Source organism: Arthrobacter sp. EPSL27, from assembly GCF_001512305.1.
GTDB lineage: Bacteria > Actinomycetota > Actinomycetes > Actinomycetales > Micrococcaceae > Arthrobacter.
Genome location: NZ_LNUT01000004.1, coordinates 295,169 through 408,953, shown reverse-complemented (window position 1 = coordinate 408,953; position 113,785 = coordinate 295,169). Strand labels below are relative to the sequence as shown.

Annotated in this window: 100 protein-coding genes, 1 tRNA gene, 1 pseudogene and 4 riboswitches (2 of these 106 cut by a window edge); of the genes and pseudogenes, 35 read left to right on the top strand and 67 right to left on the bottom strand. The window is 68.2% G+C overall.

The features are described from left to right. The 6 genes from AR539_RS06655 to speB all read right to left on the bottom strand — a co-directional run. Positions 1-1,559: the 5' portion of an ABC transporter ATP-binding protein gene (locus AR539_RS06655; protein ID WP_066433930.1), read on the bottom strand. Its footprint begins 484 nt before the window's first position; only the first 1,559 of its 2,043 coding nucleotides appear in the window; its start codon is at positions 1,557-1,559; its stop codon lies beyond the left edge, outside the window. Beyond that, entirely contained in the window at positions 1,556-3,289 is a 1,734-nt protein-coding gene (locus tag AR539_RS06650) for an ABC transporter ATP-binding protein (protein ID WP_066433927.1), read from the bottom strand. The genes AR539_RS06655 and AR539_RS06650 overlap by 4 nt, the downstream gene beginning before the upstream one ends. Positions 3,290-3,495: 206 nt before the next feature. Continuing rightward, positions 3,496-5,208, bottom strand: coding sequence for an MFS transporter (locus tag AR539_RS06645; protein WP_231728512.1), 1,713 nt, complete (start codon positions 5,206-5,208; stop codon positions 3,496-3,498). Positions 5,209-5,218: 10 nt separating this feature from the next. Continuing rightward, a complete protein-coding gene (locus AR539_RS06640) occupies positions 5,219-5,695 on the bottom strand; it encodes a MarR family winged helix-turn-helix transcriptional regulator (protein ID WP_066433918.1) in 477 nt (158 codons plus the stop codon). 185 nt (positions 5,696-5,880) lie between these two features. After that, a complete protein-coding gene (locus AR539_RS06635) occupies positions 5,881-7,560 on the bottom strand; it encodes a thiamine pyrophosphate-binding protein (protein WP_066433915.1) in 1,680 nt (559 codons plus the stop codon). Then, complete coding sequence (gene speB, locus AR539_RS06630; protein ID WP_066433913.1) at positions 7,557-8,663, bottom strand: agmatinase; 1,107 nt, start codon at positions 8,661-8,663, stop codon at positions 7,557-7,559. The genes AR539_RS06635 and speB overlap by 4 nt, the downstream gene beginning before the upstream one ends. A 345-nt stretch (positions 8,664-9,008) precedes the next feature. Here speB and AR539_RS06625 point away from each other — a divergent pair, with 345 nt between their 5' ends. After that, positions 9,009-9,830 carry a type IV toxin-antitoxin system AbiEi family antitoxin domain-containing protein gene (locus tag AR539_RS06625; RefSeq protein ID WP_066433911.1) on the top strand — a complete coding sequence of 274 codons (822 nt, stop codon included), beginning with the start codon at positions 9,009-9,011 and terminating at the stop codon, positions 9,828-9,830. A 14-nt stretch (positions 9,831-9,844) separates the two neighbouring features. Here AR539_RS06625 and AR539_RS06620 read toward each other — a convergent pair whose 3' ends face one another. Continuing rightward, a complete protein-coding gene (locus AR539_RS06620) occupies positions 9,845-10,420 on the bottom strand; it encodes a helix-turn-helix domain-containing protein (protein ID WP_066433908.1) in 576 nt (191 codons plus the stop codon). A gap of 304 nt (positions 10,421-10,724) precedes the next feature. Here AR539_RS06620 and AR539_RS06615 point away from each other — a divergent pair, with 304 nt between their 5' ends. Then, positions 10,725-12,248, top strand: a complete 1,524-nt coding sequence (locus AR539_RS06615) for a sodium:solute symporter (protein ID WP_066433905.1) — start codon at positions 10,725-10,727, stop codon at positions 12,246-12,248. A 165-nt stretch (positions 12,249-12,413) separates the two neighbouring features. Here AR539_RS06615 and AR539_RS06610 read toward each other — a convergent pair whose 3' ends face one another. Beyond that, complete coding sequence (locus tag AR539_RS06610; protein ID WP_066433902.1) at positions 12,414-12,650, bottom strand: hypothetical protein; 237 nt, start codon at positions 12,648-12,650, stop codon at positions 12,414-12,416. A gap of 263 nt (positions 12,651-12,913) precedes the next feature. Here AR539_RS06610 and AR539_RS06605 point away from each other — a divergent pair, with 263 nt between their 5' ends. Both AR539_RS06605 and AR539_RS06600 read left to right on the top strand, forming a co-directional pair. Further along, positions 12,914-14,113: a VIT1/CCC1 transporter family protein gene (locus AR539_RS06605; RefSeq protein ID WP_066433899.1), complete on the top strand. Its 1,200-nt coding sequence runs from the start codon at positions 12,914-12,916 to the stop codon at positions 14,111-14,113. Continuing rightward, positions 14,113-15,021 carry a matrixin family metalloprotease gene (locus AR539_RS06600; RefSeq protein ID WP_066433897.1) on the top strand — a complete coding sequence of 303 codons (909 nt, stop codon included), beginning with the start codon at positions 14,113-14,115 and terminating at the stop codon, positions 15,019-15,021. Before AR539_RS06605 ends, AR539_RS06600 begins: the two co-directional genes overlap by 1 nt. Before the next feature lie 4 nt (positions 15,022-15,025). Here AR539_RS06600 and AR539_RS06595 read toward each other — a convergent pair whose 3' ends face one another. Then, positions 15,026-16,159 (bottom strand): LOG family protein, encoded by a 1,134-nt coding sequence (locus tag AR539_RS06595; protein ID WP_066433895.1) that lies wholly within the window; start codon positions 16,157-16,159, stop codon positions 15,026-15,028. Positions 16,160-16,168: 9 nt separating this feature from the next. Beyond that, on the bottom strand, positions 16,169-16,663 hold the full coding sequence (locus AR539_RS06590; protein ID WP_066433892.1) for an SRPBCC family protein: 495 nt from the start codon (positions 16,661-16,663) through the stop codon (positions 16,169-16,171). Positions 16,664-16,703: 40 nt separating this feature from the next. Between AR539_RS06590 and AR539_RS06585 the strand changes: the two genes are divergently transcribed. The 3 genes from AR539_RS06585 (at position 16,704) to iolB (ending at position 19,429) form a co-directional block, all read left to right on the top strand. Beyond that, the gene (locus AR539_RS06585) at positions 16,704-17,534 is read left to right on the top strand and encodes a gamma-glutamyl-gamma-aminobutyrate hydrolase family protein (RefSeq protein ID WP_066433891.1); all 831 of its coding nucleotides are present in this window, start codon (positions 16,704-16,706) and stop codon (positions 17,532-17,534) included. Between the two features lie 150 nt (positions 17,535-17,684). After that, a complete protein-coding gene (locus AR539_RS06580; RefSeq protein WP_066436184.1) occupies positions 17,685-18,425 on the top strand; it encodes a GntR family transcriptional regulator in 741 nt (246 codons plus the stop codon). Positions 18,426-18,532: 107 nt separating this feature from the next. Next, complete coding sequence (gene iolB, locus AR539_RS06575) at positions 18,533-19,429, top strand: 5-deoxy-glucuronate isomerase (RefSeq protein ID WP_066433889.1); 897 nt, start codon at positions 18,533-18,535, stop codon at positions 19,427-19,429. Between the two features lie 120 nt (positions 19,430-19,549). Here iolB and AR539_RS06570 read toward each other — a convergent pair whose 3' ends face one another. The 6 genes from AR539_RS06570 to AR539_RS06545 are packed head-to-tail and all read right to left on the bottom strand — an operon-like array spanning position 19,550 to position 25,578. Then, on the bottom strand, positions 19,550-20,584 hold the full coding sequence (locus tag AR539_RS06570; protein ID WP_066433887.1) for a Gfo/Idh/MocA family oxidoreductase: 1,035 nt from the start codon (positions 20,582-20,584) through the stop codon (positions 19,550-19,552). Beyond that, positions 20,581-21,375, bottom strand: coding sequence for a TIM barrel protein (locus tag AR539_RS06565; protein WP_066433885.1), 795 nt, complete (start codon positions 21,373-21,375; stop codon positions 20,581-20,583). Before AR539_RS06565 ends, AR539_RS06570 begins: the two co-directional genes overlap by 4 nt. Continuing rightward, positions 21,375-22,505 carry a Gfo/Idh/MocA family oxidoreductase gene (locus AR539_RS06560; protein ID WP_082699222.1) on the bottom strand — a complete coding sequence of 377 codons (1,131 nt, stop codon included), beginning with the start codon at positions 22,503-22,505 and terminating at the stop codon, positions 21,375-21,377. The genes AR539_RS06565 and AR539_RS06560 overlap by 1 nt, the downstream gene beginning before the upstream one ends. Positions 22,506-22,536: 31 nt before the next feature. Continuing rightward, the gene (locus AR539_RS06555; protein WP_066433884.1) at positions 22,537-23,454 is read right to left on the bottom strand and encodes an ATP-binding cassette domain-containing protein; all 918 of its coding nucleotides are present in this window, start codon (positions 23,452-23,454) and stop codon (positions 22,537-22,539) included. A 15-nt stretch (positions 23,455-23,469) separates the two neighbouring features. Next, the gene (locus AR539_RS06550; RefSeq protein WP_066433882.1) at positions 23,470-24,525 is read right to left on the bottom strand and encodes an ABC transporter permease; all 1,056 of its coding nucleotides are present in this window, start codon (positions 24,523-24,525) and stop codon (positions 23,470-23,472) included. A gap of 57 nt (positions 24,526-24,582) precedes the next feature. Then, positions 24,583-25,578 (bottom strand): substrate-binding domain-containing protein, encoded by a 996-nt coding sequence (locus tag AR539_RS06545; protein ID WP_066436180.1) that lies wholly within the window; start codon positions 25,576-25,578, stop codon positions 24,583-24,585. 372 nt (positions 25,579-25,950) lie between these two features. On the opposite strand from AR539_RS06545, the pseudogene AR539_RS18940 reads away from it, so the two are divergent. Continuing rightward, positions 25,951-27,630 (top strand): annotated as a pseudogene (locus AR539_RS18940) (DUF222 domain-containing protein); the annotation flags it as partial. A gap of 459 nt (positions 27,631-28,089) precedes the next feature. On the opposite strand, the gene AR539_RS06530 reads toward AR539_RS18940, so the two are convergent. Further along, positions 28,090-29,397 (bottom strand): MFS transporter, encoded by a 1,308-nt coding sequence (locus tag AR539_RS06530; RefSeq protein WP_066433870.1) that lies wholly within the window; start codon positions 29,395-29,397, stop codon positions 28,090-28,092. 170 nt (positions 29,398-29,567) lie between these two features. On the opposite strand from AR539_RS06530, the gene AR539_RS06525 reads away from it, so the two are divergent. Then, positions 29,568-30,017 (top strand): MarR family winged helix-turn-helix transcriptional regulator, encoded by a 450-nt coding sequence (locus AR539_RS06525; RefSeq protein ID WP_066433868.1) that lies wholly within the window; start codon positions 29,568-29,570, stop codon positions 30,015-30,017. A gap of 62 nt (positions 30,018-30,079) precedes the next feature. On the opposite strand, the gene AR539_RS06520 is transcribed toward AR539_RS06525, so the two are convergent. The 9 genes from AR539_RS06520 to AR539_RS06480 form a co-directional block, all read right to left on the bottom strand. After that, positions 30,080-31,498 carry a sugar porter family MFS transporter gene (locus AR539_RS06520; protein ID WP_066433861.1) on the bottom strand — a complete coding sequence of 473 codons (1,419 nt, stop codon included), beginning with the start codon at positions 31,496-31,498 and terminating at the stop codon, positions 30,080-30,082. After that, on the bottom strand, positions 31,495-32,370 hold the full coding sequence (locus AR539_RS06515) for a sugar phosphate isomerase/epimerase family protein (RefSeq protein ID WP_066433859.1): 876 nt from the start codon (positions 32,368-32,370) through the stop codon (positions 31,495-31,497). Before AR539_RS06515 ends, AR539_RS06520 begins: the two co-directional genes overlap by 4 nt. Positions 32,371-32,454: 84 nt before the next feature. Further along, positions 32,455-33,468 carry a Gfo/Idh/MocA family protein gene (locus AR539_RS06510; RefSeq protein ID WP_066433856.1) on the bottom strand — a complete coding sequence of 338 codons (1,014 nt, stop codon included), beginning with the start codon at positions 33,466-33,468 and terminating at the stop codon, positions 32,455-32,457. Positions 33,469-33,496: 28 nt separating this feature from the next. After that, entirely contained in the window at positions 33,497-34,408 is a 912-nt protein-coding gene (locus AR539_RS06505) for a sugar phosphate isomerase/epimerase family protein (RefSeq protein WP_066433854.1), read from the bottom strand. A 94-nt stretch (positions 34,409-34,502) separates the two neighbouring features. Next, on the bottom strand, positions 34,503-36,017 hold the full coding sequence (locus AR539_RS06500; RefSeq protein ID WP_066433852.1) for a CoA-acylating methylmalonate-semialdehyde dehydrogenase: 1,515 nt from the start codon (positions 36,015-36,017) through the stop codon (positions 34,503-34,505). Between the two features lie 86 nt (positions 36,018-36,103). After that, positions 36,104-38,059 (bottom strand): 3D-(3,5/4)-trihydroxycyclohexane-1,2-dione acylhydrolase (decyclizing), encoded by a 1,956-nt coding sequence (gene iolD, locus AR539_RS06495; RefSeq protein ID WP_231728511.1) that lies wholly within the window; start codon positions 38,057-38,059, stop codon positions 36,104-36,106. A 12-nt stretch (positions 38,060-38,071) separates the two neighbouring features. After that, the gene (locus AR539_RS06490; protein WP_066433848.1) at positions 38,072-39,049 is read right to left on the bottom strand and encodes a Cgl0159 family (beta/alpha)8-fold protein; all 978 of its coding nucleotides are present in this window, start codon (positions 39,047-39,049) and stop codon (positions 38,072-38,074) included. Beyond that, complete coding sequence (gene iolC / locus AR539_RS06485; RefSeq protein ID WP_066433844.1) at positions 39,046-40,047, bottom strand: 5-dehydro-2-deoxygluconokinase; 1,002 nt, start codon at positions 40,045-40,047, stop codon at positions 39,046-39,048. The genes AR539_RS06490 and iolC overlap by 4 nt, the downstream gene beginning before the upstream one ends. Positions 40,048-40,276: 229 nt before the next feature. Then, positions 40,277-40,681 (bottom strand): tautomerase family protein, encoded by a 405-nt coding sequence (locus tag AR539_RS06480; protein WP_066433841.1) that lies wholly within the window; start codon positions 40,679-40,681, stop codon positions 40,277-40,279. Positions 40,682-40,831: 150 nt separating this feature from the next. Between AR539_RS06480 and AR539_RS06475 the strand changes: the two genes are divergently transcribed. Both AR539_RS06475 and AR539_RS06470 read left to right on the top strand, forming a co-directional pair. Next, on the top strand, positions 40,832-41,194 hold the full coding sequence (locus tag AR539_RS06475; protein ID WP_066433835.1) for an ArsR/SmtB family transcription factor: 363 nt from the start codon (positions 40,832-40,834) through the stop codon (positions 41,192-41,194). Next, complete coding sequence (locus tag AR539_RS06470) at positions 41,191-41,673, top strand: SRPBCC family protein (RefSeq protein ID WP_066433832.1); 483 nt, start codon at positions 41,191-41,193, stop codon at positions 41,671-41,673. Before AR539_RS06475 ends, AR539_RS06470 begins: the two co-directional genes overlap by 4 nt. A 98-nt stretch (positions 41,674-41,771) precedes the next feature. Here the strand turns inward: AR539_RS06470 and sucD are convergent, their stop codons facing one another. The 6 genes from sucD to AR539_RS06440 all read right to left on the bottom strand — a co-directional run bounded on the left by sucD (position 41,772) and on the right by AR539_RS06440 (position 49,780). After that, positions 41,772-42,674 carry a succinate--CoA ligase subunit alpha gene (sucD, locus tag AR539_RS06465; RefSeq protein WP_066433828.1) on the bottom strand — a complete coding sequence of 301 codons (903 nt, stop codon included), beginning with the start codon at positions 42,672-42,674 and terminating at the stop codon, positions 41,772-41,774. A 26-nt stretch (positions 42,675-42,700) separates the two neighbouring features. After that, the gene (gene sucC / locus AR539_RS06460) at positions 42,701-43,867 is read right to left on the bottom strand and encodes an ADP-forming succinate--CoA ligase subunit beta (protein ID WP_066433825.1); all 1,167 of its coding nucleotides are present in this window, start codon (positions 43,865-43,867) and stop codon (positions 42,701-42,703) included. Positions 43,868-44,092: 225 nt separating this feature from the next. Then, positions 44,093-44,800, bottom strand: a complete 708-nt coding sequence (locus tag AR539_RS06455) for a hypothetical protein (RefSeq protein WP_066433822.1) — start codon at positions 44,798-44,800, stop codon at positions 44,093-44,095. Between the two features lie 44 nt (positions 44,801-44,844). Beyond that, entirely contained in the window at positions 44,845-46,146 is a 1,302-nt protein-coding gene (locus AR539_RS06450; RefSeq protein ID WP_066433819.1) for a glycosyltransferase, read from the bottom strand. 28 nt (positions 46,147-46,174) lie between these two features. Next, positions 46,175-48,730 carry a DNA helicase PcrA gene (gene pcrA / locus AR539_RS06445; RefSeq protein WP_066433816.1) on the bottom strand — a complete coding sequence of 852 codons (2,556 nt, stop codon included), beginning with the start codon at positions 48,728-48,730 and terminating at the stop codon, positions 46,175-46,177. Between the two features lie 192 nt (positions 48,731-48,922). After that, on the bottom strand, positions 48,923-49,780 hold the full coding sequence (locus AR539_RS06440) for an inositol monophosphatase family protein (RefSeq protein ID WP_066433813.1): 858 nt from the start codon (positions 49,778-49,780) through the stop codon (positions 48,923-48,925). An 82-nt stretch (positions 49,781-49,862) separates the two neighbouring features. Here AR539_RS06440 and AR539_RS06435 point away from each other — a divergent pair, with 82 nt between their 5' ends. Next, a complete protein-coding gene (locus AR539_RS06435; protein WP_066433809.1) occupies positions 49,863-50,510 on the top strand; it encodes a hypothetical protein in 648 nt (215 codons plus the stop codon). A 109-nt stretch (positions 50,511-50,619) separates the two neighbouring features. On the opposite strand, the gene AR539_RS06430 is transcribed toward AR539_RS06435, so the two are convergent. Then, positions 50,620-51,642: a hypothetical protein gene (locus tag AR539_RS06430; protein WP_157360940.1), complete on the bottom strand. Its 1,023-nt coding sequence runs from the start codon at positions 51,640-51,642 to the stop codon at positions 50,620-50,622. Between the two features lie 210 nt (positions 51,643-51,852). Between AR539_RS06430 and AR539_RS19310 the strand changes: the two genes are divergently transcribed. Beyond that, a complete protein-coding gene (locus AR539_RS19310; RefSeq protein ID WP_157360939.1) occupies positions 51,853-52,005 on the top strand; it encodes a hypothetical protein in 153 nt (50 codons plus the stop codon). Positions 52,006-52,120: 115 nt separating this feature from the next. Here AR539_RS19310 and AR539_RS06425 read toward each other — a convergent pair whose 3' ends face one another. Genes AR539_RS06425 through AR539_RS06415 form a run of 3 tightly spaced genes read right to left on the bottom strand, consistent with a single transcriptional unit; the run spans position 52,121 to position 56,443 of the window. Continuing rightward, positions 52,121-53,659, bottom strand: a complete 1,539-nt coding sequence (locus AR539_RS06425) for a putative bifunctional diguanylate cyclase/phosphodiesterase (protein ID WP_066433805.1) — start codon at positions 53,657-53,659, stop codon at positions 52,121-52,123. Continuing rightward, the gene (locus AR539_RS06420; protein WP_066433802.1) at positions 53,649-54,101 is read right to left on the bottom strand and encodes a DUF7793 family protein; all 453 of its coding nucleotides are present in this window, start codon (positions 54,099-54,101) and stop codon (positions 53,649-53,651) included. The genes AR539_RS06425 and AR539_RS06420 overlap by 11 nt, the downstream gene beginning before the upstream one ends. After that, entirely contained in the window at positions 54,098-56,443 is a 2,346-nt protein-coding gene (locus tag AR539_RS06415) for a glycosyltransferase family 2 protein (RefSeq protein ID WP_082699220.1), read from the bottom strand. Before AR539_RS06415 ends, AR539_RS06420 begins: the two co-directional genes overlap by 4 nt. 288 nt (positions 56,444-56,731) lie before the next feature. Between AR539_RS06415 and AR539_RS06410 the strand changes: the two genes are divergently transcribed. From AR539_RS06410 to AR539_RS06395, 4 genes are all read left to right on the top strand, one after another. Further along, positions 56,732-58,243, top strand: coding sequence for a chitinase (locus AR539_RS06410; protein ID WP_231728510.1), 1,512 nt, complete (start codon positions 56,732-56,734; stop codon positions 58,241-58,243). A gap of 136 nt (positions 58,244-58,379) precedes the next feature. Next, complete coding sequence (locus tag AR539_RS06405) at positions 58,380-59,219, top strand: hypothetical protein (RefSeq protein ID WP_066433798.1); 840 nt, start codon at positions 58,380-58,382, stop codon at positions 59,217-59,219. After that, entirely contained in the window at positions 59,216-60,682 is a 1,467-nt protein-coding gene (locus tag AR539_RS06400) for an alpha/beta hydrolase (RefSeq protein ID WP_066433795.1), read from the top strand. The genes AR539_RS06405 and AR539_RS06400 overlap by 4 nt, the downstream gene beginning before the upstream one ends. Before the next feature lie 9 nt (positions 60,683-60,691). Further along, positions 60,692-61,105 carry a hypothetical protein gene (locus AR539_RS06395; RefSeq protein WP_066433792.1) on the top strand — a complete coding sequence of 138 codons (414 nt, stop codon included), beginning with the start codon at positions 60,692-60,694 and terminating at the stop codon, positions 61,103-61,105. Between the two features lie 25 nt (positions 61,106-61,130). Here the strand turns inward: AR539_RS06395 and AR539_RS06390 are convergent, their stop codons facing one another. Further along, complete coding sequence (locus AR539_RS06390) at positions 61,131-61,904, bottom strand: DUF998 domain-containing protein (protein ID WP_066433786.1); 774 nt, start codon at positions 61,902-61,904, stop codon at positions 61,131-61,133. Positions 61,905-61,990: 86 nt separating this feature from the next. Between AR539_RS06390 and AR539_RS06385 the strand changes: the two genes are divergently transcribed. The 3 genes from AR539_RS06385 (at position 61,991) to AR539_RS06375 (ending at position 62,999) form a co-directional block, all read left to right on the top strand. Next, a tRNA-Arg gene (locus tag AR539_RS06385) sits at positions 61,991-62,063 on the top strand. Position 62,064: 1 nt separating this feature from the next. Continuing rightward, positions 62,065-62,574: a DUF6314 family protein gene (locus AR539_RS06380; RefSeq protein ID WP_066433784.1), complete on the top strand. Its 510-nt coding sequence runs from the start codon at positions 62,065-62,067 to the stop codon at positions 62,572-62,574. After that, on the top strand, positions 62,571-62,999 hold the full coding sequence (locus AR539_RS06375) for an NUDIX hydrolase (RefSeq protein WP_066433781.1): 429 nt from the start codon (positions 62,571-62,573) through the stop codon (positions 62,997-62,999). Before AR539_RS06380 ends, AR539_RS06375 begins: the two co-directional genes overlap by 4 nt. Here the strand turns inward: AR539_RS06375 and AR539_RS06370 are convergent. Together AR539_RS06370 and AR539_RS06365 are read right to left on the bottom strand one after the other, a co-directional pair. After that, entirely contained in the window at positions 62,996-64,909 is a 1,914-nt protein-coding gene (locus tag AR539_RS06370) for an ABC transporter ATP-binding protein (RefSeq protein WP_066433776.1), read from the bottom strand. The two genes, AR539_RS06375 and AR539_RS06370, sit on opposite strands and share 4 nt — an antisense overlap. Continuing rightward, positions 64,906-66,576, bottom strand: coding sequence for an ABC-F family ATP-binding cassette domain-containing protein (locus AR539_RS06365; RefSeq protein WP_066433773.1), 1,671 nt, complete (start codon positions 66,574-66,576; stop codon positions 64,906-64,908). The genes AR539_RS06370 and AR539_RS06365 overlap by 4 nt, the downstream gene beginning before the upstream one ends. Before the next feature lie 227 nt (positions 66,577-66,803). Here AR539_RS06365 and AR539_RS06360 point away from each other — a divergent pair, with 227 nt between their 5' ends. From AR539_RS06360 to AR539_RS06345, 4 genes are all read left to right on the top strand, one after another. Continuing rightward, positions 66,804-67,547, top strand: coding sequence for a hypothetical protein (locus AR539_RS06360; protein WP_066433768.1), 744 nt, complete (start codon positions 66,804-66,806; stop codon positions 67,545-67,547). An 8-nt stretch (positions 67,548-67,555) separates the two neighbouring features. Beyond that, positions 67,556-68,269, top strand: coding sequence for a hypothetical protein (locus AR539_RS06355; RefSeq protein WP_231728509.1), 714 nt, complete (start codon positions 67,556-67,558; stop codon positions 68,267-68,269). Next, positions 68,266-68,988, top strand: coding sequence for a hypothetical protein (locus AR539_RS06350; protein WP_066433763.1), 723 nt, complete (start codon positions 68,266-68,268; stop codon positions 68,986-68,988). The genes AR539_RS06355 and AR539_RS06350 overlap by 4 nt, the downstream gene beginning before the upstream one ends. A 97-nt stretch (positions 68,989-69,085) precedes the next feature. Next, positions 69,086-69,820: a hypothetical protein gene (locus tag AR539_RS06345; RefSeq protein WP_066433761.1), complete on the top strand. Its 735-nt coding sequence runs from the start codon at positions 69,086-69,088 to the stop codon at positions 69,818-69,820. Between the two features lie 181 nt (positions 69,821-70,001). Here AR539_RS06345 and AR539_RS06340 read toward each other — a convergent pair whose 3' ends face one another. From AR539_RS06340 to AR539_RS06300, 9 genes are all read right to left on the bottom strand, one after another. Then, entirely contained in the window at positions 70,002-73,025 is a 3,024-nt protein-coding gene (locus AR539_RS06340) for an alpha-mannosidase (protein ID WP_066433759.1), read from the bottom strand. Between the two features lie 102 nt (positions 73,026-73,127). Then, on the bottom strand, positions 73,128-74,000 hold the full coding sequence (gene fdhD / locus AR539_RS06335; protein WP_066433756.1) for a formate dehydrogenase accessory sulfurtransferase FdhD: 873 nt from the start codon (positions 73,998-74,000) through the stop codon (positions 73,128-73,130). An 89-nt stretch (positions 74,001-74,089) separates the two neighbouring features. After that, entirely contained in the window at positions 74,090-75,538 is a 1,449-nt protein-coding gene (locus AR539_RS06330) for a molybdopterin molybdotransferase MoeA (RefSeq protein WP_082699218.1), read from the bottom strand. Further along, positions 75,535-75,822 (bottom strand): DUF6457 domain-containing protein, encoded by a 288-nt coding sequence (locus tag AR539_RS19660; RefSeq protein ID WP_066433753.1) that lies wholly within the window; start codon positions 75,820-75,822, stop codon positions 75,535-75,537. Before AR539_RS19660 ends, AR539_RS06330 begins: the two co-directional genes overlap by 4 nt. Further along, positions 75,806-76,510, bottom strand: a complete 705-nt coding sequence (mobA, locus tag AR539_RS18935) for a molybdenum cofactor guanylyltransferase (protein WP_231728508.1) — start codon at positions 76,508-76,510, stop codon at positions 75,806-75,808. Before mobA ends, AR539_RS19660 begins: the two co-directional genes overlap by 17 nt. Before the next feature lie 62 nt (positions 76,511-76,572). Beyond that, positions 76,573-77,073: an HNH endonuclease gene (locus AR539_RS06315; protein WP_066436177.1), complete on the bottom strand. Its 501-nt coding sequence runs from the start codon at positions 77,071-77,073 to the stop codon at positions 76,573-76,575. Positions 77,074-77,292: 219 nt separating this feature from the next. Then, a complete protein-coding gene (locus AR539_RS06310) occupies positions 77,293-78,057 on the bottom strand; it encodes an NlpC/P60 family protein (protein ID WP_066433751.1) in 765 nt (254 codons plus the stop codon). A 310-nt stretch (positions 78,058-78,367) separates the two neighbouring features. After that, a riboswitch (cyclic di-AMP (ydaO/yuaA leader) is annotated at positions 78,368-78,537 on the bottom strand. Between the two features lie 136 nt (positions 78,538-78,673). Beyond that, positions 78,674-79,492 (bottom strand): M23 family metallopeptidase, encoded by an 819-nt coding sequence (locus AR539_RS06305; protein ID WP_066433749.1) that lies wholly within the window; start codon positions 79,490-79,492, stop codon positions 78,674-78,676. Positions 79,493-79,496: 4 nt separating this feature from the next. After that, a riboswitch (cyclic di-AMP (ydaO/yuaA leader) is annotated at positions 79,497-79,710 on the bottom strand. 156 nt (positions 79,711-79,866) lie between these two features. Then, positions 79,867-80,562, bottom strand: a complete 696-nt coding sequence (locus AR539_RS06300) for a metal-dependent transcriptional regulator (RefSeq protein ID WP_066433746.1) — start codon at positions 80,560-80,562, stop codon at positions 79,867-79,869. 263 nt (positions 80,563-80,825) lie between these two features. On the opposite strand from AR539_RS06300, the gene serC reads away from it, so the two are divergent. Continuing rightward, complete coding sequence (gene serC / locus AR539_RS06295) at positions 80,826-81,953, top strand: phosphoserine transaminase (protein ID WP_066433744.1); 1,128 nt, start codon at positions 80,826-80,828, stop codon at positions 81,951-81,953. Between the two features lie 52 nt (positions 81,954-82,005). Here the strand turns inward: serC and AR539_RS06290 are convergent, their stop codons facing one another. The 3 genes from AR539_RS06290 to AR539_RS06280 are packed head-to-tail and all read right to left on the bottom strand — an operon-like array spanning position 82,006 to position 84,383. Then, entirely contained in the window at positions 82,006-83,349 is a 1,344-nt protein-coding gene (locus AR539_RS06290) for an MFS transporter (RefSeq protein ID WP_231728570.1), read from the bottom strand. Between the two features lie 44 nt (positions 83,350-83,393). After that, positions 83,394-83,990: a DUF3027 domain-containing protein gene (locus tag AR539_RS06285; protein ID WP_066433741.1), complete on the bottom strand. Its 597-nt coding sequence runs from the start codon at positions 83,988-83,990 to the stop codon at positions 83,394-83,396. A 9-nt stretch (positions 83,991-83,999) separates the two neighbouring features. Continuing rightward, complete coding sequence (locus AR539_RS06280; protein ID WP_066436175.1) at positions 84,000-84,383, bottom strand: cold-shock protein; 384 nt, start codon at positions 84,381-84,383, stop codon at positions 84,000-84,002. A 178-nt stretch (positions 84,384-84,561) separates the two neighbouring features. Here AR539_RS06280 and AR539_RS06275 point away from each other — a divergent pair, with 178 nt between their 5' ends. From AR539_RS06275 to AR539_RS06265, 3 genes are read left to right on the top strand one after another with little or no spacing between them, the layout of a single operon-like run. Beyond that, complete coding sequence (locus AR539_RS06275; protein ID WP_066433734.1) at positions 84,562-84,795, top strand: hypothetical protein; 234 nt, start codon at positions 84,562-84,564, stop codon at positions 84,793-84,795. A 10-nt stretch (positions 84,796-84,805) separates the two neighbouring features. Next, complete coding sequence (locus AR539_RS06270; protein WP_066433733.1) at positions 84,806-87,292, top strand: helicase-associated domain-containing protein; 2,487 nt, start codon at positions 84,806-84,808, stop codon at positions 87,290-87,292. Further along, positions 87,289-88,944, top strand: a complete 1,656-nt coding sequence (locus AR539_RS06265) for a DNA repair helicase XPB (protein WP_066433731.1) — start codon at positions 87,289-87,291, stop codon at positions 88,942-88,944. Before AR539_RS06270 ends, AR539_RS06265 begins: the two co-directional genes overlap by 4 nt. A gap of 18 nt (positions 88,945-88,962) precedes the next feature. Here AR539_RS06265 and AR539_RS06260 read toward each other — a convergent pair whose 3' ends face one another. Both AR539_RS06260 and AR539_RS06255 read right to left on the bottom strand, forming a co-directional pair. Beyond that, positions 88,963-89,838, bottom strand: a complete 876-nt coding sequence (locus AR539_RS06260; RefSeq protein WP_066433728.1) for an FHA domain-containing protein — start codon at positions 89,836-89,838, stop codon at positions 88,963-88,965. A 2-nt stretch (positions 89,839-89,840) separates the two neighbouring features. Continuing rightward, positions 89,841-90,101 carry a hypothetical protein gene (locus tag AR539_RS06255; RefSeq protein WP_231728507.1) on the bottom strand — a complete coding sequence of 87 codons (261 nt, stop codon included), beginning with the start codon at positions 90,099-90,101 and terminating at the stop codon, positions 89,841-89,843. 185 nt (positions 90,102-90,286) lie between these two features. Here AR539_RS06255 and AR539_RS06250 point away from each other — a divergent pair, with 185 nt between their 5' ends. The 3 genes from AR539_RS06250 (at position 90,287) to AR539_RS06240 (ending at position 92,970) form a co-directional block, all read left to right on the top strand. Beyond that, entirely contained in the window at positions 90,287-90,997 is a 711-nt protein-coding gene (locus tag AR539_RS06250) for a response regulator transcription factor (RefSeq protein ID WP_066436167.1), read from the top strand. 5 nt (positions 90,998-91,002) lie between these two features. After that, positions 91,003-92,562, top strand: a complete 1,560-nt coding sequence (locus AR539_RS06245; protein ID WP_197410602.1) for a sensor histidine kinase — start codon at positions 91,003-91,005, stop codon at positions 92,560-92,562. A 120-nt stretch (positions 92,563-92,682) separates the two neighbouring features. Then, positions 92,683-92,970, top strand: a complete 288-nt coding sequence (locus tag AR539_RS06240) for a WXG100 family type VII secretion target (protein WP_066433726.1) — start codon at positions 92,683-92,685, stop codon at positions 92,968-92,970. A gap of 27 nt (positions 92,971-92,997) precedes the next feature. Here AR539_RS06240 and AR539_RS06235 read toward each other — a convergent pair whose 3' ends face one another. From AR539_RS06235 to AR539_RS06210, 6 genes are all read right to left on the bottom strand, one after another. Beyond that, positions 92,998-93,969: a ribonuclease HI family protein gene (locus AR539_RS06235; protein ID WP_066433721.1), complete on the bottom strand. Its 972-nt coding sequence runs from the start codon at positions 93,967-93,969 to the stop codon at positions 92,998-93,000. A 139-nt stretch (positions 93,970-94,108) separates the two neighbouring features. Continuing rightward, a complete protein-coding gene (gene groL / locus AR539_RS06230) occupies positions 94,109-95,746 on the bottom strand; it encodes a chaperonin GroEL (protein WP_066433719.1) in 1,638 nt (545 codons plus the stop codon). A 319-nt stretch (positions 95,747-96,065) separates the two neighbouring features. Further along, positions 96,066-97,280, bottom strand: a complete 1,215-nt coding sequence (locus AR539_RS06225; protein WP_082699309.1) for an ABC transporter substrate-binding protein — start codon at positions 97,278-97,280, stop codon at positions 96,066-96,068. A gap of 128 nt (positions 97,281-97,408) precedes the next feature. Then, on the bottom strand, positions 97,409-97,612 hold the full coding sequence (locus AR539_RS06220) for a cold-shock protein (RefSeq protein ID WP_066436162.1): 204 nt from the start codon (positions 97,610-97,612) through the stop codon (positions 97,409-97,411). A 173-nt stretch (positions 97,613-97,785) separates the two neighbouring features. Then, positions 97,786-98,418, bottom strand: a complete 633-nt coding sequence (locus AR539_RS06215) for a LytR C-terminal domain-containing protein (protein WP_066436157.1) — start codon at positions 98,416-98,418, stop codon at positions 97,786-97,788. Positions 98,419-98,499: 81 nt separating this feature from the next. Then, complete coding sequence (locus AR539_RS06210; RefSeq protein ID WP_066433717.1) at positions 98,500-98,817, bottom strand: DUF3263 domain-containing protein; 318 nt, start codon at positions 98,815-98,817, stop codon at positions 98,500-98,502. Positions 98,818-98,953: 136 nt separating this feature from the next. Here AR539_RS06210 and AR539_RS06205 point away from each other — a divergent pair, with 136 nt between their 5' ends. Beyond that, a complete protein-coding gene (locus AR539_RS06205; protein ID WP_231728506.1) occupies positions 98,954-99,739 on the top strand; it encodes a uracil-DNA glycosylase in 786 nt (261 codons plus the stop codon). 82 nt (positions 99,740-99,821) lie between these two features. After that, positions 99,822-100,661, top strand: coding sequence for a siderophore-interacting protein (locus AR539_RS06200; protein ID WP_066433714.1), 840 nt, complete (start codon positions 99,822-99,824; stop codon positions 100,659-100,661). A 42-nt stretch (positions 100,662-100,703) separates the two neighbouring features. Here AR539_RS06200 and AR539_RS06195 read toward each other — a convergent pair whose 3' ends face one another. Continuing rightward, positions 100,704-102,200: a threonine/serine ThrE exporter family protein gene (locus tag AR539_RS06195; RefSeq protein ID WP_066433711.1), complete on the bottom strand. Its 1,497-nt coding sequence runs from the start codon at positions 102,198-102,200 to the stop codon at positions 100,704-100,706. Positions 102,201-102,230: 30 nt separating this feature from the next. Beyond that, a complete protein-coding gene (locus tag AR539_RS06190; protein WP_066433707.1) occupies positions 102,231-103,304 on the bottom strand; it encodes a lipid II:glycine glycyltransferase FemX in 1,074 nt (357 codons plus the stop codon). Positions 103,305-103,443: 139 nt separating this feature from the next. On the opposite strand from AR539_RS06190, the gene AR539_RS06185 reads away from it, so the two are divergent. Further along, a complete protein-coding gene (locus AR539_RS06185; RefSeq protein ID WP_066433697.1) occupies positions 103,444-103,998 on the top strand; it encodes a TspO/MBR family protein in 555 nt (184 codons plus the stop codon). 16 nt (positions 103,999-104,014) lie between these two features. Here AR539_RS06185 and AR539_RS06180 read toward each other — a convergent pair whose 3' ends face one another. The 6 genes from AR539_RS06180 to AR539_RS06155 all read right to left on the bottom strand — a co-directional run bounded on the left by AR539_RS06180 (position 104,015) and on the right by AR539_RS06155 (position 112,349). Continuing rightward, positions 104,015-105,412 carry an L-serine ammonia-lyase gene (locus AR539_RS06180; protein WP_066433694.1) on the bottom strand — a complete coding sequence of 466 codons (1,398 nt, stop codon included), beginning with the start codon at positions 105,410-105,412 and terminating at the stop codon, positions 104,015-104,017. A 181-nt stretch (positions 105,413-105,593) separates the two neighbouring features. Then, positions 105,594-106,916: a serine hydroxymethyltransferase gene (glyA, locus tag AR539_RS06175; protein ID WP_066433692.1), complete on the bottom strand. Its 1,323-nt coding sequence runs from the start codon at positions 106,914-106,916 to the stop codon at positions 105,594-105,596. Continuing rightward, positions 106,913-107,299: a glycine cleavage system protein GcvH gene (gene gcvH / locus AR539_RS06170; protein ID WP_066433689.1), complete on the bottom strand. Its 387-nt coding sequence runs from the start codon at positions 107,297-107,299 to the stop codon at positions 106,913-106,915. The genes glyA and gcvH overlap by 4 nt, the downstream gene beginning before the upstream one ends. Positions 107,300-107,392: 93 nt before the next feature. After that, positions 107,393-108,541, bottom strand: a complete 1,149-nt coding sequence (gcvT, locus tag AR539_RS06165; protein WP_066433686.1) for a glycine cleavage system aminomethyltransferase GcvT — start codon at positions 108,539-108,541, stop codon at positions 107,393-107,395. 9 nt (positions 108,542-108,550) lie between these two features. After that, positions 108,551-111,412, bottom strand: a complete 2,862-nt coding sequence (gene gcvP / locus AR539_RS06160; RefSeq protein WP_442854392.1) for an aminomethyl-transferring glycine dehydrogenase — start codon at positions 111,410-111,412, stop codon at positions 108,551-108,553. 39 nt (positions 111,413-111,451) lie between these two features. Then, positions 111,452-111,568: riboswitch (glycine riboswitch) on the bottom strand. A gap of 1 nt (position 111,569) precedes the next feature. Continuing rightward, positions 111,570-111,668, bottom strand: a riboswitch (glycine riboswitch). 141 nt (positions 111,669-111,809) lie between these two features. Further along, complete coding sequence (locus tag AR539_RS06155; protein ID WP_066433683.1) at positions 111,810-112,349, bottom strand: TetR/AcrR family transcriptional regulator; 540 nt, start codon at positions 112,347-112,349, stop codon at positions 111,810-111,812. 198 nt (positions 112,350-112,547) lie between these two features. Here AR539_RS06155 and AR539_RS06150 point away from each other — a divergent pair, with 198 nt between their 5' ends. Next, positions 112,548-113,785, top strand: partial view of an MFS transporter gene (locus AR539_RS06150; RefSeq protein ID WP_442854402.1) — the 5' portion only. Its footprint extends 301 nt past the window's final position; only the first 1,238 of its 1,539 coding nucleotides appear in the window; the start codon lies at positions 112,548-112,550; the stop codon falls past the right edge of the window.

The following is a 113,785-nucleotide window of genomic DNA, read 5'->3' as shown; positions in this document are numbered from 1 at the left end:
TTGCCGTAGCGGATGTTGTCGTAGATGGACCCGCCGAAGAGCCAGGCATCCTGGAGCACCATGCCCACCTTGGCGCGCAGCTCGGACCGGCTCAGCTGGGTGATGTCGACCCCGTCCAGCGTGATGCTGCCGCCCTGGAGCTCGTAGAAGCGCATCACGAGGTTCACCAGGGTGGTCTTGCCGGCACCGGTGGGGCCGACAATCGCCACTGTGTGGCCGGGCTCCGCGGTGAAGGAGAGGTCCTCGATCAGCGGCTTGTCCGGGGTGTAGCTGAACGTGACGTTGCGGAACTCGACGTGGCCGTCGGTCTTGGCCGGCAGGTGCTCCGTGGCGGTTTCGGCGTCCTGTTCCTCGGCGTCGAGGAACTCGAAGACCCGCTCCGCGGACGCGACGCCGGACTGCAGCATATTCGCCATGCCCGCCATCTGGCCCAGCGGCTGGGTGAACTCGCGCGAGTACTGGATGAACGCAGTGGCGTCGCCCAGGCTCATTCCGCCGGAGGCAACGCGCAGGCCGCCGACGACGGCGATGCCGACGTAGCTCAGGTAGGAGATGAACTGCATGACCGGCATGATCATGCCGGATACGAACTGCGCCCCGAAGCTGGCCTTGTAGAGGGCCTCGTTCCGCTCGTCGAAGCGGTCCAGCATGTCGGCGTCGCGGCCGAAGACCCGGACCAGGTCGTGGCCGGAGAACGATTCCTCGATCTGGCCGTTGAGCTCGCCGGTGTTCTTCCACTGGGCGGCGAAGAGCTTCTGGCTGCGGGCGCCGATGATGCCGGCGGCCACGGCCGAGAGCGGCAGGGCGACCAGGGCGATCAGGGCCAGCTGCCAGGACACGATGAACATCATGATGACGATGCCGATCACCGTCAGGGCCGAGTTCACCAGCTGCGCGAAGGCCTGCTGCAGGGCCTGCTGGATGTTGTCCACATCGTTGGTGACCCGGGAGAGGATGTCGCCGCGCTGGCGGGTGTCGAAGTAGTTCAGCGGCAGCCTGTTGAGCTTCTTTTCGGTGTCGTCGCGCAGCTTGCGGACCACCCGCATCACCAGGATGTTCAGGACGTAGCCCTGCAGCCACAGGAAGATGTTGGCGACGAAGTACATCAGCAGGACAACGCTGATGAGGAACGCGAGTTTCTGGAAGTCGATGCCGGCGCCGGGGACCACGTCCATGGTGGACAGCATGTCCGCGAAGTTGTCCTGGCCTTGGGCGCGCAGGCCGTCGACGAACTGCTCCTTGGTTCCGCCCGCGGGCAGCTGTTTGCCGACGACTCCGCCGAAGATCACGTCCATGGCCTGGCCGAGGATCCGCGGGGCCACCACGTTCAGGACGACGGCGACCGTCACCATGGCCAGGACGGCGATGATGCCGGCGCGTTCGGGTTTCAGCAGCCCCATCAGGCGCTTCGCGGAGGGCCAGAAGTGCTGGGCTTTTTTGGCCGGAAGGTCGCCGAACATGCCGCCGTCGGCTTCGCCCGGACGGTATTCCTCTTCGAAGAAGTCCTCGTCCGGCTCCGGCGCAGCGGACTGCGGTGAGACGTTCTGGTCGGTGCTCATGCCACGGCCTCCGCGGTCAGCTGGGATTCGACAATTTCCTGGTAGGTCGCGGAACTCTGCAGCAGCTGTTCGTGCGTGCCGCGGTCCACGATCCGTCCGTTGTCGAGCACCAGGATCTGGTCCGCATCGGCAATGGTGGAGACGCGCTGGCCCACGATGATCACAGTGGCGTCGGCGGTCTTCGCTTTGAGGGCCTTGCGGAGCCGGGCGTCGGTGGCGACGTCGAGGGCGGAGAAGGAATCGTCAAAGAGGAAGACCTTGGGCTCGGTGACCAGCGCCCGGGCGATGCAGAGCCGCTGCCGCTGGCCGCCCGAGACGTTGGTGCCGCCCTGGGCGATCCGGGAGTCGAGGCCGTTCTTTTTCTCGCGCACGAAGTCCGCGGCCTGGGCCACGGTGAGGGCGTCCCACAGCTGCTGGTCGGTGGCGTCGGGCTTGCCGAAGCGCAGGTTGTGCTCGATGGTTCCGGAGAACAGGTACGGCCGCTGCGGCACCATGCCGACGCGCTGGGTGATCTCCGCCCGGTCCAGGTTGGTGACCGGGACGCCGTCGAGCAGGACTTCCCCGGAGGCGGCGTCGTGCAGGCGGGGCAGCAGTGCCAGGAGGGTGGACTTGCCGGCGCCGGTGGAGCCGATGATGGCTACCGTCTGCCCGGGTTCGGCCGTGAAGCTGATGTTGCTGAGCACCGGCGCTTCGGCGCCGGGGTAGGCGAAGGACACGTTCCGGAACTCGACCCGGCCGGCTTTTTCGGCCGGCGTCACGGGGGTGAGGGTCTCGTGGATGGAGGGTTCGACGTCGAGCACCTCGCCGATGCGGTCCGCGCAGACCGAGGCGCGCGGAATCATCATGGCCATAAAGGTGCCCATCATGACGGCCATGAGGATCTGCAGCAGGTACTGCAGGAACGCCGTCAGTGCGCCGACCTGCATTTCGCCGGCGTCCACCCGCTGGCCGCCGAACCACAGCACGGCGGCGGTGGAGACGTGGAGGATCATGCCGATGGCAGGGAACATGAGGACAAAGAGGGCGCCGATTTTCAGCGACACGTCGGTGAGGTCCTTGTTGGCCGCGCCGAAACGCTGGGCCTCGTGCGGTTCGCGGACGAAGGCGCGGACCACGCGGATGCCGATGATCTGCTCGCGGAGGATGCCGTTGAGCCGGTCAATCTTCGCCTGCATGGACCGGAAGAGCGGCATGAGGCGGACCACGAGGTACCCGACCACCACCACCAGGACCGGAACGGAGACCCAGACCAGCCAGGACAGGTTGAGGTCCTCGCGGACGGCCATCACGATGCCGCCGATGCACATGATGGGTGTGGCCACCATGAAGTTCAGGCCCATCAGCATCAGCATCTGTACCTGCTGCACATCGTTGGTGCCGCGCGTGATCAGGGTGGGGGCGCCGAAGACGTTGACGTCCTTCGCGGAGAAGCTGGTGACCTTGCGGAACACCCCGCGGCGCAGGTCGCGGCCAAACGCCATGGCGGCCTTGGAGCCGAAGTAGACCCCGGCGATCGCGGTGGCGACCTGGACCAGGGCGACACCCAGCATCACCCCGCCTGTGCGCCAGATGTAGTCCGTGTCGCCGCGGGACACCCCCTCGTCGATGATCTGGGCGTTGAGGCTGGGGAGGTACAGCGCCGCGATGGTGGAGGCGAGCTGGAAAAGTACCACTGCCCAGATGTACGGCAGATACGGCTTCGAGTAGCGCCGTATAAGAGTGACAAGCATGCCCACGAGTCCTTTGAGGAAATACCGAATAGTTGAGGCTGGTGAAGTATCTGGCAAGGGAACCTCAACCGGATGCTCCCATTACTAGCAAAGGGGGCCGACAGCCATAGCCATCCAACTCTACGAAACCACCGGCCGGCTGGGAACATCGGGCACGGAAAATCATCCAAACGGCGTACTTTTCCGGGTGCCGGGCACCCCGGGCGTCAGTTCGCCCGGTGCTGGCTCTCGCGTTCCCGGCTGAGGACGTCCACGAATTCCCGGTCGAGGTCCACGATCCCCGTTCCGGCGACGGAGCTGGCTGATGCAGCCGAGGCGGGGGCCGCGGACTCCACCGCCGTCGCAGCGGACGGGGCCGGGCCGCCGTCGGACTTGGCAGGGCTGACAATGTCCACGGTGCGCCGCAGCGGCTCTTCCTTGATGAAGAGGATCGCCACCAGGGCAACGAGGCCGACGATCGCCGAGATCATAAAAATCTGGGCCGTGGCATCGCCGTAGGCGGCCCGCATGATCTCGCGGACAGGCTCGGGCATGTCCTTGAGGTCCATGGTGGCGCCCGCTCCGCCGCTGACGGGAATGCCGGCGGCTGCGAGGCCCTCAGTGGCGAGTTCCTTGACCCGGTTGCCCATGACGGCGCCCAGGACGGAGACGCCGATGGCGCCGCCGACGGACCGGAAGAACGCGACCGAGGCGCTGGCGGTTCCGATGTCGCTGGCACGCACGGTGTTCTGCACGGCCAGGACGAGGTTCTGCATCAGCAGGCCCAGGCCGATGCCCAGGATCGCGGTGTAGATGCCGGTCAGCCAGAGTTCGGTGGTGTGGTCGATGGTTCCGGTCAGCCCGAGGCCGCCGACCAGCAGAATAGAGCCCGCGATCAGGTACCGCTTCCACTTCCCGGTGCGGCTGATCAGCTGGCCGGAGACCACTGATCCGATCAGGTTTCCGGCGATCATGGGCAGGGTGAGAAGCCCGGCCTCGGTGGGGGACGCGCCACGCGCCACCTGGAAATACTGGCCAAGGAACGCGGAGGAGCCGAACATTCCGACGCCGACGGCGACCGAGGCGAGGATGGCCAGGGCGGTGGTGCGCTGGGAGATGATCTTCAGCGGGATGATGGGCTGCGGCACCTTGGACTCTACGAAGACCAGGAGTGCCAGCAGTGCGATGCCGCCGCCCACCATGGCCACGGTCTGCCAGGACCACCAGTCGTAATAGTCCGGGTTGCCGGCGAAGGACACCCAGATCAGCAGGAGGCTCACGCCGGAGGTCAGCAGGACGGATCCGAGCCAGTCGATCTTGGCGGGGCGCTTGACGTGCGGCAGCTTCAGGGTGATCTGCAGAAGGATGAGGGCGATGACGGCGAGCGGGACACAGACGAAGAAGGTCCAGCGCCACCCCAGCGGGCTGTCAACGATGAAGCCGCCCAGCAGCGGGCCGCCGGCGGTGCCCACGGCCATCACCGCGCCCATGTAGCCGGAGTACTTGCCGCGGTCGCGGGGCGGGATGATGGAGCCGATGATGGCCATGGCCAGCGCGGTCAGTCCGCCCATGGCCACACCCTGGATCACGCGGGCGGTCAGCAGCAGCGGGATGGTTTCCGACAGGCCCGCCATGACGGACCCGGCCACGAAGACCACGATGCTGAGCTGGACCAGGAGCTTCTTGTTGAACAGGTCCGCCAGCTTGCCCCAGATCGGCGTGGTGGCGGCGTTCGCGAGGAGGGCCGCGGTGATGACCCAGGCGAAGTCCGTCTGGGTGCCGTGGAGCTCGGACATGATGGTGGGCAGCGCGTTCGCCACGATGGTGCTGCTGATGATCGCGGTGAAGAACGCGGCCAGGAGGCCCGTCAGGGCCTCCATGATCTGGCGGTGGGTCATGGCCGCCTGCGGTGCGGGTGGTTTCTCAACGGTTGCTGTCATGGGGCGCTCCTCAAACAAGGTCGGTGGTGGTGGATCCGGCCGTCGTTGCCCGGGCTGCTGTCCTCAGGGACTCAGCAAGTTTTTGCAGGGTGGTGGTGGTTTGCTCGACGTCCTGTTCGCTCCAGTCCTGCAGGAACTCAAGGAGGGTGGCGGCGCGCTGTTCCTCGATGGACCGGAGCTTTTCGACTCCGGACGCGGAGAGGGCCACCAGTTGCGCGCGCCCGTCCAGGGGGTCGGGCCTGCGGACCACGAAGCCCTGCTCCTCCAGTTCGGCGATATGCCGGCTCAGGACGGGGGCGCTGACGCCGAGCCGCTCCGCCAGGGCGGTGGCCCGGGACTCCCCCTCCCCCACAAAGCGCAGCACGCCCTGGAGGGCGACGCCGGTATCCTCACCGCGCAGCTTCACGGCAGCCACGCAGCGGACTGCGCGCTGGAGGTCGAAGATCTGGTGGACGAGTTCGGCGGCGGTATCCGGCGCGACGGCCATGCTGGCTTCCTCCTGCTGGCTTTGCTTGCCTAAGGCAACAAATATAGCAGGAGATTAGTTACTTTGGGAAACTAACCCTGGCAGGGGCGGTTGCGGGCTTAAACGCCCAACGCGGACCGGCAGCAGTGCTGCCGGTCCGCGTTGGGCCGTTTTTAGCGGGGCTGGGCTTGGTGCGCCGCCCCGGGTCAGGCCTCCAGATGGGTGGGGGCGAACATCTTGAGCAGGGTTTCTACGACGACGACGTTCGGTCCGTCCGCGGCGAACCCGGCGCGGAGCGCGTCCCCTACATCCTCGGGGGCGACCCGGACGGCCGGAACCCCGAAGGCCTCGGCCAGCTTGACGAAGTCCGGGCGCGCGAGCTCGGTGGCGGTGGCCTTGCCGAAGGCGCCCACCATGTATTCGCGCAGGATGCCGTAGCCGCCGTCGTCCACAATCAGCCAGGTCACCGGAACATTGTGCTGTTTCGCGGTGGCCAGTTCAGAGATGGAGTACATCGCCGAGCCGTCGCCGGAGACTGCGAGCACCCGGGACGATCCCCCGGACTTGCCGGCTGCATCGTGGCCGGTTGTTTCCAGGCCGACGGCGCCACCGATCGCCGCGGGGAAGCCGAAGCCGAGTCCGCCGGCGCCCTGGGCGGAGTGGAACTGTCCCTCGCGGGCGTCCCAGCAGCTCCAGCCCCAGTAGGCGGAAATGGTCATGTCCCAGAACGTCTGCATGGTGGCGGGCACGGCTTCCCGGATGTCCGCCATGAACTTCAGCTCCTTGCCAAGGTCCTGGGATTCCAGCCGGGCCTTGACCTTGGCCAGGGTTTCCTTGACCAAGGCCTCGGGTGGGGTGCCGTGCCAGTCGGCACGCTCGGCGTGCGGCTCTGTCAGGGCCGCGTCGAGCGCGGCGAGGGCCTGCCCGGCGTCGGCCCTGATCCCCAGGCCGGGGCGGTTGGACTCCAGCACCCGGGGTTCGGCGTCGATCTGGATGATCCTGCCGCGCGGCTCGAAGGTGAAGTAGTTGGAGGTGACTTCACCGAGGGAGGAGCCGATCACGATCAGCACGTCGGCGTCCTCGAGCACCTCCGTCATGTACTGGTCCTCGATCCAGGACTGCAGCGAGAGTTCGTGGTTCCACGGGAACGCGCCGTTGCCGCCGGGGGTGCAGATGACCGGGGCCCGCAGCTTCTCCGCGATGGAGAGCAGCGACTTCTCGGCCCGGCCGCGGCGCGTGCCGCCACCGGCGATGATGGCGGGGCGTTCCGCCGTCGCCAGCCATCTCACGGCCTCGCGGACCAGTTCGACGCGCGGCGGGTTGTCGGCAGCCTCGGCGAGGGCGTCCTCCACCGGGGGCACCATGATGGGGTCCAGCAGGACGTTCTGCGGGATTTCCAGCCAGACGGGGCCCTGCGGCGAGGAGATGGCCTCGGTCCAGGCGTCCTGGATGGCCGAGGGGATGCCGGAGGCGTGCTGGATCAGCCGCTGGCTCTTGGTGACGTTCGCGGCCGAGGCCTTCTGGTCATCGAGCTGGTGCAGCATGCCCTTGCGGCGCGCACCGAGTCCTTCGAGCGGGATCTGGCTGGCCACCACCACCATCGGAACGCCGGTGGCGTAGGCCTCCTGCAGCCCGGCCAGCGACGTCAGCGCGCCGGGGCCGGTGGAGAGGAAGAGGACACCCACTTCTCCGGTGGCGCGGGAGTAGCCGTCCGCGGCGAAGGCGGAGTTGTTCTCCACCCGGGAGGACACGAAGTGCAGGTTTCCGCGGCCCATGGCGTCAAAGAGGCCCAGGGCGTGCTGGCCCGGGATGCCGAAGACGGTCTTGGCACCGAGGGCTTCGAGGGTCTCGACGACGAGGTCGCCGCCGTTGCGTACGCCGGTCATCGGGAGACCCCGGTTTCCACGCGCTGGGCATTGCTTTCCACGCGGGCCGTGGGAGCCTCGAAGCCGGCAGGGCGCCGGGTTTCCTGGCCGAGGGCCTGTGCGGCGTATCCGTTGGCGGCGCCGAAGCGGTCGCCGTCGACGGCGCTGTCCGCCATGAGGGTCACCAGTTCATAGGCCACGTGGCTGGCGGCGACGCCGGTGATGTCCGCGTGGTCGTAGGCCGGGGCGACCTCGACGACGTCGGCCCCCACCAGGTTCATGCCGCGGAAGCCGCGGATGATTTCCAGCAGTTCGCGGCTGGTGATGCCGCCGGCTTCCGGGGTACCGGTGCCGGGCGCGTGCGCGGGATCCAGCACGTCGATGTCCACCGAGATGTAGAGCGGACGGTTGCCGATCCGGTCGCGGACCTTGGCGACGGTTTCAAGCACGCCCTGGTAGTAGACGTCGGCGGAGGTGACAATGCCGAAGCCGAAGCGGTGGTCGTCGTCGAGGTCCTTTTTGCCGTAGAGCGGGCCGCGGGTCCCGATGTGGCTGATGGCCTCGGTGTCGAGGATGCCTTCCTCGACTGCGCGGCGGAACGGGGTGCCGTGGGTGTACTCCGCACCGAAGTAGGTGTCCCAGGTGTCCAGGTGCGCGTCGAAGTGCAGCATGGCGACGGGCTCACCGGCGCGTTCCGCGGCGGCGCGGAGAAGCGGCAGGGCGATGGTGTGGTCGCCGCCGAGGGTCAGCAGCTTGCTGCCGGAGGCGGTCAGGTCCAGCGCGTTCTGCTGGATGGTCTCGATCGCTTCGTTGATGTGGAAGGGATTGACGGCCATGTCGCCGGCGTCGGCCACCTGGATATTTTCGAAGGGGCTGACGTCCCAAGCCGGGTTGTACGGGCGGAGCAGGCGGCTGGCCTCACGGATGTGGTTGGAGCCGAAGCGGGCTCCGGGGCGGTAGGAGACGCCGGAGTCGAAGGGGACGCCCACCACTGTGACGTCGGCCTTGGCGACCTGGTCCAGCCGTGGCAGGCGGGCATAGGTGGCGGCTCCGGCGTAGCGCGGGATGCGGGATGAATCGATGGGGCCAAGGTTGCCATTGGCCTCGATGCGCAGCTCTTCCAAAAGAAGCCTCTCCTTCAAGGACTGACCGACGGGTGTGACAGCCATCATACACTCGAAGTTGCCTGATGCGCATCAAATGTTTACTTCTCGCTGACCTGCGCGGACGCCGGGAGGCGGCGATCCCCGCAGTCGTACGCTCCTGCCCAGTTACTGGCCCGCGCACCGCGGCCGGGCCGGGACAAATCGCGGGAATCCAAGGTTGCGCGGCCGGCGGACGTGGCGCCGCGGCCGGTAACTGGGCAGGAGCGCCGCCCGCCGTCGATGCCAGTTATCCAGATAGCCCGTTTATCCAGATAGCACTGATGGCCGGTTTCGCGGGTGTCCGGGGCGACCTGTACTGGTGTCATGGACATCGCGGACTACCTCAGGCACGTGGGCGGCGTCGCCCGGACCGGGCAATTGTTGGCCGCGGGCTACTCCCGGACGGACCTCAGCCACCTGGTGGCCTCCGGGGTCCGCCAGCCCCGGCGCGGCGTGTTCGCCGTTCCGGGGTGCCGCCCCGAGTTCGAAGCGGCAATTCTCTGCAACGCCCGGGTCAGCTGTGCCAGCGCGGCAGAGACTTACGGCCTGTGGCTCCGCAGACCTCCGGCGCAGCACCATCTGGCCTGCAACCACGGCCACGGCAGCGGCTTCATCCGCCACCGGACGGTCCGGTTCGCGCCCCATCCGGCGCTGCCCGTGGCCGCAGTCGAGGACGTGGTGCTGCACGCCATGACCTGCCTCGCTCCCCCGGCGTCGACGGCCATCGCGACGTCGGCCCTGCGCCTGCACGGCGTCCCGCTGGCATTGTTGAAGGACCAGCTGACCGCCGACCGGTCCGGCCGGGTCCGCAAGGCACTGCACGAACTGGACCTCCGGGCCGAATCCATCGTGGAGGTCGATGCCCAGCACCTCTTCCGCGCCAACGGGATCGGCTACGACGCCCAGGTTTACCTGCCGGGGATCGGCCGGGTGGACTTCCTGCTCGAAGGGTTCCTGATCGTGGAGGTGGACGGCTTCGCATTCCACTCCCGCCGGGCGGACATGCGCCGGGACCTGAACCGGAACAACGCCTCAACATTGGGCGGTTTTGCCTCGCTCCATTACATGCCGGAGCACATCTGGTTTGAGCCCGAGCGCGTCGTGGCCGAGATCCGCGCCGCGCTGGGCCGCCGCGCCGCCGCCTGACACAGGCGGGGAAGCTACCGGCTCGCGGCGGGCACCAGGACCCAGAGGACCTCAACGGCGTCATCCGTCGGGTTGACCCAGGTGTGCGGCTCGCGGCCGGGGAAGGTTACGGTGTCGCCCGTGTGCAGCTCGAACTCCTCATTGGTGAGGATGAGCCGGATGCTGCCCCGGACCACGTGCAGCACATCGACGTCGCAGTCCACCGCGTACAGCTCCGATTCGCCGCGGCCGCGGGGCTCGATCACGGCCTGGATGATCTGCACCCGGCGTTCCGACCGTGCGGTCAGCAGCCGCTCCACAATCCCCTCGCCGCCGAGCGAGATCCGCGGCCCTTCGTTTTTCTTGGTCAGATGGGTTTCCGGGGCGGCAAAGAGATCGCCGATCGAGATGGAGAGCACCTGGCACAGCGTCACCAGGGACGCCACCGAGGGCGAGGTGAGGTCGCGCTCCACGCGGCTGAGGAACCCCTTGGTCAGCCCGGTGGCGTCGGCAACCTGCTCGATGGTGAGCCGCTGGGACTGCCGCGCGGCGCGGATCCGGGAACCGATCGCAACAGGAACGTTGCTCGGTTCAACTGGTAGAGCCTTCATGTAGGAACCTTTCCCGGCCGGCGCTTGGCCCCATTGTTGGAGCAATACTAGACGCGGCCGCATCCCCGGCACGCCTGATCCGCCCGCGACGCGTAATGCGTCTTGACTGTTACTCGGATCACAACATACTGTGTGGCAACAACTGTTGCCTAATGGGCAATCACCGCCAAAACACGGAGCCGTCCCGACCCCGGGTCTATCCGCCGGCAATCCGTCACCGTACCCGTCAAGAAGCACCTGGCCCCGGTTGCCATCTGGTCACCGGCTGGTCAGCCGTGCTCCGAACCGCTCTGAGGAGCCCTAAATGGACGCAAGTTTCGTCAACATCGCCATAGTGGTGGTGTATCTGATCGCCATGTTGGCCTTCGGCTGGTGGGGCAAATCCCGCACCAAGAACAACAGCGACTTCCTGGTGGCCGGCCGCCGCCTCGGCCCGTTCCTCTACACCGGCACCATGGCCGCCGTCGTGCTCGGTGGCGCCTCCACCGTCGGCGGCGTCGGACTGGGCTACAAGTTCGGCATCTCCGGCATGTGGCTGGTGGTCGCCATCGGCGCCGGCGTGCTGCTGCTCAGCCTGCTCTTCGCCGGCACCATCCAAAAGCTCAAGATCTACACGGTGTCCCAGATGCTGAGCCTGCGCTACGGCAGCCGCGCCACCCAGACCTCCGGCATCGTCATGCTGGCCTACACGCTGATGCTCTGCGCCACCTCAACGGGCGCCTACGCCACCATCTTCGTGGTCCTCTTCGGCTGGGACCGCGCGGTCGCCATCGCCGTCGGCGGCGCGATCGTCCTGGTCTACTCGACCATCGGCGGCATGTGGTCCATCACCCTCGCCGACCAGGTCCAGTTCGTGATCAAGACCGTCGGCATCTTCCTGCTGATGCTGCCGTTCACGCTCAACGCCGCCGGCGGCTTCGAAGGCATCCGCGAACGGGTGGACGCCAGCTTCTTCCAGATCGACGGCATCGGCGTCCAGACGATCATCACCTACTTCGTCGTCTACACCCTGGGCCTGCTGATCGGCCAGGACATCTGGCAGCGCGTCTTCACCGCCAAGACCCCCGCGGTTGCCCGCTGGGGCGGCGCCACCGCCGGCATCTACTGCATCCTCTACGGTGCCGCCGGCGCACTGATCGGCCTCGGCGCCCGCGTCGCGCTGCCGGACATCGACGTCAAGGCCCTCGGCAAGGACGTTGTCTACGCGGAGGTTGCCACCAACCTGCTGCCCATCGGCATCGGCGGCCTGGTGCTCGCCGCCGCCGTCGCCGCCATGATGTCCACGGCGTCCGGCGCCCTGATCGCCGCAGCCACCGTGGCCCGCGCCGACGTCCTGCCGTTCGTCGCCAGCTGGTTCGGCAAAAACATCAACACCGATGACACGGACAACCCGGAGCACGACGTCCGCGCCAACCGCATGTGGGTCCTGGGGCTCGGCATCGTCGCGATCGTCATCGCCATCGTCACGCAAGACGTGGTGGCGGCCCTCACCATCGCCTACGACATCCTGGTGGGCGGGCTCCTCGTCGCCATCCTCGGCGGGCTGGTCTGGAAGCGCGGCACCGGTGCCGCCGCAGCCGCCTCCATGGCGGTGGGTTCGGTCATCACCCTCGGCACCATGATCATTCTGGAGATCAACGCCGAGGTCCCGCTGGACGGCATCTACGCCAACGAGCCGATCTACTACGGCCTGCTGGCGTCCGCGGCGGTCTACATTGCCGTGTCCCTGCTGACCAAGCCGACAGACCCCGCGGTCATGGCCAACTGGCGCCGCAGGGTGGCCGGCGGCGCCGCCGAAGAGGAACAGGCCCCTGTCCTAACCCATTAGAGGTCCTGACCCATTAGAGGTCCTGACCCACTAGGGGTCCTGACTCTCTAAGGCCAACGCCACTGCACAACGCCCGACGGCGGCGCTCCCTTCGCGGGGGCGCCGCCGTCGGGCGTTTATCGGCAGAACGTTATGGTCATGACATTCAGGACAGCGGGAGGGTGGTCACTCTTCCTCTTCCGCTGCCAGGAACTCCTCCCCCTCCAGGGGCACCACGGGTTTCTCATCGCCCAGGAAGTCCTCCGCGTCCAAGGGCACCAGCCGGTCGGCCTCCTCCAGGAGCTCCTCCTCCTCGGTCTCGCCGGTGTCACTGACGGGAGCGTCCTCGGCGTAGTCGTACGCGGGATCTGACTCAAGGGAATCCCGGGCCGGCTGGATCGGACGTGAGCCGATGTTGTCCATGTTGCAACCTCCGTAGAACGGCTGTGGCGGCTGTGGTTCCGGAGAACCCGCCCTGGGGTTTCATTCGAACACCGCGGACCCGGACGGTCAAGGCCTCCCGCGCACGGCCGCTCCGGCCGGCCCGGACCGCCCCGCGGCACCGGGCTTTTTACGGTTTGCCTAAACTCCCTACTGAGGATCACCGGCCGAAAATCCGCGGAAAGACGGGGTACGCTGGTTACGCAACGGGGCCGAACCATGCCCTTTCCAGCCCAGGAGCTTCCGTGTCCCAGCACGCCACATCTGACCCGTTCCAGCACGACCCGAGCCGCCCGGAGTCCCCGCAGGACGCACCCGGCCCCGGCACCCCCGCCGCAAACCCGGAGCCGCCGGCACCCGCCGCAGCGCCCAGCTCCGCGGACATCCGGCGGTGGCGCCAGTACCTCGCCGACGAACGGGCCGAGGCCGCGGTCTACCGGGACCTCGCCCAGAACCGCACCGGCGAAGAACGCGACATCCTCCTTGCCCTCGCCGACGCCGAAGGCCGCCACGAGGCGCACTGGCTCCAGCTGCTGGGTGAACACGCCGGCCGCCCCCGCCCCGCATCGCTGCGCAGCCAGCTCCTGGGCTTCCTGGCCCGCCACTTCGGCTCTGTCTTTGTCCTGGCCCTCGCGCAGCGCGCCGAAAGCCGGTCCCCGTACGCCAACGACCCTTCCGCCACCCCGGCCATGGTGGCCGACGAACAAATCCACGAGGAAGTGGTCCGAGGCCTGGCCACCCGCGGCCGGAACCGGCTGGCCGGCACCTTCCGGGCCGCCGTCTTCGGAGCAAACGACGGTTTGGTCAGCAACCTTTCCCTGGTCATGGGCATGGCGGCCTCCGGTGTGGGAAGTTCCGTGGTGTTGCTCAGCGGCGTCGCCGGCCTGCTGGCCGGGGCACTGTCCATGGGAGCGGGCGAGTTCATCTCGGTGCGCTCTCAGCGCGAACTCCTGGCCGCCACCCGGCCCACCCAGATCACCCTCGCCGCCGCCCCGTCCCTGGACATCGAGCACAACGAACTGCTGCTGGTGTACCTGGCCCGCGGCATGTCCCGGGAGGCCGCCGAGCACCGCGTCGCGGAGCGGATGGGCCTGCTCGACTGCGACTGCGACCCCAGCCTGTCCCTGCAGCCTGACGTCCCGGAGTCCCACGACGAGCACGAGGCCGTCGGCACTGCCTGGAGCGCGGCGGCGTCGAGCTTCTGCTTCTTCGCCTCCGGCGCCATTGTGCCGATCCTGCCGTTCGTCCTCGGGATGACCGGCATCGCGGCGCTGGTGGTGTCCGCCGTGCTGGTGGGCATCGCCCTGCTGTTCACCGGCGGCGTGGTGGGCCTGCTCTCCGGCACCTCCCCCACCACCCGGGGCCTGCGCCAGCTGGCGATCGGCATGGGCGCCGCTGCCGTGACGTACCTGCTGGGACTGGCCTTCGGCGCTGTGGTGGCCTAGTGGACGGTCCGGAGTTCCGGGACCGCACCCCGCGGCACAGCCGCTCCCGCACCACCTGGCGCATTGTCCGCGGCCTCGCCGCCGCTGCCCTGATTGCCGGCGCGGCGTTTGTGGCCGCCGGCTTCATCTACGGGGATCCGCGCTTCTCCGGGCTCTTCGAAGTCAGCCGCGGCACCGGGCACGGCACCGCGATGGCAGGCCAGCCCGGCCAGCCGGCTGCCCCCGAGGAACTCCGGACGGACACTCCGCCGCCCGGTGTCGAGGAGGAGGACAAGCCGCTGGGGCATCCGCAGAAGCCGGCCGTCGCCAGCAGCTCCTACAGGTTCCTGGCCGTCAACGACGACGGCACTCCGGTGGGCTATTCGCCGTGCCGGCCGCTGCACTACGTGGTGAACGCGGCACTGGCCCCGGAGGGCGCCGAGAACCTGGTGGAGAACGCGATCAGGACGATCTCCACGGCCACCGGCATCCGGTTCGTCGCCGACGGCGCCACCACCGAGGAGCCCTCACCGACCCGGGTCCCCTACCAGCCGGAGGCCTACGGGGAACGCTGGGCACCGCTGCTGATCACTTGGACCACCCCGGACCAAGCCCCGCAGCTGAAGGGCCCGGTGATCGGCACCGGGGGCAGCACCCACTTCAGTTTTGGCGACGGCCCCAAGAGCTTCGTCACCGGCAGCCTGGAACTCGACGCCCCGCAGATCGCCGAGGAGCTGGGCCGGCAGGACGGCGCGGCGTATGCCACCGCGGTGATCCTGCATGAGCTGGGCCATGTGATGGGGCTGGAGCACGTGGACGATCCTGTCCAGCTGATGTACCCGGAGATCGGCGCGCCGGACGGCCTGGCCGCCGGGGACCTGAACGGCCTGTACGAACTGGGCAAAGCGCAGTGCCGCAAGGACCTCTAGGCACCTACCGGTCCAGGACCGCGAGCGCTTCCTCCACCGTGTCCACAAGGAAGATCCGGCGCTCCATCTGCCGGCCCGCCGCGAGGCTCTGCAGGAGGGGCCACGCCGGGTAGCGCCGCAGCCAGTGCTCCTCGCCCACCAGCACCATCGGCGTGATGGTTTCCGGGGTGCCGTAGTAGTTCTCGCAGGCGTCCTGGAAAATCTCCTGCACGGTGCCCCCGGAGCCCGGCAGGAAGACGATGCCGCCGTTGCACAGCTCCAGCAGGATGGCCTCGCGGATGGCGTTCGCGAAGTACTTGGCGATGTGCGTGGCGAAAAAGTTCGGCGGCTCGTGCCCGTAGAACCAGGTGGGAATCCCCAGCGACGGGGCTCCTTCCGGGTGGCGTTCGACGACGGCGGCGGCGGACCGTGCCCACGCCGAGACGGACGGGCGGAACCCGGGCACTGCGGCAAGGTCAGCCAGCGCCCGCCTGAAGTCCTGTTCCGGGGCCTCGCTGAGATAGGCGCCGAGGTTGGCTGCCTCCATGGTGCCGGGGCCGCCGCCGGTGGCAACCACACGGCCGTCCCGGGCCAGCAGGCGCCCCAGCAGGGCGGCCTCCTCGAAAACAGCTGATCCGCGGTGCGCCGCGTGCCCGCCCATGACGCCCACCATGGTCCGGCCGACGCAGAGATCCGAGCGGGTCAGGTCATCGAGGGCATCGCCGATCGAGTGGTCGTGCAGCGCCGCGGCCAGGGTCGCGTCCAGGCGGTGCCGCTGGCCGGGGCGGATGCTCCACTGGTACACCCTGGCATCCGGGGTGTCCTCGTAGCGTGTCTCGGTAATGCCCTCGTAGAGCTCCTGCGGCGTGTACAGCCGCCCGCGGTAAGGGTTGAACGGCACCGCCTCAAGCCGCGGAAAGATGAGGGCGCCGCGGCTGCGCAGCAGATCCTCCACGCCGTCGTCGAACGTGCAGCCCAGGAAGATCCCGCCCTGCGCCTGCATCGCGGCGAGCTGCGCCGATCGTCCGCGCAGGTCCAGCGACTGGGCATGCCAGCCCTGCATGGACCTCGCCCCGGCCGCGACCAGCCGGTCGAAGCTGTCCAGGCTTTCGACCTCCAGCGTCCGGGGGCTCGGGTGCAGGCTGCGGGCGGCACTCATCCGGGGCCCCTAGCGGAGCTGGTCCGGGGCGGACCCGGTGCTGGATGCGGTTTCGGAGCTCATGTAGGCGTCCAGCTTGGCGAGCGTCTGCTCGATGTTGGCCGGGTGCCGGCGGACGTAACCGAGCAGGCGCAGGAGGATCCGTGCGGGCACGTGCCGGGCGTCCCACTGCTCGGTGACCGTGGTGCCGGGCCTGCCGGCGGCGTCAACGGCGGGCTCCAGCAGGTAACGCCAGATGTGGCCGCCGAAGTGCCGCCACGCGATCCGGCGGCCCTCCTCGAACTCGCACACGGTATTGAGGATCTTGTAGTCGAGCAGGATGTTCATCTCCATGCCGAACTTCGCCCCCAGGGACAGCCGCTCCGGGCCGCGCGGCTGGGCGCCTTTGACGGTATCCGAGCCGTCAATCACGCTGTGCAGCGCGGGGGTGGCGAGCACGTCGAAGATGGCTTCCGGGGCGGCCGCGATGAAGCGGCTGCGGGACACGAGATATCGGTTCGTCATCCGGCAATCCTAGACCCGGCGCATGTGTGCAGAATGAATCATGCAGACTCCGCCCCTCCCCCGCAGCAGCCGGCCGCGCATCGGCATTCCCGTCCGCCTCAGCAGCTCGTCGGACCCTGATCCGCGGGTGGCGGAGGCCAACGAACTCTTCGACTACATCGTGGAACTGGTGCGCGACGGCGGCGGCGAACCGGTGCTCCTTTCCTCGCCGGAGGAGCCGCTGGAGGCGCTCGACGGCGTCGTCCTCCCGGGCGGCGGCGACCTGGACCCCCGGCTCTACGGCGAGGAACCGGGGGACGCCTGCTACGACGTCAGCCAGGCGCAGGACGGCCTGGACCTTGCCATCGCGCGGCGGTCGATCGACGCCGGCCTGCCCGTGCTGGGCATCTGCCGGGGCCACCAGCTGCTCAACGTCCTCTACGGCGGGACGCTGCTCCAGGACATGGACCCCGGCACCGTGCCGCACCGGGAACCGGTCCCCGTGCCCGTGCCCGGCGCGGGGCCGTGGGCCTGGCACGAGGTGGAGGTCCGGGGCGGCACCAAGGTGGCCGGCCTGTACGGCAGAACCGCGGGATCCGGCGGCCAAGAGAACGGCGGCCAGGAGCACGGGGAGGGCCACGGCGCCGGCGGCGTCACGGTCAAGATCGCCTCCGGCCACCACCAGGCCGTGGCCCGGGTGGCGGACGGACTGGTGGTCACAGCGGTGGCCGAGGACGGCACCGTCGAGGCGTTGGAGGACCCGGACCGCTGGGTGGCGTCCGTACAGTGGCACCCGGAGGCCCTGGAGCTGCCGGCCGAGCAGCGGCTGGCACCGTTCCGGGCCTTTGCCGACGTGTGCCGGTCCGGCAATTCGGGGCGCATTCAATCCTGACAGCGTGCCTGACGCCCTGCTACTATCGACTTAGGCAGTATGTCCTATCAAGCGAACATACGCGGACAATACTGCCGACAAAGTACTGGCAGCCGCACCGGTTTCCGGTCCGGGGCACAAGGGAGCGCAACAGTCGTGGTGGCACAGAAACTGACGAATCAGCTTAACCTCAACATCGACCGGTCCTCCCCCGTGCCGCTGTATCACCAGGTGGTGCAAGGCATCGAAGCCGCGATCCACGGCGGCCTGCTGCCGCCGGGCAGCCGCCTCGACAACGAGATTGACCTCGCCGCCCAGCTGAACCTGTCCCGGCCCACCATGCGCAAGGCCATGGACGAACTGGTCCGCTCGGGCCTGCTGGTGCGCAAGCGCGGGGTGGGCACGCAGGTGGTCTCCAGCCAGGTCCGGCGCCCCCTCGAACTCTCCAGCCTCTTCGACGACCTCAGCAACAACGGCAGCACGCCCACCACCGAGGTGCTGAGCTTCTCCCACGACGAGGCCGACGCCGCGACCCGCACGGCCCTGCAGCTTCCCGCCGGCGCAAAGGTTTACCATTTCACCCGGCTCCGGAAAGTCGGTGGGAAACCCCTGGCCCTGATGGAGAACTGGGTCCGCGACGACATCACCGCCATCGATGAAGCGCTGCTTGCCGAGCAGGGCCTCTACGGCATCCTCCGCAACGGCGGCGTGAACTTCCGGCTCGCGTCGCAGCGGATCGGTGCCGTGATCGCCAACGACTACCAGGCCTCCATGCTGGAAACCACCCCGGGCTCCGCCCTGGTCACCATGGAGCGCACCGCCGTGGATGACACCGGACGCCAGGTGGAGACCGGTCACCACGTGTACCGGGCGGATTCCTACAGCTTCGAAATGACGCTCGTCCAAAGGTAGGCCTCCGGCAGGCGGGGCGGCCGGACACGGCGCACCGCCCTGCCGTGGACTCCACCACCCGTCAATCCCCGCGCAGCCCTCCGGCGCGACAAGAAAGGGCAGAACTTATGGCCAACTGGGTCTATCCGCTCGGCACCGCCGCCCACGGCCCCTGGGACGTATCCCTGGGGACCACCGACTCCGCACTGGACGTACCGGGCTGGGCGCACACCGGCCTGAAGGTCGCCACGCTGGCCCCTGGAGCCGCCGTCGAGCTTCCCGCCGCGGGCGAGGAACGCATTGTGGTGCCGCTGGGCGGCTCCTTCACGGCCGCGGTCGACGGCGAGAAGTACCGGCTGGCCGGCCGCGAAAGCGTCTTCAGCGGCCCCAGCGACGTGCTCTACACCGGAACCGGCAAGGCGTTGACCATCAGCTCGGCCGACGGCGGGCGCGTCGCCATCGCCACTGCCCCGGCCCATGCCTCCTACCCGACCCGCCTGATCACCGCTGCCGAGACGCCGGTGGAACTGCGCGGCGCCGGCAACTGCTCCCGCCAGGTCCACAATTTCGGCACCCCCGCGGCGCTGGAGGCGGACCGCTTTATCGTCTGCGAGGTCCTCACTCCGGCCGGCAACTGGTCCTCCTATCCTCCGCACAAGCACGACGAGGAGAAGGACGGCGAGACCAGCTTGGAGGAGATCTACTACTTCGAGACCCGGGTCTCCCCCGGCGCTCCCGCCCGGCCGGGCGGGGACGACGCGATCGGCTACCAGCGGGTTTACGCCTCGGACGAGCGCCCCATCGACGTCTCCGCGGAGGTGCGCACCGGCGACGTCGTCCTGGTGCCCTACGGCTGGCACGGGCCGGCCATGGCCGCGCCGGGCTACGACCTGTACTACCTGAACGTGATGGCGGGCCCCGGCCCGGTGCGCGACTGGCTTATCAGCGACGACCCGCACCACGGCTGGATCCGCCAGACCTGGGAGGGCCAGGACGTAGACCCGCGGCTGCCGTTCGGCGCCTGAAGCCCGCAGCTGCATCCCTGAACAGAAGAACGCCGGAGTACAGAAGAACCCCGGAGCCCGATGGGCTCCGGGGTTCTTTGATCTGGGTGTCTGATTAGCGGGGTCGGACCTGCGGCGCTGTCAGCGGGACACGGCCTGGACCACCCGGACCGGCACCCCGGCCGCGAGGGATTCCTGGGCGGCGTCCGCCACCCGGGAGGCGGCCACAGCGTCATCCGGAGTGCAGGGATTCTCCCGGCGGCCGAGGATGAGTTCAACGAAGGCTGCCATCTCGGAACGGTAGGCCGCCTCGAAGCGCTCGGCGAAAGTGCGGTGCGGGTCCCCGGACGGGAAGGTGACCCCTGGTTCGGCTGAGGCCAGGGCCGCCTGGTCGTCCAGGCCCACCATGATCGAACTGCGTGAACCCTGGATTTCCAGCCGCACGTCGTGTCCCGCGCCGTTGTACCGGGTGGCGGAGACCGTGCCGACGGTGCCGTCGTCGAACGTCACCAGCGCAAGGGCCGTGTCCACATCACCGGCAGCCCCGATGGCGGGGTCCCCGTTGTTGGAGCCCTTGGCATAGACCTCGACGATTTCGCGGCCGGTCAGCCAGCGCAGAATGTCGAAATCATGGACCGAGCAGTCCCGGAACAGCCCGCCGGAGCTGGCCAGGAACTCGACCGGCGGCGGCGCCATGTCGCAGGTGACGGCGCGCAGCGAGTGGATCCAGCCCAGTTCCCCGGCCTGGTAAGCGCGCCGGGCCTCCAGGTATCCGGCGTCGAAACGGCGCTGGTGGCCGATCTGCACCACGCCGTTCCGTTCCCGGATGTAGCCCAGCAACGGCAGGGCATCCGCCACGTTCAGGGCAACGGGCTTTTCGCAGAAAACCGGGACGCCGGAGTCCACCCCGGCCTTGATCAGGTCCGGGTGGGTTCCGGTTCCGGTGGCGATGACCAGGCCGTCCAGTCCGGAGGCCAGGAGCGCCTCCACTGAGGGCAGGAACTCGGCCCCGAGCCCGGCGGCCACAGCCCGGGCATGGTCTGCGGCGACGTCGGTGAGCCGGAGCCGGACATTGATGCCTTGCGGGTTCAAGGTGCCGTTGAGCGCGGCGATGTTTTTGGCGTGCATGACGCCGATGCGCCCCACGCCGACCAGTCCGAGAACGACGTCTTTCATACTTCCGCCTTCACTCGGTCTGCGGAGACGGTGAACGCTGCCCGGAAGGCATCCAGGGCAGCCTGGCTGTCGCCGCTGGCCCAGGCTTCCATGCCCACGGTCCCGTCGTAGCCGGCGTCCGCGAGGGCCCTGGCGACGGCGGCGTAGTTGATCTCGCCGGTCCCGGGTTCGCACCGGCCCGGCACATCCGCCACTTGGATTTCTCCGAGGTACGGAAGGGCGCTCCGGACCAGCTCGATCAGGTTCCCCTCCCCCATCTGGGCGTGGTACAGGTCCAGCATGAGCCGGGCGTTGGGGTGCCCGGCAGCCTGCACCAGCGCCAGGGTGTCCATGGCGCGGGCCAGCGGGATGCCGGGGTGGTCCAGGATGGTGTTGAGGTTCTCGAGGCAGAAGGTCACCCCGTGCTTCTCGCCCAGCCGGCCCAGCCGTTCCAGGGTGCGGGCGCCGGTGATCCACATCTGGCCGGTGGACCGGTAGGCCGGGCGTGCCGCCTGGCCGTCGACGAGTTCCGCCGGGTGCACCACCATCCGGCTTACGCCGAGCTCCAGGGCCGTGGGGATCAGTGTTTCGGCGGTCCGCACCACCTCGTCGGCGGTCTCGGGGTCCACCAGGCTGCCGGCGGTGTATCCCGTCATGGAGGAAAAAGTTGCCCCGGTGGCCTTCAGGGCGGCGATGTCTGTGGTCCGCGGGTCCCAAAGCTCGACGTCGAAACCGGCGTCGTGGATCCGGCGCACCCGCTCGGTGAACGGGAGGTCGGTGAAGACCATCTCCGCGCAGACGGCGAGCCGCATCAGAGGGCTGCCGTCTCGGTAACGGCCGCTGTTGGGACGCCTGCTGTTTTGACCCCTACGGGAGCCCCGCTCTTGACCGACTCGATGCAGGCGAGCGCTACGGCAAGCGCGCGGCGGGCGTCCGCCGCGCCGGGCGTCAGTGTGTACGAGGCGGCGGACGGCGCGGCATCGTCGCTGCGGCCGTCCCGCTGTGACCGGACGGCGGCGGCGAAGTCGGCGAGCTCATCCGTGTAGGCATCGCGGAACAGTTCGACGTTCAGCCGGGGCGTGTCGGCAGACATTCCGTCGGCTGTGTAGCGCCGGGCGGCGGTTTCCGTGGCGCGCCCTGCCTGCACCATCCCCTTGGAGCCGAAGACTTCGCCGCGGATGTCGTAGCCGTAGAGGGCACTGAAGTTTGCCTCGGCCACGGCGATAGCAGCGTTGCTGTAGCGGATGGTGACGACGGCGGTGTCCAGGAAGCCCTGCTCGCGCAGCCCGGGTTCCACCAGCGCGTCGGCAACCGCGTAGACCTCCACCGGCTCGGCGCCTTCGTTGAACCAGTTCAGCGTGTCGAAGTCGTGGATGAGGGTTTCCAGGAAGACGGTCCAGGCCGGGACCTTGGCCGCGTGCGGAATGCTTCCCGTCCCCGGGTCCCGGGTCAGCGAGCGCAGGAGCTGGGGTGTGCCGGCGGTGCCGGCCGCGAGGTCCTTCTTTGCGGCCTGGAAGTCCGACGCGTACCGGCGGTTGAAGCCGATCTGGAAGTGCACTCCGGCTGCCTCCACGGCGGCCAGGGCGGCGTCGAGTTCATCGAGGCCCTGGCCGGCCGGCTTCTCGCAGAACACGTGCTTTCCGGCGGCGGCGGCCTGGCCGATCAGCTGCGCGTGGAAGCGTGCCGGGCTGGCGATAATCACGGCATCGATCTCCGGGTCGGCCAGGATGTCGGCCGCGTCGGCTGTCACCTTGGCCGTTCCCAGGGCGGATGCCAGCGCCGCGGCCGACTCCACATTGGGGTCCGCGATGGCGGCCAGCTCGGCGCCGGGGACCCGGCGGGCGATACTCTCGGCATGGAAGGCGCCCATCCAGCCGGAGCCGATGAGTCCGATCCTGACCGGTGCGGAGGTCTGGGCCGGGGTGTGGTTCAGGTAAGCCAAAGGCTTGTCCTTTCAGGAAGTGGGACGACAGCTACTGGTAGGTCTTGCCGGTGGTCTGGGACACGTCGGCGACTTCGCCCTTGACCTCTTTGACCACGTCGCCGTGGCCGCCGAGCTGTTCGAGCTCGTGGGCGAGTTCTGCCAGTTCGGCGCCGCCGGCCATCTGGGCGGTGAGCTCGTCGAGGGTGATGTCCTTCTTGTCGTAGTAGCCGATCGACTTGCCGCGCTTGAGCAGCAGGAACCGGTCGCCGACGGGGTAGGCGTGGTGGGGGTTGTGGGTGATGAAGATGACCCCCAGGCCGCGGTCGCGGGCCTGCAGGATGTAGCGGAGCACCACACCGGACTGCTTGACGCCGAGGGCGGCGGTGGGCTCGTCGAGGATCAGGACCTTCGCGCCGAAGTACACGGCGCGGGCGATCGCGACGCACTGGCGCTCACCGCCGGAGAGCTGGCCGATGGGCTGCTCCACGTCGCGGAGGTCGATGCCCATTTGGGCGAGTTCCTTGAGCGTGATCTCCTTCATCTTCTCGACGTCCATGCGCTTGAACGGACCGAAGCCGGAGGTCAGTTCCGAGCCGAGGAAGAAGTTCCGCCAGATCGGCATGAGCGGCACGACGGCGAGGTCCTGGTAGACGGTGGCGATGCCGACGTCGAGGGCGTCCCGGGGCGAGGTGAATTTCCGTTCCTCGCCCATGACGTTCAGGGTTCCGGCGTCGTGCTGGTGCAGGCCGGCGATGATCTTGATCAGGGTGGATTTCCCGGCGCCGTTGTCGCCCAGGACGCACGTGACGCGGCCGTTGTCGACGGCCATGGTGACGTCGGACAGGGCGATGATGTTGCCGTAGTGCTTCCCGACCCCTTCAAGGGAGAGCAGGTGGACCGGGGTGTGGGTAAGGGGGTCCGCTTCATTCTGAAGCAGCGTTTGCTGGTTGATCTCGTTGGCGTTCATAACTCTTCCGGCCCCTTACTTGAGTTCCGCGCGGCGCTTGACGATGAGGTTGACGATGGTGGCCAGCAGCAGCATCAGGCCGAGGAAGAACTTGAACCAGTCCGGGTTCCACTGCGCGTAGACGATGCCCTTGTTGGCCATGCCGAAGATGAACGCACCGATCGCGCCGCCGATCGCGGAGCCGTAGCCGCCGGTCAGGAGGCAGCCGCCGATCACTGCGGCGATGATGTAGAGGAACTCGTTGCCCACGCCTTCACCGGACTGCACGGTGTCGAAGGCGAAAAGGTTGTGCATGCCCAGGATCCAGCCGCAGAAGCCAACACCCATGAACAGGCCGATCTTGGTGGCCTTGACCGGAACACCCACGGCGCGGGCCGCGTTCGCGTCGCCGCCGACGGCGAAGATCCAGTTGCCGACGCGGGTCCGCATGAGCACCCAGGTGGCCACAGCCACCAGTGCGATCCAGATGAACACAGTGATTTTGACGTCGACGCCGGCGATGTTCACCGAGGAGGCGAACACGGCCCGCGCGGAGCCGAAGCCGTCCATGTTCGAGATCGAGGGGGAGGCCACGCCGCCGCCGATCAGCCGGGTCAGGCCAAGGTTCAGGCCGGTCAGCATCAGGAAGGTGGCCAATGTGACGATGAAGCTGGGCAGCTTGGTCTTCATCAGGATCCAGCCGTTGATGTAGCCGATGCCCAGGGAGACCAGCAGTGCCAGGCCCACACCGACCCAGACGTTGGTGCTGAAGTACCAGCTGAACATCGACGCCGTCAGCGCGGAGCTGATCACGGCGACTCCGGTCGAGAGGTCGAACTCCCCGCCGATCATCAGCAGGGACACCCCTACCGCCATGATCCCGATCGTGGAGGACCCGTAGAGCACGGTGGCGAAGGCATTCGGCTGGGTGAAGGTCGGGGACACCAGCGCAAAGAAGACGAACAGGACGATCGCGCCCACCAGGGCACCGATCTCGGGCCGGCCGAGCAGTTTCTGAAACGGGCTGCGTTTGGCGACGCGCTCGTCGGCCGCCGCCGACTTTGTTGTTGTCTGTGTCTGGGTGATGGTCATGATGATTCTCCTTGCTGCCGGGCCGGCTTGCGCCGGCCCGGCCCGGCCAGCGGACTGTTAGCGGATGCCCTGCTGGGCGAAGGTCAGGACATCAGCCGCGTTGTCCTTGTCGATGAGCGCGGGTCCGGTGAGCACGGACTGGCCGCCGCCGATGCTGAAGCCGCCGCGCTTGTGCTGCCAGATGGCGTCGACGGCGCCGTAGCCCTGGAGCCACGGCTGCTGGTCCACGGTGAAGAGCACTGCCCCGTCAACGATCTTCTGGGCCAGGTCCGCGTTCAGGTCAAAGCTGGCCACCTTGGCAGAGCTGCCGGCGTCGGTGACCGACTTCAGGAGAGTCAGGGTGATGGGGGCGCCGAGGCCGATGATGACGTCGGCGTCCTTGGTGGCCTGGAGCTTGGCCGTTGCGGTGGACTGCACGGAGGTCATGTCCTTGCCATCAACGTAGAGGATCTCGGTTCCGGGCACCTTGGCCTTGACGCCGGCGCAGCGCGCTTCCAGGCCTACGTGGCCCTGCTCCTGGATCACGCAGACGGGGTGCTTGTAGTTCTCCGCGGCAAGCCGCGTGCCCACGGCCTCACCGGCGAGCTTTTCGTTGGAACCGAAGTGGGTGAAGGCCCCCAGCTGGGCTGAGACCCCCTCGCCGGCATTGAGGCTCACCACTGCGATGCCGGCGTCGGTGGCCGACTTCAGCACGTCCTTCAGGGCGTCGGGCTTGGCGAGCGTGACGGCAATGCCGTCCACTTTCTGGTCGATAGCCTGCTGGACGAGCTGGGCCTGGCGGCCGGCCTCAGGATCGGAGGTGTAGAGGAGCTCGACGTTGTCCTTAGCCGCGGCTTCCTCGGCGCCCTTGCGGACGATGTCCCAGAAGGTGTCCCCCGCCGCGGCGTGGGTGATCAGTGCTACTTTGATCCGCTCCGTGGAGGCGACCTGGCCGCCGCCTGCCGCGTTGCCTGAATCTGCGGGCTTGCCGCCGGTGCTGGAACACGCGCTCAGGGCCAGCATGGGTACCACGGCCGCTACGAGGGCCGTCTTCCGCCACGAGAACTTGGTCACGATCAATCTCCTTTGATTCCGGGCCACGCCGACCGCTTCGTTGCGTCAGTCCGTGAGCCATCTACAACTGATCATGGTGACTTAGCTCACGCATGTCAATAGTTTGTCCTGACATTAGGATGTAGTTACGTAACGAATGGGTTTCGTTCGGCGAAAGAGCTGGCGCCTGAGGGCGCGTTCCGGAGGCTTGCAGTTCCGGAATCGACGACGTCGGCAGGGCTGCGATGCCGGGGTGCGCTCGATCCAGCGGCGGCGAAGGCGGCGTCCGGGGCGGCCAGCCCGACGGCGGCTGGGGCCGCGGTGCCCGGGGGCGGCCAGCCCGACGGCGGCTGGGCTCGGCTTTTTGTCGGTGCCCCTTGAGACGATGTGGGTATGGAAAACAGGGTTGTTTTCAGCAGAGTGGTTTTTAGTAGCGAGTCTCGGGAAGCGGCGCGGGCTTTGGCCGCGTCCGCGGTGGCGCTGGCTGCCTCGATGGGCGCGGATCCTTCCGGTCTTCCCGACGGCGGGTCTGAGGGTAGTTCCGAGGGTGGTTCTGAGGGTGGTTCTCCCGAGGGCGGTTCTGGTCCGTTGGAGGGTGGGGATCCGTTGCGGGATCTGGCCGATGCGAGCCTGGATGGGTTGTCGGGGCTCGCCCGGGTGGAAGCGCAGACCGCGGCGTTGAAGGTCCTGGTCACCGGGGAGTATTTGGAAACAACCCAGGCTTTAGCGGCACCCGAGGCCTCCGGCACGGCGCAGGAAATGGCGGAGATCGCCGAGGTCGCGGGTGTGCTGGGGATCTCGGAACGGTCGGCCGGGGCGTTTCTGGGTGAGTGTGTGGCGTTGACCTCGCGCCTGCCGCTGACGCTGGCGGCGCTGGGTGCCGGGACACTCTCGTGGCAGCATGCACGGGTCATGGTGGACGAGACGGCGAACCTGGACGCCGCGGGGGCGGCGGCGCTGGAGGCGCATTTCCTGGACCCGTCCGCACCCGACCCGGCCCGGGGCTGCCCGGCCGGGGAACTGGTCCCGGGGCGGTTCCGGGCCAAGGCCCGCACGTGGCGCGAACGCCACCACCCGGTCAGCATCGAAACCCGCCACAGGAAATGCGCGGCAGACCTGCGGGTCGAGTTCGTTCCGGACAGCGACGGCATGGCCTGGTTCAACACCTATCTTCCGGCGGAGACCACGGCGGGGATCTGAAACCGGACCACCGCGCAGGCGAGAGCGCTGCAAGGCCCGGAGGAGTCCCGGACCCTGACCCAGCTCCGCGCCGACATCGCTGCCACCCTCCTCCTCAACGGCAACACCACAACTGTCGACACCACAGCCGGCAACCGGGACATCACAGGCTTAGGGACGGCCGGCGGCGCAGGCACCGGGAGCAGGATGGATGGGCCGGGCGGGGCTGCAGCTGAGCGTAGGCCGGCCGACAGCGGGCATCCTGGCGGCCGGGATTGGACCAGCGGTGTGCCGGTGCCGCGGGCGCAGGTCCTGGTCACCGTACCGGTGATGTCGCTCTTGGGTGTCTCGGAGGAACCGGCGATGCTGGACGGATACGGGCCGATCCCGCCGTCCATGGCGCGCCGCCTCGTCGCCGATGGTGCGGATTCGTTCCACCGGGTCCTGGTTGATCCGCGGGACGGGGCGCCGCTGGAGATCGGCCGGACCAGCTACCGGGTCACCAAGGCCCTGCGGCAATGGTTGCGGCTTCGGGACGCCAAATGCTCCTTCCGGGGCTGTAACAACGCCTCGCTCGACAACGATGCGGACCACGTCCTAGCTTGGGCTGACGGCGGGACCACAGGCATCAGCAACCTTGGCCAGCCCTGCCGGAAACACCACCGCCTCAAACACACGACCGCCTGGACACCCGCCGGACCCACCAAAGAGAGCCCGCCCGGTTGGACCTCACCGACCGGACGGACCTACCCCAGCGAACACCAGGACTGGGAACCACCCCACTGGCCGGACAACATCCCACTCACTGACGCAAACCCGGATCCGAGCACGCCGCCGGACCAAGGCTGGTGCCCGGACCCCGAGGCGCCACCGGACCCGGGCTGGCAGCCGGACCCCGGCACGCCCCCGGACCAAAGCCGCTGCCCGGATTCTGGCGCGGACTGGAACCAGTTCGCGACTGGCTTCCCTGGCGACGATCCTGGCGAGCTGTTTGACCCGGGACCATCACTCGACCCCGGAGGGTGCCCCGACATGGAACCGCCTCCGGACCAGTTTGCGGCTGGCTTCCCTGGCAACGATCCTCGCGAGCCGTTTGATCCGGGACCAGCACTCGACCCCGGATGGTGCCCCGACATGGAACCGCCTCCGGACCAGTTCGCGGAATGGTACCCGTTCGCCGCCGGTCAGGACCCCGAACCGGAGCTCCCGCCGGACCCCGGCCCGGAACCAGGACTGGAACTACCCGCAGACCCGTTCCCGGACTGGTTCGAGTTCGCCATCCGGCGCCTAGGCCAGGAGTCTGGACCGGCAACGCTCCTATAGGGCTCCGCCGGCAGTCGGCAACTCAGGACTTCAGCTCCGCTGGAGTTCCGCATGCTCCCGTGCAGTGCCGAGAGATTCTACGTCGGCTCCGGAAAGGCCGTCGGACGGGTCCGAGACCAGGCTGCGCCGTTCGACGTCGCCCCGCTTCGCCGCCGCCGCCGCGAAGACCATGACCCCCAACCCCAGCAGGGTGATGCCGGCACCGGCCCAGATGGGCGAGGTGTAGCCCAGGCCGGCGGTGATGGTCACGCCGCCCATCCATGCGCCGAGGGCATTGCCCACATTAAAGGCGCCGATGTTGGCGCCGGACGCCAGCGTGGGCGCGGCCTCTGCGTACTTCATGACGCGCATCTGCAGTCCGGGGACGGTGGCGAAGCCGAAGCCGCCCAGCAGCACCATGGACGCGATGGTCACCGGCTGGCTGGCAGCGGTGAGGGCGAAGACCACCAGCACGATCACCAGCACGGCCAGGGCCACGAGCAGGGTGCGGTCCACGTTGCGGTCGGCCGCCTTGCCGCCGGCGGTGTTGCCGATGAAGAGGCCCACGCCGAACAGGATCAGCAGCCACGGGACGGTGGACGCGGAGAAGCCGCTGACTTCCGTCAGGGTGAAAGCGATGTAGGTGAAGGCTCCGAACATGCCGCCGTAGCCCAGGATCGTGACAAGGATGGACAGCCAGACCTGGCCGGAGCGGAAGGCCCGGAGCTCGCCCCGCAGACTGCCAGCAGCAGAACCGGCACCGGCGGAATCGGTGCGGGCCGAACCGGTGCGGGCCGAACCGCCCTCGGCGGGGGCGGCCTTGGGGACGAGGGCAAGGATGCCCACGAGGGCCAGCACGCCGATGCCGGTGATGGCCCAGAACGTTGACCGCCAGCCGGCGGCCTGGCCCAGCATGGTGCCGAACGGGACGCCCAGGACGTTTGCCGCCGTCAGCCCGGTGAACATGATGGCGATCGCACCGGCCTTTTTGGCGGGCGCCACCATGCTGGCAGCGACCACCGCACCGATGCCAAAGAAGGCGCCGTGCGCCAGCGCCGCGATAATCCGGCCCGCCATCATCAGCAAGTAGTCGGGCGCCACGGCTGAAACCAGGTTTCCGGCGATAAAGAGCACCATCAGCACGGCCAGCACCGGTTTGCGCTGGAAGCGCGTTACCGCGGCGGTCAGGAGCAGCGCTCCCACCACGACGGCGAGCGCATACCCGGAGATGAGCCAGCCGGCCACGGCTTCGCTGACCCGGAAGTCTGCCGCCACCTCAGGCAGCAGACCCATAATGACGAACTCGGTGAGTCCGATGCCGAACCCGCCAAGCGCGAGTGCTATCAGGCCAAGAGGCATGGAGAAGCTCCTTCAAAACTGTACGGAAAGAAATTCGAGGCGTAGCATATTAGTTGCAGACGCGTTATTTATTGTTGCACAAGCAACTATACCGCGCAAGCAACTATTTCTGCTGCCGCCGTTCCGTGGTCTCCAGGAGCCGGTGCAGGACGATGTGAAAGGGAGAACTCATGGGCATCAAGGACGACGCTGTCGAGGTCCGGGCGCAAGGCTGGCGGACCCTCGCGGCCTTGCACGGGCTGATCGAAGCGGAGCTGGAACGCTCGCTGCAGGCGGTGGCTCAGCTGTCCGTCGTGGAGTACACCGTGCTGGATGCGCTGAGCCGCCAGGACGGCTGGCACATGCGGATGCAGCAGCTGGCCCGCGCCACAGCGCTGAGCGCCAGCGCCACCACCCGCCTGGTGACCCGGCTCGAGGACCGCGGCCTGCTGACGCGGATTCTGTGCGCCGATGACCGCCGCGGGATCTACACCGAGCTCACCCCGAAGGGGGTCGACCTGCTGGAGGAGGCCCGGCCAAGCCATGACGCCGCCTTGGAGCGTGCGCTGGCCGGGGCGCACGAGGTGCCGGAGCTGGCGCCGCTGGTGGATGCCCTCCCCCGGCTCCACGCACGCGTCTGACCCGCCAACGCAGAAGCGCCCCGCCTGCGGGTCACCGCGGGCGGGGCGTTTCTCTGCCCAAGCTAGCCGGCGGCTGGTTCTTTGGCAGCCAGCTGCTTGAAGTGGTGCTCCAGGTCTTCCAGGCTCTTGTCCTTGGTTTCCGGGATGTATTTCGCGGCGAATGCGATGGCGCCGACGCCCAGCACGGCAAAGACGAAGAAGGTGCTGGACAGGCCGATCGCCGCGAGGAGCTGCGGGAAGCCGAAACCCACTAGGAAGTTCACCGTCCACAGCACAAAGGCTGAGGCGCCCATGCCGAGGCCCCGGATTTTCAGCGGGAAGATCTCGGACAGCATCAGCCAGGTCACCGGGGAGATGGCGCCCTGCTGGAATGCCAGGAACGTCACCGTCAGGGCCAGGATCACGAAGCCGCGGGCGGTGCCTTCGGGCAGGACCAGCGAGAACAACCCGATCAGCAGCAGCGCCGCCGTCGTGCCGATCTGGCCGGTGATCAGCATCCTGCGCCGGCCCACCCTGCCCAGCAGCCAGATCCCCACGAACGTGGCGAGGACCGAGATGACGCCGTTGGCGATGTTCGCCGTCAGGGCGGCTTCCCGGCCGAAGCCGGACTCCGCCAGGATCTGGGTGCCGTAGTACATGATCGAGTTCACGCCCGTGATCTGCTGGATGACCGCCAGGCCGATCCCCACCACGAAGATGCGGCGCAGCCAGGGCACGCTGAGGTCGCGCCAGGAGCCCATTTTGGACTTGTAGTCCTCCACGGCCATGGCCTTGACTTCCTCGAACTCGGCCCGGGCCTCGGACTGCGAGCGGATCCGCTGCAGCACGCTGAGGGTTTCGCCGAAGCTGCCCATCGAGGCCAGCCACCGCGGGCTTTCGGGCATAAAGTGCATGCCGATCCAGAGGGCGATCGCCGGGAGGGTGGCGATGACCAGCATCCAGCGCCAGATCCCGCCGGATTCACCGAAGGTGTTGCCGAGGTAGGCGTTGAAGATGAAGGCCAGCAGCTGGCCGGTGACGATCATCAGCTCGTTCTGGGTGACGATCCGGCCGCGCCGGGTGCTCGGCGAGACTTCGGCGAGGTAGACGGGCACGGTGACGGACGCCCCGCCGACGGCGAGGCCCAGGACGAACCGGGCCAGGATCATGACTTCAGTGTTCGGCGCGAACGTGCAGGCCAGGGTGCCGAGCAGGAAGATCACGGCGAGCACCATGATCATCCGGCGCCGCCCGTTGCGGTCCGCGAGGCGCCCGCCGAACAGGGCGCCGAAGGCGGCACCGAAGAGCAGCGAGGAGGTCACCAGCCCTTCCGTGAGCGGCGTCAGCCCCAGGTCCTCCTGCATGTACGGCAGGGCGCCGTTGATGACGCCGGTGTCGTATCCGAAGAGCAGGCCGCCGAAGGTGGAGATGATGGTGGCGGTGCGCAGTGCCTTCTTGTGGTTGGCGGGCGCCTTCCGCTGCTGGGCGGTTGCCGTCGTCATACGGTGGCCTTCTGGATGTGCTGCCTGATCGTGTCCAGCTGGTAGCGGGAGACCTCGGCGGCGTTCTCGTCCTCGGCGAAGACGCTGGAGACCATCACGGTGTCCTCGCGGTCGAGGAACCCGATCTCGCGGAGGCCGCCGAAGAACTCCTCCCAGTTGACGTCGCCGTCGCCGATTTTCAGGTGCTGGTGCACCCGCACCGGGTTGCCGGGCGGGTTGGTGATGTAGCGCAGCCCGTGCGAGGCGTGATGGTTCATGGTGTCCGCGACGTGGACCAGGCGCAGCTTGTCCCCTGCGGCCCGCATGATCTCCAGGGGTGCGTCCTTCATGTGGAAGCTGTGCGAGGCCACGTAGACCAGGCCCACGTTTTTGGAGTTGAGGCCGCGGATCACCCTGATGGCGGCCAGGCCCTCTTCGACGAAGTCGTCCGGGTGCGGATCGATCAGCAGGTCGATGCCCTCGCGTTCGATGATGGGCAGCAGCTCTTCCATGGAGCGGTAGAAGGCGCGCTCCGATTCCTCGGCCTTTTCCGGGCGGCCGCTGAATTCCGTGTTCATGGTGCTGACACCGAGGTCCACGGCGATCTGGATGGCACGCTTCCAGTAGCGGACGGCTGCCTCGCGGGCGTCCTCGTCCGGCCCGGACCAGCGCAGCACCGGCAGGACCGAGGCAATTTCGATCCCGGCGTCCTTGCAGGCCGCCTTGAGCTGGCCCACCAGCTCGTCGTCTGCCTTCGGGTGGTTGTAGAACGGGATGAAGTCGGCGTGCGGGGTCATCTGCATGTACTTGTAGCCAAGGTCCGCCACCACCCGCGGGAATTCAAGCAGGCTGTGCGAGTGGTGGAACGGCGTGGGATCAAGTGCGATTTTCACTTCGGAACACTCCATTGTGGATCAGTCGGGTTGTGCGTGGCACCGGCAAATGCGGGAGGGGGCCGTGGCCCCCTCCCGGCCGCCTTAGCGGTAGAGCGCGGGCTTGGCGTTCAGCTTCACGGCGACCTTTTCGCCGTTCTTCTGCGCCTCAACCCCGGCCTCGCAGCAGGCAGCCGTGGCGTACCCGTCCCACGCGGTGGGGCCGCCGATTTCGCCGCGAAGCGCGGCGTCCACCCACGACTGGATTTCGACGTCGTACGCTGCGCCGAAACGCTCCTCGAAGCCGGGGGTGACATTGCCGCCCCAGCGGCCGGCAGAGCGGGTGTAGGGGCCCGTGTCGCCGCCGATGTTGACGATGCCGTCCTCGAAGGAGGCCTGGGTGGCCACTTCGTAGCCGAACTTGGCGTTGACGAAGATCTCGACGTCGGCCAGGACCCCGGATTCGGTTTCGATCAGGACGTGCTGCGGGTCATGCTGGCCGGCCGGGGCGTTCTTCGTGGCCTTGCCGAGGCGGACCTGGACCGACGTGATCTCCTCGCCGGTGAAGAACCGGATGGCGTCGAATTCGTGGACCACGGAGTCGTTGATGAGCATCTCGTTGGTGAAGCCGGCCGGGGTGTTCGGGTTGCGGTGCTGGTGGTGCAGCATCAGCAGTTCACCGAGTTCGGAGCTCCGGATGATGTCGCCCAGGGCGGCGTATTCAGCGTCGAAGCGGCGCATAAAGCCGACCTGGATGCGCTTATGGCCCAGCTGCTCCTCGGCCTGGACGATCTTCCAGGCTGAGGCGGCGTCCGGCGTGAGCGGCTTCTCGCAGAGAATCGGGATGTCCTTGGCGATCGCCTTGAGCAGGATGTCCTCGTGCAGGAAGCCGGGGGTGGCGATCAGGACGGCGTTGACGTCGCCGTTGCCCAGCGCCTCGTCGGCGTCCGCCAGGGCGACGGCGCCCGGGATGCCTTCGATGGCGGCCTGCGCGCGGGCCAGGTCGACGTCGACGACGGCGGCAACTTCCGCGCCGTGGATGCGGGTATTGAGACGCTGGATGTGGTCGGCGCCCATACGGCCGGCGCCGATGACGGCAACACGGAGGGTGGTGGTCATGGTGTTTGTCCTTCGTTCTCGGTGAGGTCTAGTTGACGGCGGTGCGGGAGCCGCAGGACAGCAGGTAGTTGCGGGTCCGCTTGGCGATCGGCATCGGGACGTCGAAGGCAACCGGGTACATGTCCTGTTCCACAATGCCAAAGATTGGCCGGTCCAGCGCCTCCACGGCCTCGATGACGGCGCGCAGGTCCGGCAGGCCGTTGGGCGGTTCGGTCATCACGCCGGCCAGGTTGGCGGCGGCCCAGGTCATGTTTTCCTCGTTGACCTTTTTCAGGATCTCGGGGTTGATCTGCTTCAAGTGCAGGTAGCCGATCCGGTCGGGGTAGTTCTTGATCAGGTCCAGGCTGGACGCCCCGCAGTATTCGGCGTGGCCGGTGTCCAGGCACAGGTTCAGGTACTGAGGGTCCGTGGCGGCGAGGAGGGTCTCGATGTCCTGCTGCGCGCCGACGTGGGAGTCGGCGTGCGAGTGGAACTGCTGCTTCAGACCGAAATCCTCCAGGAGGGTCTTGCCCATGCGGTTGTGGCCGGCGAAGAGGTCGCTCCAGGCCTTGTCCGTGAGTGTGCCGCTCTCCACCGCCTCGCCGGTGACGTCGTCGCGCCACATGGCCGGGATCACCACGATGTGTTCGCCGCCCATCGCCGCCGTGAGTTCGGCGACCTTGCGGGCCGGTTCCCACGCTTCCTCGTACTGGTGGGCGCCGCGGTGGAACGCGGTGAACACGGTGCCGGCCGTGACCTTGAGGTCGCGGGCCTTGAGTTCCTCCGCCAGCCGGGCCGGGTCGGAGGGCAGGTAGCCGTAAGGCCCCAGTTCGATCCACTTGTAGCCGGATTCAGCCACCTCGTCCAGGAAACGCTCCCACGGGGTCTGCTGCGGGTCGTCCGCGAACCAGACGCCCCAGGAGTCCGGTGCGGTGCCGATGATCAGCTTGTTCTCAGTCATGTCCATTCCTTCTCATCGATTGCTCCGCAGGTGCCGTTTTGGACGCTCAAAACGGCGGGTACGGAGCAGTCGATCGTGGTTGGTTGTCGGGGCGTCAGTTGGAGGGGAAGTTGTAGGAGGCGCCGGAGGCGTGGGTGGGTTCGGGCCAGCGGGAGGTGACGACTTTACCGCGGGTGTAGAACGAGACGCCTTCCGGGCCGTAGATGTGCTTGTCGCCGAAGAGCGAGGCCTTCCAGCCGCCGAAGGAGTGGTGTGCCACGGGCACAGGCAGCGGCACGTTGATGCCGATCATGCCGACCGTGACGGAGCGCTGGAATTTGCGGGCGGCGGCGCCGGAGGAGGTGAAGATGGCGGTGCCGTTGCCGTACGGGTTGGAGTTGATCAGGGCGATGCCGGCGTCGAGGTCCTCCACCCGCACGACGACGAGGACGGGTCCGAAGATTTCCTCGCTGTAGGCGGTCATTTCGGTCTTGACGTGGTCGATAACGGTGGGGCCGACCCAGAAGCCGTCCTCGTGGCCGGGGACCACCAGGTCGCGGCCGTCCACCACCATGGCGGCCCCCGCGGCTTCGGCTTCGGTGACGATCTTCACGATGCGTTCCTTGGAGGCCGGGGTGATGACCGGGCCCATTTCGGCGCCGGGGGCGGTGCCGTTGTTGACCTTGACGGCCAGGGCGCGTTCCTGGACCTTCTTGACCAGCAGGTCGGCGGCGTCCCCGACGGCGACGGCGACCGAGATGGCCATGCAGCGTTCCCCGGCGGAGCCGAAGGCGGCGGCGGCGAGATGGTCGGCGGCGTTGTCGAGATCGGCGTCGGGCAGGACGATTGCGTGGTTCTTGGCCCCGCCGAGGGCCTGGACACGCTTGCCGTGGGCGGTGGCGGTCTCGTGGACGTACCGGGCGATCGGGGTGGAGCCGACGAACGAGATGCCGTCCACGTCCGGGTGGGTCAGGAGGCCGTCCACGGTTTCCTTGTCGCCGTGCAGGACCTGGAAGACGCCGTCGGGCAGGCCCGCGTCCTTCCACAGCTTGGCCAGCAGCATCGAGGCGGACGGGTCACGCTCGGAGGGCTTGAGGATGAATGCGTTGCCGGTGGCGATGGCCATCGGCGCCATCCACAGCGGCACCATGACCGGGAAGTTGAACGGCGTGATGCCGGCGACGACGCCGAGCGGCTCGCGGAAGGAGAATACATCGATCCCGGTGGAGACCTGGTCCGAGTAGTCGCCCTTGAGCAGGGTGGGGATGCCGCAGGCGTACTCGATGACCTCGAGGCCGCGGCCGATTTCGCCCTTGGCGTCGGAGAGGACCTTGCCGTGTTCGGCGGTGACCAGTTCGGCGAGTTCGTCCACGTGGGCTGCGACCAGTTCGCGGAACTTGAACAGCACGGCGGTGCGCTTGGCCAGGGAGAAATCGCCCCAGGAATCGGCGGCGGCGCGGGCGGCGGCCACGGTGGCGTCCAGGTCCGCCCGGTTGGCCAGCCGCAGCTCCGCGGTGACGGCGCCGGTGGCCGGGTTGTAGACGGGCTGGGTGCGGGTGCCGGCGCCTGCGGTTTCGGCGCCGTTGATGAAGTGGTGGATGGTCTTGGTGCTGACGGTCGTCGTTGACATGGTGAGGGACTTCCTTGGTCTGTGGCTGTTTTCGGGGGCTGTTTTCGGGGGCTGTTCTCGGGAGGGGCGGTGCGGGAGGGGCTGGCTCAGCCCAGCAGTTTGCGCTGGCGGCTCTTGTGGTCGACGTAGGTCTGGAAGGCCTGCTTCGTGGAGTCCAGTTCGGAGACTGCGGAGACGGGAACGTCCCACCAGGACTCGGAACTGGGGGCGTCCAGCAGGGGGTCGGATTCGACGTGGATGAGGATCGGCCCGGCGTGTTCGGGCGCGGCCTTCGCGTCCCGGACCGCCTGTTCGAGCTGGGCGATGACCTTCTCCCCCGGTTCGATCCGGATGACCTTCACGCCGAGGCTTTCGGCGTTCAGCGCCAGGTCGACGGGGAGCCGCTCGCCGTCGTCGAAGCTGTGGTGTTCCTCGTCCAGGGCGCGGTACTGGGTGCCGAAGCGCTGGGAGCCGAGGGATTCGGAGAGCGAGCCGATCGAGGCGTAGCCGTGGTTCTGGATCAGGACCACGATCAGCTTGATCCGTTCGGCGACGGCGGTGACCAGTTCGGTGTGCATCATCAGGTAGGACCCGTCCCCCACCATAACGACGACGTCGCGCTGGGCCCCGCCGCGCTTGGCTTCGGCCAGCGCAGCGCGCTTGACGCCGAGGCCGCCGGGGATCTCGTAGCCCATGCAGGAGTAGGCGTATTCGACGTGGTAGCCGAACGGGTCCCGGACGCGCCACATCTTGTGCAGGTCCCCGGGCAGGGACCCGGCGGCGCAGATGACCACGTCGGAGGCGTCCATGGCCCGGTGCGTGGCGCCGATGATCTCGTTCTGTGCCGGCAGCGGGGTGAAACGGGTGTCGAACGCCGTATCCACGGTCTCGTCCCAGCGGGCCTTCTCGGCGGCGATCTGCTGTTCCAGGTCGGCGCCGGCCCGGTAGCCGCCCAGGGCCTGGTTCAGCTTGACCAGGGCCTTGCGGGCGTCCGCGACGATCGGCAGGGAGCTGCCGTGCTTGTAGGCGTCGATCGGCGCGACGTTGATGTTGATGAACGTGACGTCCGGGTTCTGGAACGCGGTGCGGGATGCGGTGGTGAAGTCCTCGTAGCGGGTGCCGATGCCGATGATGAGGTCCGCGCCGGCGGCGATGGCGTTGGCCGCCGTCGTCCCGGTGGAACCGACGGCGCCGAGGGAGAGCTTGTGGTCCCACGGCAGGACGCCGACGCCGGCCTGGGTGTTGCCCACCGGGATGCCGGTCAGTTCGGCGAATTTTGCCAGTTCGTCGTTGGCGTAGGCGTAGAGGACGCCGCCGCCGGCGATGATGAGCGGGCGCTTCGCGGCGCGGATCGCCTCGGCGGCACGGCGGATGTCCGCGTCGTCGGCGTCGGGCCGGCGGATCCGCCACTCGCGTTCGGCGAGGAACTCCTCGGGGACGTCGAAGGCCTCGGCCTGGACGTCCTGCGGCAGGGAGATGGTCACCGCACCGGTCTCGGCCGGGTCCGTGAGGACGCGCAGGCCGTGGTGGAACGCGGAGAACAGCTGCTCGGGCCGGGACACCCGGTCGAAGAACTTGGACAGCGGCCGGAACGCGTCGTTGACGGTGATGTCGTAGGCGTAGGGCTGTTCCAGCTGCTGCAGCACTGGGTCGGCGGCCCGGGTGGCGAACGTGTCGGAGGGCAGCAGCAGGACGGGCAGCCGGTTGGTGGTGGCCAGCGCCGCGCCGGTGAGCAGGTTTGAGGAGCCCGGCCCGATCGAGGTGCTGACCGCGAAGGTCTGGCGGCGCCGGGTGTGCCGGGCGTAGCCGACGGCCTGGTGCGCCTGGGCCTGTTCGTTGCGGCCCTGGTAGTACGGCATGATGGCGGGGTCCAGCTGCTGGTACTGCTTCAGGGCCTGCCCGACGCCGGCCACGTTGCCGTGGCCGAAGATCCCGAACGTGCCCGGGATCAGCCGCTCGCGGTAGTCCTGGCCGCCGATCGAGTCAACGGTGTACTGCTTGGACAGGTACTCGACGACGGCCTGGGCGACCGTCATCCTGCGGGTTCCGGGTGCAGTGCTCATTCCCATGGGAAGCTACTCCGATACTTCTGCGGTGCGGGTGGATGTGGTGTGGGTGGAGCGGGTGCGCGGGGCGGACCGGTGCAGCAGCGACGCTGCCGTCGCGACGGCGCCGGCCACATCGCCGTCGTGCGGGTAGAGCAGCGTCCGGCCGACCGTGAGGCCCTGGACCCCGGGCAGCGCGAGGGCCGCCTCCCAGCTGGCGAAGACGTCGTCCTGGCTGCTGTCCGGGTCCCCGCCGAGGAGCACGGTGGGCATGGTGGTGGCCGCCATGACGCGCTCCATCTCCGCCACCACCGGGAGCTTCATCCAGGTGTAGGCGCTGGTGGAGCCCAGGCCCTGGGCGATGCCGATGGACTTGATCACGGCGTTGGTGGAGAGGTCGTTGCGGACCTTCCCGTGTTCCCGGACGGAGAGGAACGGTTCCACCATGGCGATCAGCTTGCGCTCGGCGAGGGAATCGATCGCCTTGGCGGTGGCTTCCAGGGTTCCCACCGTGTCCGGGTCGCCGAGGCAGATGCGGGTGAGCATCTTGCCGCCGTCGGCGCCGAGGGCCTCCAGCGCGGCGGCCGTGTGGCCTGTGAAGCGGTCGTCGAACTCGTTGACCAGGCCGGAGAGTCCGCCCCGGTTCATGGACCCGAAGAGCAGCTTGCCGTCCAGGGCTCCGAGCAGGAGCAGGTCGTCCATGATGTCGGGTGAGGCGAGGACGCCGTCCACGTCCGGGTTGGCGAGGGCAATCTGCAGCCGGTCCAGGAGCAGGCGCCGGTCCGCCATCGCCACGGGGTCGCTGCCGACGGCGAGGGCGCCGCGGGCCGGGTGGTCGGCCGCGACAATGAAGTTCTGTTTGCCGGCCTGGACGCCGGGGTGGCGGCGGCGGGCCTTGGCGGCACGGGCCACGGCGTCCGGGTCTTCGAGCCGGATGACGCTGAGGTGCTCGTAGCGGCGGGGATCATCGTCCACCGCGACGTTGGCGGAGGCTGGGATGACGCTCACAGTGTTGCTCCCTCGATGGCGTAGGCGCCCGGTGCCAGGCGGCCGCGTTCGGCGAGCAGGCCCGTTACTTCGTCCGGGGTCGGCATCGCGTCGGCGCAGGACACCCGGGAGGCGACCAGGGCGCCGGCGGCGTTCGCGAAGTCGAGGACCTGGGCCAGCGGCCAGCCGGACAGCAGTCCGTGGCAGAAGGCCCCGCCGAAGGAGTCGCCGGCGCCGAGGCCGTTGACGGTTTCGACCGGAACGGGCGCGGACACCACGCGCTCGGTGCGGGTCTTCGCCATCACGCCCTCGGGGCCCAGTTTGACGACGGCGATTTCGACTCCGGCGGCGAGCAGCCGGTCCGCCTGCTCGTCCGGGGTGCCCTCGCCGACGGCGACGGCGCATTCCTTGTCATTGCCGATTGCGACGGTGACGTGCGGCAGGATCTTGGCCACCTGCTCCCGGGCTTCCTCTTCCGAGGCCCAGAACATCGGCCGGTAGTCGAGGTCCAGGATGGTGAACTGGCCCGGCTTCAGGCCGGTTCGGGGCCTGGCCTCGTGGGCTGCGAGGTGCGCGGCGCGGCTGGGTTCCTGGCAGAGGCCGGTCACGGTGGACCAAAAGATGCCGGCGTCGCGGATGGCGCCGAGGTCCAGGTCCTCGGTTTTGATCTGCAGGTCCGGTGCTGTGGGGAACCGGCCGTAGAAGTACAGCGGAAAGTCCTCGGGGGGTTTGATGGCGCAGAACGTAACCGCCGTCGGCCATTCCTTGACGGCGGTGACGAAGGAATCGTCCACGTGGAACTTGCGCAGTTCGCGGTGCAGGTACCGGCCGAAGGCGTCGTCGCCGGTGCGGGTGATGACGGCGGTGCGGCGGCCGTGGCGGGCAGCGGCGACGGCCACGTTGGACGGGGAGCCGCCCAGATACTTGCCGAAGGACGTGACATCCTCCAGATCCACGCCGATGTCGTTCGGGTAGATATCAACGCTGATGCGCCCGATGGTGAGCAGTTCGTGGGTCACGGTGATCGTGGACCTTTCTGGTGTGGGCTCTGTACCTTTACACAGCGGCTGCCTGTCGGAATGCGTGGTCCGGAGTGGTTCCGGGGGCCCTGCAGTGAGCGGGACCACATCGACTACTTTGCCTTAGAATCCATGTACTGTCAAAGGTTTGTACTGACATATTTACAACATGACACGGGGCGCGGATTTTCGGCGGATTATCCGCGGGGCCCCCGCCTCCGGCGCCGGGCTACCGCCCAGGAGTGGCGAGCTCGCCGGTGACATACTGTGCCCGGCCAAAGCCGAAGGACCAGTCCCCCGCCGTGTTCTCGACATAGCCGATGAAGACGTCCTCGCCGGCGATCCCGGAGTCCGCCAGGTTCGCTGCGATTGCGGCAAAGAGGGCCTGCTTGGCCTCCTGACTGCGTCCAGTCTGGGTGAAAATCTGGATCATCACCACGTTGCGCGTCCGCTCGAACCCCAGGCCGGCATCCTGGGCGACAATCTGGCCCGCCGGATGTTCGGTCAGCACGTGGAAGTAATCCCGCTCGGGGATACCGTATTCGGCCAGGATGGCGTCATGGATGCCCCGGCTGAGGGACTGCAGCTCCTCGGGGGTGCGGCCCTGGTTGACGTCGATGCGCACAAGAGGCATTCGGTGCTCCTTTTGTAGTTTGTCCTGACATACTAACAAACTGTGAAGATAGCCTGCAAGGTCGGGTCTTGCGGGCCCCGAAGTGCCGGAGTAGCGTTAACAACCAATAGGTTGATCAAAGGACAAGTTGATTACAGAGGAGGCACGTACTTGGATTCCAGCGACGACGGCGAGCTCGACTCGGCCTTCCTGGCCCTCGCCGATCCCGTCCGCCGCCGCATCATTTCCCGGCTCAGCCGGGGCCCGGCCACCGTGAACGAACTGGCGGAACCTTTCGCGATCACCAAGCAGGCGGTCTCGAAGCACATCCAGGTTCTCGAGCAGGCGCAGCTGGTCACCCGCACCCGTGATGCCCAGCGCCGGCCCGTCCACCTGAACCCCGCACGGCTGGAGGCGCTCACCGCATGGATCGGCCAGTACCGGCTGGTCCGCGAGGAGCAGTTCCGCAGCCTTGACGCCGTGCTCCAATCCAACGCCGCGGCTCGCGGCACACAGGCCAAGGAGTCATCATGACCAACGCCCTGAAACTCAGGGTCCCGGAGGGACTGCCCTTCATCGACTACGAACGGGACTTCGATTTCCCTGTCGCCGATGTCTTCCGCGCCCACAAGGAACCCGGCCTCATAGTGCAGTGGCTCGGCCCTCGCGGCATGAAGATGGAGATGGACCACTACGATTTCCGCACCGGCGGCACGTACCGGTACATCCACACCGGACCGGAGGGGGTCCCCTACGAGTTCCGCGGGATCTTCCACACCGTCCGTGAGAACGAGTTCGCCCTGCAGACCTTCGAGTTCGGAGGCTACCCGGACGTGGTCAGCCTGGAGTACATGACCTTCGAGGACCTGGGCGGCGGCCGGTGCAGGCTGCGCGGCCACTCCGTCTACCCCAGCCTGGAGGCCCGCGACGGGATGGCGCAGTCGGGCATGGAGGGCGGCATGACCGAGGGCTACGAGCGGCTCGACGAACTCCTCGCCGGAGCGAAGGTCTGAGCGGCAGTCTTCTTCAACGCAAAACGCGGGGCCACCTCCGGTCCATCCCACAGGTGGGACGGGCCGGAGGTGGCCCCGCGTTTGGTGGTGCTTCGGGCCTAGAGGGCTGCGAAGACCTCGCGCAGGAGCTTGGCGGTCTCGGACGGCGTCTTGCCGACCTTGACGCCGGCAGCCTCGAGGGCTTCCTTCTTGGCCTGGGCGGTGCCCGCGGAACCCGAGACGATGGCGCCTGCGTGGCCCATGGTCTTGCCTTCCGGAGCGGTGAAGCCGGCCACGTAGCCGACAACCGGCTTGGTGACGTTGGCCTTGATGTAGTCCGCGGCACGCTCTTCGGCGTCGCCGCCGATTTCGCCGATCATCACGATCGCCTTGGTCTCCGGGTCGGCCTCGAACGCTTCGAGCGCGTCGATGTGCGTGGTGCCGATGACCGGGTCGCCGCCGATGCCGATGGCGGTGGAGAAGCCGAGGTCGCGCAGTTCGTACATCATCTGGTAGGTCAGGGTGCCCGACTTGGAGACGAGGCCGATGGGACCCTTGCCCGTGATGTTGGCCGGGGTGATGCCGACGAGGGCCTCGCCCGGGGTGATGATGCCGGGGCAGTTCGGCCCGATGATGCGGGTGACCTGCTTGCCGTTGGCGTCAACCTTGGACTGGGCCAGTGCCCAGAACTCGGCGGAGTCCTGGACCGGCACGCCCTCGGTGATGACAACAACCAGGCCGATGCCGGCCTCGATGGCTTCGACGACGGCGTCCTTGGTAAAGGCCGGCGGGACGAAGACGATGGAGACGTCGGCGCCGGTCTCGGCCATGGCTTCCTTGACGGTGCCGAAGACGGTGATCTCGTTGTCGCCGTGCATGACCGTGGTGCCGGCCTTGCGGGCGTTGACGCCGCCAACAACGTTGGTGCCGGCCTTCAGCATCAGGGCGGTGTGCTTGGTGCCTTCGCCGCCGGTGATGCCCTGGACGATGACCTTGGAGTCTTTGTTCAGATAGATAGACATTATTAAGTCGCCTTACTTCCCGGTGCTTACTTCGAGTTGGCGAGCTCGGCAGCCTTGTCGGCGCCCTCGTCCATGGTGGCGGCCAGGGTAACCAGCGGGTGGTTGGCCTCGGCCAGGATGCGGCGGCCTTCCTCGACGTTGTTGCCGTCGAGGCGGACTACCAGCGGCTTGTTCGCGGAGTGGCCCAGCTCGGCCAGAGCACCGACGATGCCCTTGGCGACGGCGTCACAGGCGGTGATGCCGCCGAAGACGTTGACGAAGACGGACTTGACCTGCGGGTCGCCCAGGATGACGTCGAGGCCTGCGGCCATGACCTCGGCGGAAGCTCCACCGCCGATGTCCAGGAAGTTGGCGGGCTTGACGTTGCCGTGGTTCTCGCCGGCGTAGGCAACAACGTCGAGCGTGGACATGACCAGGCCGGCACCGTTACCGATGATGCCCACTTCGCCGTCGAGCTTGACGTAGTTGAGATCCTGCGCCTTGGCCTTGGCCTCCAGCGGGTCAGCAGCGTCCTTGTCTTCAAGGTGCGAGTGCTTGGGGTGGCGGAAGTCGGCGTTCTCGTCGAGGGAGACCTTGCCGTCGAGGGCGACGATGTCGCCGGCGCCGGTCTTGACGAGCGGGTTGACCTCCACGAGGGTGGCGTCTTCCTTCTTGAAGACATCCCAGAGCTTGAGGATGACGGCGGCGACCTTGCCGCGCAGCTCCTCAGCGAATCCGGCGGCGGCGACGATTTCGTCGGCCTTGGCCTGGTCGATGCCGACGGCGGGGTCGATCGCAACCTTCGCGAGGGCCTCCGGGCGTTCGACGGCGAGCTGCTCGATCTCCATGCCGCCCTCAACCGAGCACATGGCCAGGTAGTTGCGGTTGGCTCGATCCAGCAGGACGGAGAAGTAGTATTCTTCGGCGATGTCCGCACCCTGGGCAATCATCACCTTGTTGACGGTGTGGCCCTTGATGTCCATGCCGAGGATGTTGGTGGAGTGTTCCAGCGCCTCATCCGCGGTCTTGGCGACCTTAACGCCGCCGGCCTTGCCGCGGCCACCGACCTTAACCTGTGCCTTGACGACAGTTACGCCGCCGATCTTCTCGGCAGCTGCCTTTGCTTCTTCAGGGGTGTGCGCCACGATGCCAGCAAGCACGGGTACACCGTGCGCCTCGAACATATCGCGCGCCTGATATTCAAACAGGTCCACGGTTTAGTGTCCTTCTACGTCGAAGTAGTTTCTGTACAGCCGGACCCCGCGTTCTCGCGGTTACCGGGCTGCGGAATAAACGCACCCTGCGACTGGCTTGGAAACAAGCCACACGGCGCAATGCTCCTTTTTTGAACTCTAGTCCTTTCTGGGGACCGGCCCGTCCCAGAGTACCCGTTATGTGAGTAAGGACACTATTCTATGGAGCGTAGAAAAACCGCTAGATTACGGGGTTTTTGGGGCCTCGGAGGGCGTCGGAGAGGCTGTTTGGCCGGCGTCGGAGATTAGTTCGTAACGGTCCCGGGACACAAAGAAGGCGACGCCGGCGGAGACGTTTCCGCAGGCGACACCGCCGTCGTAAGCCGAACAGCGGAGGCCGTTGCGTTCCAGGTTCTGGCCATCATCCAGGACCTGCAGCTGGGAAATCGGGCCGTTGCGGGTCCCCTTGGGTCCGAACTCCGCTTCCTGCTGTGTGACGCCGGACCGGCATCCGCCGTACGTGGCGGTGTCCGGGGTGAGCAGTGCGGCGCCGCCGAGGTAGCCCAGGCCGGTCCCGCCGCAGTCGTCCGTGATGTCCTTGGCTTCCGGCTTGGGGTAGGCCGCCAGTTCGCAGTGCGCCACCGGCACTATGGCCAGCTTGTTGTTGGCGGAGTCGGAGTAGCCGTTCTGTTCGTACGGCAGGTTCACGTGCTCACCGCGGGCCGAGGTCAGGGAGCAGACCACGTTCCGGTCCGCGGTGGCGAAGCTGAGGATGTCCTGCCCGGCGGCGAACTTCTCTGCGTCGGCGAGGGGCGCCTGCCGGAGCTGCTCCAGCGCAGGCAGCGGCGCGGGCGGGACGTAATCCGGATCCTTCTGCGTGACAGTGCACGCGGTGGCCACCAGCAGGGTCAGGGCGGCCAGGATCCCCAGAAGTGTCCGTCGCATGGGCTCCATTATGCCTGCCGGGGTGCAGGCGTCTGCGGCCGCAGCGCCGGGTGTCAGCCCCTGGCGGCGGTCGCCAGGATGACGTCGACGGCGGCGCCGATGCTGTCCTCCGCCTCGAACTGCCCGCGCACTGCTTGTGCCCGGGCCCGCCACGACGGGTCTGCCAGCACGGTGTCGACGGCGGCCCGGACCGCGGCGGCGCGGGGTGTTTCGGTTTTCAGGTTGATCCCGACGCCGGCGTGCTCCACCCGGGCGTTGACGTCGCTCTTGCCCTCGTTGATGCCTGCCGTCACCAGCGGGACCCCGTGGGACAGGCTGAGGAGCACGCCGCCGAACCCTCCGTTGGTGACGAAGACGTCCGTGGCCGGGAAGACCCGGGTGAAGTCGACGAAGTCCTCGATCACCACGTTCGGCTGCGGGTACCGCCGCCGCAGGTCCCCGGTGTTGGCTCCGCCGGTGGCCACGACGATGAGGGTGTCCGTGTCCTTCAGCGCCTCGATGGTGGGGATCATCAGCTTGGCCGGGTCGCGGTTGTCGACGGTGCCCTGGGTGACCACAACGGTCCGGCGGTAGGTGCCTTCCGCCGTCGTCTGCCGGGAGGCGGCTGCTGCGTCGGATCCTCCGGCCGGCGGCCGGTACGGCAGCAGGGCGCCGACGTAATGGACCTTCGGGTTGATGTTCCGCCGCGGGAAGTCCAGGGACGCGGTGCCGGTCTGGATGACGGCGTGGGACCACCGGTACGGCTCGTCGGTGATGGGGGTGTTCCGCGGGGTGGTGAGGCCGTAGCCCTGCAGCTGCCGGACGTAGCTGGTCCGCGCCGGCTTGGTGACGAACTGGTCCGAGACCATGCGCGCGCCGGCATGGAGGATCTTGTCGGCCGGGGTCCGGGCGGGCGCGAAGCCGAAGAACATCGGCGGCACCAGCGGGTCCCGTTCCATGTTGCCGATCGGCACAAAACTGACCACCGGCTTGCCCAGCACCACCGCCACGAGCCGCTGGATGAACATGGTGTTGTCCATGACCACGGCGTCGAAGGGGAAGCGCCGGTGCACGTCCCGAATGTCCTCGAAGAAGTTGGTGACGTTGCTGGCGAAGATGCGTTCGCCGTCGAACCGGATGGCCATCGGTCCCTTGAGCCTGGCGCGTTGCGGGTAGAGCTCGTTGAGGTTGTCCGCGGTGTGCTCAATGGCGCGCTCGAACGGGTAGTGCGGGATGCCCAGCTCGTCCAGCCTGCCGGCCAGTGTGCTGCCGGTATACCAGCCCACCTCGTGGCCGTGGTCTTTCAGACGCACACCGATGCCCGTCATGGGGTTGAAGTGTCCGGCAACGGCCTGGCTGGCCAGCAGAATCTTCATGCCTAATTTTAGGCGCCGGGCGTCGGTTTTAGGCGTCGAGTTTCGTCAACGGGGCGTAGCGGAGCAGCAGCCGTTTTTCGCCGACGCTGAACTTCACCTTGGCGACGGTCTTGTCCCCCGCACCCTCGACGGCCAGCACGGTGCCGTTGCCGAAGCTTGTGTGGTTGACCTTGTCGCCGACGCTGACGGCGACGATCTCCTTCTGCGGCTGCACCCGGTTCTTGGCGATGGCCGCCGGGACGTCGGCGTTGAAGCCCGCGGAGGGGCTGGCCCCGGTGCCGCGGGCGGTGCCGGCTCCCCAGAAGGAGCCGCCGTACCGGCTTGAGCCGATGGACGCGCCGCCGCCCCAGGCGGCCTGGCGGCTGGTGCCTTCGCGCTTCCACTCGACCAGTTCGGCGGGGATTTCCTCGATGAACTGGCTGGCCGGGTTGTACTGGCTCTGTCCCCACATGCTGCGGACCTCGGAACGGGTGAGGTACAGGCGCTTCCGCGCCCGGGTCAGGCCGACGTAGGCCAGCCGGCGTTCCTCGGCCAGTTCCTTGGGGTCGGTGGCGGAGCGCTGGTGCGGGAACAGCCCGTGCTCCATGCCGGTCAGGAACACCACCGGGAATTCCAGCCCCTTGGCCGTGTGGAGCGTCATGAGGGTCACCACACCCAGCCGTTTGGCCTCGGCGACGGCGGCGGCCAGCTCGTCGGCGGAGCCCGCCGGCGCGTCGGGGATCTGGTCGGCGTCCGCCACGAGGGAGACGCCTTCCAGGAAGGCGCCAAGGGACCCCTCGGGGTTGTCCCGTTCGTATTCGCGGACGACGGCGACCAGCTCGGCGAGGTTTTCCACCCTGGATTCGTCCTGCGGGTCGGTGCTGGAGCGGAGGGTGGCGAGGTAGCCGGTCTGTTCCAGGACGGCCTCCAGCGCGGCGGCGGCGCCGGAGCCGGAGGCCACCTCGGCGAGGTCGTCGAGCAGTTTCACGAAGCCCTGGACCGCGTTGACGGACCGGGTTGCCATGCCGGGGGCCTCGTCGGCGCGGCGGGCCGCCGCCATGAACGAGATCCGGTCGCGCTGGGCGAGGGAGGCCACGGCCCCCTCGGCCCGGTCGCCGATGCCGCGCTTGGGCTCGTTGAGGATGCGGCGGAGGTTGACGTCGTCGTCCGGGTTGACCAGCACCCGCAGGTAGGCGAGGGCGTCCTTGATTTCCTTGCGCTCGTAGAAGCGGGTGCCGCCCACCACCTTGTACGGAAGCCCGACGCGGACCAGGACGTCCTCGATCGAGCGGGACTGGGCGTTGGTGCGGTAGAAGATGGCGACGTCGCCGGGACGGAGGTCGCCCTCGTCCTGCAGCCGGTCGATCTCCTTGGCGATGAACTGGGCTTCGTCGTGTTCGTTCTCGCCGACGTACCCGATGATCTTCTCGCCGTCGCCTTCGGCCGTCCACAGCCGCTTCTCCGGCCGGTTGGGGTTGCGGGAGATGACCGAGTTGGCGGCGCTGAGGATGGTCTGGGTGGAGCGGTAGTTCTGCTCGAGTTTGATGGTGCGCGCGTCCGGGTAGTCCTTTTCGAACTCCACGATGTTGCGGATGTCGGCGCCGCGGAAGGCGTAGATCGACTGGTCGGAGTCGCCGACAACGGTGAGTTCAGCCGCGCCCTCGCCCTCGCCCACGATCTCGCGCACCAGCGCGTACTGGGCGTGGTTGGTGTCCTGGTATTCGTCGACCAGGACATGCCGGAAGCGGCGCCGGTAGGACTCGGCGAGCGCCGGGAACGCCCGGAACATGTAGACCGTCTCGGCGATCAGGTCATCGAAGTCCATGGCGTTGGCCTGGCGCAGCCGCTGCGTGTAGCCCTTGAAGACCTCGGCGACGGCCGCCTCGAAGGGGTCGTTGTGGTTGGCGCTGGAGGAGTAGCTGTCGGCGTCGATCAGCTCGTTCTTCAGCGCGGAGATCTTGTGCTGGATGGCTTTGGGCGCGAAGCGCTTGGGGTCGAGGTCCAGGTTTTTGGCCACGAGCGTGATGAGGCGCAGCGAGTCCGCGGAATCGTAGATGGAGAAGTTCGAGTTCAGCCCCACGTTGGCGGCTTCGCGGCGCAGGATCCGGACGCAGGAGGAGTGGAACGTGGAGACCCACATGGTCTTGGCCCGGGCCCCGACCAGGGCCTCCACACGTTCCCGCATTTCCGCGGCTGCCTTGTTGGTGAAGGTGATGGCCAGGATCTCGCCGTGGTGTGCCCGCCGGGTGGCGATCAGGTAGCCGATGCGGTTGCTGAGCACGCGGGTCTTGCCCGAACCGGCGCCGGCGACGATCAGCAGGGCGCTGCCGGCGTGCTTGACGGCTTCTTCCTGCTGCGGGTTCAGCCCCGCCAGGAGCTCCTCCGCACCCGGGAGCCGGTGGTGCTCCGGGTCCCCGCCCGGGTGGTTCCCGTGGCCGCCGTAGTGCCCCCCGCCAGAGGCCGCACCAGGGGCCGAATTCGGCGCGGAATTCGGGCTGGATTCCAGGGCCGCGGCCCCCATGCCGGAAGGCGCTTTGGTGCGCGCCGCCGTCGTCGCAGCAGCTTGGAAGGGTCCGTCGGCATAAGGGTCAAACAACATATCCATGGTGTTAACAAGTCTAGGCGGTGCCGCTGACAGTTCCGCCCGCCCGCCGGGACATGCCCTCCCCTGCCCGCAGCCACCGGACATAATGCCACCATGTCCGCGCCCCGCACCGAACAATGAGCATGTCCCGCGGTGCACGGCGGGAAGTGTGCCCGGACCTTACCCTACGGAGCCGCTTTTGGGTTCCCGGGCCTACCCCACGGAGCCGGATTCGAGGGCTGCACGGAGCTGCCGGACCGCCGTCGTGCCTCCGGCGAGGAACCAGTCCAGCCCGTTGACCCGGACGACGTCGGCCGTACCGCCGGCGGCCTGGACGATCGCCTTCCCCGGGAGCCAGTCCCACTCCGGGCAGCTGTGCTGGAACCAGCAGCCAAGTTCCCCGTCGGCCACGCGGGCCAGGTCGCAGGAGCCCGAGCCGAACATGCGCAGCGCGGCGGCGGAGGTCGCGGCGGCGTGCCACGGCATGGCGCACATGGGGTCGGCGAGCCAGGTGGGGTGGATGTAGGTGGCGGCCCCGAGCTCGGACAGCGGGGTGCCGGAGCGGCCCGCGCCGGAGCCCTCCGCGGGGCGGAAGGTGGTCAGTTGTTCGCCGTTGACCGTCGCCGGTCGGTTGGTTCCGCCGAGCCAGAGCTTGTCCTCCTCGGGCTGGAAGATCCCGCCGAGCAGCACTCCGGAGGCGTCCTTGAGCGCGATGGCGGAGCACCAGTACGTGGAGCCGTGGAGGAAGTTGTAGGTCCCGTCCACCGGGTCGATGACCCAGGTGCGGCCGCTGGTGCCGGCCACGGAGGCGCCCTCCTCGCCGAGGATGCCGTCGTCGGGCCGGCACCGCCGGAGCTGTTCCAGCACGTAGGCCTCGGCCGCATGGTCCGCGGCGGTGACGACGTCGGACACCGAGGTCTTTTGCTTGCCCTCCAGCCCGGCCTGCCGCATGAGGAGCGCCAAGGTTCCGGCCTCGCGCACCAGCGCTTCGGCCAACTGGTAGTCGTCCAGGGCGGGGTTGAGTTCAGCAGTGCTGTGCCGGCCAAGCCGGTGCTTTCCTAGTTCGGTCACGCGCTCCAGCCTACTGGCGGCTGTCGGCGGAGAACAGGCGGCGCTGAACAAACGGCCCGCGTGCCCGGGCGATAATGGAGCCATGGCCAAAACACCCGCCCAGCGGATCAAGAAGCACGGCGCCAAGGCAGTCGTCCCCCAGCACCAGTTGCCGTCGGTGATCGACCCGAGCACCAGCCGGACCCCGCAGAAGGCACAGAGCAACAGCAACCTGATCCTCATCGCGGGTGTGGTGGCCAGCCTGTTCCTGTTTTGGTACCTCCATCTGCTCACCCTGAACCAGCTCACCCAGCTCAGCGGCGGCCTGGCCATGCCGGACTCCTTGGTCGGCGGCTTCGACCAGGGCTATGTCGAGCAGGTGCGCGGCGCCATGGACGAGGACGCCCGCGGGCAGCTCAACTACATCCACAAGACGGCCGGCACCCTGTTCCCGCTCATCTTCGGCTTCACCTGGCTGCTGCTCATCGGCACGAACGTGGCGCGGAAGGGACTGCGGTGGGCGCTGTGGGCCGTGCCCCTGCTGTTCGCCGCCGTCAGGTTGTGGGGCAACGCTGCCATCGATTCGATGCTGTCCGCCGAAACGCTCGACGCCGGCCAGGTGGCCCTGGCCTCAGGACTCACTGTCGCCGGGTGGGTGCTCCTGGTGCTCAGCCTGCTGGTTGGCGGCGCCGTGGTGTTCCTGGGCCGCAAAAAGCCCGCCGCCTCCCCCACGGGACATGCCCAGCCCTAAGCGCAGCCACCGGACATAGTGCCATTATGTCCATCCGCCACAGCACCCGGAGGGCATGTGCAGCGTGGTCGCGCGGGAGGCGGGTCGCAGGGAAGGGATGTCGGCGGGCTCACGCCTCGGCTGAGATGTACTCCCGGGCCTGATCCGCTCGCTGCTGCGCGCCTGCATCCTCGAAGTGTCCGGCGGCTCTAACGAGGGTCCGCTCCGCTGCCGATTCGTCGCCAAGCGCCTTCTGCGCTCGACCGAGCAGTAGACATGCTTCCCCCAATGCCTGCGGCGGAAGTACGCCTACCCGCTCAGAGATCTCGCTCAGCACCTCGACAGCTGCCGCCGGGTCGCCGGCCAAGAAGTTCCAGTGGCCGCGATTCAGCATCTGCAACAGCGTGTTCTCTTCGCTGCCGCCAATAACGTCAGTGGCCAATTCGGCCCGTTCGATACATCGAAGGGTGGCTGCGTCGGCCACTCCGGCGGCCAGCCGCATTGCTGCCGAGGCATTGTTGAATCGGGCCCAGACCTCCAAATTCCGGGCCGGCGAAAAAGTGCCTGCGGCCAGATCGTGGAAGTGAAGACCGTCTTCAACCCTGTTGCTGAGAAATGCCGCGTTACCAATGGCCCAGTACGCGTTACCCAGCAATTGATCGTCAATTTCCGGAGAGATCGAATCGGCCAACCTAAGGCTCTCGGCCCAAGCCTCGTCAAGCCTGCCGCTTTCCCCAAGCGCCGCAATCAAAGCAAGGCTGGCCGTCACGGCAACCTCATCATCGGCCTCACCGGCCATTAGCTCAGCGGCAGCCCTTGCATCATCGACAGCCTTTTCCAGGACGCCCGCACCCTGCCAAGCCTTGGACAAAAGAATTCTCACCCGCGCCTGCGACCGAGCTCCAGCTCGGCGCGGCTGCCCGACCAATTCTGCAGCGACCTGCGCGCACTCTTCGAACTGGCCTGCCGCCAGATGGCTTTCCGCCTGGAAAAAGGTCATATCCCACCACGACACCGGGTCCTGGGCGTCCCGGGCGATATCCGCGGCACGCCGGGCACTCACAGCGGCCTCGCTGAATCCATGATTGGCCCAGTGGTCCCGCGCCTGCAGCTCAGCTGCGACATACGACGGTGAAACGGAATTTTGTTGCATGACTCAATTATCCGTCGTCGTAGGAGCAGATCAGGACAGTTCGCAAAAGCAGGAGAAGCGAATTTTTCGCGCAAGAATCGATCAGCTCGCGCAGGTAACACACATAAGAACGTGTCCCGCTGATTGTTCACGCTTCGGCGTGTCTCATGCCTCTATACTGAACCTGCATCACATGAGTCACTTCAGCCCCTCACATAACAGGAGTCTTACATGAAGAAAACCCTCGCAACTCTCCTCGTCGTTGGCGCGATCGCCGCGGCAGGCGTATCCGCTTCCGCCGCGGTCTCCGCGAACGGCGACAACTCGGGACAGACTTCGGTTGCAGCTCCGGGCTGGTGGCCGAACGCCACTACCAAGTACTAGAGACAACAAGGTACTTCGTAGTACTTGAGAACGGCGGGTTCTGGAAGGCGACTTCCGGCTCCCGCCGTTCTTGCGTTGGACTCGCGGACTCGCCTGACCAAGGCCATGCCGGGAGCTATACAGAGTCTCCCAGGGTCCCTTGCCTCAGCATCGCTTCGAGGTCCTCCGGTGGAACCGGCCTGCCAAAGTAGTAGCCCTGCCCGCTGGCACAACCCAGGCGGACCAGCTCCGCCGCCTGCTCGGCAGTTTCGATGCCTTCCGCAACCGCCTTAAGCCCGCATGCGTGGATAAGGTGGAGCACGGCCTCGACGAACGTGCTCTCCGCCGCATCGGATCCCAGACCGTCAATGAGACTCTTGTCGATCTTGACCACATTGACCGGCAGTTTCCGCAGGTAGCTGATGGATGAATAGCCGGTGCCGAAGTCATCGATTTCGAGCTGGACGCCCAGACGGCGCAACCCGCTGAGGGAGTAGCGGTCCACGTCCCCGCCGTTCACGGCCATGGACTCCGTCAGCTCCACAATGAGGTTCGCGGCATCCACCCCCGTTTCGCGGAGGACGTCGCGGACATGTTCAATCAGATCGAGGTTCTGCAGCTCCGTGGTGGAGATGTTCACACGGACGCTGAAGCTGCTGTCCACGTTCAGCTCCTGCTGCCAGCGCCGCAGCTGGCGCACCGCGTTCTTGAGCACCCAATGGCCCAGGTCCACGATCATTCCGGTCTCTTCAGCAAGCGGGATGAAGGAATCGGGCATCAGCAGGCCACGCTCGGGGTGGTTCCAGCGCACCAGCGCCTCAACGCCCTCAATCCTGCCGGTGGCCAGCTCCACCACCGGCTGGTAGTGCAGCGTGAGCTGATCGTGGAAGATGGCCTCCCGCATCTCGGTGATCATGACGCTCTGCAGCCGGCGCGCGTACAGCAGGGCGGGCTCGAACACCTTGATGCTGCTGTGCGGCTGGGCTTTGGCCGCGTACATCGCCGTGTCGGCTTCCATCACCAGCTCGTCAACCGACTGCCCCGGTTCCGCGACCCGCAGGCCGATGCTGGTGCCGCAGGTGATGCGCAAATCACCAATTTCCAGGCTCTCGCCCAGTGCCTTGAGAATTCTGTTGGCCACCCGCCGTGCCCGGACAAGGTTCGATTTGGGCAGCATCACGGCAAATTCGTCACCGCCGAGGCGGGCCACCGTGTCTGTTTCCCGGACCGAGTCCTGGAGCCGCTTGGAGATGACCCTCAGCACGTCGTCGCCGGCGCTGTGTCCCAGCGTGTCGTTGATGCCCTTGAAGGAGTCAAGGTCGAGGACGAGCAGGGCCGGGGGCATCTCGCCCCGCGATGTCTCGGCCAGTGCGTGACTCAGCACGGAGTTCAGCGCCGTCCGGTTCGCGAGCTGGGTGAGCGGGTCCGTCAGCGCCATGCGTTCCAGCTCGACCTGGGCCTCGCGCAGCATGGCTGTGCGGCTTTCGACGCGCTCTTCAAGTTCCTGGTAGATCGTCTGCAGGTCATCGGCCATCAGGTTGATCCCGGCAATGACCGCGGCGACGTCGTCCCTGGCACCGGAGTGCGGGATTCTGGTGGTCAGGTCACCGCTCGCTATCCGGACAATACCTTCGACGAGGGCGTGCAGCCGGGGGTCCGGCGGGTCAGTCTTCACTCTTGTACTGCCCTAACCAAACGATTGCCTCAGCCTCGGACGTGAAAAACTGCGCGGGAATCGACTCGGTCCGTGACCGCAGCAGATAGTGCGCGATCACGCGGTCCACGGGACTTTCCCCGACCAGGGCGAACGCAGAGGCCGCGATCGAGGTGGCGTAGACATGCCGCGCTTCGACGCTGACCCCGACAACCCCGGTGATGATCAGCAGCACCGGCATGCGCCGGCCGCCGGCCAGTGCACGGACCGCAGCCCCTGCCACCTGCGCCTCCGGCTTGTCGATTTCCTCGTTGGCCGGAAGCGCAACTTCGATGATGCCGCCGTCGCGGAGGCGGACACCGATCGGGGCCCCCGACGCCGGCGCCGTCTCTGCTGAATAGCCGCCGTCCGCAGAAGTTCCGGGCGCACGCTCGCCGGGCCCCGCCAGCGCTCCGACGCTCACCGGACCGCAATCCGGCGACGGCGGTCGGCTGACCCGCGGAGGTCGCGGTTCAGGCGGCGGTCGCCGTGGTAGAGAATGGTCTCCCAGTCGACCTCCTCGGCTGTCTTCTCCACCACGAGGCTCTCCTTCACTTTCTTGGGCCGGGGACTGACATACAGCCAGTTGACCATACCGAGGAATACGTCCACCACAGAGTTGAACACTCCGATATAGGCCCGGATTGCACCGGCGGCAAGAATCGCGTTGAGCGAGGCGAACGCAACATTTCCCCAGTTGCCCAGCTTCGCATCGCGCCAGACGGTCAGAAGCGAGAAGGCGACGATGGCGTACGGGGTGAGGACGTAGATCGCCGGGGCCGCGGTCCGGTCCTTGACCTTCGGGGTACGCACGAACGGGATCTTGTCGCCCGTGAGGGCCTGCTGCAGCGACTTCAGCACCCCGGCGAGGTTCACGGGAAGCAGGACGAGGTTGAAGCCGTAAATCCGGAAGATATCGCTGAAGCGGTGCCCGCAGTCGCGCAGGTCGCTGCCCATGGCCAGGAAGTACGGCAGGGCGGCGAGGAACACAATGGGGCTCAGGAGCCGGCTGTCGTAGGGGTAGGCCAGCAGGAAGACCAGGCCGAAGCTTGCCCACGCGATCGACGCCATATAGTTCACGCGCAGCAGCACTTCGCGGGCCAGGATCTTGCGCCGCTCGGACCTGTGCTGGCGGAGCTGGACCCACAGTTTGGGGAGGATCAGAAGCCCGCCATTGGCCCACCGGCGCCGCTGCACCACCAGCGAGCCGAAGTCCGGCGGTGTGGCGCTGTAGCTGAGGCGCTCCGGGTAGTTCACCAGAATCCAGCCATGCTGTCCCAGGTCAATGCTGGACTCGGTGTCCTCGATGACCGTGCGGTCCTGGATGTACGTCCGGATCTCGAAACCCCCGCTGGACTCCACCTCCACGATGTCCTCCAGTGCGCACTTCCGGATGATGGCGTTGGCGCCGACCCAGAAGGTGGCGCCGTAGTAGGTCATTCCCTGGTGCAGGATGTGCTGAAGGTCGGTCGTGGCACCGGCCACCCGTTCGATCCGGGTGGGCGCGCCGCGGAACGAAGAATAGGGAGTCTGGGTCACGGCGACGCGCTCGTTTCCGGGGGACTCAAGGAAGTACACCAGGCGGAGGCAGTAGTCGCGCAGAAGGAGCGAGTCGGCGTCGAGCGTCAGGAGATAGGTGGTGTCCGGGAAAGTGAGGATCCTTTCCCCGTGCCCAGGTTCCGCATCGCCGTCGACCTTGCGCAGCACCGTCCCGTCAGCAGTGACTTCTTCCCGCCAGGAATGCCCCATCAGAGAGATGTAGGCGTTGAGGTTCATGGCCTTGTTGGCCTCGTGGGAGAGGCTGGCGTACTTCTTGCGCTCGAACGTTTCCAGGGACACGTCGAAGATCCAGGTCAGCCGGAGGTACAGCTCCTCGAGGCGGGCGGCGGAAGGCGAGGCCTTCTGCACGGAGGCGGCGTTCAGTCCGACCAGAACGAGCCGGAGCTCGCGTGCCAGGCCCATCAGCACCAAGTCCACGAAGAACTCGTCCACGTGGTCTTCAACCTGCTCGGCCTCCGCCATGGATTCCAGCCAGTCGGCGGCCGCCTCGTACTCGGCGATCAGCAGGGCCAGCTCGGCGGGCTCATTGGAACGCCCGGAGCCGGTGCGGAGGCGGAAACCGGCCAGGGCGGCCTGGAAGCGCGCCGCGGGGACGCTCATGCTGGCGGAAATTTCGGCCGCCAGGCTCCGGGTTTTTTCCAGTTTGGCCAGGTCCGCCGGGTCTTTGGGATGTGGCGGATCGTCCAGCAGCAAAACGACCTTGAGGTCCGGGAATTCCTGCAATGCCGCGGACCACAACGTTGCCCTGACGACCTGAGGTTCTTCGGCGTAGGAAGGCACCAGCACGGTAATGCCGTCGCTATAACCGGCGAAGTGTCGGTCCAGTTCACCGCGCGGAACGCGCAAATGGTCCCGGAATCGATAAAGCGCGCCTTGACGGGCGATCAGGTACATCAACGCCGAAAAAGTCAGGAATGTTACGACCACAAGATAGGAGACAGTCTCAAATTGAAAACGAAAACCCGCATTAGGGTTGTTGGCCAGTTCCCGCAGGATCGTCGAAATGACATAGGTGACCCACGCCAAGAGCGTGACGAGAATGCCCAGCCGGCCCAGGATGATCTTCCGGCGGCTCGGCCGCGGGTGAACAATAGACAGCGGCTCGGAGCGTTTTTCTGCACCCCATTGACGGCGCCGGACCGCGCCTTTTTGCTCGGTTGCGACGCTTTCTACGTCCGGGCGCGGTATGACTAGCTGATCAGACATTGGTCCCCATAGACTGCAAATCGGCATTTCGGCGTGCGCTGACGTCTTATCGCGCCCGGTGCACCGGAATATCCCGGCGAGTGCCCTTATGATAATGCAAGGTCAGACCGCTGCCGGACACCAGACACCCCGGTAAATCTTCGAGCTGATCCCGATGGCCGGCATCTGCCCGGCAGTCCACACAAGTCATAAGGGGGCCCTGTGTCCGAAAGATTCCCAGGCCGTAAATTATCGTTGGTACGGCTGGGCATTCTCTCCGCGGCCGTCTTGGCGATTACCGCCGGCGGGGTGACTGCCTGGGGCAACTTCCAGGATGAAAGGACGGCCGAGGCCATTCCTTCCATTTTCTCCGGATACGTGGACGTCACAGCCACACCGCGCTACGCCTTCGAGGATCCTGTCTCCGACGCGGCGGAGAATGTCCTGCTTTCCTTTATTGTGGCGGACCCGAAAAATGGGTGCACACCGAGCTGGGGCGCCGCCTACTCCCTCGACGACGCCGGATCCGCGCTGGACCTGGACCGCCGGGTTGCCCGCCTCCAGCAACTGGGCGGCACCGTCTCCGTCTCCTTTGGCGGCCTCCTCAACAAGGAACTGGCCACCAGTTGCACCGACGCCGGCCACCTTGAGGCGGCCTACCGCACCGTAGTAGACCGCTACAACGTCAGCAGCATCGATCTTGACATCGAGGGCGAAGCACTGGCCGACGCCGCTTCCCTGGACCGGCGTGCCGCGGCCGTTGCGGCGCTGCAGCAGGACCGCCGGGCGGACGGCCGGGAGCTCACCGTGTGGCTGACGCTGCCCGCGGACCCCAACGGGCTGACGGCGGCGGGATCAGACGCCGTTCGGCGGATGATCGCGGGCGGTGTTGACCTGGCCGGGGTGAACATCATGACCATGGACTACGGCGGAAGCCGCCTGCTGGACCGTTCGATGTACGAGAACGCCGTGTCGGCCGCGGAAGCCGCCCACCGTCAGCTCACCGGCCTGTACCGCGACGCCGGCAGCGAACTGGGGAGCGAGACCGTGTGGCGCAAGATCGGGCTGACGCCGATGATCGGCCAGAACGACATCCAAGGTGAAATCTTCACGCTCAAGGACGCTGAGGAACTGAGCGCCTACGCGAGCGCCAAGGGCGTGGGCCGGCTATCCATGTGGTCCCTGAACCGTGACCGGACCTGCAGCCCCAACTATCCCGATGTAACGAAGGTTTCCGACGGCTGCAGCGGCGTTGACCAGGGCGCGGCTACCTTCGCCGCTATCCTGGGCGGCGGTGTCCGCGGTGCCGGCGGTGCTGCCGGCAGCCCCGCCGGCCCGGCCGCGGCGAACGCGTCCGCGAAGCCTTCCAGTGCCCCCGCCGTCACCGATGATCCGGCCACCAGCCCGTACCCGATATGGAACGAGTCGACTGCCTACACGAGCGGCGAGCGGATCGTATGGCACTCCAATGTCTACGAGGCCAAGTGGTGGACCCGCGCGGACACGCCGGACGACCCTGTCCTTCAGGGCGCCGCGACGCCGTGGCGCATCATCGGCCCGGTGCTGCCCGGGGACAAACCGACCCCGCAGCTCACGGCCCCGGCCGGAACCGCGCCGGCGTGGGAGCCTGCCACTATCTACCGCAAGGGCGACCGTGTGCTTTTCGAAGGCCGGGTCTACGAAGCGAAGTGGTGGACGCAAACGGACAGCCCCGAGGCCGCCCAGCAGGGCGCACCGGAGTCGCCGTGGGCCAAGCTGCGCGACGAGGAACTGCTGAAGCTGATGACGGCGGCGTCCGCGACCTCTACGCCGTCCCCCTAGGCGGCGCCCAGCGAGCCCGCTGAGCGGCGGTCCAAGGGAGGGAAGTTGTCCCCATGGCCCCGCGCCGGGCTGTGCGATAGCGTGCAGGACATTGCTGGTGGAGCCTCCTGCCAGTTCCCGACTGAAGGTCCCAGCCATGCCAGATTCCGCAGTGATCCCTGCCACCACCACGTTCCGGATGACCAGCCTCGCCTGGGCCTTGGCCGTTCACCGCGCCACGGAAACGTTGCGGACGGCATCCGCCGGGCACGTTCCGGACGCCCATCCGCACTCCCCTCCGGGCGGCGAAGCCGCTTTCCTTGCCGGCCTCGACGGGCGCGCCCGGGCCGGAATCGAGGGCGAGCTGAGCGCCGCAGGAATCACGGACGACGCCGGGACCCTCCGGCCCGAGTGGCTGCAGGCGCTGGAACTGGCCGCAGGCTCCCCCATCCAGGCGGACCTGGTGTCCCGCTCCGGTGATTCCTCCACCCATTGCCGGGTGAACCTCTTCAACGGCCGCGGGCTCGGCGTCGTATATACGCGCCCGGTAGCCACGGCCGCGGACGGAAGCGTAGCTCCCGCCGGCATCGCCGACGTCGTCACCGTTACCTTGTTCCCGGAGACGGTCGTGTGGCCGGTCATGGCCCGGTCCCTGCCCCGGTTCCCCGAACTGCTGGACGGGGATGGCGGGATTCCGCCCGTCGCCCCGGACGCCGTCGAACCCGCAGAAATCACAGGTGCCGCAGAACCCGTGCGTGCGACGGTGCACCTTGACGTCCGGTCCCGGGCAGCCGGCACCGACCGGCAGTACCGTGCCGGCGGAGTCTGGGCCCTGTCCGACCGGCTGTATTCGGTCCGCACTGCGGGGCCGGCCGCGGCACAGCGCCCGGTGATGGCGGCAGCAGACGGCGGCGACATCGCACGCCAGCTGGTCTGGCACGTGCTCGGCGCCCAGGAGTTCCTGGCCAACAGCACCAGGGAGGCGTCGGCAACATGAGCCTGTATGGCATGGACACGGACCAGGGCGAGCACCTCGCGAAGGAGTTGTCCCGCGCAAGCCGGAGCTTCGCCCAGCTAAGCGGGAACCTGACGCCCGTCATCGCCGTAAGCCCCTGGCGGGGGCCTGACGGAGAGCAGTTCCGCAGCGACTGGAAGAACCACAGCAGGATGCTGCTGGCCACCTCCGAGGCGCTGCGGGCGGCCGCGGACGCCGTGCGGGAGCATGTCCGCCAGCAGCAGGAGGCCAGTTCCGGGCGCGCGGGCGTCAGCCAAACAGGCGTCAGCCAGGCCGGCGGATCCGGCAGCACGGCGACCCCGCTTCCAGCCGGCGGCGCGTCGGGCAGTGCGTCCGGCGGCCTGTGGGACGGAGCCGGCCAGTTCATCGACACTGTGGGCGATGGCCTGGGCTGGCTGGCCGACCGGGCCTCCCAGGCGGCGGCCAATCTGGCGGACGCGGGCGGTGACGTTGTTGGCGAACTGGTCGACGCCGGCGGACTCGGCTGGGAGTTCCTCACCACCGGAGAGCCTCCGTCGGTCACCGAACTGATCGCCGGCGGGACGGGGCTGCTGGCCGCCGGAATCAACGCAGGTGTCTCCGCGTCCACCGTCGGGCTCCTGCATCCGCACCTTCTCGATGACGGCTCGCCCGTGGCCGGTGACCCGCAAGCGGTGGGCGTCGGAGCGGGCCCTGCGCAGAATGGGTACCGCAACACCCCCATCCCCAGCAGCCTCGCGCAGATCATGGGAGGAGTCACGGCAGCTTACGAGGACGGCGGCTATGCCGGGACTCCTGACGCCGCGGTGCGGATCACCGCCGTCGACAAAGGCAACGGACCGGCGTACATCGTGACCATCCCGGGCACCTCGGAATGGAACGTCCGGTCGGGGTCCAACCCTCTGGACACTGTGGGCAACCTCGCCTCCGCGTCCGGCACCCTGTCCACCGCGTCGCAGGCCGTCACGATGGCGATGCGTCAGGCCGGGATTCCCGACGGCGCGCCGGTCATGCTGGTGGGACACTCCCAAGGCGGAATGACCGCCGCAAACCTTGCCGCCGATGCCGGTTTCCGCGGCCAGTTCAACGTCACCAACGTGATGACCTACGGGTCCCCCATCGATTCGACCCGCATTCCGGGCAGCGTAGACACCCTCGCCCTGCAGCACCCGTTCGACGTCGTGCCCCGCCTGGACCTCGGCAACGCCAAGCCAGGGGCACCCGGGCTGGTGGGCTGGCCCAGCAGCAGCGGCGCCACCGTTGTCACCCTCCCCGGCCCGCCCGGCGCCGGGCCGGGCGATGTGCTGGGCAACCACGACTACAACGCCTACGCCGCGTCCGTTGCGGCCAACGAGTCCTCGGGCGCCCTCGCGGCCTACCGGAACGCGCCGTCCACCCAGGCGTTCATCACGTCAGACCCCGGCCAAGTCAGGTCGACAACGTCCGGCATCGGCCGGACCGAATAGAGTCGGACCATGCGCAGAATCCTCACCGTCCTGGCCGCGGGACTGCTGGCCATGGTCCTGGCCGGCTGCGGGGCAACCCCGGGAACCCCAGCAACCTCGGACCAGGACTACGCCGCCAAGTACAAGGCGGCGGTCGAGCCGCTGGCCCACGTGGCCAGTGTGGAGGCCAGATACAAGTCCTCCAGCGGAATGGGCAGCAGCGGGAACATCTTCATGCACGCCGACACCTCGAGCCGGGACACCATGCTCGGCGTCCTGCGGGAAGCCTTTCCGGCAATCGTGGACGCCGCGGCCGGTGACCCCGAGGTGAATCTGGCGATCCAGGTCATTTCCGCGGACGGGGCCTCGGCTGTTTCGCCCGCCGATCTGGGATATTCCGGGACCGGCAACCTGACCAGCTACCGGGAATTCCTCGGCAAATAGCAGCCGCGGCCGGCCGCCGGAACGATCAGCGCGCCGCCGCGGCCCGGGCCCGCTTCACAGCGGCCCGCTGCTCCCCCATGCGCTGCGCGACCACCAGCCCGACGGCGGCCGTGCCGATGGTGATGGGGTAACCCATGAACCGCTCGAGGGTTCCGGGCTCCGCCACCTCCATGCCCGTGACGCCGCCGGTGATGAGGGCGCCCAGGGACACCAGCCCGCACGCCAGGATCAACCAGCTCAGCGGTGTCTGCCGGAGCCACACCCAGCCCAGCAGCACCAGCGCCACTGCCCCCGCGGCAAAGAACATGATGGCTCCCACCACGTGCCACGGCGAGCCCGCGTCCTCCGGAACCAGGCCCACCAGGATGGTCCCGGCCCCGGCGGCCGCGGTGAGGGCACGCGCGGTGACCGCGGCGGCCCACGTGATCCCGCGGGCCGGAACCAGCGCCGGCTGCACGCGTGGCCGCGCCGCCGTGCACAGGAGCGCCGTCCCGAGCAGCACCGCGCCCACCATCATGCCGATGCCCTGGACCACAAACGAGGCGTTCATCAGCACGTGGGCCGGCGAGCAGACGTCCCGGCCATCGAAGACCCCGCAGGTCACGGCGCCCAGGTCGCTGATGAACCCGGTGCGGCGGCTGTACGGTTCCTGCCCCGCCCACGCACCGATCACGGCGGCCTCCGCCACGAAATACTGCAGCACGCTGAGCAGCGCCAGCGCGCCCGCGAAGAACCTCGTGGACGGCAGGGCGGGAATGTAGATGATGTCCCGGGAGGGCACGTTGGCTGCGGCGGTCATGCCAAGAGCGTAGTACGCGCCCTCACCTTGTATGCTTATACCCGTGTCCAAACGGGCCGGCCCGCGGCCGGCCGGCACGGACGCCCGCCCTCGTAGCTCAGTGGATAGAGCACGGCTCTCCTAAAGCCGGTGTCGTTGGTTCGATTCCAATCGAGGGCACTTGAACCCCCAGCTCCCGGGCCCCGCCCAAGAAGAGGACCGGCACGTCGACCTCCGCGCCTACCTGCTGGGCAGCTGGACCGTGGACCGCACCCTGCTGGACAGGTCCACCGGCACCCGCGGAACCTTCACCGGCGTCGTCCGCTTCACCGCAACAGAGCACGACGGCGGCCTCCGCTTCCGCGAAGACGGCACCGTTTCCTGGGCCTCCGTCCCGGGCGGACCGGCGGGCACCCCGTTTACCGGACCCGCCAGCCGGGAGTACTTGCTCCGGCCCACGGGCGTCCCGGACACGATGGACATGAACTTTGCCGACGGCCGGCCGTTCCACCGCATGGGCTTCGGACCGCAGGACAGCTCCGACCAGCACTGGTGCGACCCCGACACCTACCGCGTGAGCTACACCCGGACGGGCCCGGACGAATTCCGCTACGAGTGGGACGTCACCGGGCCGGCCAAGGACCAGCTCCTCACCTCAGTCCTGCGCCGGATGCCGGAGACTCCGGCATGACCGGGACGAACCCGCTGATCGTTGTTTCAGCCGTCTGCGTCTTCGACCCGGAAGGCCGGCTCCTCACCGTCCGCAAACGCGGCACGGACAAGTTCATGCACCCCGGCGGCAAACCCGAGGCGGACGAGACGGCCGCCCAGACGGCAGCACGGGAACTGGCCGAGGAAGTCGGGATCGTGCTCCCGGCCGACCAGCTGGTCCTCCTGGGCGTCTGGTACGCGGACGCCGCCAACGAGGAGGCGACGCAGATCCGGGCCACGGTCTTCACCGCCCCCGGCGCCTGGCAGGCCCGGCCGTCCGCGGAGATCGCCGAGGTCCGCTGGCTGGACCTCGCCGCGGAACTGCCGGACGATCTCGCCCCGCTCCTCACCGACCACGTCCTGCCGGCGCTCTCGGCGCTGCCGGGCCAGCCCCGGAACTCCTAAAGCCCGGGAACCGCCTCCTCCGCCACGGCGCTGGCCTCGGCGAACTGGGTCCGGTACAGCTCCGCGTAGCGGCCGTCGGCGGCCAGCAGCGCGGTGTGCGTGCCGCGTTCGACAATCCTGCCGTCCTCCACCACCAGGATGGCGTCGGCGGCGCGGATGGTGGAGAGCCGGTGGGCAATCACGACGGCGGTGCGGCCCTCGAGCGCGGCACCCAGCGCCTCCTGCACTGCGGCCTCGTTGGTGGAGTCCAGGGCGGCAGTGGCCTCATCGAGGATGACGATGCGCGGCTGGGCGATGAGCAGGCGCGCAATGGTGAGTCGCTGGCGTTCGCCGCCGGAGAGCCGGTAACCGCGCTCCCCCACCACCGTGTTCAGCCCGTCCGGCAGGGACCGGATCATGTCTTCCAGCCGGGCCTGGCGCAGCACGTCCCACATGAGCTCATCGCTGGCGTCCGGGCGGGCCAGGCGCAGGTTGGCGGCGATGCTCTCGTGGAACAGGTGCCCGTCCTGGGTCACCATGCCGAGGGTGTGCCGCATGGACTCGAAGGTCAGGTCGCGGACGTCCACTCCGGTGCCCGGAACGGTTCCGCCGAAGCGCACGGCGCCGGAATCGACGTCGTACAGGCGCGAGAGCAGCTGCGCGATGGTGGACTTGCCGGCGCCCGAGGAGCCCACGAGCGCAACGGTCTGGCCACGTTCCACCCGGAAACTGATGCCGTGCAGCACCTCTTCGCCGCCGCGGGTGTCCAGGGTGGACACGTCCTCCAGCGACGCGAGCGAGACCTTGTCCGCGGACGGGTAGGAGAAGCGCACGTCGTCGAATTCCACCGACAGCGGCCCGGCCGGCGCCTGCACCGCGTCGGGCTTCTGCTCGATGAGCGGCTTGAGGTCCAGGATCTCGAAGACCCGCTCGAAACTGACCAGCGCACTCATGATTTCCACCCGGGCGTTGGACAGCGCGGTGAGCGGCGCGTAGAGGCGGGTGAGCAGCAGTGCCAGCACCACGACGTCGCCCGCGGCCAGCTGCCCCTGCAGCGCCAGGAAGCCGCCCAGGCCGTAGACCAGGGCGAGGGCCAGCGCCGAGACAAGCGTCAGGGCCGTCACGAACGTGAACTGCAGCATCGCTGTGCGGACCCCGATGTCCCGGACGCGGCCGGCCCGTGCGGCGAACTCCCGGGACTCCTCATCCGGGCGACCGAACAGCTTCACCAGGGTGGCGCCGGGGGCCGAGAAACGCTCGGTCATCTGGGTGCCCATGGAGGCGTTGTGTTCCGCGGCCTCGCGGCGCAGGTCCGCCAGCTTGGAGCCCATCCGGCGGGCGGGGATCAGGAAAATGGGCAGCAGGATCATGGCGAGCACGGTCACCAGCCAGGACTTGCCCAGCATGACCACCAGCGTCAGGGCCAGGGCCACCACGTTGCTCACCACGCCGGACAGGGTTCCGGCGAAGGCCGACTGGGCGCCGATCACGTCGTTGTTGAGCCGGCTGACCAGCGCGCCGGTGCGGGTGCGGGTGAAGAAGGCGATGGGCATCTTCTGCACGTGGTCGAAGACCCGGGTGCGCAGGTCCACAATCACGCCTTCGCCGATGGTGGAGGACAGCCAGCGGGTGACCAGCCCCAGCCCGGCCTCCGCGACCGCCACGATGGCGATCAGCACGGCCAGCCAGACCACGACGCCGGTCGCCGCGCCGGCGATGATCGCGTCCACCACCTGGCCGGCGAGCACCGGCGTCGCGACGGCCAGCACGGCCATCACGATCGACAGGAGGACGAAGGCGATCAGCTTGCCCTTGTGCGGGCGGGCGAAGCCGAACACGCGCTTCAGCGTCGCCTTGGAGAACGGCTGGGAGCCGGACGAGGCGCGGGTGATGTTGTACAGGGAGCTCCAGGCCACCCGGTCCATGCTCATGAGTTCTTGCCTTTCGGGGCGGTAGTGCCCAGCAGCTCGGTAACAACGCCGTTGTCCACATTCCAGCGCGCGTCGAGGTGCACGTTTTCCAGCAGCCGGCGGTCGTGGGTGACCAGCAGCAGCGCGCCGTCGTAACTGTCGAGGGCCTCCTCCAGCTGTTCGATCGCCGGCAGGTCCAGATGGTTGGTGGGCTCGTCGAGCACCAGCAGGTTCACGCCGCGGGCCTGCAGCAGCGCCAGCGCGGCCCGGGTCCGCTCCCCCGGCGAGAGGGAGTCCACCGGCCGCGACGTGTGGTCCGCTTTGAGCCCGAATTTTGCCAGCAGGGTCCGGACCTCCGCCGGAGGCGTTTCCGTCAGGACGGCTTCGACGGCGTCTGCCAGCTTCATGCCGCCGGCCAGCAGCCCGCGGGCCTGGTCGATCTCGCCGACCGCCACGGAGGCGCCCATGGAGGCGTTGCCGGAGTCCGGGCGCTGGACGCCCAGGAGCAGGCGGAGGAGGGTGGACTTCCCGGCGCCGTTGGGTCCGGTGATGCCGATCCGCTCCCCTGCGTTGAGCTGCAGGTTCAGCGGGCCCAGGGTGAAGTCGCCCTGGTGGACGACGGCGTCGCGCAGCGTCGCGACCACGGCGCTGGAACGCGGCGCCTGGCCGATGCTGAACTGCAGCTGCCATTCCTTCCGGGGCTCTTCGACCTCTTCGAGCCGGGCGATCCGGGATTCCATCTGGCGCACCTTCTGGCCCTGCTTCTCGGCGGACTCGGTGCTGGCGGCGCGCCGGATCTTATCGTTGTCCGGGTTTTTCTTCATGGCGTTCCGGACGCCCTGGGAGCTCCACTCGCGCTGGGTGCGGGCCCGGGAGACCAGGTCAGCCTTGGTGTTGGCGTATTCCTCGTACCGCTCACGGGCGTGCCGGCGGGCGACAGCGCGTTCCTCCAGGTAGGACTCGTAGCCGCCGTCGTAGACGGCCACGGCGTTCTGGGCGAGGTCCAGCTCCACCACGGTGGTGACGCAGCGGGCCAGGAATTCCCGGTCGTGCGAGACGAGCACCACGCCGCCGCGCAGTCCCTGCACAAACGCCTCCAGGCGGGCCAGCCCATTGAGGTCCAGGTCGTTGGTGGGTTCGTCCAGGAGCACAATGTCGAAGCGGCTGAGCAGCAACGCCGCGAGCGCCACGCGGGCGGCCTGGCCGCCGGAGAGCCCGGTCATCACCGCGTCCGGCCCGACGTCCAGGCCGAGGTCCGCCAGGACGGCGGGGATGCGTTCCTCCAGGTCGGCGGCGCCGGAGGCCATCCAGCGGTCGAATGCCAGGGAGTAGGCGTCGTCGGCTCCGGGGGCACCGCTGCCGAGGGCCTCCGCCGTGGACTCCATCTCCAGGGTGGCCTGGGCGCAGCCGGTGCGCCGTGCGATGTACCCCGCCACGGTTTCGCCGGCAATCCGCTCGTGCTCCTGGGGCAGCCAGCCCACAAACGCGTCTGCCGGGGCAAGGCTGACGGTGCCTTCCTGCGGCTGGTCCACGCCGGCCAGGAGCCGGAGCAGGGTGGACTTGCCGGCACCGTTGGCTCCAACGACGCCGACGACGTCGCCCGGGGCGACGGTCAGGGAAAGTTTGGCGAAAAGGGTCCGTTGGTCGTGCCCTCCGGAAAGGTCCTTGGCAACAAGGGTTGCAGTCATTTATCCATCCTCTCACCGCGGCCCAAACCGGCTGCCGGCGGGCCGTCCGGGCCGCCGAAAGCAGCCGGGCATGAAAGAACCCGCTGGTCCGGACTTGGGGGGTGTACGGACCAGCGGGTTCGAGCATCTAGCATAGTTGAACCAGCACGTCCCGTAAAATCAATGCAGTTCTTGCTCCACCGTACTGTCCCGGCCGCACCTCCATTCGACCCCGCAGGAAGCAATAGATGCCCTTACCCGCCAAGGCGTTCCAACTCTGGCTCCATGGCGTTGCCCCGACGGCGAGCACGGCCGACATCTGCAGGATCTCCGGGATCAAACGCACCACGCTGGCCCAGCAGCTGGTCCGCGGAAAGGTGGCGGAGACCACCCTGGTCAGCATCAGCCGGGCCCTGAAACGGAGCCCATTGGAGGACCTGGCGTGGTTTGAGAGCTATTCGGAGCTTTCGGGTGCGAAGGCCCCCACGCCAGCCGAACTGGTCAGCCAGATCGCCACCATGGACCTGCTCCGCGCGGTCATTTCCCGCTCGTCCCCGGCTTACGGCGGATACGGTGACGCCGGCAGTGCACTGACCCCGGAGCTGAGCCCCGCCCCGCACGCCACCTCGGTCCGGAACTGGGTGGATGCGATCGACGACGGCGAGCTGCGGCACCGGGTTTCCGCGGCCACCGGCGTGGCACCGCAGAACTATTCTGCGCAGCTGACTGCGAACCGGTTGTCCCCGGAACTGGCCGTCGCCACTGCCCGCGCCGCTGGCGTAGGATTCACGGGCGGACTCGTCGCCACCGGGCTGTTGACGGAGCGGGAGGCGGGCTGGGCGCCGGATGCCCGGCAACTCGCCCTGGACGCGCTCTCCGACGGCGATCTCACGGCGCTGGCCGGCGAGCGCCTGCAGTCCCTCGGCAAGACGCTGCGCCGCCAGGAGCACGAACACGAACAGACAAAAAAGATTTGGGAGAACCTCGGATGATCGCGGTCTTGCAGTGGACCACATTCGCGGTCTGCGCGATCGTGGCGATCGCCCGGATTCCCAGCGCGCTGCGCGGCGAAAACCGTTCCATTTTCGGTGTCTTCGTGCTCGCCACGGTTGGCATTCTGCTCAGCATCGATGCCAGCTACCAGGCCATCGATGCGTGGCTTGGAGCCCAGAACTACGCGAATCTAATTCTTCGCTTCGTCATCTACGGCACCGTGCTGCTGGCCGGCTACCGGATCGCCAAAGCCTTCGATGCGCCCAGGAGCATCCGGCTGATCACCGGCCCCGCCGGCAGGACGGTGCTGGCAGTCATCGGCGTCGCCACCGTGGTCCTTTTCCTGCTGGCCGATACGGCCGGGTCGGTCACGGGACTGGCCTCACTCCCGCTCCGGAGTCCTGAGAATGAGGCGCTCATCGAAGCGTATGCGGCCGCGGGCCGCCTGTACCCGGCGTTCGTGGCGGCGTGCATTATTCCCGCCACCTACCTGGCCGTCCGCCAGCGGCTGCCCATGGCCATCCGCGCCGGAGCGTTGCTGCTGACGATCGCTTTCGTCGCCATGGCCGCAGGGACGTTCTACACCCTGCTCCCCAGCGAATTCGGTGTCCTCGAAGCCGCCATCAACTACACCTCTGTGCTGTGCCTGGCGCTGGGACTGGCCCTCGTCTGGATCTCCAGCCTGCTGGCCAAGCGTGCCGTCCGGTTGGCCAGCAGATGATCGCGGTCCTGCAGTGGACCACGCTGGCGGTCTGCGCAATCGTCGCGATCGCGCGGATCCCCAGCGCGCTGCGCGGCGAGAACCGCTCCATTTTTGGTGTCTTTGTGCTCTCGACGGTGGCTGTGCTGCTGAGCATCGACGTGAGCTACCAGACCATCGACGGCTGGCTCGGTTCCCACAACTACGCGAATCTGCTGCTCCGGTTCGTTGTCTACGGGGCGGTGCTGCTGGCCGGATACCGGATCGCGAAGGCGTTCGATGCGTGCAGGAGCATCCAGTTGATCACCGGCCCGGTCGGGAAGGCGGTACTGGCAGTGATCGGCATCGCGACTGTGGTCCTCTTCCTGCTGGCCGACACCGCAGGGTCCGCCACGGGGCTGTCCGGCCTTGCGCTCCGCAGTCCGGATAATGCGGCGCTGATCACCTGGTATTCGGCGGCAGGCCGTCTCTACCCCGCGTTCGTCGCGGCGTGCATCCTTCCCGCCACCTACCTGGCCATCGGCCGCCGGCTGCCGCGGGCAGTCCGCGCGGGGGCGCTGCTGCTGACTGTCGCTTTCGCCGCCATGGCTTCCGGATTCTTCTATCCCCTCATCCCCACGCAGGCCAACTACCTCAGGGCTGTTATCAACTACACCGCCATCATGTGCCTGGCGCTGGGACTCGCCCTGGTCTGGATCTCCAGCCTGATGGCGAAGCGCAGGAACGTCCGCCGGCCATGACCACGGGTGTCCGCCATGCTGGCCTCACGAGGATGCATACTGGCTCCATCGGACAGTCATTGCGGCCGGGGCCGCCGAACGAGGAGAGACCCTGACGATGGCAACCCTTGAGTGGGCGACGCTGCTGGTGTGCTGCACCGCGCTGATCCTGCGGGTGCCGGACGCTGTGAAAGGCCGGAACAGGACCGTCTTCGGGATCCTTTTGCTGGCCACGCTGTGCAGCATGCTCGCCGTCACCCCCATCTATGAGGCGGTGGACCGCGCCCTGGGCGGACAGCACGCGACCAGCCTGATCCTGCGCTACCTCGTCTTTGCGACGGTGCTGTTGGTGGGCCTCCGCGTCACGAAGGGCCTCGCGGCGGCCAGGGGCCACGCCCTGATAGCGGGCGCGGCCGGCCGCTGGGCCCTTGCTCTCTGCAGCCTGGCGGTGCTGGCGACATTCCTGCTCATGGAGACGGCCGGCGCTCCCGCGGGGCTGCAGGTCCCGTCTGCCGCAAGCAATGCAGGGGTTGCCCCGTATTTCACGGCGGCGGGCCGCACCTACCCTGCGTTCGTGTCCCTCATCCTGGTGCCCCCGCTGGTGGCCGCAGTGAGGAGCCGGCAGCCGCGCCTGGTCCGGGCTGGTGCCCTCCTGGTCCTGCTGGGGGCCCTCTTCGCGGCCCTCAGCCTGCCGGTGGCCTTGGTCCCCGCCGACAGGGCCGGCGGGCTTGGTTTCGTCAACTATGCCGCGGTCCTTGGCTACGTCGGCGGCCTTGTCCTGTTCTGGTTCTCCGGCCTGATCGCGGCACCCTCAGGTAACGCTAAGGCAACATTACGCCGGAACCGGGACTAGGCATTCACAAAATCATTAGACCGTGAGAGAATCATGAATGTGTGAAAGCGGCAATCGCTTCGTGGACGGGGACAATCCGTGCGGAGCCGGGCAGCCGCCCTAGCGCCATTGGGGGGATGAGTGGTAGCGGTCCGGCTGGACCGCTCCCACTCAGCCTGTTTAAGGGCACATTCGCCGAATGTCAGCGGACAAACCGCAGGGACACCAGCTGGAACGGCCGCAGGGCCAGTTCCGCCGTGTCCCCGCGCAGAGTCACACCCGGCGCAGCCGCCGGCCGCTCCAGCAGGTCGACGGTGTGGACGCCGCTGGCGGCGAACCCGGCGGTGACCCGCCCCACGGAGCGCTCCCCCAGCGATTCGTACAGCCGGACGATCACGTCACCCGAACCGTCCTCGGCCAGCTTCACGGCCTCAACGACCAGGGCCGGATTGGAGACCGCGAAGAGCGGTTCCGCCCCGTGGGCGCCCTTCACCACCCGCGGTGCCAGGTTGGTGCGGTAGCCCTCCTCGACGGCGTCGGCGATGCTGGCGCCCGGCCGGATGGTGACGGTCAGTTCGTGCCGGCCGCGGTCGGCGCCGGGGTCCGGGAACTTGGGGGCGCGCAGCAGGGAGAGCCGCACGGTGGTGGTGGTCCCGCCGTCGTCCGCCCTGATGCTCCGGGTGACGTCGTGGCCGTAGGTGGACGAGTTGGAGATCGCCACCCCGTAGCCGGGCTCGGCGACGTGGAGCCACCGGTGCGCGCAGATCTCGAACTTCGCCGCTTCCCACGAGGTATTCAGGTGTGTCGGGCGGAAAACGTGGCCAAACTGGGTCTCCGACGCTGACCGGTCCGCCCGGACGTCGAGGGCGAACCCGAGTTTGAGCAGCTTTTCACTCTCCTGCCAGTCCACGGCGGTGGCGATCGTCAGGGAGTGCGCCCCCGGCGCGAGGGAGATCCGCTGTGTCACGGCCGACGTGCCGGCCAGCCGTTCCACCACCACGACGGCGTCCCCGCCGCTGCGTTCCAGCGCTACCGACCGCGCGCTGGTGAGCGGGGTGACGTTGCGGCGGTAGAACGCGTCGATGTCCCAGGCGTCCCATTCGTTGGGGGTGTCCCGGTGCAGTTCCAGGAGATTTCCGAACTGTCCGGGAGCGATCGCATCGCGGCCGCTGGCGGCGTCCACCAGGGATTCCAGCAGTCCGTCGGCATTGACGGCGGCCCGGATGATCCCGTTGTCCAGCACGTAGCCGCCGGCGGCTTCCACGGCAGCCACCGGGGGCCCTGCGGGGGCGGGGCGGTCCGCGGCGTAAGCGGCGACACCGCCGCGTTCGTGCGGCGCGGCGTTGAGCAGGAAGCTGACGTCCCCCTCCCCGAGGAGGGATCCGGCGGCACCGGCGATGATGGCCTCCAGCTGCGTGGCGACGGCGGCATAGTTCCGTTCCGCGTCCTGGTGCACCCAGGCGATGGAGCTGCCGGGGAGGATGTCGTGGAACTGCTGCAGGAGGACCAGGCGCCAGAGCCGCTTGAGCTCGGCGGCCGGATAGGTGTAGCCGGTCCTGACGGCGGCCGTGGCGCACCACAGTTCGGCTTCGCGCAGGAGGTGTTCGCTGCGCCGGTTGCCCAGTTTTGTCTTGGCCTGGCTGGTGTAGGTTCCGCGGTGCAGTTCGAGGTACAGCTCGCCGGCCCAGACCGGAAGGGCAGGGTATTCGGCCTGCGCCCGGGTGAAGAAATCGGCGGACGAGCCGATCTCCACCCGGGGCGAGCCTTCGAGGTCCGCCGTGCGGCGCGCGGCGGCGAGCATTTCACGGGTGGGTCCGCCGCCGCCGTCGCCGTAGCCGAACGGGACAAGCGAGGTGGTGCCGCGCCCGTGGTCGCGGTAGTTCCGTTCGGCATGGGCAAGTTCCCGGCCGCTGAGCTCCGAGTTGTAGCTGTCCACCGGCGGGAAATGCGTGAAGATGCGGGTCCCGTCGATCCCTTCCCAGTTGAACGTGTGGTGCGGCATCCGGTTGACCTGGTTCCAGGAGATCTTCTGGGTCAGGAACCACTTGCTGCCGGATGCCTTGACGATCTGCGGCAGTGCCGCCGAGTAGCCAAACGTGTCCGGAAGCCAGGCCTCCTGACATTCCACCCCGAACTCGTCGAGGAAAAAGCTCTTCCCCTCGAGGAACTGCCGGGCCATGGCCTCGCCGCCGGGCATGTTGGTGTCCGATTCGACCCACATGCCGCCGACGGGAACGAACTGGCCGGTTTTGACCTTTTCCCGGATCCGCCCGAACAGCTCCGGATACAGCTCCTTGATCCAGGCCAGCTGCTGGGCCGAGGAGCAGGAGAACACAAAGCCGGGGTCCTCGTCCATCAGCGCCACCACGTTGGAGAACGTACGGGCGCATTTGCGGATGGTCTCGCGGACGGGCCAGAGCCAGGCGGAGTCGATGTGCGCGTGCCCGGTGGCCAGCAGGCGGTGGGCCGAGGCGTAGGCCGGCCGGGACAGAACCCCGGCGAGCGCCTCCCGCCCGGCGGCGGCGGTCCCCGGCACGTCGTCGGGGTCCATGACGTCCAGCATGTCTTCGAGCGCGCGGAGGATTTCGTGCCGGCGGGGCAGGTTCATGGGCAGTTCGTGCATCAGGCCGTTGAGGGTCCAGATGTCCTGCTGCAGCTCCCAGACGGTCTGGTTGAGTTCAGCGATCACCATGTGGCCGAGCCGGTATTTTGGCTCCTTGCCCGCCGTCGCCTTGTCCCCGTACGGCGTGGCCGCAAACGTCCACCCCTGCGAAAGGTCGGGGTTGGCGGCAGCCTCCACGTAGAAATCGACAGCCATCCCGCTGCCCAGCAGCTTCAGCGGAATGTACTGGTTCCGCGGGGAGATGGCTTTGACGATGGTTCCGTCCGGACGCCAGGCGATGCCCTCGCACTGGAAGCCCGGAAGGTCGGTGCTGAATCCGAGGTCCACAATGATCTCCACGGAGGTGTCCGCCGCGGTGCCCCAGGCGTCGGGAACCTGCCCCTGCAGCCGCAGCCACGTGGTACTCCATGGCCGTCCCCACGCTGCCCCGTGCGCCTGCGGCGTGAACTGCTGGCGCAGGGCTTCCAGGGCCGGCACCGGTTCGTCCGGGACCTCCCAGCTGCTCAGGTCCAGCGGGACCCTGCGCGGATAGACCGCAGGGGCAATGCGTTCGCGGACGAAACGGTCGAGCCGGACTTCCGTGAGACGGCGGTCGTCATGCATGTGTTCCTCTTAGCGCTGGCGGGGATGGCGCTGGAATGTGTCCAGTCGATGGATAAAACTTACTTCGCCACCCTCCCCGATCCAAGGGGCGGGGTTCCGGCGCTATCCGCCGGCGTGTGCGGGCAGGGCCACGCGGCCGGCGCCCGCGTAGACGTTCAGCGAGGCGCCGCGGCTGAATCCGGCCAGTGTCATCCCGCTGGCCTCGGCCAGTTCGACCGCCAGGCTCGACGGCGCGCTGACCGCAGCCAGGACGGGGATGCCGGCCAGGGCGGCCTTCTGCACGAGTTCGAACGACGCGCGCCCGGAGACCTGGAGCACCGTCCCGCGCAAAGGGAGTATGCCCTCCCGGAGGGCCCAGCCCACCACCTTGTCCACGGCGTTGTGGCGTCCCACGTCCTCCCGCAGGCAGAGCAGTTCGGCGCTGCCGTCGTCGGAAATCCGGAACAGTCCGGCGGCGTGCACTCCCCCGGTGACGTCAAAGACGGCCTGGGCCTGGCGCAACTGGTCCGGGAGTGCCGCGAGGGTGGCGACGGGAACCGTCAGCGGGTCGGCAGCGGGACTGAAGTGCGAGGACTTGTGCACCGCCTCAATGGAGTCCGTGCCGCAGATGCCGCACGAGCTGGAGGTGTAGACATTCCGCCCGGTGTCAGGGCGGACGACGTCGGGCCGCAGCTGCGCCTCCACCACGTTGAAGGTCTGGACTCCGTCCTCGTCTTCCCCGGCGCAGAACCGCAGCGAGACGAGCTGCTCGGGGGTCCAGATGACCCCCTCGGAGACGAGGAAACCCGCCACCAAGTCAAAGTCGTGACCCGGGGTCCGCATGGTGACCGAGAACTGCATGCTGCCGATCCGGATTTCCAGCGGCTCCTCGACGGCGAGCACGTCCTCCCGGTGGCGGACTGGAAACTCCAGCGCCTGGGGCGACCCGTCCAAAACATACTTGTGCACCTTGCGGCGCTGTGTGACACGACCCATCAGGTACTCCTCACCATCATCTTTCCATTCTGGCAAGCGCCGGGCCGGGTGGCCAGCGCGATCGGGACAGCGCATTCGGGGCAGGGGCGCTACCCCAGCAGGGCGCTCCAGTCCACGGGACCGCCGGTACTGGCGGATTTCCGGGCAGGACGTTTGGGGGCCGGCTTGTCTTTCGGGGCCACAAGGTCAGGAAGCGGCCGGCCCCACGGCAGCGCGAAGGCCGGGACCGGCTCGCCCAGCTGCACGCCGTGCGGCGGGACCACCAGCACACCGTCGGCGGAGGCCAGCCCGCGCATCATGCCCGGGCCCGCGTGCTGCGCCGGGGAGGCCATGCCGTAGACCAGCCGGAACGGCATCAGCCGGGTCCTGCCGGGATCGGGCTCGATCATGGCGCCGCACGGAACCTCGGTGACGGCCGGCAGGCTTCCGTGCCCCAGCGCGGCCAGGAGCGGGGCGCCGATGGTGGAGAGCGCCATCATGGCCGCCAGCGGATTGCCCGGCAGCCCGATGATGAACCGGCCGTCCGGCAGTTCGGCCAGGACGGCGGGGTGGCCGGGCCGCATGGCGATGCCGTCAATGAGCAGCCGCCCGCCCAGCTCGGCAACCGAGCGCCGCAGGTGGTCCGTGCCGGAGCGGCCCGTGCCGCCGGTGGTGATGACGACGTCGGCCGGCAGCGGCTCGCTGGCCGCACCGGGAAGCGGTACGGCGGCGTCCAGGGCCGGGTCGGTGTCCTCGAGCGCGGAGAGCCACTCGTCGTAGCTGTCACCGATTTTTGTTTCGCCCACACAGATGCCGCCGAGCATCCCCACCACGCCGGCAAGCTGGGGACCGAAAGTATCCCGCACCTGACCGGGCTGCGGGATACCCGCCGTCACCACTTCGGAGCCGGTGTACACCAGCCGGACCAAGGGTTTGCCCAGGACCGGGAGGGTGTCGTAGCCGGCGAGGGCGGCGAGGGCCAGGTGCGCGGGGTTGAGCACGGTCCCGCCGGTGATCAGCACGTCGCCGGCGGCAGCTTCCTCCGCGGCTTTCCGGATGTGTTCGCCGTTGCGCGGCTCGCCTGGTTTGGCGGCGCCGGCGAGCCGCAGGACCGGGAGCCCCTCCTCGTCGGGAGCGATCGTGCCGCTCTCACTGCGCAGCACGGCTTTCGCTCCGGGCGGGATCAGCCCGCCCGTGACGATGGGGCTTCCCTGGTGGGGTGCCAGCCGCTGTCCGGGCTCCGCCAGGATCCACGGGCCGCTGCCGTTCACGACCCAGCCGTCCATGGCGGACGATGCGTAGTGCGGCATGTCCGCGAGTGCTTCGACGTCGCCGCTGAGCGTCCGGCCCAGAGCGTCGCGCAGGGCTACGGGTGCGGCCGGGATGGGCGCGGCGCAGTCGAAGGCGAGCTGCCTGGCTTCCTGCCAGGTGTGGGCGAGGTGCCGGTGCACGTTGTCCCCAAGTCCAGGGGGCTCGTGGTCCGGGGCTGCGCCGTCACTGCCGGCGGCAGGCTCGTGCCCAGCGGCAGCGGCACTGCCGGGAGGGGGAACAGGTGTCATGCGTCGGGGGTTTCGGTGGCCGCGTAGTCCTTCGCCAGTTTGCGGGCCACGTCCATCGCCGCCTGCATGGAGGCAGCATCCGTGGCCTTGCCCGAGCCGGTGGCGAGGCCCGCCGCGAACCCGGCGATGAAAGTGGTCAAGGGCGCGGCCGGGCGCACGATTGAATGCGCTGCCACCCCGGCCAAGGACAGGACCCCGTTGACATCAACCTCGATGCCTTCCAGCTCCAGGGCCTGCAGCAGGGCACGGCACCAGTCTTCCAGCGTTTCATCCTGGCTTTTCACTGTCTGCCTCCAAGGTCGATTTCAGCTCGGGCGCACCGGGCGCCGGGTCCTGTCCGTGGTTGTCCCCACCATGGACGCCGGGCGGTCCGGTCACACCGAGTGCGGCGGCATCGTCCCAGGTGTCCACATCATCCGTGGAGCCGCCGGGGACACCGACTTCCCGCACGTCCAGCCTAGCAAGAAGGCCGAATACCGGGGCGTTGGCGAGCGCACCGCGCCGGGCGGCGTCCGAAATGTGCCGTTGTAGCACGTCCGTGCCATATAGGCCCACCAGCGGCTGCCTGCGGCCGTCGGCGGACACCGCCATCAGCCCGTCGCCTGGCGGGCCGTCCGCGGCGGCTTCCAGCAGCGCGCGGACGGCGGCTTGTGCACGGGGCATGTCGCAGGCAAGGACCAGGGTGTACGGGGCAGGGGCGCGGTGCCGGTCACGGGCGCGCCGGGCCAGGGCGGACAGGCCGGCGGCAATCGCCGCGGCCGGGCCGGTGAAGGGCGGGTCTTCCCGGCAGGCCAGCACACCCGGGGGCAGCGTTCCCGGGTCGGGCCCCACGACGGCGACTGCCGAGGCCCCGCCGGCTGCCTGCAGGGCCCGCTCCAGGAGGGTGGCGCCGTCGTGCATCAGGGCAGGCTTGGGCACGCCCCCCAGGCGGGAGGAACGGCCTCCGGACAGTATGACGGCATCGAATTCCACCGGCCCAGCCTAACCCGGGCAGGACCGATCGGCCGGGCAGCGGGATACGGCGGAGGGCCGTTTCAGGCGGCGGATTCGGGCAGCAGGAACGGGTCCCACGCCGGCGTCGGCTTCTCCAGCTCCTTGATCTGCCAGGTGGTGCCTTTAGGCGGTGCGGGGCTGAAGCCAAGCTTCCATCCCATTTCACCGGGCGTGTGGTCGCCCTTGGCGTTGTTACACCGCAGGCAGGCGGCGACGAGGTTTTCCCAGGAATCCGCCCCTCCCCTGGACTTGGGCTGGACGTGGTCGATGGTGTGGGCCGCTTTGCCGCAGTACGCGCAGCGGTGCCCGTCCCGGCGGAGCACACCACGGCGGCTGACAGTTGTCACGGTGTTGTACCGGGGCCGGATGTACCGGTTGAGGAGGATCACCGAGGGCCGGCCCAAGACGTCCTGCGGCCCGACGACGGGATCGTCGCCTTCCGCCACGACGCTGGCCTTTCCGGTCAGCACGAGCACCAGCGCCCGGCGGAAGGTCACTACCGCCAGGGGCTCATATCCAGCATTCAGAACGAGAGTGCGCATCCGCATACCTCTTCACGGCCGCACCCGCCAGGGGCACGAGGGCCGGCTGCCCTCTGCATGGTCGGGCTATGGATCGACAAAACAAGAGTAAACATGGAGATGCGGTTTCGCCGAATGTTTTTTTGCCGGCTGCGGTCATTCTTTGCTGAAGTTCGTTCAGCGGCAACGCAAAGGACCCCTGCCGGAAGGCAGGGGTCCTTTGGTGTTGCTGGAGGTTCTTTAGCCGCCGACGCGGATGAAGACCGGGCCGGAGCCGACGTTCACGCTCTGCAGGGAGGTGGTTCCGCCGTTCCAGCCGCCGTGCACGGCCATGCCGTTGCCGACGTAGACAGCGATGTGGGCCAGGCCCGAGCCGCCGTTCTGGTAGTAGGCGAGGTCGCCTGCGCGTGCTTCGCTGGCGCTGACGGTGCGGCCCAGGGACAGGTAACCTGCCGGCCAGCCGTGGTAGTTGATGCCGGCCGCGGCCAGGGCGTTGGTGGCGAGGGCGGTGCAGTCCTGGCCGATGCCGATCTGTGCGTAGGCGGCGGCGGCGATCGTGGCGCCCATGCCGCTGGCGACGGCAGCCGGAGCCTGCGTGCCCGCGGCGGCGGTGGCGCCGACCTTCGTGCTGGCGGTCTTGGCAGTGTTGGCCGTGGAGGTCTCCTGGACCTTCACTACCGGCTTCGGGGCCTCGACGACCGGAGCCGCGGTGGTGGTGACAGCCGGCTTCTCGTAGGAGATGGCGATGGTGGAAGCAGCCGAGATGGTCGCGGGGGCGGCCGACTGGACCTCGAGCGTGGAAGCCGAGGTGGATTCGCGCTGGACGTTGGCCTCGGCAGCGTTGGCTGCGACGCCGCTGGTCAGGACGAGGCCGGAAGCTGCAGCGATAACTGCGGCCTGGCGGCCCATGCCACCGGCGTTCTCGCCGACAGCCTTGGCAATGACAGCGAGCGAGTTGGTCTTGGTGACCTCGGCGCGGTGCCGTGCGTTTGCACGAGTAGTCATTAAGTTCTCTCTTTCGTGATCCTGGGTCCGCGCTTTTCAGGCGCGGGCTGAGGACGCTCCGGCATCTTGGGGGTACGCCGGATCGCCCCTGAAATGGGTTACTTAGCGAAGGGTGTACTGCGAAGACGCGCCAAAAGCGGGAACTGCGTGCAGGTGCATGGCCTGCGGGCCGGACTCAACAGAGATAGAGGCGGCGGTGCGAAATCCGGTCCGGGCGCCGGCAAGGGCGTTCCGGGTATCGGACATCAGCGGGCTCGAAAGAGCCGCGCAAGCGCGCTGGCGCTCAGCATTGTGGCGTGAAGACACGAAAGTAGCCTCTCCCAATGCCTGCGAGGTGAGCTGTCGGATTCGGATGGGAGTCACCCGGCCGCGCCGCTTCCTGGGAAGCTTTGCGACTTAACCCCTAGGTCTTCTTGCGAAGACCAAAATTGGTTCCCCCGCCCCTGCCAGACGATGTAATGCGAACGGACCTTGAGCGGTGGCAGAGCTAGGCAATCCACTCAAGAGCGCCAACTTCGGAAAAGTTGGCGTGGGTCAAACGTACAACAGTTGGGGCTCAATGTCACATTCAGATCACGGCGTGTCACGCAAAGGCGAGAGTGCCCGATCAGCTTTGTTAGAGCCACCCGGTCGGGTCGACGACTTCGCCGTTGACCATGACCTCGAAGTGGAGGTGGCAGCCGGTGGAGGCGCCGGTGGTGCCGCTCATCGCCACAACCTCGCCGCGGGAGACCTGCTGGCCCACCGAGACGGTGTCAGACGACAAGTGGTTGTAGGTGGTCTCCAGGCCGTTGCCGTGGTCGATCACGACGCGGTTGCCGCCGCCGTAGGGGTGCCATCCGGTGAAGGTCACGGTGCCGCTGGCGGCCGCAACAACGGGGGTACCGCACTGGGCAGAGTAGTCCTGGCCGCGGTGGAACTCGCCGGAGCCGCCGGTGATGGGGCTGACCCGGTACCCGAAGGGCGAGGCGGTCTTCAGCTGGGCCAAGGGCGCACCCAGGCTGCCCGCGGACGCCGCCCGGGTGATCGAACCCACGGACTGCGCGCTCAGGAGCTGCTTGAGCTTGCCGTCCGGGTCGCCCTGGGTGGTCACGGCTGTGCGGTTGAAGTCAATTTTTGCCTCGCCGGCCGTGACGTCGGGCTGGACTGCAGCGGAGACGGACCCTGCGGATCCGGCGTCCGTGGCCATCACGGGGCCCGTGGCGGGGACGGTCACGGTGAGGACCAGTCCCGTGGCTGCGAGGGCGATGCCGGCCTTCTGACCGACGCCGCTTGCGGCGGCGAAGTCAGTTACCTGGCGGAACGGGCTGCGGCGGCCCCTGCGCTCATCACGGTGCGCGTCACGTGGACGGTCTGCCGTAATGGCGACGACCGGGCGCGGCTCCGGAGCGGGACCGGTCGCACGACGGCGGCCCCTGACGGTCTGGGTGGTCAAAAACGGTTCCTCTCTGGAGAGCCTGCGAGGTTAGCTGTCGGATTCGGGTCAGAGAGATCAAAGACCCGGTCCGCCGTGGCAAGCGCAGGGCACAGAGGGATCCAAGGAATTCCTCATATGGTGTGAGCTTGCCGCTGACGGACTTCACCCCAAGGCTGCAAAACAGCCGGAAGTGGTTCCCCCGCCCCTGCCAGAAAGTGACGCGGCTACTGATCCGCTGGCAGAGCTCGGCTTCGGATCAGATAACGCTTTGGTATCGGTACTAGTGATCAACTATAGGCGATTAAGCCGCCCAGAGATAAATCCGTTACCAGATCTGTGGAGAACTCATAGGTCGTCCGATGAGCTGCGGGAGGACATCCCGTGAGGCTTTCTTAACCGACCGTGACGAAGACGTGGGCCGCGACCTCCGGCGGGAGTTCAAGGGCGCCTTCGATGTCCGGCACCCGGACGGAGATGTATTCCCCCACGCGCTCCAGCGACACCGAGGCGCCGGGGCGGATGCCGCCCTCGTCGAGCTGGACCAGCAGTTCCGGCTCCACCTGGATGGGCTCGGCCAGCCGGCTGACGGTGATCCGGGAGCCGGGCCCGTAGCCGGTCATGGCCTCGAGCAGGCTCACGACGCCGTCCGCGAACGGCTGGGCGGGCTGTCCGGTCAGTTCCGCGAGGCCGGGGATCGGGTTGCCGTAGGGGGAAACGGTGGGGTGGTCCAGCAGCTCGAAGATCCGCCGCTCCACCCGTTCACTCATCACGTGTTCCCAGCGGCAGGCTTCCTCATGCACATACGCCCAGTCCAGTCCGATCACGTCGGCAAGGAGCCGCTCCGCGAGCCGGTGCTTGCGCATGACTTCAATGGCGCGTTTCCGTCCGGTTTCCGTCAGCTCAAGGTGCCGGTCACCGGAAACAACCACCAGGCCGTCGCGCTCCATGCGTCCGACGGTCTGGGAAACAGTGGGGCCGGAGTGGCGCAGCCGTTCGGCGATGCGGGCGCGGAGGGCAACGATGTTCTCTTCTTCAAGTTCCAGGATGGTCCGCAGATACATCTCGGTTGTATCGATCAGATCCGTCATTCAGCTCAGCTCCTCGAGCGCCGTCCTTGCGTGTTCCCACCGTACCGCGTGCTGCGCGCGCCTTGGCCGGGGGCCGCCGTACGTTCGCAGGTCAGCTTAGCCTATTTTGAATTACTCCGGATAATCTCAGTGACCGGACTGTGACGGGTCTTTTTGCCTCCCCCGCCGGGCAGTCAGGCAGAATGAAATGCGGGTCCGCGGCAGCCACCCTGCCGGGCCGCTTTCCGAGCCGCACTTTGTACCAGCCGAAAATTGGAGCCACTGTGAGCGACACCAGCATCACGATTCCCGCAAACCTCCTGCCCAAGGATGGCCGGTTCGGCGCCGGGCCGTCCAAGGTCCGCCCGGAACAGCTTGCGGCCCTCGCCGCGGCCTCGGGGCTGCTGGGGACGTCCCACCGCCAGGCGCCGGTGAAGAACCTCGTGGGCTCGGTCCGGAACGGGCTCAGCCAGTTCTTCCGTGCCCCGGAGGGGTATGAGGTCATCCTGGGCGTCGGCGGATCGACGGCGTTCTGGGACATCGCCAGCTTCGGCCTCGTTGAGAATAAGGCGCAGCACCTGTCCTTTGGCGAGTTTGGTTCGAAGTTCGCCGCCGCCACCAACAAGGCGCCGTTCCTGGCGGACTCCTCCATCATCACGTCCGAGCCCGGCACCCGCCCTGTGGCCCGGGCCGAGGCCGGCGTCGACGTTTACGCCTGGCCGCAGAACGAGACTTCGACGGGCGTGGCAGCACCGGTCCAGCGTGTGGCTGGCGCCGATGCCGGCTCGCTGGTCCTGGTCGATGCCACCTCGGCGGCCGGCGGCCTGGACGTTGACGTCGCTGAGGCCGACGTCTACTACTTCGCGCCGCAGAAGAACTTCGCCTCCGACGGCGGCCTGTGGCTGGGCCTGTTCTCCCCCGCGGCCCTGGAGCGCGCAGCCCGGATCAAGGCCGGCGGCCGCTGGATCCCGGACTTCCTGGATCTGCAGACCGCAATCGACAACTCGCGGCTCAACCAGACATACAACACCCCGGCCCTGGCCACGCTGGTCACCCTGGACGCGCAGGTGCGGTGGCTCAACGAAAGCGGCGGCCTGGACTTCGCCTCGGCCCGCACCGCGGATTCGGCCGGCCGGATCTACCGGTGGGCCGAGGCCTCTGAGTACGCCACCCCGTTCGTGGCGAAGGCCGAGGACCGTTCCAACGTCATCGCCACCATCGATTTCGACGACTCCATCGACGCCGCCGCGATCGCCAAGGTGCTGCGCGCCAACGGCATCGTTGACACCGAGCCGTACCGCAAGCTGGGCCGCAACCAGCTCCGCATTGCCACGTTCGTGGCGATCGAGCCGGACGATGTCTCGGCGCTGCTGGAATGCATCGACTTCGTTGTGGGCGAACTGAAGAAGTAGCGGGAGCGCCAGCGCGGCCGTGCCGCTCCAGCGTTCGACGGCGCCGTCCGGGTCAGTCCCGGGCGGCGCCGTCCGCGTTGGAGGGCTCCGCGTTGGTCGAGTCCGCATTGGTGGAGCCCGCATTGGTGGAGTCCGCGCCGGCGGACACCACCCGGAAGTGCCGCAGGCCGCGGGCCCGCCGGTCGAAGCGGATCCGCAGCTGCCGGGCCCGGACGATCCATACCAGGCCGATCAGGGCTGCGATCAGGCCGGAGGCCGCGGCGACGCTCATGGCCCAGCGGGGACCGGCCACGTTGGCCACCCAGCCCACCAGCGGCGCCCCGATGGGCGTCCCGCCCATGAAGATCGCCATGTACAGTGCCATCACCCGGCCGCGCATCACCGGATCGGTGGTGGTCTGGACGTAGCCGTTGGCGCTGGTCATCATCGTGATGGCGAAGAGCCCCACAGGCACCAGGGCCACGCCGAACCAGAAGTAGCTGGGGGCCAGCGCGGCGAGGCCGGAGGCCACACCAAAGGCTCCGGCCGCGCCGAAGATGATCCGCAGCCTGGGCTTCTTGCGGCCGGCTGAGAGCAGGGCGCCGGCCACGGAACCGATGGCCATGATGGAATTCATCAGCCCGAAGGCGCTGGCGTCGAGGCCGAACTCGGTGCCCACCATGGCTGCGATGAACAGCACGAAGTTCAGGCCCAGGGTGCCCACCACAAAAACGGCCACCAGCACCACCACGATGTCCGGCCGGAACCGGACGTAGCGCAGGCCCTCCCGGATCCTGCCCTTGCCCGGGGCGGCTTTGGGCAGCTGGCGCAGGGAGTCGGCGGGAATCCGCCACAGGCTCAGCAGCAGCGCCACAAAGGTCAGGGTGTTGATCAGGAAGACCCAGCCCGGGCCGACAGCTACGGTGAGGACGCCTGCCACGGCGGGGCCGATCATCCGGGCCACGTTGAAGGAGGCACTGTTGAGGGCCACTGCGTTGGGCAGGTAGTCGTCGCGGACCAGCTCTGAGACGAACGTCTGCCGCACGGGCGCGTCGAGGGCGGAGATCACCCCCAGCAGCAGGGCGAAGCCGTACACGTGCCACAGCTGGGCGGCCCCGGACAGCACCAGGAGGCCCAGGGCCGCACTCAGCAGGGCCATCCCGGACTGGGTGAGGACCAAGAGCCGTTTGCGGTGGAAACGGTCGGCAACCAGCCCGGCGACGGGGGCGAGGAACAGCTGGGGTCCCAGCTGCAGGGCCATGGTGATGCCCATGGCGCCGGCATCGTGGTTGGTCAGGTGGTCAAAGACCAGCCAGTCCTGGGCAGTGCGCTGCATCCAGGTCCCGATGTTGGAGATGAGCGCCCCGATGAACCAGATCCGGTAGTTCAGGATGTGCAGGGACTTGAAGGTGGACATCATGTCCAGCCCTCACAGCGGCGCGCCCCGGATGGTTCCAACCGTCAGTCAGCCTGCGCTGCGGGGAACTCGTCGTCGCTGCCGGCATTGTCGGCATCAGCGTCAGTGGCGGCATCGTCGGCATCGACGCTGACACCATCGGCATCGGCGTCGGGACCGACAGCGTCACCGCCGTCGTCCGCCGCGGAGTCCGCTGCAAGGTCCGCCTCTGGCGCAGTGTCCGCGGCGGGCCCGGCCTCAGCATCCTCGCGGGGCGCCGGGGCTGCTGGCTCTTCCTCGCCCTGTTCATCTTCGGGGCGCACCCGTTCAGCCCACGGCACCCACTCCGGCGCCAGGATCGAATCCGCGGAGGGCAGCAGGCCCAGTTCGTTGACCGTGACCACCTTGGAGCGCGAGTTCCGCGTCAGCACGGCGTACCACTGCCAGCCGCCGTATCCGGGCAGCTTGGACTCGAAGAGGTGCGTGACCAGGCGGTCGCCTTCGCTTTTGGCCGCAAGGTGCGCACCGATCTGTTCGGCGGGGGCTATGCCCTCGATGGCTGCCCGGGCGGCGTCGACGGCGGCGGCCAGGACGGCGTCGGGCTTGCCGGTCCGCCAGACGGGGACGCCGGCGCGCGGCTTGGAGCCCTCTACAGGAGTCATCGCCGCTCCTTATGCGTCCAGCTCGTCGGCAACCTTACGCAGGGCGGCGGCGATCGCCTTGCCCTTGTTGCCTTCCGGGTACTTGCCCGCGGACAGTGTTCCGGAGAGGTTGTCCAGCACGGTGACGAGATCCTGCACCAGCGGGGCGAGGTCCTTCGCGCTGGGCCGCTTGGCCTTGGCGATGGACGGGGTCTTGTCCAGCACGCGCAGGCCCAGGGCCTGGGCGCCCTTGCGGCCGTCGGCCACTCCGAACTCCACGCGGGTGCCGGCCTTGAGCTCGGTTACCCCCTCGGGCAGCGCGGACTTCGGCAGGAACACTTCCTGGCCGTCCTCGCCCGCGAGGAATCCGAAGCCTTTGTCCTTGTCATACCACTTGACCTTGCCGGTAGGCACGTAATCAACCCTCTTCGTTCTGCTGGTGACGCGGCCGGCGGTCACCGCATCCGCACTGATGTGCGGGTTCAGGGTATGACTGCCCGGACCGTGTTGGTCTGTTCCTTCAAGGTTATCCTGCCCGGCCCACTTTGGTCGTTTGGGGCGCGGGGCAAGCCGGACTGTTAGCGTTAGCTTCATGACTCCCCTGCGATTCAGACGGCCGCTGTTGATCATTGCGGCCGCCGCCGCCGTCCTGTCGCTCGCGGCCGTCGGCGTCGTGATGGTGATGGCCTTCAACCAGGCCGTGTCACCGGTGTGGATCACGTCCACTGCCCTCTACGGGCTCCCCCTGGCGTTCCTGCTGATGCTGGTGCTCGTGGTCGACAGCGTTGCGGCCCGCCGCCGGACCCGGGGCCCGGACGAAAGGTAGCGGTGCTCCGATGTCCCTGATCCGCGCGCTCAGCAAGGAACTGCAGGCACGCAGCGATGATTCGTTGCGTGCCTTGTTCGCCGCGCGGCCGGACCTCATCTCCCCCGGCGTCCCGGACTTCGCAGCCCTCGCCGCCCGGGCCAGCGGCCGCGTCAGCGTGCAACGGGCCCTGGAGCGGCTCAACCGCCCGCAAATGCAGGTCCTGGAAACCCTGCACCTGTGCACCAATACGGACACCGGGCACAGCGCCTCCGCCCCGATGCTGAAAAAGCTCATCAACGGCTCGACCCTGGCCTCGATCGAGAAGATGCTGCATTCCCTGCAGGAACTGGCCCTGGTGCACCGGGCGGAACCCCCGCACGGCGCGCCGGCCGGCCCGAAACTGCGGTACTACCTGCCGGTCGGCAGCCTCAAGGACGTGATCGGGATCTATCCCGCCGGGCTGGGGCGCAGCTACACGGAACTGGTGCGCCTCCAGCCGCCCTTCGCGCAGCGGGTGGTGCAGCTGGTGACCGAACTGCACCAGAGCGGCGCGGCCATCTCCCCCGCCACCACGCCCATGGAGGCGGCCCTGTCGCTGCAGCACTGGACGGCGACACCGGAGTCCCTCCGGCGGATCCTGGACTCCGCGCCCGAGCGCACCACCGCACTGCTGGCACGATTCGGAAACTGGGCCATGGGCGCCGTGCCCCAGGCGCAGCGGCGCGCCTCCGTGCTCCATGAGGCAGCCGACGTCGGGCCCGTGGACTGGCTCCTTGCCCGCGGGCTGCTGGTCCCGCTGGACGCGGCCCACGTGGAGCTGCCGCACAGCGTCGGCGTCTCCCTGCGCGGCGGCTTCGTCATCGAGAAGTTTGCGCTGACTCCCCCGGTGCCGCGGCTGGGGTCCACCTCGGCCGCGCTGCGCCGCAATGCCGCCCTCGGCGCCATCGCGGAAACCCTGCGGCTGGTGGGGGAACTGCTGTACATCGTCCGCGAGCAGCCCTTGGTGACGCTGCGCAGCGGCGGCGTGGGCGTGCGGGAGCTTAAGCGGCTGGCGGACGGGCTGCGGCTGGAGATGCACGACGCCGGGGTGCTGGCGGAGCTGTGCGCCCTGGCCGGCCTGATCCGGCTGGACGTGGACAGTTCCGCCTGGGTCCAGCCGCCGCAGCTCGAGTGGCTGACGCTCCCCCGGCAGGAGCAGTGGCTGTGGCTCGTCAACGCCTGGCTTGCCAGCGAACGGGCGCCGTCGCTGGTCGGGCAGCCCGTCAACGGGCAGGCCGCAACCCCGGCCCTCCACCGCGGCGCCGCCGGCAGCACCATCAATGCGCTGTCGGCCGAAGCGCAGCGCCCGGATGCCCCGGTGGTCCGAAAGCGGATCCTGGAAATCCTGGCCGAACTGACCCTGGAGGCCGGTGCGGCGGACGGCCAGGCCCCGGTCCTGGACGCCGCGGCAGTGCTGGAGCGCGCGGAGTGGTCCCAGCCCCGGATGGCCCGGCGGTTCAGCTCGCTGATCAGCGGGGTCCTGGCCGAGGCCGAGATGCTGGGCCTGATCGGATCCGGCGCCCTCAGCCAGATCGGCGCGGCGATCGCGGCCGAGCAGCCCGACGAGGCGCTGGGAATCCTCGGCGAGCACCTGCCGGCTGCGCTGAATCACGTGCTGCTGCAGGCCGACCTCACCGCGGTGGCGCCCGGCTACCTCGCACCGGACCTGACCGAGAAGCTCCTCACCATGGCGGACGCCGAGGGCCAGGGCCCGGCCACCATCTACCGTTTCTCCGTCCCCTCGGTCCGGCGCGCGCTCGACGCGGGCCAGGACGCCCAGTCGATGCTTGATTTCCTCGGCGAGCACTCGGCGACGGCGATCCCGCAGCCGCTGGCCTACCTGATCCAGGACACCGCCGCCCGCCATGCACGGCTGCGGGTCGGGTCCGCCGTGAGCTTCATCCAGAGCGACGACGAGACTGCGCTCCTGGAACTGATCAACAATCCGGGCGCCGCGGCCCTGGGCCTGGTCCGGCTCGCCCCGACGGTGCTGGTCTCCCATTCGGCCCCGCGGGACACGGCGCAGGTCCTCCGCGGCCTGGGGCTGTCCCCGGCGGTGGACGAAACAGATGCCGCCGGCATCCGGCTGCGCCGCACCACTGCACTGCCGGGCAGCGTCCGGCCGGTCTACAGCGCGCCGCGCACCGCGCCTCCGGACGCCGACGTCGACGCCCAGCTGGCCGTGCTCCGCAGCCAGGCACCCCCGGCGGGTGCCGCCGGGCACCACTCCTCGGCGCCCGGCAGCGAGGAAGCCACCCAGCTGGGGCTGGAAACCCTGCAGAAGGCGATCCGGCTCAAACAGCGCGTCGTCATGAACGTGGTCGACAGCCTGGGGAATTCCGTGCGGGAGACGGTTGTTCCGGTAGCTGTGAGCGGTGGACGGGTCAGGGTCTTCGATCCGGAGAAGGAAACAGAACGGGTCCTGTCCATCCACCGGATTATTGACGTCGAAGCCGCAGAGGAACTGCTCCAGTGAACGATGGACCGCTGATCGTCCAGAGTGACAAAACCATCCTGCTCGAAGTGGACCACGAACTGGCCACGGAAGCACGCCATGCCATCGCCGCGTTCGCCGAACTGGAACGCGCCCCCGAGCACGTGCACAGCTACCGGCTCACGCCCCTGGGACTCTGGAACGCCCGTGCCGCAGGTCTCGACGCCGAAAAGGTGCTGGACACCCTGCTGAAGTACTCGCGTTTTCCCGTGCCGCATTCCCTGCTGATCGACGTCGAAGAGACCATGTCCCGGTACGGGCGGCTGCGGCTCGAAAAGGATCCCCAGCACGGCCTGGTAATGCGCACCTCGGACTACCCGGTGCTGGAGGAGGTCAGCCGGGCCAAGAAGATCGCCCCGTTGCTGGGCCCCCGGATTGACGGCGAGACCGTGGTGGTGCACTCCTCCCAGCGGGGGCAGCTGAAGCAGCTCCTCCTGAAGATCGGGTGGCCGGCCGAGGACCTGGCCGGCTACGTGGACGGCACGCCGCACCCCATCATGCTGGACGAGTCCGGCTGGAAGCTCCGCCCCTACCAGCAGCTGGCGACCGAGAACTTCTGGGCCGGCGGCAGCGGCGTCGTCGTGCTTCCCTGCGGCGCCGGCAAAACCCTGGTGGGCGCGGCCGCGATGGCCACCAGCTCCACCACCACGCTGATCCTGGTGACTAACACCGTGTCCGCCCGGCAGTGGAAGGACGAGCTGCTCAAGCGCACGTCCCTCACCGAGGAGGAGATCGGCGAATACTCGGGCTCGGTCAAGGAAGTCCGGCCCGTCACCATCGCCACCTACCAGGTGCTGACCACCAAGCGCGGCGGCCTGTACCCGCATCTGGAGCTCGTGGACGGCAACGACTGGGGCCTCATCATCTACGACGAGGTCCATCTCCTGCCCGCCCCGATCTTCCGGATGACCGCCGACCTGCAGGCGCGCCGCCGGCTGGGCCTCACCGCCACCCTGGTCCGCGAAGACGGGCGCGAGGGCGAAGTCTTCAGCCTGATCGGGCCCAAACGCTACGACGCCCCGTGGAAGGACATCGAGTCCCAGGGCTACATCGCGCCGGCCGACTGCGTGGAGGTCCGGATCGACCTGCCCCGCGACGAACGCGTGGCGTATGCGATGGCCGAGGACGCAGACAAGTACCGGCTGTGCGCCACGTCCGAATCCAAGACGCTGGTGGTGGAACAGCTGGTGGCCGAGCACGCCGGCGAGCAGCTGCTGGTGATCGGCCAGTACATCGACCAGCTGGACGAGATCGGCGAGCGCCTGCAGGCGCCGGTCATCAAAGGCGACACCTCCGTGAAGGAACGCCAGAAACTCTTTGACGCCTTCCGTGCCGGCGACGTGCAGACCCTGGTGGTGTCCAAAGTCGCCAACTTCTCCATCGACCTTCCCGAGGCGTCCGTCGCGATCCAGGTCTCCGGCTCGTTCGGGTCCCGGCAGGAGGAGGCCCAGCGCCTGGGCAGGCTGCTGCGGCCCAAGAAGGACGGCCGCGCCGCGCGCTTCTACTCCCTGGTGGCCAGGGACACCCTGGACCAGGACTTCGCGGCCAAGCGCCAGCGCTTCCTCGCGGAACAGGGCTACGCCTACCGGATCATGGACGCCAAGGACGTGGGGACCGGCCAGCCTACGGACTGAGCCGCCGGCCCCCGCGGCCTAACGGATGTACGTCGAACTGTCCGTCTCCAGGGCCCCCGTCCGCGGATCGCGCTGCGGCCGCTGGTAGGCGAACTCGCCGCCGCTGCGGCCGCCGAAGGGGCGCCCGTGGTCGGCAAACTCCTCCCGGAAGAACGCCAGGCACCACTGGCCCATCTGGAGCCGGGAGCCCGTGCGCAGGACCGACGCCGACCCGGGACCGAAGCTGCCGGTGACCTTGCCGTGCCGCACCAGGACGTACTCGTCGCGGTCGTTGTGGACGATCTCCGCGTGCACTCCGTCGAGGCCCGGCAGCTGCAGGTCCACGGACTCGTCGCTGCCGATGCTCACCCGTTCCGCCGTGAGGCTGAACTCCCGCGGGACCTGGCCGTTCCACGTCGTCGAGTCCTGGACGAATATCAGCCGCGGCCGGCCGCCGCCCCGGGTGTAGTGGGTGGTGGTGATGCGCCGCGGAATGCGGCGCTTGACGGTCGGCAGCAGCGGCAGGAGCGTCCCCGGCGGCAGCAGGCTGAAGGTCCGCGCCGGGGCACGGCGGCCGCGCTTCAGCATGGGTGCCAGCACGCCCAGCTTTCCCAGCCTGATGTGGGGTGAGCGCGTGATGACCCGCTGGGAGGCCGGCGCGTCGACCGCGCCGAAGCTGATGATCCTGCCGTCCGGCCCGTCCACCGCAACACTGAGCCCCTGGTCGGCCAGCGTCTTGGCCAGCGGCCGGAGGTCCCCCAGGGACGGCAGCCGCTGGGACTGCAGCGCGTCAATGCGGTCCAGCGAGACAACCACCTCGGTACCGGATGCCTTCACCGATCCGCTGGCCTCCTCGCCGGAGGGCTCCTGGAGGGAGAAGTCCAGGTTGATGTCGGCCCTGAACCGCGGCGGCATGGTCAGGCCCTGTTCTCGTCGGAACCGACGGCGTCCTTGTCGCTGGTGGTCACGCGGAGGCTGCCGTTCAGCTTCCAGGTGGCGCGCGGAGCGTCCGGGCCGATGTCGCGGGGAACCTCGATCGTCATGTCGATGAAGTTGTAGTTGATCGCGGCGCCTTTACCGGTGAGGTAGGACCACATCTCCTCGGCAAGGTCCGCCCAGTCGCGGATGCTCCGGTCGGCGGCGCCAGAACTGTCCACTGCGTTGCTCTCAATCGTCACTTTGTGTCCTCTTCGTTGGGTCCAGAGGGCTGAGTCAGCCCGGGCTAAGCGGTGTCGATAGGGCCACTCTAATGTGGCCGCCGTCACAGGGGAATGGCTTGGCCGCATCGCAGCCCGCGCGGGACAAATGCAACACACATCTGCCATTCAGAAAACTCCCAGAGTCTGGGAGCATCATGGGAACCATGAAAAAGAACGGACCCGAAGCCAAGCTGCTGGTCGTGGATGATGAGCCGAACATCCGCGAGCTGCTGTCCACGTCCCTGCGCTTCGCAGGCTTCGATGTCGTCTCCGCATCGAACGGGCGCGAGGCCCTGGCCGCGGCCGATCTCCATGCCCCGGACCTGGCCGTGCTCGACGTGATGCTGCCGGACATGGACGGCTTCACCGTCACGCGCAGGCTGCGCGCGGCCGGCAAGCATTTCCCCGTTCTTTTCCTGACGGCCAAGGATGACACCGAGGACAAGGTCATGGGCTTGACTGTCGGCGGCGACGACTACGTCACCAAGCCGTTCAGCCTCGACGAGGTGGTGGCGCGCATCCGCGCCGTGCTGCGCCGCACACAGCCGCTGCAGGACGACGACGCCGTCCTCCGCGTCGATGACCTGGAGCTCGACGACGACGCCCACGAGGTGCGCCGCGGCGGCACGGTGATCGAGCTTTCCCCCACCGAGTTCAAGCTGCTGCGCTACCTGATGCTGAACCCGAACCGGGTCCTGTCCAAGGCGCAGATCCTGGACCACGTGTGGGAATACGACTTCAACGGGGACGCCTCGATCGTGGAGTCCTACATTTCCTACCTGCGCCGCAAGGTGGACATTGACCCGGACGCCCCGGCCCTGATCCAGACCAAACGCGGCGTCGGCTACGTGCTGCGGACGGCCGAGAAGCGCTGACCTTGCTGCTGCACCGGTGGAAGTCTGCGTCGCTGAGGTCCCAGCTCGTCGCCATCATGACCGCGCTGATGCTGGTGGCCCTCACCGTCACCGGCGCCGGGACCCTCACCCTGCTGCACAGCTACCTGCAGGGGCAGGTCGACGACAAACTCCGGGCCGCGGTCGCCTCCGTGCGCCAGCAGCAGTCCTTCAGCCAGCTGCAGGACCAGAACCAGAGAATCCCCACGGACTATTCCCTGATGCTTTTCACGCCCGGCCAGCAGGCGGTGCCGTTCGGCGGCAACAAGGAACTGCACCCGGATATCACCAGCTTCACCGCCGCCGAAGCCGCGGAACGCGAACAGAACCCGTTCCAGGTCCGCGGCACCGACGGGCGCAACTGGCGGGTGGTGGCACTCAACGTCGTGGACAGCAACCAGCGGAGCTGGGTGGTGGTGATCGGCCTGCCGCTGTGGCCGGTCGACTCCGTGATGGAACACGCGGTCCTGGTGGTGGTCGGCGTCGGGCTGCTGACGCTCGTGACCGCTTTCTTCATCGCCACCTGGAGCATCTCCCGGTCCTTCCGGCCGCTGGGCCGCGTTGAAAAGACCGCCGCGGCGATTGCCGCCGGGGACCTGTCCCGGCGTGTGGAAATCGAAAACCCGAACACGGAAGTGGGCCGCCTGGGCAGCTCGCTCAACGCGATGCTCGCCCACATCGAGACCGCCTTCGCCGCCCGCATGGCCTCCGAGGAACGGATGCGGCGCTTCGCCGCCGACGCCTCGCACGAACTGCGCACCCCGCTCGTGACCATCCGCGGCTTCTCCGAGCTGTACCGGCACGGCGCACTGTCCACCCCGGAGGACGTGGCCACCGCCATGGGGCGGATCGAAAGCGAGGCCAAACGGATGGGGACCATGGTGGAGGACCTGCTGCTGCTCGCCAGGATCGACGAGCAGCGGCCGCTCCAGCAGAAACCCGCGGACCTGCTTCTCATCGCCAACGACGCCGTGGTGGACACCCAGGCGAGCGACCGCGGCCGGGCCATTTCGCTGACAGGGCTCGACGGCGGCGCCCCCGGGCCGGCGCCGGTCCTGGGCGACGAGGCCAAGCTGCGCCAAGTGGTGGGAAACCTCGTAGGCAACGCCCTGCGCTACACGCCCGCGGGCACACCCATCGAACTCGCCGTGGGCGTCCGGACCAACGGGGACGGCGCCCGGCAGTCCGTCATCGAGGTCCGTGACCACGGCCCCGGCGTCCCGGAGGACGAGGCGGCGCGGATCTTCGAACGGTTCTACCGGGCGGACACCTCCCGCACCCGCGAAACCGGCGGCAGCGGCCTGGGGCTGGCGATTGTCGCGGCCATTGTCGGCTCGCATGCGGGCTCCGTCCGGGTGGAGCAGACCGACGGCGGCGGCGCCACCCTGGTGGTCAGCCTGCCGTTCCTGGACGAGCTGCCGGACGAGACGGACGGCGAGGGCTGGACCAAAGATTCCGACGGCGTTCCGGACACTGTCCCCGGCCCTGCCGCGTCCGGGACATCGTCCGGCGCGGACGTCCGCTCCGGCGAGGCCGCCGGCACGTAGTTCCGCCCGGGCTGCCGCGTTTTCCACATGCGGGCACCGGCCGGTGCCTGCCCGCCCGCGCGCTGCCTAGGATCGCAGTGTCCGGAGGTTCCGGACCAGGCACAGTCGGAAGGTCATCCCATGAGCATCATTTCCGTCGACACGGAACTCCTCCAGCTCAAGTCAGCAAGCGTCAGGGCCACGGTCGACCGGATCAGCGCGGACGTGCAGGCCATGAAGCGCGGCCTTGACGAGCTGCAGGCCACGTGGCGCGGCTCGGCCGCCACCAACTTCCAGGCCCTCATCGCCGAGTGGACGCTCACCCAGGGAAAGGTTGAAGCGTCCCTCGCCTCGATCAACCAGGCCCTGGACTCCGCGGCGGCCAGCTACGCGCAGGCCGAACTGGCGAACACCCAGCGCTTCAGCTGACCGGCCCCGGGCCCGGCCCCGGGCGCCTCAGGCCTCCGGGGTGCCCTGGTGGAAGCGGAGCCGCCACTGGGCGCCGTCGTGGACCCACAGGGAGCTGCGGAGTGCCGTGCCGGACCGGGCGGTGGTGCGGTAGGTCAGGAGGACAATCTGGTCCCCCAGCCGGTCTGCGCCCAGGATTTCCACCTCGGCCGGGCCGTCCGGGTTCTCCTCCAGGGACATCATCACGGCGTCCCGCGTCCAGATCCGACCTGAACTGCCGATTTCGGTGAAGTCCGGGTGCAGCAGCACACCCGTGCGTCCGATGTCGGAGCGCGTCTCGGGCCGCAGGAGTTCACGTTCGAGGGCTTCGACGATCGCTTCGGGGCTCGCGTCCGTGCCGGGGGCCGGGGTCGGATCCTCGTCGAGCTCGCTGAAGAGGTCCGGTTCGTCGAAGAGCGTCGGCTCACCGAAGGGCTCCTGCCGGCCGGAGGGTGCTGCCTGCGGTGCTGCCTGTGATGCTGCCTGCGCGGCGGAGGCGGCCGCTTCGCCGGGGGCGGCCCCGAACCCGGGGCCCTGGCGGACAGCCACACCCTGCTGGTAGGCCGTTGCGGCGGCCCGGGCGCGGTCATCGGCCGCCTCGTTGAGGTCGTGCCCGGCGTGGCCGCGGACCCATTCGAATTTGTATTTGCGTCCGGCCAGCGCCTGGTCGATCTCCTTGAGCAGCTCGACGTTCATCACGGGCTTGCCGTCGGACTTGCGCCATCCTTTGCGCTTCCAGCCGGGCATCCATTTGGTGACGGAATTGATGACGTACTGGCTGTCACAGAGGATGTGCAGGTCCTCGCCCGGCAGGTGCGCGGTGGCGCGGAACAGGTCCAGCACGGCCATGAGCTCGCCCATGTTGTTGGTGCCGTGCGGCCATCCCCCGGCCCGCCAGCAGTCGTCGTTTACGTACCAGGCCCATCCGGCCGGGCCGGGATTTCCTAAAGCCGAACCGTCGGCTGCTGCTGTAATCGTCACTGCACTATCCTGCCAGACCTCCGCCGTGCCGGATGCGCCCTGCGGGCTTAACGCCGACGGCGGCCCCACCCGAAGGTGGGACCGCCGCCGTTTGATGCTCAGCGTTCGGGGCCGGTTGATTCAGCCCCGGACGGGGTGGTTAGAAACCGCCCATGCCGCCCATGCCGCCCATGTCGTCGCCGCCGCCCATCGGGGCACCGGCCTTCTCGGGCTTGTCGGCCACAACAGCCTCGGTGGTGAGGAACAGGCCGGCGATGGAGGCCGCGTTCTGCAGGGCAGAGCGGGTCACCTTGACCGGGTCGTTGATGCCGGCAGCCAGCAGGTCGACGTACTCGCCGGTTGCTGCGTTCAGGCCGTGGCCTGCGGGCAGGCCGCGGACCTTGTCGACCACAACGCCCGGCTCGAGGCCGGCGTTGAAGGCGATCTGCTTCAGCGGGGCGTCGATGGCAACGCGGACGATGTTCGCGCCCGTTGCCTCGTCGCCGTCGAGCTGCAGGTTGGCGAACGCCTTGGCACCGGCCTGGATCAGGGCAACGCCACCGCCGGCTACGATGCCCTCTTCAACAGCAGCCTTGGCGTTGCGGACAGCGTCCTCAATGCGGTGCTTGCGTTCCTTGAGCTCAACCTCGGTTGCGGCACCGGCCTTGATGACTGCCACGCCGCCGGCCAGCTTGGCCAGGCGCTCCTGCAGCTTCTCGCGGTCGTAGTCCGAATCGGAGTTCTCGATCTCGGCGCGGATCTGGGACACGCGGCCGGCGATCTGGTCGGCGTCGCCTGCACCCTCGACGATGGTGGTCTCGTCCTTGGTGACAACCACCTTGCGGGCGCGGCCCAGGAGTTCGAGGCCGGCGGTCTCAAGCTTGAGGCCGACTTCCTCGGAGATGACCTGGCCACCGGTGAGGATGGCGATGTCGGCCAGCTGCGCCTTGCGGCGGTCGCCGAAGCCCGGAGCCTTGACGGCGACGGACTTGAAGGTGCCGCGGATCTTGTTGACGATCAGGGTGGCCAGGGCCTCGCCCTCGATGTCCTCGGCGATGATCAGCAGCGGCTTGGACGACTGCATGACCTTTTCGAGGACCGCAACCAGTTCCTTGACGTTGGAGATCTTGGAGTTGACGATCAGGATGTACGGATCCTCAAGGACCGTTTCCTGGCGCTCGGCGTCGGTGACGAAGTAAGCGGAGATGTAGCCCTTGTCGAAGCGCATGCCTTCGGTGAGCTCGAGTTCGAGGCCGAAGGTGTTCGACTCCTCGACGGTGATGACGCCTTCCTTGCCGACCTTGTCCAGGGCTTCGGCAATCAGGGCGCCAATTTCGTTGTCACCGGCGGAGATGGACGCCGTGGCGGCAATCTCTTCCTTGGTTTCGATTTCCTTGGCGGTGGCCAGGAGCTCGCGGGTGACGGCTTCAACAGCCTTTTCGATGCCGCGCTTGAGGGACAGGGGATCAGCGCCGGCCGCGACGTTGCGCAGGCCTTCCTTGACCAGTGCCTGGGCCAGAACGGTGGCGGTGGTGGTGCCGTCGCCAGCGACGTCGTCCGTCTTCTTGGCAACTTCCTTGACCAGCTCGGCGCCGATCTTCTCGTAAGGATCGTCCAGCTCGATCTCCTTGGCGATGGACACACCATCGTTAGTGATCGTGGGGGCGCCCCACTTCTTTTCGAGGACGACGTTGCGTCCACGCGGGCCGAGGGTGACCTTGACGGCGTCGGCGAGGATGTTCAGGCCCCGCTCAAGACCGCGGCGTGCCTCTTCATCAAATGCAATGATCTTGGCCATAACGGCAGTAGTCCTTTCGGGACAGTCGTTAAGAATGAACCTTGGCTGTGGTGCCCGCGACGGACGATCCCTACCCTGCGGCCTCTGTATGCCGCACGGCGCGGGATCTCACCCAGCCAGGTGTTTCTTTCGCTCCCGGAACTGGCTGCTGCGGCGTCGCGGCCGGTGGGACCGGGGCGTCGATTTAGCAGTCAATACGCGGGAGTGCTAACTCAATAATTAGCACTCCCCCGGGGAGAGTGCAAGCAGTCGCCATGGCGGCGGGGCACCTTCCGGCGTGCTGGCGGCGCTTGGCGGAGCCCCGCTACGCTACGGGCGATTAAGTCCCGGCGCTGGTGGAGGTCTCGGAGCCGGTCCTGACGGCTGTGTTGTCCGGCCCGAAGGTGTAGAGGACATAGTTGGCGGCGGTGACGTCGCCGTTGGCATCGAAGCGGATGGGGCCGGATTCCCCGTCGTAGTCGGGGCGGTTGCCGGCCCGCACTGCGTCCAGGCACTCCTGGTAGTTCTTGCAGACCACGGCCTCGCCGGAGGGCGCCGGGTCCCCGGACGCCGGAACGGTGCCTCCGGAGACGGCGATCAGGCTGCCTGCGATGGAGGTGCCGGCGTCGTCCTGCGCGGCGGCGGCCGTGACGGCGGCGAGGTTGACGGCGTCGTAGGTTTCCGCCGCGAAGGTCATGTCCTTCAGCTCCGGGTCCACCGACACCAGTTCGCCCTGGAAGTGCGCCGAGGCGAAGTTCCCCGGCAGGATCCCCCGGGTGCCGTCGAGGGCCTTGGAACCGAGGCCCGGGCCGTACTGGTTGACGGCCCCGTCGCTGAGGATGAGCTTCTTTCCGGCGAGGCCGGCGTTGTTCAGCTCGGCGATGGCACCCTGGGCGCCTGCGCGGGCCACCACCACCACGGCGTCGGGGCCGGCGGCCTTCGCTGCAGCCGCTGCCTGCTGCGCCTGCCCCGGGGTGAACCCGGCGACTGTCGCGGTGCCCAGGCCGGACTCCTTGGCCGCGGCAGCGACGGCGGCGGACACGTCCTTGCCGTAGGCGCCCTCCTCGAACACCACTGCAAGGGATGCTGCCCCGCCGTCCTTGGCGAGCTTGGCGAGCACCGGGGCTTGGGCGACGTCGGCCGCCGCGGTGCGGAAGTAGTAGCCGTTGCTGTCGTAGGTGCTGAGCCCGCCGGCGGTGTTCGCGGGGGAAATCATGGCGATTTTGGCGCTGGAGAGGACATCGATGGCCCCTGGTGCCCGGCTGGAGTCCGTCGGGCCGATGACGACGTCGGCCTTGGCCGCTGCCAGGGCCTTGGCCTGGCCCTCGGTGTCCTCGCTCACGGTGGCCGGAAGCAGCTCCACCGGCTTGCCCTTGTGGCCGCCGGCGGCATTGATTTCCTTGACGGCGAGCTTCGCCGCGGCAAGCTGGGGGGCGTTGAGGAAGGCCTGCGGGCCCGTGTTGTCCAGGAGCAGCCCGATCCGCAGGGTTCCGTCGCCGCTGGCGTCGGCCTGCCCCACCCGGGCGCCGCCCGCCGGGCCCAAGCACGCGGTCATGGTCAGGGCGGCCGCGGCCGCCACCGCCAGGGCCCTGGCGCGCCGGGCGGGCACACCCCGGCGGCGGGCGCTGCCGGCAGGGGCGGGCGGGGTGGCTGGCTGGGCGTGCTGGGAGGCGGAGAAGGTCACTAGGCGGGCCGGACGCTCTCGGCCTGGGGGCCCTTGAGGCCTTCGCCGATTTCGAGCTCAACGCGCTGGCCCTCGTCGAGGGCACGGTAGCCTTCCCCGGCGATGGCTGACCAGTGCACAAATACGTCGGCCCCGGAATCGTCCACCGTGATGAAGCCGTAGCCCTTTTCGGCGTTAAACCATTTGACGGTTCCCAATGCCATGCTGTCCACTCTTTCGGTTGGCTTGCGGGCGGCCCACCTCGCTGTGCGCCGCGGACTGCGGGCTGTGAAGAGCACCATGCAGTTCGCAAATACTGTACCCACAGCCGCCTGCCGGTGCGCAGGGCACGGGCAGGCGCGGCCGCGAATAGTTATTCACGCGTAACCGGAATGGGCTACTGGAAGCCGGGCCCCAGGACAACGACGAGCGGCAGCTGGAACTCGGCCGAGTCCACGACGGTCTGGATGCCGAGGAGTTCGCCGAGGGCCTCGGCGTTCGCCTCCTGCGCGGCGCCCTTGTAGAAAATGACGGAGCGCTGCTGGGGCACCCCGCCCCAGTTGCCGAGGGTTCCGAGTTTCCAGCCGGCGCTGGAGACCGTACCGCCCACGCGGCTCGCCAGTCCGCCGGTGGTGGTGCCGTTGAAAATGGCCACCGGCTGGGTCTTGTCGACGGCGGCAGCGGCGGCTGTCGGGGCAGGCGGGTCCGACGGGGTGGCGGACGGAGACGGCGTCGCGGTGGCCGCCGGAGTGGAGGGTGCCGGGGTGGACGCGGCGGGCTCCGGGGAGGCCGCAGCGCTGCTGCCGCCCTGTTCCGCGGAGACGGCGGCCACGGTGTTTCCGGCGCTTGAGAGCCCGAGCTTGGGCAGGAACAGGAACGCCACGAGTCCTACGACCAGGGCTGCGGCGCCGACGGCGAGGATGGGAGCCAGACGACGGCCGCCGCGGGACTCGGCGACGGCCCGGTGGACACCCTGGCGCGTGGAGGTCTCCGGGACCCGATCAAATTCATCCCGAGCATATTTGGTCATGGTAAAAGCGACGTCCTTGCTGATTTCCGACGAATTGCCCACGCCGGCCGGTCCGCGGGAATCCGCGCATCCGGCTGTGCCTTACGCGTCTGAACCCAATCGGCGGGCAGTGCGGGCACGTTGGCGTGACGTACGTAGTCTACGCAATCTCTTCACCAACATCGGATCGTGGGCCAGCGCCTCTTCGGTATCGATGAGGGCATTGAGGATCTGGTAGTAGTGCGTGGCGGAGAGGTCGAAGAGCTCGCGGATGGCCTGTTCCTTCGCCCCGGCGTACTTCCACCACTGCCGTTCCAGCGCGAGCATCTGCTGGTCCCGGCTGCTCAGCGGCGACTGGGCGCTGGTTCCGGCGGCGTCCGGTTCCTGCGTTGGAAGGTGTTCCTGCGCTTGCTCGGCCATGACACACTCCCTGGTGGTTGCAGTCCTGATGGTTCCAGCGCTGGGGCGAGGGCGCGGCTGGTTCCGGTGAAAAGTCTCCCCCCATGCTACGGGCGAATAACAGGGTTGTCATTTGCCGTCCTGCGAGAATGGCCCTGTGCCAATCTCCGATTCCCGCGACACCGATGCCCTGTTCGACCTGGACGACCCCTCGGACGGCGATGCCGGATTCGCCGAACTGGGCCGCCTCCCGTTGGAGGATTTGGTGGCCCCCGGCTGGGCGGAGGCGCTGGCGCCGGTCGAGGGGAAGCTCCGTGACGTCTTGGCCTTCCTGGGCCGGGAAGCAGCCGCCGGGCACCCGGTCCTGCCGGCGCCGTCGAACGTCCTGCGGGCATTCCGGCAGCCGCTGGCGGACGTCCGGGTGCTGATTGTGGGCCAGGACCCGTATCCGACGCCGGGCCACGCCGTGGGGCTGTCCTTCGCGGTGGGCGGCTCCACCCGCCCCATCCCGCGCAGCCTCGCCAACATCTACAAGGAACTCGACGCCGACCTGGGGCTGCCGCCGCGGGTCCACGGCGACCTCAGCCGCTGGGCGGAGCAGGGGGTGCTGCTGCTGAACAGGGTCCTGAGTGTCCGCGCCGGGGAGGCCGGTTCGCACCGGAACAAGGGGTGGGAAGCCGTCACGGCTGCGGCGATCAGTGCCGTGGCGGACCGCACCGCCGCCGACGGCGGCCGCGCCCCGCTCGTGGCAATCCTGTGGGGGAAGGATGCGGAGAGCGTCCGGCCGCTGCTCGGTTCGACGCCGGTGATCGCCAGCGCCCACCCCAGCCCGTTGTCCGCGTCGCGGGGGTTCTTCGGTTCCCGGCCGTTCAGCCGGGCCAATTCGCTGCTCCGGGAGCAGGGGGACGGCACCGTGGATTGGGAGCTGCCGCCGCTGCCCTGACCGGCTGCAGGAGGCCGCTGGAGCGGCCGTCCGGGCTTCACAGGAGGGGCTCCGCCCGGGCTTCTTGGTTACGCTTAGCACCATGACTTCAGTGCCCGCCGCCACCTCGGCCAACCGGAAATCCCGCCCGCAGACCAATCTCACGGTCCTGCGGCGCGAGCAGCTCTCGCCGCACATGGTGCGGATTGTCGCCGGCGGCCCCGGCTTCGCCGGCTACGTGAACAACGCCTTTGTGGACCGGTACGTCAAGATCGTGTTTCCCCAGCCCGGGATCACCTACCCCGAACCGCTGGACCTCTGGGAAGTCCGGGACACCATGCCCCGCGCCCAGTGGCCGCACACCCGGACGTACACCGTCCGCTGGGTGGACGAGGCCGCCGGGGAGCTTGCCATCGACTTCGTGATCCACGGCGATGAGGGCCTGGCGGGTCCGTGGGCCGCGGCGGCCAAGCCGGGAGATTCCCTGATTTTCACGGGCCCGGGCGGCGGGTACAACCCGGATCCGGACGCGGACTGGTATTTGTTCGCCGGCGACGAGTCTGCCCTGCCCGCCATCGGAGCCTCCATCGAGGCGCTGCAGGCGGACGCCCGCGGCCTCGCCTTCCTCGAAGTGGACAGCGACGCCGACATCCAGGCCATTGCCGCGCCCGTCGGCGTGGAACTGCACTGGCTGTTGCGCGGCGGAGTTCCCGCCGGCGCCAGCGACCTGCTGGTCAGCGCGGTGCGCGACGCCGCCTGGCTGTCCGGGCGGGTGCAGGTCTTTGCGCATGGGGAGCGCGGCTATATGAAGAGCCTGCGCGACGTGCTGTACGTGCAGCGCGGCCTGGAACGCTCCCAGGTGTCGCTGTCCGGGTACTGGGCGAAGGGCCGGGTGGAGGACGACTTCCAGGCCGAGAAGAAGCTCCCCATCGGTCAAATCTGACGCAGGCCAGATCTAACGCAGGCCAGATCTAACCGGCCAGATCTAGCGGCGCCGCGCCCGGCGTCGTTCGTTGCTGGCCTGTCCCCGGGTCAGGGGCCGGGCCAGGGTGTCGCCCAGCACAATGCCGGCCGCGACACCCATCACGATGGCGCCGGCGTTGAGCATTCCCCCGGCCCCCAGCAGGATCTCGGATTCCTCGATCGTCAACACATACATCGATCGGAATATGGTGAGTCCGGGAAGCAGGATCAGGGCGGCCGGGACGGCCACAACCAGCTGCGGGGCGCCCATCCGGAGCGCCACCACCCGGGCCAGCAGGCCGATCACAACAGCGGCGAGAGCCGGGGAGAACCGCGGACCGATGCCGAGGGCGTCGCCTCCGATCAGGACCAGGTAGCCCACCACACCGACGGCCGCCGTCGGCAGCAGCAGCGTCCAGCTGGTCTGTTCGGTGATGCCGATCATGAGAACCGCAATGGCGATCAGGATGACCACCACCCAGAGGTCATACGCCGGCGGGAATGTTTCGGTGACGTCGATCGGCTCCATCCCCGTCATGTCCCCCACCACGAAGCCCACGGCGATTCCGGCCACCAGCGCACCGAAGGTCAGCATCGTGGACAGGAACCGGCCGGCCGCCGTGACCGGGAAGCCGTTGATGGCGTCCTGGACCGACGACACGAGGCGCCCGGTCGGCAGGAGCAGCAGGATGCCGCCCACCACCACGATGGCCGGGGCGATCTGGATCCCCACCAGGGGCCCGAACCGCCACAGCAGCAGGGCGACGAAGGTGACCAGGAAGGAACACGCGGCGGTGATGAAGAAGTCCGGGGTGCGCCAGCGGCCCAGCTGCCGGGCCAGCAGGCTGACCAGGAGGTTGGACACAAACGCGATCGCGGAGGCGCCCGGCCCGCCGCCCAGGACGCCGACGAACGCGGCGGAGAAGATGCCGAACGCCACGGTGACCATCCAACGCGGGAACGGCTTCGCGCTGCGGGTGATCTCCTCCAGCCGGCGCACGGCCTCGTCGCGGCCCACCCCGCCGGCGACGATCTCGGTGACCAGCTGGTGCACCTGGGAGAGCCCGGCGTAGTTGTTGGTCCATGACCGCACCACACGCAGCAGCGAAATGGGGGTCTGGTCCTTGGGGGCGTAGTTGATGGCCACCGACTGGTTGGTGATGTCCACCTCGATGTGTTTGAGGCCCAGCGCTGCCGTAATGGCGATGATGCTGGTTTCGACTTCGAGCGCTCCGGCGCCGTACCGGAACATCGACTCGGCCAGGTGCAGGGCGAAGTCGATGGTCTTGCGCGCCGAGGTGTCCACCCCGCCCACCTGGATCATCGGGTTGGCGTAGGGGCTGCCGGCGAGGCGGTCCACGATGCTCATCGGGGCGGTGGGCGGGTTCTCCCCCTGGACCAGGCGGCGGAGCATCCGCTTGGCTGCAGCGTTCTGCCGCACCTGTGTGGGCGACATCGGCTCGGTCTTGGGCAGTGCGTCGGTGGGCGGCCTGCGGCGGCCGTCAGGTTCCTTCGTCATTCCGGCGTTCTCGGTTTCCGTGGTGCCGGTTTAGTAGAACTGCTGGCCAGTGCGGCGGGTGTAAAGCTGGCGCGCAACGCGCTCCCCCGCGGCCATCCAGGCCTTGTACTTGAGCGGGCTCAGCACCTGGTCGTAGCAGCCGACAAAATCGGTCACTGTCTTGCTGAAGCTGGTCTTGAACAGGCCCAGTCCGTGGAACGGGTTGGAGGTGTCCTTGAGCTGGTCGCTGGGCGGTGTGCCGCAGAAGTCGTATTCGGTGCAGCCGAGTTCCTTGAGCTGGTTGATCGCCGTCCACTGCACCAGGTGGGAGTCGCCGTACTGGGCGCGCTTCTGCAGCGAGCCGCCGTCCTTGTAAGTGCCCTTGCGGCCGTAGTTGATCACGAAGGCGCCCACCGAGGGGACGCCGTTCTCATAGACGAACAGCAGCCGCCCCTGGCCCCGGTCGATGAAGTTAGTCCAGAACTGGCGGTAGTAGCCGTACTCGCGGACGCGCACCTGGGACTTGGCCTCCACCGTGTTGGTCATCAGCGCGTACATGGCGCGGAAGTTCTCCTCCGTGGGCTCCACGTTGCGCACCTCGACACCTTCACGGATGGCGCGGCGGACGGCGTTGCGGCCCCGGGAGTGCAGATTGCGCAGCAGCTGGTTCTCTTCCGGGGAGATGTCCAGGAGCGCAGTCGAGTCGTTGGGCTGCAGGTTGTGGGTCTTGACCAGCCCGGCGCCTTCGATCACGGCCCGGGCCTCCTCGGAGAGCACGATGTCCGGCTCGATCTTGATGGCGAAGACCCCCAGCCGGGCGCGCTTGACGAACTCGGCGTTGGCCGCGGCGATGCCCGGGATGTCCTCGACGGCGGCAACGTCCGGGCCCTTGATGAGATACCAGAGCTTGCCCAGGAGCGGGAACGACTTTTCCAGGACCAGGTTGTAGCTGGTGTAGTCCGCGGTCTCGTAGACCAGATGCCGGGGCTTCCAGCCGAAGTGCTGCTTGACCTGGGCGAAGGCTTCCGACTGCAGGAGGTTGCCGCCGTTGGGGTTCGCGGTGACATGGGCATCCCAGTTGGCGATCTCTTCGGCAGAGGCAAAGCGGGCAGTGAATTCACGCAAGGGTGCGGTATCCAATCATTGCGGTACGAGCTTCGGCGGCATGCGGACATGCAGATTCAAGTCTATCCGCCGGTACCCGCGGCCCGGTTCCGCGGCAGGCCTGCGGTCCGTCCCGCGGCAAAACGGCTACGCTGGAAGCATGCCGCAGGATCAGCAACCACCAGCCGCCGGGTCCGCACTCCAGGGCCAGAAAACCGGAAAGCCCGCATGGGGCCCCCAGGTGCTGGCACTGCTGGTTTTCCTCGCGGCTTCCGCCCTTGTTGCGGGGCTCGGCGGGCTGGCCTCCGCCGCCAACGTCGACGGCTGGTACGCCACCGCGGACAAGGCCCCGTGGTCGCCGCCGAACTGGCTGTTCGGTCCGGTCTGGACCTTCCTCTACATCGCGATGGCCGTCGCCGCCTGGCTGGTCTGGCGCAAGCGGGCCGAGGGAACCCGGCGTGCCCTCACCGTGTACGCCGTCCAGCTGGTGCTGAACCTGCTGTGGACGCCGGTGTTCTTCGGGCTGTACCCGACGCTGGGAACGCCCGCCCTGTGGATCGCCTTCGGCATCATCGCGGCCCTGGCCGTGGCCGTGGCCGTCACGGTGATGCGGTTCGGGCCCATCAGCCGGGTGGCAGGGCTGCTGATGCTGCCCTACCTGACCTGGGTGGTCTTCGCCTCGTCGCTGAACCTTTGGGCCGCACTGAACAACTGACCGCTGAACAACTGACTCAGCACTCCACCACGTTCACCGCGAGGCCGCCCATCGCGGTTTCCTTGTACTTGGAGCTCATGTCCTTGCCGGTTTCCCGCATGGTCACGATCACTTCATCCAGCGAGACCCGGTGCGTGCCGTCGCCCCACAGCGCCATCTTGGCGGCGTTGATGGCCTTCGCGGCGGCGATGGCGTTGCGTTCGATGCAGGGCACCTGCACCAGCCCGCCGATGGGGTCGCAGGTCAGGCCCAGGTTGTGCTCCATGGCGATTTCCGCGGCGTTCTCCACCTGCTGCGGGGTGCCGCCCATGACTTCGGCCAGGCCGGCGGCGGCCATCGACGACGCCGAGCCCACCTCGCCCTGGCAGCCCACCTCCGCACCGGAGATGGACGCCTGTTCCTTGTACAGCACGCCGATGGCGGCGGCGGTCAGCAGGAACCTGACCACCACGTCGTCGCGGTCGGCCTGGGTGGCCTTGTCCATGCCGGGGGCGAAGTGCAGGGCGTAGTAGAGCACGGCGGGGATGATGCCGGCGGCGCCGTTGGTGGGTGCCGTGACTACCCGGCCGCCGGAGGCGTTTTCCTCGTTCACGGCGAGGGCGATCAGGTTCACCCATTCCTGCCAGTACTTGGGGTCCCGGTCCTTGTCTTCCTTCAGGAGGCGTTCATGCCAGTCAGGGGCCCGACGGCGGACCTTGAGCCCGCCGGGCAGCAGGCCCTCGCGCTTGAGGCTGACGTCGACGCAGCCCTCCATCACGGAGTAGATGTGCAGCAGGCCCTCGCGGATCTCCTCCTCGGACCGCGACGCCCGTTCGTTGATCATCATGATCTGGCCGATCGAGAGTCCCTTGGACTGGCAGCGGCCCAGCAGTTCCGCGGCGGTGCGGAAGGGCAGGGGCAGTTCCTTCTTAGATTCGTCGAGTTCCTTGAGTGCGGCGTCCTCCTCGCCCTCACGGACGATAAAACCGCCGCCCACGGAGAAGAATGTTGCCTGGTGCAGGGTTTCCCCGTCGGCGTCGGACACCGTGAACGTCATGCCGTTGGTGTGCCGCGGAAGGATGGTCAGCGGACGCAGGACCATGTCCTGGACCCCGTAGGGAAGCTCGACGGAGCCTGCCAGCTGCAGTTTGCCCGTCTCGGCAATCGTGGCCAGCCGCTCCTCCACCTCGTCGGGGAGGATCAGCTCCGGGTGGTAGCCCTCCAGGCCGAGCAGGATCGCGGTCATGGTGCCGTGCCCGTGGCCGGTCGCGGCGAGGGAACCGTAGAGGTCAACGCGCAGTGACGCCACACGGTCGAGATCGCCGGAGGCTTTGAGTTCTTCGGCGAACACCGCAGCGGCCCGCATGGGTCCCACGGTGTGCGAACTCGAGGGCCCGATCCCAATAGAGAAAAGATCAAAGACGCCAACAGCCATGGCCGGGTTCCTAACTGGATAAATGTGGAGATGGAGCGGAGGGTGAGCTGCCCTCGAGGGGCCGGCGGAGCCGGGCTTTTCGAAAGCGTGCGTCTAAGCGAGGAACGAGCGAGCACGCGTGGAAAGTCCGGTCCGCCGGACCCGGAGCCAGCCCCTGAAGGAGCCGGCCCCGGGATGGGCTCTACCCGAGGTTCGTGACCGAGGGGTAGAGCGGGTGGGCGGCGGCGAGGGCCTCGACGCGGGCGCGCAGGCCGGAGAGGTCCGTACCGGCGTCGGCGGTCAGTGCCTCGGCGATGATGTCGGCGACTTCGGTGAAGGCCGCTTCGCCGAACCCGCGGGTGGCCAGGGCCGGGGTGCCGATGCGCAGCCCGGAGGTGACCATGGGCGGGCGCGGGTCGAACGGGACGGCGTTGCGGTTGACCGTGATGTCGATCGCGGCGAGGCGGTCCTCGGCTTCCTGGCCGTTGAGTTCGCAGTCGCGCAGGTCCACGAGGACCAGGTGGACGTCGGTGCCGCCGGAGATCACGTTGATGCCCTTGGCGGTGACGTCGGGCTGGACCAGCCGGTCGGCGAGGATCCGGGCGCCGGCGAGGACGCGTTCCTGGCGTTCCTTGAACTCCGGGGAGGCGGCGATCTTGAAGGCCACGGCTTTGCCGGCGATGACGTGCTCCAGCGGGCCGCCCTGCTGGCCCGGGAACACGGCTGAGTTGATCTTTTTGGCGACGTCGGGGTCGTTGGTCAGGATGATGCCGCCGCGCGGACCGGCGAGGGTCTTGTGCGTGGTGGAGGTGGTGACGTGGGCGTGCGGGACCGGGGAGGGGTGGAGCCCGGCGGCCACCAGGCCGGCGAAGTGGGCCATGTCGACCATGAGGTAGGCGCCCACGGAGTCGGCGATCCGGCGGAACTCGGCGAAGTCCAGCTGCCGGGCGTACGCGGACCAGCCGGCCACGATCAGCTGTGGTTTGTGTTCCTGGGCGAGGCGTTCGACCTCGGCCATGTCGATCCGGTGGTCGTCCTCGCGGACCTGGTACGGGATGACGTTGTAGAGCCGGCCGGAGAAGTTGATCTTCATGCCGTGGGTGAGGTGGCCGCCGTGGGCCAGGTTCAGGCCCATGATGGTGTCGCCCGGGCGGATCAGGGCGTGCATCACGGAGGCGTTGGCCTGCGCGCCGGAGTGCGGCTGGACGTTCGCGTACTCAGCGCCGAAGAGGGCCTTGACCCGGTCGATCGCGAGCTGTTCGATGACGTCCACGTGCTCGCAGCCGCCGTAGTAGCGCTTGCCCGGGTAGCCCTCGGCGTACTTGTTGGTCAGCACCGAGCCCTGCGCCTGCATCACGGCCCGGGCGGTGTGGTTCTCCGAGGCGATCATTTCCAGGCCGTCGCGCTGGCGGCCCAGCTCGGCGTCGATCTTCGCCGCGATCTCCGGGTCCAGGGCGGACAGGTCCGCGTCCAGCGACGGGGAAACCACCTGCTCGAACGCGGTGTCCGTGCTGGCGCCGCTCACAGTTCGCCGCCGTTCTTGGAGGCGTATTCCTGGGCCGAGAGCAGCGGGCCCTCGGATTCGGCGGCCACCTTGAACAGCCAGCCGGCGCCGTACGGGTCGCTGTTGATCAGCGCCGGATCCGACACCACGGCGTCGTTGATCTCGGTGACCTCGCCCGTGACCGGGGCGTACAGGTCCGAAACGGACTTGGTCGACTCGACCTCGCCGCAGGTCTCCCCCGCGGTCACCGCGGAGCCAACCTCGGGCAGGTCCACGTAGACAATGTCGCCGAGGGCGTCCGTGGCGACGGCGGAGATGCCGATGGACACGACGTTTGATCCCGCGTCGCGGGCAACCCACTCATGCTCGTCGGAGTACTGAAGTTCGGGAGCTACTTTTGCCATGGATTTTTCCTAAGTCTTAGAGGGTCAAGAACGCTGAAGAGATAAGGGGGCGCGAAGCACACCGCCGGCGGCCGGGAGCCGCCGGGAGCGGCGCTACTTCTGGCGCTTGTAGAACGGCAGGGCGACAACTTCGAACGGCTCGGCCTTGCCGCGCAGGTCAATGTCCAGGGCGGTGCCGGGCTCGGTGAACTCGACGTCGACATAGGCCAGGGCCACCGGGTAGCCCAGGGTCGGCGACGGCTGGCCGGAGGTAACTTCGCCGACGACGTGGCCGTCCTTGAGGACCGGGTAGTGCCCGCGGCCGGCCCGGCGGCCCAGGCCCTTGAGGCCCACCAGCTTGCGGCCCGTAGTGGCGCCGGCGCCGGCTTCCTTCCTGGCGGCCAGGGCGGCCTTTCCGACGAAGTCGCCTTCCTTGGAGAGCGCGACGACCGGGCCCAGGCCGGCGGCGAACGGGTCACCCTGCAGGGAGAGCTCGTTGCCGTAGAGCGGCATTCCCGCCTCGAGGCGGAGCGAGTCGCGGGACGCCAGGCCGGCAGGCGTCAGCTCGCCGTCCTCGGCAATGGCGACGAGGGCCTGCCAGAGGGCGGCGGCGCCGTCGTTGGCGACGAAGATCTCGAAGCCGTCTTCCCCGGTGTAGCCGGTGCGGGCCAGCAGCAGGTCCTGGCTGGTGCCGCCGAACATCAAAGGAACCTCGACGGCGGCGTAATACTTGAGCTCCGTGACGAGCGCGTGCTGCGCGGCGGGAACCAGGCGCAGCAGGATCTCCTGGGCCTTGGGTCCCTGCACGGCGATCAGGGACGTCTCGGCTGAAACGTCCGTCACCGTAACGTCGAAGTTCGCGGCGCGTTCGGCCAGTTCCGCAGCGACGACCTTGGCGTTGCCGGCGTTGGGGACCACGAGGAACTTGTCGGTGTTGTCAGCCGTGGCGGGCCGCCGGTAGGTGATGAGGTCGTCGATGATGCCGCCGTCCCCATTGCAGATCAGCGAGTACTTGGCCTTGCCGACCGCCATCGCGGAGATCTTGCCGACGAGTGCGTAGTCCAGGAAGGCTGCGGCGTCGGGGCCGGTGACCCAGACTTCGCCCATGTGGGACAGGTCGAACAGGCCTGCGGACTTGCGGACGGCGTGGTGTTCGGCGAGTTCGGAGCTGTATTTGAGCGGCATCTGCCAGCCGCCGAAGTCCGTGAAGGAGGCGCCGAGCTTCTTGTGCTCTTCGTAGAGCGCGGTGTAGTTCTCAGTCATCAGAAGTCCTTAGTTCTCAAATTCGGAAAGCGGCGGGCAGGAGCAGATCAGGTTCCGGTCGCCGGCGGCGCCGTCGATCCGGCCCACCGGCGGGAAGTACTTGTCCTGGCGCAGGCTGTGGACCGGGAAGACTGCCTGTTCGCGCGGGTAGTCGCGGGTCCATTCGGTGCTGATGACGGCGGCAGCGGTGTGCGGGGAGTTCCGCAGCGGGCTGTGCTCCACGGTGAACTCGCCGTGGGCCACCTGGTCGATTTCGGCGCGGATGGACACCATGGCGGTGATGAAGCGGTCGATCTCGCCGAGGTCCTCGGACTCGGTGGGTTCCACCATGAGCGTGCCCGCCACGGGGAACGCGAGGGTGGGAGCGTGGAAACCGTAGTCGATGAGCCGCTTGGCGACGTCCTCGGCGGTGACGCCGGTCCTGGCCGTGAGCTCGCGCAGGTCCAGGATGCACTCGTGCGCCACCAGTCCGCCTTCACCGGTATAGAGCACCGGGAAGGAGTCGTTGAGGCGGGTGGCGATGTAGTTGGCTGCGAGGAGCGCGGACTTGGTGGCCTCGGTGAGGCCCTGCCCGCCCATCAGCTTCACGTAGGCCCAGGAAATCGGCAGCACACCGGCAGAACCATAGCGGGACGCCGAGATCGGGGTGCCCTCGGCGCCGTTGGCCGGGTCAGCGGCGTTGCCCGGCATAAACGGGGCCAGGTGGGCCTTGGCCGCGACCGGACCGACGCCGGGCCCGCCGCCGCCGTGCGGGATGCAGAAGGTCTTGTGGAGGTTCAGGTGCGAGACATCGCCGCCAAACATCCCCGGCTGGGCCAGCCCGACCAGGGCGTTGAGGTTGGCACCGTCGATGTAGACCTGGCCGCCGGCGGCGTGGACGGCGTCGCAGACCTCGCGGACGTCGGCGTCGTACACGCCGTGCGTGGACGGGTAGGTGATCATGATCGCCGACAGGGCGTCCTTGTGCTGTTCGATCTTGGCGGTGAGGTCCGCGTGGTCGATGGTGCCGTCCGTGGCGGTGGCGACGACGACGACCTTCATGCCGGCGAGGACGGCGGAGGCGGCGTTGGTGCCGTGCGCCGAGGCCGGGATAAGGCAGATGTTGCGCTGCTCGTCGCCGCGGGAGCGGTGGTAGCCGCGGATCGCGAGCAGGCCCGCGAGTTCGCCCTGGGAACCGGCGTTGGGCTGGATGGAGACCTGGTCGTAACCGGTGATCTCGGTCAGCTGGGCTTCGAGGTCCTCGATCAGTTCCCGCCAGCCCGCGGTCTGGGAGTCCGGGGCGAAGGGGTGGATGGAGGCGAACTCGGGCCAGGAGATCGCTTCCATCTCGGCGGTCGCGTTCAGCTTCATGGTGCAGGAGCCCAGCGGGATCATGGTGCGGTCCAGCGCCAGGTCGCGGTCGGAGAGCCGGCGGATGTAGCGCAGCAGCTGGGTCTCGGAGCGGTGCGTGTTGAAGACCGGGTGCTGGAGGTAGTCGGAGGTGCGCTCGACGGCGGAGTCCAGGGCGAAGCCTTCAGAAGTGTCGGTGACGCTCGCACCGAAGGCGGCGACGACGTCGGCGACGACTGCCGGCGTGGTGGCTTCATCGGCGGAGATGCCGACGGTGTCAGCGTCGATGCCGCGCAGGTTGATGCCGCGGGCTTCGGTGGCGGCAATGATCTCCGCGGCCTTGCCGGGTACCGAGACGGTGACGGTGTCGAAGAAGGAGGTGTGCAGCACGTCCAGGCCGGCGCCCTTCAGCGACGCGGCGATGGTGCGGGCGTGGCCGTGGACGGTCTCCGCGATGGCCTTCAGGCCGTCCGGGCCGTGGTAGACGGCGTAGAACGAGGAGACGATGGCCAGCAGGGCCTGCGCGGTGCAGATGTTGGACGTGGCCTTTTCACGGCGGATGTGCTGCTCGCGGGTCTGCAGCGCCAGGCGGTAGGCCGGGACGCCTGCGTTGTCCTTGGATACGCCCACCAGGCGGCCGGGCATGGACCGCTCCAGGCCTTTCTGGACCGCCATGTAGGCGGCGTGCGGGCCGCCGAAGAACAGCGGGACGCCGAAGCGCTGGGCGGAGCCGACGGCGATGTCGGCGCCCTGCTCGCCGGGAGGCGTGATCAGGGTCAGGGAGAGCAGGTCCGCGGCGACGGTGACCAGCGCGCCGCGTTCCTTGGCCTCGGCGATGACGGCGGTGTGGTCGAACACGCGGCCGGAGACGCCCGGCTGCTGGAGCACGACGCCGTTGATGACGCCGTCGGGCAGTCCCTTGGACAGATCGGCGACCTCCACCTCGAAGCCGAGGGCTTCAGCGCGGCCGCGGACGATCGCGATGGTCTGCGGCAGGCAGTCGGCGTCGAGGACGGTCTTGCCGTCGTGGGCTGTTTTGTCCTTGTTGGCCCGGCGCATCATCAGCACGGCCTCGGCGACGGCAGTGGCTTCGTCCAGCAGGGAGGCGTTGGCGATCGGCAGGCCCACGAGGTCCTGGACCATGGTCTGGAAGTTCAGCAGGGCCTCGAGGCGGCCCTGGGAGATTTCCGGCTGGTAGGGGGTGTAGGCGGTGTACCAGGCCGGGGCCTCGAGGATGTTCCGGCGGATGACGGCCGGGGTGACCGTGTCGTAGTAGCCCTGCCCGATCATCTGCACGGCGGTCTTGTTTTTCGCTGCCAGCTGGCGCAGTTCGGCCAGGACCTCTACCTCGCTGAGCGCCGCGCCGAGCGACAGCGGGGAGTCCTGCCGGATGTCTTTCGGAACCGCGGTGTCCACCAGGGCGTCGACGGTGTCGTAGCCGACAGCCTTCAGCATGGCGTCGACGTCGGCCTGGCGCCGGGCGCCGATGTGCCGGTCGACGAAGGACGTGGAGGCTGAGGAAACAGTCACAAGGAACTCCATAACTAAGGCGGCGCAGGGTACGCCACATTGATTCGGGTTCCTCCCCGCTCTGTATTGGACCTGAGAGTTTCCGCGCAGCCGTGTTCTCGCATGGCTTCGCTTGCACCGTCGGTGAGCACAGCATGTCCGAAGACAGCCTGCTACTTTCCAGAGTTGCCTTGCCGCGGCGGTACGTGGGCCTGAGAGATTCCTGGGGAGGATTTGCTCCTACGGCGCCTGCTTGTACCTACAAGCAGAACTCTCCCGCCGCAGATCAAAGGCATATTTACTTGGCGTGACAACAGTCACAGCTCCCATTGTCCTACGCCACGCCCGCGTCCGCAAACTTGGCGCCCCGCGGGTGCGGGCGTGACGCCCCGCGGCCGGCACCGGGCGCGGCCCGGAGCCCCGCGCCGGCTCAGCCGCGGAGCCGCTCGAGCGCGGCGAGCAGGCTTTCGACGTCGGTGTCGACCTCCGCGAGCGCCCCGCCCGGGCCACGGGCGAGCATGGCGTTGAAGTACAGCCCGTCCCCCATATAGAGGACCGGCTTCGCCATGACGGGCCCGACGTCGGCGGCGAGCAGTTCCAGCCAGGCCGCCTGGACGGCGGCCATCCTGCGCAGGGTCTCCTGGTGCGCCACCTCCGCCAGCCGCGTGGCGGCGACGAAGACCCGGTCCAGCGGGGTGTCCGCCCAGACCGAGGACTTGATGAAGAAAGCCGCGGCGCCCTCGGGCGCGGCCGCCATGGCAACGAGATCCTCGGCGAGCAGGCGGTCCAGTCGTTCCAGCAGGACGGAGATCATGGCCTCCTTGTTCGGGAAGTGGTACAGGAGGCCGCCCTTGGAGACCCCCGCCAGCTTGGCCACGGCATCCAGGGTGGCGGCCCGCTCCCCCTCTTCGATCAGCAGGGATTCGAATGCGTCGAGGACGGCTTCGCGGGCCACGGGTTTTCTTGCCATGCCTCCATCATGCCCGCGGGCACGATCATTTCTTAACTGTACCGTCTGGACGGTACAGTTATGTAGATGAGCAACACGTCCATTACCTCCAACAGCATCGGCCCCGGCCGGAACCGCACCGCTGGAACCGCCGGCGTCCCGCACCAGAACCAGGCGCCCCGCGCGCCGTGGCGCGACTGGCTTGCGCTGGCCCTGCTGATGTTCCCGGTGCTGCTGGTGGCCGTCGACAACACGGCCCTGACCTTCGCGCTGCCTGCGATCGCCCGGAGCCTCGACGCCACCGGGCTGGAGCTGCTCTGGATTGTGGACGCCTATCCCCTGGTTCTCGCCGGCCTGCTGGTGGCGATGGGCAGCCTGGGTGACAGGATCGGCCGGCGCCGGCTGCTCTTTATCGGCAGTACAGGTTTTGCGGCCGTCTCGGCAGTCACCGCCTTTGCCCCCAGCGCCGAATGGCTGATCGCCGGGCGGGCCGGGCTGGGCTTCTTCGGCTCCATGCTGATGCCCTCAACGCTGTCCCTGATCCGGAACATCTTCCCCGAGCCCAACCGGCGCCGTCTGGCCGTGGCCATCTGGGCGGCCGGGTTCTCCGGCGGCGCGGCGCTGGGGCCGATCTTCGGCGGCTGGCTGGTGGAGCACTTCTGGTGGGGCGCCATCCTGCTGGTGGCCGTGCCGATCATCCTGCCGCTGCTGGCCCTGGGGCCGGCCCTGATCCCGGAATCCCGCGACCCGAACCCGGGCCGGGTGGACGTGCCCAGTATCGTTCTGTCCCTGCTGGTGATGGTGCCCGTGGTCTACGGCATCAAGATCCTGGCCACGCACGGCCTGGCCGCGGAGCCGCTGGCCGCCGTCGGCTTCGGCCTGGTGATGGGCTACGTCTTCATCCGGCGCCAGCGGCACCTTCTGAAAGAAGGGCAGGCACAGGAAGTACAGGCAGCCCAGGCACCCCAGGGCGCCGCCGGGCAGCGGAACCGCACCGCGCCGCTCCTGGACGTCAGCCTGTTCGGCAACCGGGTCTTCAGCACGGCGATCACCGCCAACGTGCTGGCGCTGTTCTCCTTCAACGGCTTCATCCTGTTCCTCGCCCAGCACCTGCAGCTGCTGGAGGGCCAGTCCCCCTCGGAATCCGGCGTGGCCATGGTCCCGGCACTGGTCGCCACCGTGGTGGCGGGCCTGCTGGTGGTGCCGCTGGTACGGAAGGTGCGCCCCGGCTTCGTGGTGGCCGGCGGGTTGCTCCTGAGCGCCGCCGGATACTTCCTGGTGGCGTTCGGTGATCACGGCAACGGCCCCGCCCTGCTGCTGGCGGCCCTGCTGGTACTGTGTCTGGGCGTCGGCGCCGCGGAGACCATCTCGAACGACCTGATCCTCGGCGCCGCACCCGCGGAGAAGTCCGGGGCGGCGGCCGCCATCTCCGAGACCGGCTACGAGATCGGCTCCCT

Coding starts and splice junctions, on each gene's coding strand:
- AR539_RS06395 (WP_066433792.1), top strand. CDS start 60,692: ATGCGCAGAATCCTCACCGTCCTGGCCGCGGGACTGCTGGCCATGGTC.
- AR539_RS06590 (WP_066433892.1), bottom strand. CDS start 16,663: ATGACGAACCGATATCTCGTGTCCCGCAGCCGCTTCATCGCGGCCGCC.
- AR539_RS06525 (WP_066433868.1), top strand. CDS start 29,568: ATGGGCATCAAGGACGACGCTGTCGAGGTCCGGGCGCAAGGCTGGCGG.
- AR539_RS06155 (WP_066433683.1), bottom strand. CDS start 112,349: ATGGCAAGAAAACCCGTGGCCCGCGAAGCCGTCCTCGACGCATTCGAA.
- AR539_RS06210 (WP_066433717.1), bottom strand. CDS start 98,817: ATGGCCGAGCAAGCGCAGGAACACCTTCCAACGCAGGAACCGGACGCC.
- AR539_RS06330 (WP_082699218.1), bottom strand. CDS start 75,538: ATGACACCTGTTCCCCCTCCCGGCAGTGCCGCTGCCGCTGGGCACGAG.
- AR539_RS06570 (WP_066433887.1), bottom strand. CDS start 20,584: ATGAAAGACGTCGTTCTCGGACTGGTCGGCGTGGGGCGCATCGGCGTC.
- AR539_RS06300 (WP_066433746.1), bottom strand. CDS start 80,562: ATGACGGATCTGATCGATACAACCGAGATGTATCTGCGGACCATCCTG.
- AR539_RS06455 (WP_066433822.1), bottom strand. CDS start 44,800: ATGGAGCCCATGCGACGGACACTTCTGGGGATCCTGGCCGCCCTGACC.
- AR539_RS06275 (WP_066433734.1), top strand. CDS start 84,562: ATGACTCCCCTGCGATTCAGACGGCCGCTGTTGATCATTGCGGCCGCC.
- AR539_RS06315 (WP_066436177.1), bottom strand. CDS start 77,073: ATGCGCACTCTCGTTCTGAATGCTGGATATGAGCCCCTGGCGGTAGTG.
- AR539_RS06430 (WP_157360940.1), bottom strand. CDS start 51,642: ATGCAACAAAATTCCGTTTCACCGTCGTATGTCGCAGCTGAGCTGCAG.
- AR539_RS06405 (WP_066433798.1), top strand. CDS start 58,380: ATGCCAGATTCCGCAGTGATCCCTGCCACCACCACGTTCCGGATGACC.
- AR539_RS06400 (WP_066433795.1), top strand. CDS start 59,216: ATGAGCCTGTATGGCATGGACACGGACCAGGGCGAGCACCTCGCGAAG.
- AR539_RS06585 (WP_066433891.1), top strand. CDS start 16,704: ATGCAGACTCCGCCCCTCCCCCGCAGCAGCCGGCCGCGCATCGGCATT.
- AR539_RS06225 (WP_082699309.1), bottom strand. CDS start 97,280: ATGACCGCGTGCTTGGGCCCGGCGGGCGGCGCCCGGGTGGGGCAGGCC.
- AR539_RS06185 (WP_066433697.1), top strand. CDS start 103,444: ATGCCGCAGGATCAGCAACCACCAGCCGCCGGGTCCGCACTCCAGGGC.
- AR539_RS06285 (WP_066433741.1), bottom strand. CDS start 83,990: ATGACTCCTGTAGAGGGCTCCAAGCCGCGCGCCGGCGTCCCCGTCTGG.
- AR539_RS06240 (WP_066433726.1), top strand. CDS start 92,683: ATGAGCATCATTTCCGTCGACACGGAACTCCTCCAGCTCAAGTCAGCA.
- AR539_RS06220 (WP_066436162.1), bottom strand. CDS start 97,612: ATGGCATTGGGAACCGTCAAATGGTTTAACGCCGAAAAGGGCTACGGC.
- AR539_RS06340 (WP_066433759.1), bottom strand. CDS start 73,025: ATGCATGACGACCGCCGTCTCACGGAAGTCCGGCTCGACCGTTTCGTC.
- AR539_RS06370 (WP_066433776.1), bottom strand. CDS start 64,909: ATGAGCATGGACCGGGTGGCCTGGAGCTCCCTGTACAACATCACCCGC.
- AR539_RS06620 (WP_066433908.1), bottom strand. CDS start 10,420: ATGAAGGCTCTACCAGTTGAACCGAGCAACGTTCCTGTTGCGATCGGT.
- AR539_RS06640 (WP_066433918.1), bottom strand. CDS start 5,695: ATGGCCGTCGCGCCGGATACCGCCGCCGAACTCGTCCACCAGATCTTC.
- fdhD (WP_066433756.1), bottom strand. CDS start 74,000: ATGGGTCGTGTCACACAGCGCCGCAAGGTGCACAAGTATGTTTTGGAC.
- AR539_RS06350 (WP_066433763.1), top strand. CDS start 68,266: ATGATCGCGGTCCTGCAGTGGACCACGCTGGCGGTCTGCGCAATCGTC.
- AR539_RS06615 (WP_066433905.1), top strand. CDS start 10,725: ATGGACGCAAGTTTCGTCAACATCGCCATAGTGGTGGTGTATCTGATC.
- AR539_RS06520 (WP_066433861.1), bottom strand. CDS start 31,498: ATGACGACGGCAACCGCCCAGCAGCGGAAGGCGCCCGCCAACCACAAG.
- AR539_RS06480 (WP_066433841.1), bottom strand. CDS start 40,681: ATGCCTCTTGTGCGCATCGACGTCAACCAGGGCCGCACCCCCGAGGAG.
- AR539_RS06435 (WP_066433809.1), top strand. CDS start 49,863: ATGGCCAAAACACCCGCCCAGCGGATCAAGAAGCACGGCGCCAAGGCA.
- AR539_RS06390 (WP_066433786.1), bottom strand. CDS start 61,904: ATGACCGCCGCAGCCAACGTGCCCTCCCGGGACATCATCTACATTCCC.
- AR539_RS06195 (WP_066433711.1), bottom strand. CDS start 102,200: ATGACGAAGGAACCTGACGGCCGCCGCAGGCCGCCCACCGACGCACTG.
- AR539_RS06595 (WP_066433895.1), bottom strand. CDS start 16,159: ATGAGTGCCGCCCGCAGCCTGCACCCGAGCCCCCGGACGCTGGAGGTC.
- AR539_RS06290 (WP_231728570.1), bottom strand. CDS start 83,349: ATGTCCACCTTCAAGTCCCTGCACATCCTGAACTACCGGATCTGGTTC.
- gcvP (WP_442854392.1), bottom strand. CDS start 111,412: ATGGAGTTCCTTGTGACTGTTTCCTCAGCCTCCACGTCCTTCGTCGAC.
- AR539_RS06530 (WP_066433870.1), bottom strand. CDS start 29,397: ATGCCTCTTGGCCTGATAGCACTCGCGCTTGGCGGGTTCGGCATCGGA.
- AR539_RS06345 (WP_066433761.1), top strand. CDS start 69,086: ATGGCAACCCTTGAGTGGGCGACGCTGCTGGTGTGCTGCACCGCGCTG.
- AR539_RS06645 (WP_231728512.1), bottom strand. CDS start 5,208: ATGACAGCAACCGTTGAGAAACCACCCGCACCGCAGGCGGCCATGACC.
- AR539_RS06450 (WP_066433819.1), bottom strand. CDS start 46,146: ATGAAGATTCTGCTGGCCAGCCAGGCCGTTGCCGGACACTTCAACCCC.
- AR539_RS06360 (WP_066433768.1), top strand. CDS start 66,804: ATGCCCTTACCCGCCAAGGCGTTCCAACTCTGGCTCCATGGCGTTGCC.
- AR539_RS06510 (WP_066433856.1), bottom strand. CDS start 33,468: ATGACCACCACCCTCCGTGTTGCCGTCATCGGCGCCGGCCGTATGGGC.
- AR539_RS06180 (WP_066433694.1), bottom strand. CDS start 105,412: ATGGCTGTTGGCGTCTTTGATCTTTTCTCTATTGGGATCGGGCCCTCG.
- AR539_RS06635 (WP_066433915.1), bottom strand. CDS start 7,560: ATGACCGGCGTACGCAACGGCGGCGACCTCGTCGTCGAGACCCTCGAA.
- AR539_RS06470 (WP_066433832.1), top strand. CDS start 41,191: ATGACCAACGCCCTGAAACTCAGGGTCCCGGAGGGACTGCCCTTCATC.
- AR539_RS06310 (WP_066433751.1), bottom strand. CDS start 78,057: ATGACTACTCGTGCAAACGCACGGCACCGCGCCGAGGTCACCAAGACC.
- sucD (WP_066433828.1), bottom strand. CDS start 42,674: ATGTCTATCTATCTGAACAAAGACTCCAAGGTCATCGTCCAGGGCATC.
- AR539_RS06270 (WP_066433733.1), top strand. CDS start 84,806: ATGTCCCTGATCCGCGCGCTCAGCAAGGAACTGCAGGCACGCAGCGAT.
- AR539_RS06650 (WP_066433927.1), bottom strand. CDS start 3,289: ATGCTTGTCACTCTTATACGGCGCTACTCGAAGCCGTATCTGCCGTAC.
- AR539_RS06415 (WP_082699220.1), bottom strand. CDS start 56,443: ATGTCTGATCAGCTAGTCATACCGCGCCCGGACGTAGAAAGCGTCGCA.
- gcvH (WP_066433689.1), bottom strand. CDS start 107,299: ATGGCAAAAGTAGCTCCCGAACTTCAGTACTCCGACGAGCATGAGTGG.
- AR539_RS06625 (WP_066433911.1), top strand. CDS start 9,009: ATGGACATCGCGGACTACCTCAGGCACGTGGGCGGCGTCGCCCGGACC.
- AR539_RS06505 (WP_066433854.1), bottom strand. CDS start 34,408: ATGACTGAGAACAAGCTGATCATCGGCACCGCACCGGACTCCTGGGGC.
- AR539_RS06550 (WP_066433882.1), bottom strand. CDS start 24,525: ATGACCATCACCCAGACACAGACAACAACAAAGTCGGCGGCGGCCGAC.
- iolD (WP_231728511.1), bottom strand. CDS start 38,059: ATGAGCACTGCACCCGGAACCCGCAGGATGACGGTCGCCCAGGCCGTC.
- AR539_RS06375 (WP_066433781.1), top strand. CDS start 62,571: ATGACCGGGACGAACCCGCTGATCGTTGTTTCAGCCGTCTGCGTCTTC.
- AR539_RS06610 (WP_066433902.1), bottom strand. CDS start 12,650: ATGGACAACATCGGCTCACGTCCGATCCAGCCGGCCCGGGATTCCCTT.
- AR539_RS06500 (WP_066433852.1), bottom strand. CDS start 36,017: ATGTCAACGACGACCGTCAGCACCAAGACCATCCACCACTTCATCAAC.
- AR539_RS06200 (WP_066433714.1), top strand. CDS start 99,822: ATGACTTCAGTGCCCGCCGCCACCTCGGCCAACCGGAAATCCCGCCCG.
- AR539_RS06565 (WP_066433885.1), bottom strand. CDS start 21,375: ATGCGGCTCGCCGTCTGCGCGGAGATGGTCTTCACCGACCTCCCGTTC.
- AR539_RS06555 (WP_066433884.1), bottom strand. CDS start 23,454: ATGAACGCCAACGAGATCAACCAGCAAACGCTGCTTCAGAATGAAGCG.
- AR539_RS06250 (WP_066436167.1), top strand. CDS start 90,287: ATGAAAAAGAACGGACCCGAAGCCAAGCTGCTGGTCGTGGATGATGAG.
- AR539_RS06365 (WP_066433773.1), bottom strand. CDS start 66,576: ATGACTGCAACCCTTGTTGCCAAGGACCTTTCCGGAGGGCACGACCAA.
- iolB (WP_066433889.1), top strand. CDS start 18,533: ATGGCCAACTGGGTCTATCCGCTCGGCACCGCCGCCCACGGCCCCTGG.
- gcvT (WP_066433686.1), bottom strand. CDS start 108,541: ATGACTGAGAACTACACCGCGCTCTACGAAGAGCACAAGAAGCTCGGC.
- AR539_RS19310 (WP_157360939.1), top strand. CDS start 51,853: ATGAAGAAAACCCTCGCAACTCTCCTCGTCGTTGGCGCGATCGCCGCG.
- AR539_RS06215 (WP_066436157.1), bottom strand. CDS start 98,418: ATGACCAAATATGCTCGGGATGAATTTGATCGGGTCCCGGAGACCTCC.
- groL (WP_066433719.1), bottom strand. CDS start 95,746: ATGGCCAAGATCATTGCATTTGATGAAGAGGCACGCCGCGGTCTTGAG.
- AR539_RS06260 (WP_066433728.1), bottom strand. CDS start 89,838: ATGCCGCCGCGGTTCAGGGCCGACATCAACCTGGACTTCTCCCTCCAG.
- pcrA (WP_066433816.1), bottom strand. CDS start 48,730: ATGGATATGTTGTTTGACCCTTATGCCGACGGACCCTTCCAAGCTGCT.